Source organism: Marinomonas sargassi (genome assembly GCF_025716875.1).
GTDB lineage: Bacteria > Pseudomonadota > Gammaproteobacteria > Pseudomonadales > Marinomonadaceae > Marinomonas > Marinomonas sargassi.
On sequence record NZ_JAOVZB010000006.1, the window covers coordinates 1 to 115,343 of the forward strand.

General features: G+C 41.8%; 108 protein-coding genes, 6 tRNA genes and 1 pseudogene (1 of these 115 running past the window's edge). 46 read left to right on the plus strand and 69 right to left on the minus strand.

Annotation, left to right across the window (positions count from 1 at the left end; genetic code table 11):
• Positions 1–326: 326 nt before the first annotated feature.
• Complete coding sequence (gene tyrS / locus OFY17_RS12535; protein ID WP_263531324.1) at positions 327–1,631, minus strand: tyrosine--tRNA ligase; 1,305 nt, start codon at positions 1,629–1,631, stop codon at positions 327–329.
• A 105-nt stretch (positions 1,632–1,736) separates the two neighbouring features.
• On the opposite strand from tyrS, the gene OFY17_RS12540 reads away from it, so the two are divergent.
• Positions 1,737–3,170: a peptidoglycan DD-metalloendopeptidase family protein gene (locus OFY17_RS12540; RefSeq protein ID WP_263531082.1), complete on the plus strand. Its 1,434-nt coding sequence runs from the start codon at positions 1,737–1,739 to the stop codon at positions 3,168–3,170.
• A gap of 54 nt (positions 3,171–3,224) precedes the next feature.
• Here the strand turns inward: OFY17_RS12540 and trxA are convergent, their stop codons facing one another.
• The 6 genes from trxA to lptM form a co-directional block, all read right to left on the minus strand.
• A complete protein-coding gene (gene trxA, locus OFY17_RS12545; protein ID WP_263531083.1) occupies positions 3,225–3,551 on the minus strand; it encodes a thioredoxin TrxA in 327 nt (108 codons plus the stop codon).
• Positions 3,552–3,660: 109 nt separating this feature from the next.
• On the minus strand, positions 3,661–4,356 hold the full coding sequence (locus tag OFY17_RS12550) for an HAD family hydrolase (RefSeq protein ID WP_263531084.1): 696 nt from the start codon (positions 4,354–4,356) through the stop codon (positions 3,661–3,663).
• Positions 4,356–5,018, minus strand: a complete 663-nt coding sequence (locus tag OFY17_RS12555; RefSeq protein WP_263531085.1) for a DUF484 family protein — start codon at positions 5,016–5,018, stop codon at positions 4,356–4,358. Before OFY17_RS12555 ends, OFY17_RS12550 begins: the two co-directional genes overlap by 1 nt.
• A 7-nt stretch (positions 5,019–5,025) precedes the next feature.
• Positions 5,026–5,859, minus strand: coding sequence for a diaminopimelate epimerase (gene dapF / locus OFY17_RS12560; protein ID WP_263531086.1), 834 nt, complete (start codon positions 5,857–5,859; stop codon positions 5,026–5,028).
• 10 nt (positions 5,860–5,869) lie between these two features.
• A complete protein-coding gene (lysA, locus tag OFY17_RS12565) occupies positions 5,870–7,123 on the minus strand; it encodes a diaminopimelate decarboxylase (RefSeq protein ID WP_263531087.1) in 1,254 nt (417 codons plus the stop codon).
• 14 nt (positions 7,124–7,137) lie between these two features.
• Positions 7,138–7,254, minus strand: coding sequence for an LPS translocon maturation chaperone LptM (lptM, locus tag OFY17_RS12570; protein WP_263531088.1), 117 nt, complete (start codon positions 7,252–7,254; stop codon positions 7,138–7,140).
• 211 nt (positions 7,255–7,465) lie between these two features.
• Between lptM and OFY17_RS12575 the strand changes: the two genes are divergently transcribed.
• On the plus strand, positions 7,466–8,305 hold the full coding sequence (locus OFY17_RS12575) for a hypothetical protein (protein WP_263531089.1): 840 nt from the start codon (positions 7,466–7,468) through the stop codon (positions 8,303–8,305).
• A 96-nt stretch (positions 8,306–8,401) separates the two neighbouring features.
• On the opposite strand, the gene argH is transcribed toward OFY17_RS12575, so the two are convergent.
• Positions 8,402–9,808: an argininosuccinate lyase gene (gene argH / locus OFY17_RS12580; protein ID WP_263531090.1), complete on the minus strand. Its 1,407-nt coding sequence runs from the start codon at positions 9,806–9,808 to the stop codon at positions 8,402–8,404.
• A gap of 141 nt (positions 9,809–9,949) precedes the next feature.
• On the opposite strand from argH, the gene hemC reads away from it, so the two are divergent.
• Genes hemC through OFY17_RS12600 form a run of 4 tightly spaced genes read left to right on the plus strand, consistent with a single transcriptional unit; the run spans position 9,950 to position 14,341 of the window.
• Positions 9,950–10,873 carry a hydroxymethylbilane synthase gene (hemC, locus tag OFY17_RS12585; RefSeq protein WP_263531091.1) on the plus strand — a complete coding sequence of 308 codons (924 nt, stop codon included), beginning with the start codon at positions 9,950–9,952 and terminating at the stop codon, positions 10,871–10,873.
• 12 nt (positions 10,874–10,885) lie between these two features.
• A complete protein-coding gene (locus OFY17_RS12590; RefSeq protein WP_263531092.1) occupies positions 10,886–11,635 on the plus strand; it encodes a uroporphyrinogen-III synthase in 750 nt (249 codons plus the stop codon).
• A gap of 4 nt (positions 11,636–11,639) precedes the next feature.
• A complete protein-coding gene (locus OFY17_RS12595) occupies positions 11,640–13,115 on the plus strand; it encodes a uroporphyrinogen-III C-methyltransferase (RefSeq protein WP_263531093.1) in 1,476 nt (491 codons plus the stop codon).
• Entirely contained in the window at positions 13,112–14,341 is a 1,230-nt protein-coding gene (locus OFY17_RS12600) for a heme biosynthesis HemY N-terminal domain-containing protein (protein WP_263531094.1), read from the plus strand. The genes OFY17_RS12595 and OFY17_RS12600 overlap by 4 nt, the downstream gene beginning before the upstream one ends.
• A 67-nt stretch (positions 14,342–14,408) precedes the next feature.
• Here the strand turns inward: OFY17_RS12600 and OFY17_RS12605 are convergent, their stop codons facing one another.
• Both OFY17_RS12605 and OFY17_RS12610 read right to left on the minus strand, forming a co-directional pair.
• Complete coding sequence (locus OFY17_RS12605; protein WP_263531095.1) at positions 14,409–15,326, minus strand: hypothetical protein; 918 nt, start codon at positions 15,324–15,326, stop codon at positions 14,409–14,411.
• A 50-nt stretch (positions 15,327–15,376) separates the two neighbouring features.
• Complete coding sequence (locus tag OFY17_RS12610; RefSeq protein ID WP_263531096.1) at positions 15,377–15,559, minus strand: RING finger protein; 183 nt, start codon at positions 15,557–15,559, stop codon at positions 15,377–15,379.
• A 90-nt stretch (positions 15,560–15,649) separates the two neighbouring features.
• Between OFY17_RS12610 and yaaA the strand changes: the two genes are divergently transcribed.
• Positions 15,650–16,432 (plus strand): peroxide stress protein YaaA, encoded by a 783-nt coding sequence (yaaA, locus tag OFY17_RS12615; RefSeq protein WP_263531097.1) that lies wholly within the window; start codon positions 15,650–15,652, stop codon positions 16,430–16,432.
• Between the two features lie 43 nt (positions 16,433–16,475).
• Here yaaA and prmC read toward each other — a convergent pair whose 3' ends face one another.
• From prmC to hemA, 3 genes are read right to left on the minus strand one after another with little or no spacing between them, the layout of a single operon-like run.
• On the minus strand, positions 16,476–17,318 hold the full coding sequence (prmC, locus tag OFY17_RS12620; RefSeq protein WP_263531098.1) for a peptide chain release factor N(5)-glutamine methyltransferase: 843 nt from the start codon (positions 17,316–17,318) through the stop codon (positions 16,476–16,478).
• Positions 17,319–17,360: 42 nt separating this feature from the next.
• Positions 17,361–18,452 carry a peptide chain release factor 1 gene (gene prfA / locus OFY17_RS12625; RefSeq protein ID WP_263531100.1) on the minus strand — a complete coding sequence of 364 codons (1,092 nt, stop codon included), beginning with the start codon at positions 18,450–18,452 and terminating at the stop codon, positions 17,361–17,363.
• A 2-nt stretch (positions 18,453–18,454) separates the two neighbouring features.
• Positions 18,455–19,723 (minus strand): glutamyl-tRNA reductase, encoded by a 1,269-nt coding sequence (hemA, locus tag OFY17_RS12630; protein ID WP_263531101.1) that lies wholly within the window; start codon positions 19,721–19,723, stop codon positions 18,455–18,457.
• 197 nt (positions 19,724–19,920) lie between these two features.
• Between hemA and OFY17_RS12635 the strand changes: the two genes are divergently transcribed.
• The 14 genes from OFY17_RS12635 (at position 19,921) to OFY17_RS12700 (ending at position 28,648) form a co-directional block, all read left to right on the plus strand.
• Positions 19,921–21,747 (plus strand): tetratricopeptide repeat protein, encoded by a 1,827-nt coding sequence (locus tag OFY17_RS12635; RefSeq protein WP_263531102.1) that lies wholly within the window; start codon positions 19,921–19,923, stop codon positions 21,745–21,747.
• Between the two features lie 14 nt (positions 21,748–21,761).
• A complete protein-coding gene (gene lolB / locus OFY17_RS12640; protein WP_263531103.1) occupies positions 21,762–22,337 on the plus strand; it encodes a lipoprotein insertase outer membrane protein LolB in 576 nt (191 codons plus the stop codon).
• 2 nt (positions 22,338–22,339) lie between these two features.
• Positions 22,340–23,194: a 4-(cytidine 5'-diphospho)-2-C-methyl-D-erythritol kinase gene (gene ispE / locus OFY17_RS12645; protein WP_263531104.1), complete on the plus strand. Its 855-nt coding sequence runs from the start codon at positions 22,340–22,342 to the stop codon at positions 23,192–23,194.
• A gap of 36 nt (positions 23,195–23,230) precedes the next feature.
• Complete coding sequence (locus OFY17_RS12650; RefSeq protein ID WP_263531105.1) at positions 23,231–24,178, plus strand: ribose-phosphate diphosphokinase; 948 nt, start codon at positions 23,231–23,233, stop codon at positions 24,176–24,178.
• 72 nt (positions 24,179–24,250) lie between these two features.
• Entirely contained in the window at positions 24,251–24,829 is a 579-nt protein-coding gene (locus OFY17_RS12655; protein ID WP_263531106.1) for a 50S ribosomal protein L25/general stress protein Ctc, read from the plus strand.
• A 22-nt stretch (positions 24,830–24,851) separates the two neighbouring features.
• A complete protein-coding gene (gene pth / locus OFY17_RS12660) occupies positions 24,852–25,436 on the plus strand; it encodes an aminoacyl-tRNA hydrolase (protein WP_263531107.1) in 585 nt (194 codons plus the stop codon).
• Between the two features lie 22 nt (positions 25,437–25,458).
• A complete protein-coding gene (gene ychF, locus OFY17_RS12665; RefSeq protein WP_263531108.1) occupies positions 25,459–26,550 on the plus strand; it encodes a redox-regulated ATPase YchF in 1,092 nt (363 codons plus the stop codon).
• Positions 26,551–26,661: 111 nt separating this feature from the next.
• Positions 26,662–26,736: transfer RNA gene (locus OFY17_RS12670), tRNA-Gln, on the plus strand.
• An 11-nt stretch (positions 26,737–26,747) separates the two neighbouring features.
• Positions 26,748–26,824: transfer RNA gene (locus tag OFY17_RS12675), tRNA-Met, on the plus strand.
• A gap of 11 nt (positions 26,825–26,835) precedes the next feature.
• Positions 26,836–26,910 (plus strand) — tRNA-Gln (locus tag OFY17_RS12680).
• A gap of 30 nt (positions 26,911–26,940) precedes the next feature.
• A tRNA-Met gene (locus tag OFY17_RS12685) sits at positions 26,941–27,017 on the plus strand.
• Between the two features lie 27 nt (positions 27,018–27,044).
• Positions 27,045–27,119: transfer RNA gene (locus tag OFY17_RS12690), tRNA-Gln, on the plus strand.
• 115 nt (positions 27,120–27,234) lie between these two features.
• Complete coding sequence (locus OFY17_RS12695; RefSeq protein ID WP_263531109.1) at positions 27,235–27,810, plus strand: porin family protein; 576 nt, start codon at positions 27,235–27,237, stop codon at positions 27,808–27,810.
• A gap of 151 nt (positions 27,811–27,961) precedes the next feature.
• Positions 27,962–28,648 (plus strand): TIGR04219 family outer membrane beta-barrel protein, encoded by a 687-nt coding sequence (locus OFY17_RS12700; protein ID WP_263531110.1) that lies wholly within the window; start codon positions 27,962–27,964, stop codon positions 28,646–28,648.
• A 56-nt stretch (positions 28,649–28,704) separates the two neighbouring features.
• Here the strand turns inward: OFY17_RS12700 and clpB are convergent, their stop codons facing one another.
• From clpB to rluD, 3 genes are all read right to left on the minus strand, one after another.
• Entirely contained in the window at positions 28,705–31,311 is a 2,607-nt protein-coding gene (gene clpB / locus OFY17_RS12705; RefSeq protein WP_263531111.1) for an ATP-dependent chaperone ClpB, read from the minus strand.
• Positions 31,312–31,421: 110 nt separating this feature from the next.
• Positions 31,422–32,168, minus strand: coding sequence for a peptidoglycan editing factor PgeF (gene pgeF, locus OFY17_RS12710; RefSeq protein ID WP_263531112.1), 747 nt, complete (start codon positions 32,166–32,168; stop codon positions 31,422–31,424).
• 68 nt (positions 32,169–32,236) lie between these two features.
• Positions 32,237–33,220, minus strand: coding sequence for a 23S rRNA pseudouridine(1911/1915/1917) synthase RluD (gene rluD / locus OFY17_RS12715; protein WP_263531113.1), 984 nt, complete (start codon positions 33,218–33,220; stop codon positions 32,237–32,239).
• A 164-nt stretch (positions 33,221–33,384) separates the two neighbouring features.
• Between rluD and OFY17_RS12720 the strand changes: the two genes are divergently transcribed.
• Both OFY17_RS12720 and OFY17_RS14875 read left to right on the plus strand, forming a co-directional pair.
• Complete coding sequence (locus tag OFY17_RS12720; protein WP_263531114.1) at positions 33,385–34,230, plus strand: outer membrane protein assembly factor BamD; 846 nt, start codon at positions 33,385–33,387, stop codon at positions 34,228–34,230.
• A gap of 442 nt (positions 34,231–34,672) precedes the next feature.
• Positions 34,673–35,809 (plus strand): annotated as a pseudogene (locus tag OFY17_RS14875) (methyl-accepting chemotaxis protein); the annotation flags it as partial.
• Positions 35,810–35,967: 158 nt separating this feature from the next.
• Here the strand turns inward: OFY17_RS14875 and OFY17_RS12735 are convergent.
• Positions 35,968–36,684 carry a glutathione S-transferase gene (locus OFY17_RS12735; RefSeq protein WP_318013685.1) on the minus strand — a complete coding sequence of 239 codons (717 nt, stop codon included), beginning with the start codon at positions 36,682–36,684 and terminating at the stop codon, positions 35,968–35,970.
• Positions 36,685–36,728: 44 nt separating this feature from the next.
• Here OFY17_RS12735 and OFY17_RS12740 point away from each other — a divergent pair, with 44 nt between their 5' ends.
• Positions 36,729–37,184, plus strand: a complete 456-nt coding sequence (locus OFY17_RS12740; RefSeq protein WP_263531116.1) for a tRNA-uridine aminocarboxypropyltransferase — start codon at positions 36,729–36,731, stop codon at positions 37,182–37,184.
• Here the strand turns inward: OFY17_RS12740 and OFY17_RS12745 are convergent.
• The 4 genes from OFY17_RS12745 to OFY17_RS12760 form a co-directional block, all read right to left on the minus strand.
• Positions 37,174–37,881, minus strand: a complete 708-nt coding sequence (locus OFY17_RS12745) for a fumarylacetoacetate hydrolase family protein (protein WP_263531117.1) — start codon at positions 37,879–37,881, stop codon at positions 37,174–37,176. The two genes, OFY17_RS12740 and OFY17_RS12745, sit on opposite strands and share 11 nt — an antisense overlap.
• 239 nt (positions 37,882–38,120) lie before the next feature.
• Complete coding sequence (locus OFY17_RS12750; protein ID WP_263531118.1) at positions 38,121–38,987, minus strand: porin; 867 nt, start codon at positions 38,985–38,987, stop codon at positions 38,121–38,123.
• Positions 38,988–39,405: 418 nt separating this feature from the next.
• Positions 39,406–39,954: a DUF2058 domain-containing protein gene (locus tag OFY17_RS12755; protein ID WP_263531119.1), complete on the minus strand. Its 549-nt coding sequence runs from the start codon at positions 39,952–39,954 to the stop codon at positions 39,406–39,408.
• A gap of 104 nt (positions 39,955–40,058) precedes the next feature.
• On the minus strand, positions 40,059–41,462 hold the full coding sequence (locus OFY17_RS12760; protein WP_263531120.1) for an 8-oxoguanine deaminase: 1,404 nt from the start codon (positions 41,460–41,462) through the stop codon (positions 40,059–40,061).
• Positions 41,463–41,744: 282 nt separating this feature from the next.
• Between OFY17_RS12760 and OFY17_RS12765 the strand changes: the two genes are divergently transcribed.
• Positions 41,745–41,948 carry a hypothetical protein gene (locus OFY17_RS12765; protein ID WP_263531121.1) on the plus strand — a complete coding sequence of 68 codons (204 nt, stop codon included), beginning with the start codon at positions 41,745–41,747 and terminating at the stop codon, positions 41,946–41,948.
• Positions 41,949–42,077: 129 nt separating this feature from the next.
• On the opposite strand, the gene OFY17_RS12770 is transcribed toward OFY17_RS12765, so the two are convergent.
• The 4 genes from OFY17_RS12770 to OFY17_RS12785 form a co-directional block, all read right to left on the minus strand.
• The gene (locus OFY17_RS12770; RefSeq protein WP_263531122.1) at positions 42,078–43,142 is read right to left on the minus strand and encodes a TRAP transporter substrate-binding protein; all 1,065 of its coding nucleotides are present in this window, start codon (positions 43,140–43,142) and stop codon (positions 42,078–42,080) included.
• A 45-nt stretch (positions 43,143–43,187) separates the two neighbouring features.
• Entirely contained in the window at positions 43,188–44,480 is a 1,293-nt protein-coding gene (locus tag OFY17_RS12775) for a TRAP transporter large permease (RefSeq protein ID WP_263531123.1), read from the minus strand.
• Positions 44,481–44,545: 65 nt separating this feature from the next.
• Positions 44,546–45,100 (minus strand): TRAP transporter small permease, encoded by a 555-nt coding sequence (locus tag OFY17_RS12780; protein ID WP_263531124.1) that lies wholly within the window; start codon positions 45,098–45,100, stop codon positions 44,546–44,548.
• A gap of 59 nt (positions 45,101–45,159) precedes the next feature.
• Positions 45,160–46,062, minus strand: a complete 903-nt coding sequence (locus OFY17_RS12785; RefSeq protein WP_263531125.1) for an aldo/keto reductase — start codon at positions 46,060–46,062, stop codon at positions 45,160–45,162.
• Between the two features lie 268 nt (positions 46,063–46,330).
• Here OFY17_RS12785 and OFY17_RS12790 point away from each other — a divergent pair, with 268 nt between their 5' ends.
• From OFY17_RS12790 to OFY17_RS12800, 3 genes are all read left to right on the plus strand, one after another.
• Positions 46,331–47,047 (plus strand): GntR family transcriptional regulator, encoded by a 717-nt coding sequence (locus tag OFY17_RS12790; protein ID WP_263531126.1) that lies wholly within the window; start codon positions 46,331–46,333, stop codon positions 47,045–47,047.
• Positions 47,048–47,142: 95 nt separating this feature from the next.
• The gene (locus OFY17_RS12795) at positions 47,143–48,273 is read left to right on the plus strand and encodes a Gfo/Idh/MocA family protein (protein ID WP_263531127.1); all 1,131 of its coding nucleotides are present in this window, start codon (positions 47,143–47,145) and stop codon (positions 48,271–48,273) included.
• Positions 48,274–48,484: 211 nt separating this feature from the next.
• Entirely contained in the window at positions 48,485–49,465 is a 981-nt protein-coding gene (locus tag OFY17_RS12800; RefSeq protein ID WP_263531128.1) for a TauD/TfdA family dioxygenase, read from the plus strand.
• A 143-nt stretch (positions 49,466–49,608) separates the two neighbouring features.
• Here the strand turns inward: OFY17_RS12800 and OFY17_RS12805 are convergent, their stop codons facing one another.
• Positions 49,609–49,983, minus strand: coding sequence for a hypothetical protein (locus OFY17_RS12805; protein ID WP_263531129.1), 375 nt, complete (start codon positions 49,981–49,983; stop codon positions 49,609–49,611).
• Positions 49,984–50,198: 215 nt separating this feature from the next.
• Entirely contained in the window at positions 50,199–51,530 is a 1,332-nt protein-coding gene (locus OFY17_RS12810; RefSeq protein WP_263531130.1) for a sulfatase-like hydrolase/transferase, read from the minus strand.
• 198 nt (positions 51,531–51,728) lie between these two features.
• Between OFY17_RS12810 and OFY17_RS12815 the strand changes: the two genes are divergently transcribed.
• The 6 genes from OFY17_RS12815 to OFY17_RS12840 all read left to right on the plus strand — a co-directional run bounded on the left by OFY17_RS12815 (position 51,729) and on the right by OFY17_RS12840 (position 59,052).
• The gene (locus OFY17_RS12815) at positions 51,729–52,415 is read left to right on the plus strand and encodes a response regulator transcription factor (RefSeq protein WP_263531131.1); all 687 of its coding nucleotides are present in this window, start codon (positions 51,729–51,731) and stop codon (positions 52,413–52,415) included.
• Entirely contained in the window at positions 52,412–53,800 is a 1,389-nt protein-coding gene (locus OFY17_RS12820) for a HAMP domain-containing sensor histidine kinase (protein ID WP_263531132.1), read from the plus strand. The genes OFY17_RS12815 and OFY17_RS12820 overlap by 4 nt, the downstream gene beginning before the upstream one ends.
• Before the next feature lie 185 nt (positions 53,801–53,985).
• Positions 53,986–55,965: a TonB-dependent receptor domain-containing protein gene (locus OFY17_RS12825; protein WP_263531133.1), complete on the plus strand. Its 1,980-nt coding sequence runs from the start codon at positions 53,986–53,988 to the stop codon at positions 55,963–55,965.
• A 69-nt stretch (positions 55,966–56,034) separates the two neighbouring features.
• Complete coding sequence (locus OFY17_RS12830) at positions 56,035–57,201, plus strand: ABC transporter substrate-binding protein (protein WP_263531134.1); 1,167 nt, start codon at positions 56,035–56,037, stop codon at positions 57,199–57,201.
• 7 nt (positions 57,202–57,208) lie between these two features.
• Positions 57,209–58,285, plus strand: coding sequence for a FecCD family ABC transporter permease (locus OFY17_RS12835; RefSeq protein WP_263531135.1), 1,077 nt, complete (start codon positions 57,209–57,211; stop codon positions 58,283–58,285).
• A complete protein-coding gene (locus OFY17_RS12840; RefSeq protein WP_263531136.1) occupies positions 58,282–59,052 on the plus strand; it encodes an ABC transporter ATP-binding protein in 771 nt (256 codons plus the stop codon). The genes OFY17_RS12835 and OFY17_RS12840 overlap by 4 nt, the downstream gene beginning before the upstream one ends.
• Positions 59,053–59,062: 10 nt before the next feature.
• On the opposite strand, the gene OFY17_RS12845 is transcribed toward OFY17_RS12840, so the two are convergent.
• A complete protein-coding gene (locus OFY17_RS12845; protein ID WP_263531137.1) occupies positions 59,063–59,959 on the minus strand; it encodes a GntR family transcriptional regulator in 897 nt (298 codons plus the stop codon).
• Between the two features lie 498 nt (positions 59,960–60,457).
• On the opposite strand from OFY17_RS12845, the gene OFY17_RS12850 reads away from it, so the two are divergent.
• The 5 genes from OFY17_RS12850 to OFY17_RS12870 all read left to right on the plus strand — a co-directional run bounded on the left by OFY17_RS12850 (position 60,458) and on the right by OFY17_RS12870 (position 65,980).
• The gene (locus OFY17_RS12850) at positions 60,458–61,483 is read left to right on the plus strand and encodes a sialic acid TRAP transporter substrate-binding protein SiaP (RefSeq protein WP_263531138.1); all 1,026 of its coding nucleotides are present in this window, start codon (positions 60,458–60,460) and stop codon (positions 61,481–61,483) included.
• Positions 61,484–61,508: 25 nt separating this feature from the next.
• Positions 61,509–62,084 carry a TRAP transporter small permease gene (locus OFY17_RS12855; RefSeq protein WP_263531139.1) on the plus strand — a complete coding sequence of 192 codons (576 nt, stop codon included), beginning with the start codon at positions 61,509–61,511 and terminating at the stop codon, positions 62,082–62,084.
• Positions 62,085–62,098: 14 nt separating this feature from the next.
• Positions 62,099–63,376, plus strand: a complete 1,278-nt coding sequence (locus OFY17_RS12860) for a TRAP transporter large permease (RefSeq protein ID WP_263531140.1) — start codon at positions 62,099–62,101, stop codon at positions 63,374–63,376.
• A gap of 110 nt (positions 63,377–63,486) precedes the next feature.
• Entirely contained in the window at positions 63,487–64,368 is an 882-nt protein-coding gene (locus OFY17_RS12865) for an AEC family transporter (RefSeq protein WP_263531141.1), read from the plus strand.
• A gap of 148 nt (positions 64,369–64,516) precedes the next feature.
• Complete coding sequence (locus tag OFY17_RS12870; protein WP_263531142.1) at positions 64,517–65,980, plus strand: NAD-dependent succinate-semialdehyde dehydrogenase; 1,464 nt, start codon at positions 64,517–64,519, stop codon at positions 65,978–65,980.
• A 79-nt stretch (positions 65,981–66,059) separates the two neighbouring features.
• Here OFY17_RS12870 and OFY17_RS12875 read toward each other — a convergent pair.
• The 6 genes from OFY17_RS12875 to uvrB all read right to left on the minus strand — a co-directional run bounded on the left by OFY17_RS12875 (position 66,060) and on the right by uvrB (position 74,492).
• Positions 66,060–66,136, minus strand: a tRNA-Val gene (locus tag OFY17_RS12875).
• 201 nt (positions 66,137–66,337) lie between these two features.
• The gene (locus OFY17_RS12880; RefSeq protein WP_263531143.1) at positions 66,338–68,176 is read right to left on the minus strand and encodes an ABC transporter ATP-binding protein; all 1,839 of its coding nucleotides are present in this window, start codon (positions 68,174–68,176) and stop codon (positions 66,338–66,340) included.
• 9 nt (positions 68,177–68,185) lie between these two features.
• Positions 68,186–69,115, minus strand: coding sequence for an ABC transporter permease subunit (locus OFY17_RS12885; protein WP_263531144.1), 930 nt, complete (start codon positions 69,113–69,115; stop codon positions 68,186–68,188).
• Between the two features lie 11 nt (positions 69,116–69,126).
• The gene (gene oppB / locus OFY17_RS12890; protein WP_263531145.1) at positions 69,127–70,050 is read right to left on the minus strand and encodes an oligopeptide ABC transporter permease OppB; all 924 of its coding nucleotides are present in this window, start codon (positions 70,048–70,050) and stop codon (positions 69,127–69,129) included.
• A gap of 220 nt (positions 70,051–70,270) precedes the next feature.
• Complete coding sequence (locus tag OFY17_RS12895) at positions 70,271–71,908, minus strand: peptide ABC transporter substrate-binding protein (RefSeq protein WP_263531146.1); 1,638 nt, start codon at positions 71,906–71,908, stop codon at positions 70,271–70,273.
• Between the two features lie 556 nt (positions 71,909–72,464).
• Positions 72,465–74,492, minus strand: a complete 2,028-nt coding sequence (gene uvrB / locus OFY17_RS12900) for an excinuclease ABC subunit UvrB (RefSeq protein WP_263531147.1) — start codon at positions 74,490–74,492, stop codon at positions 72,465–72,467.
• A gap of 229 nt (positions 74,493–74,721) precedes the next feature.
• On the opposite strand from uvrB, the gene OFY17_RS12905 reads away from it, so the two are divergent.
• On the plus strand, positions 74,722–75,612 hold the full coding sequence (locus tag OFY17_RS12905; RefSeq protein WP_263531148.1) for an MBL fold metallo-hydrolase: 891 nt from the start codon (positions 74,722–74,724) through the stop codon (positions 75,610–75,612).
• Between the two features lie 48 nt (positions 75,613–75,660).
• On the plus strand, positions 75,661–77,385 hold the full coding sequence (locus OFY17_RS12910; protein ID WP_263531149.1) for a SulP family inorganic anion transporter: 1,725 nt from the start codon (positions 75,661–75,663) through the stop codon (positions 77,383–77,385).
• Between the two features lie 42 nt (positions 77,386–77,427).
• Here OFY17_RS12910 and OFY17_RS12915 read toward each other — a convergent pair whose 3' ends face one another.
• The 5 genes from OFY17_RS12915 to ihfB form a co-directional block, all read right to left on the minus strand.
• Positions 77,428–77,727 carry a ComEA family DNA-binding protein gene (locus OFY17_RS12915; protein WP_263531150.1) on the minus strand — a complete coding sequence of 100 codons (300 nt, stop codon included), beginning with the start codon at positions 77,725–77,727 and terminating at the stop codon, positions 77,428–77,430.
• 140 nt (positions 77,728–77,867) lie between these two features.
• Entirely contained in the window at positions 77,868–78,575 is a 708-nt protein-coding gene (gene pyrF, locus OFY17_RS12920) for an orotidine-5'-phosphate decarboxylase (protein ID WP_263531151.1), read from the minus strand.
• Positions 78,576–78,621: 46 nt separating this feature from the next.
• A complete protein-coding gene (lapB, locus tag OFY17_RS12925; protein ID WP_263531152.1) occupies positions 78,622–79,809 on the minus strand; it encodes a lipopolysaccharide assembly protein LapB in 1,188 nt (395 codons plus the stop codon).
• Complete coding sequence (locus tag OFY17_RS12930) at positions 79,806–80,129, minus strand: LapA family protein (protein WP_263531153.1); 324 nt, start codon at positions 80,127–80,129, stop codon at positions 79,806–79,808. The genes lapB and OFY17_RS12930 overlap by 4 nt, the downstream gene beginning before the upstream one ends.
• A 75-nt stretch (positions 80,130–80,204) precedes the next feature.
• A complete protein-coding gene (gene ihfB / locus OFY17_RS12935) occupies positions 80,205–80,531 on the minus strand; it encodes an integration host factor subunit beta (protein WP_263531325.1) in 327 nt (108 codons plus the stop codon).
• A 191-nt stretch (positions 80,532–80,722) separates the two neighbouring features.
• Here ihfB and ppa point away from each other — a divergent pair, with 191 nt between their 5' ends.
• Positions 80,723–81,253 carry an inorganic diphosphatase gene (ppa, locus tag OFY17_RS12940; protein ID WP_263531154.1) on the plus strand — a complete coding sequence of 177 codons (531 nt, stop codon included), beginning with the start codon at positions 80,723–80,725 and terminating at the stop codon, positions 81,251–81,253.
• A gap of 90 nt (positions 81,254–81,343) precedes the next feature.
• On the opposite strand, the gene trxB is transcribed toward ppa, so the two are convergent.
• Both trxB and OFY17_RS12950 read right to left on the minus strand, forming a co-directional pair.
• Positions 81,344–82,297 (minus strand): thioredoxin-disulfide reductase, encoded by a 954-nt coding sequence (gene trxB, locus OFY17_RS12945; RefSeq protein WP_263531155.1) that lies wholly within the window; start codon positions 82,295–82,297, stop codon positions 81,344–81,346.
• A 133-nt stretch (positions 82,298–82,430) separates the two neighbouring features.
• Positions 82,431–83,183: a HesA/MoeB/ThiF family protein gene (locus tag OFY17_RS12950; RefSeq protein ID WP_263531156.1), complete on the minus strand. Its 753-nt coding sequence runs from the start codon at positions 83,181–83,183 to the stop codon at positions 82,431–82,433.
• 101 nt (positions 83,184–83,284) lie between these two features.
• Between OFY17_RS12950 and OFY17_RS12955 the strand changes: the two genes are divergently transcribed.
• A complete protein-coding gene (locus OFY17_RS12955; protein ID WP_263531157.1) occupies positions 83,285–84,583 on the plus strand; it encodes an inosine/guanosine kinase in 1,299 nt (432 codons plus the stop codon).
• A 684-nt stretch (positions 84,584–85,267) separates the two neighbouring features.
• On the opposite strand, the gene rpoS is transcribed toward OFY17_RS12955, so the two are convergent.
• The 12 genes from rpoS to OFY17_RS13015 all read right to left on the minus strand — a co-directional run bounded on the left by rpoS (position 85,268) and on the right by OFY17_RS13015 (position 95,664).
• Positions 85,268–86,272, minus strand: coding sequence for an RNA polymerase sigma factor RpoS (rpoS, locus tag OFY17_RS12960; RefSeq protein WP_263531158.1), 1,005 nt, complete (start codon positions 86,270–86,272; stop codon positions 85,268–85,270).
• Positions 86,273–86,298: 26 nt separating this feature from the next.
• Positions 86,299–87,078, minus strand: a complete 780-nt coding sequence (locus OFY17_RS12965) for a peptidoglycan DD-metalloendopeptidase family protein (RefSeq protein WP_263531159.1) — start codon at positions 87,076–87,078, stop codon at positions 86,299–86,301.
• A gap of 114 nt (positions 87,079–87,192) precedes the next feature.
• Positions 87,193–88,107, minus strand: coding sequence for a DUF368 domain-containing protein (locus tag OFY17_RS12970; RefSeq protein WP_263531160.1), 915 nt, complete (start codon positions 88,105–88,107; stop codon positions 87,193–87,195).
• A complete protein-coding gene (locus OFY17_RS12975; protein ID WP_263531161.1) occupies positions 88,100–88,765 on the minus strand; it encodes a protein-L-isoaspartate(D-aspartate) O-methyltransferase in 666 nt (221 codons plus the stop codon). The genes OFY17_RS12970 and OFY17_RS12975 overlap by 8 nt, the downstream gene beginning before the upstream one ends.
• Positions 88,762–89,508, minus strand: coding sequence for a 5'/3'-nucleotidase SurE (gene surE / locus OFY17_RS12980; RefSeq protein ID WP_263531162.1), 747 nt, complete (start codon positions 89,506–89,508; stop codon positions 88,762–88,764). Before surE ends, OFY17_RS12975 begins: the two co-directional genes overlap by 4 nt.
• Entirely contained in the window at positions 89,486–90,580 is a 1,095-nt protein-coding gene (truD, locus tag OFY17_RS12985) for a tRNA pseudouridine(13) synthase TruD (RefSeq protein WP_263531163.1), read from the minus strand. Before truD ends, surE begins: the two co-directional genes overlap by 23 nt.
• Positions 90,577–91,068, minus strand: coding sequence for a 2-C-methyl-D-erythritol 2,4-cyclodiphosphate synthase (ispF, locus tag OFY17_RS12990; protein ID WP_263531164.1), 492 nt, complete (start codon positions 91,066–91,068; stop codon positions 90,577–90,579). Before ispF ends, truD begins: the two co-directional genes overlap by 4 nt.
• On the minus strand, positions 91,065–91,799 hold the full coding sequence (ispD, locus tag OFY17_RS12995; RefSeq protein ID WP_263531165.1) for a 2-C-methyl-D-erythritol 4-phosphate cytidylyltransferase: 735 nt from the start codon (positions 91,797–91,799) through the stop codon (positions 91,065–91,067). The genes ispF and ispD overlap by 4 nt, the downstream gene beginning before the upstream one ends.
• Entirely contained in the window at positions 91,796–92,074 is a 279-nt protein-coding gene (locus OFY17_RS13000; protein WP_263531166.1) for a septum formation initiator family protein, read from the minus strand. The genes ispD and OFY17_RS13000 overlap by 4 nt, the downstream gene beginning before the upstream one ends.
• A 105-nt stretch (positions 92,075–92,179) precedes the next feature.
• Entirely contained in the window at positions 92,180–93,475 is a 1,296-nt protein-coding gene (gene eno / locus OFY17_RS13005; protein ID WP_263531167.1) for a phosphopyruvate hydratase, read from the minus strand.
• Positions 93,476–93,527: 52 nt separating this feature from the next.
• Positions 93,528–95,162: a CTP synthase gene (locus tag OFY17_RS13010; RefSeq protein ID WP_263531168.1), complete on the minus strand. Its 1,635-nt coding sequence runs from the start codon at positions 95,160–95,162 to the stop codon at positions 93,528–93,530.
• Positions 95,163–95,364: 202 nt separating this feature from the next.
• Positions 95,365–95,664: a DUF6482 family protein gene (locus OFY17_RS13015; RefSeq protein WP_263531169.1), complete on the minus strand. Its 300-nt coding sequence runs from the start codon at positions 95,662–95,664 to the stop codon at positions 95,365–95,367.
• A gap of 144 nt (positions 95,665–95,808) precedes the next feature.
• Between OFY17_RS13015 and OFY17_RS13020 the strand changes: the two genes are divergently transcribed.
• From OFY17_RS13020 to OFY17_RS13030, 3 genes are all read left to right on the plus strand, one after another.
• The gene (locus tag OFY17_RS13020; protein ID WP_263531170.1) at positions 95,809–96,486 is read left to right on the plus strand and encodes a P-loop domain-containing protein; all 678 of its coding nucleotides are present in this window, start codon (positions 95,809–95,811) and stop codon (positions 96,484–96,486) included.
• A 99-nt stretch (positions 96,487–96,585) separates the two neighbouring features.
• Positions 96,586–97,629 (plus strand): hypothetical protein, encoded by a 1,044-nt coding sequence (locus tag OFY17_RS13025; protein WP_263531171.1) that lies wholly within the window; start codon positions 96,586–96,588, stop codon positions 97,627–97,629.
• Positions 97,626–99,527: a DUF3857 domain-containing protein gene (locus tag OFY17_RS13030; protein WP_263531172.1), complete on the plus strand. Its 1,902-nt coding sequence runs from the start codon at positions 97,626–97,628 to the stop codon at positions 99,525–99,527. The genes OFY17_RS13025 and OFY17_RS13030 overlap by 4 nt, the downstream gene beginning before the upstream one ends.
• Before the next feature lie 119 nt (positions 99,528–99,646).
• On the opposite strand, the gene OFY17_RS13035 is transcribed toward OFY17_RS13030, so the two are convergent.
• The 16 genes from OFY17_RS13035 to OFY17_RS13110 form a co-directional block, all read right to left on the minus strand.
• Positions 99,647–100,060, minus strand: coding sequence for a hypothetical protein (locus tag OFY17_RS13035; protein ID WP_263531173.1), 414 nt, complete (start codon positions 100,058–100,060; stop codon positions 99,647–99,649).
• A 105-nt stretch (positions 100,061–100,165) separates the two neighbouring features.
• A complete protein-coding gene (hxpB, locus tag OFY17_RS13040; protein WP_263531174.1) occupies positions 100,166–100,825 on the minus strand; it encodes a hexitol phosphatase HxpB in 660 nt (219 codons plus the stop codon).
• A gap of 96 nt (positions 100,826–100,921) precedes the next feature.
• A complete protein-coding gene (locus OFY17_RS13045; protein ID WP_263531175.1) occupies positions 100,922–101,578 on the minus strand; it encodes an HAD family hydrolase in 657 nt (218 codons plus the stop codon).
• A gap of 601 nt (positions 101,579–102,179) precedes the next feature.
• Positions 102,180–102,503 carry a hypothetical protein gene (locus OFY17_RS13050; protein ID WP_263531176.1) on the minus strand — a complete coding sequence of 108 codons (324 nt, stop codon included), beginning with the start codon at positions 102,501–102,503 and terminating at the stop codon, positions 102,180–102,182.
• Between the two features lie 66 nt (positions 102,504–102,569).
• The gene (locus tag OFY17_RS13055) at positions 102,570–102,863 is read right to left on the minus strand and encodes a hypothetical protein (RefSeq protein WP_263531177.1); all 294 of its coding nucleotides are present in this window, start codon (positions 102,861–102,863) and stop codon (positions 102,570–102,572) included.
• Between the two features lie 334 nt (positions 102,864–103,197).
• Positions 103,198–103,815: a hypothetical protein gene (locus OFY17_RS13060; protein ID WP_263531178.1), complete on the minus strand. Its 618-nt coding sequence runs from the start codon at positions 103,813–103,815 to the stop codon at positions 103,198–103,200.
• Positions 103,816–103,921: 106 nt separating this feature from the next.
• Positions 103,922–104,269 (minus strand): hypothetical protein, encoded by a 348-nt coding sequence (locus tag OFY17_RS13065; RefSeq protein WP_263531179.1) that lies wholly within the window; start codon positions 104,267–104,269, stop codon positions 103,922–103,924.
• Between the two features lie 968 nt (positions 104,270–105,237).
• A complete protein-coding gene (gene tilS, locus OFY17_RS13070) occupies positions 105,238–106,545 on the minus strand; it encodes a tRNA lysidine(34) synthetase TilS (protein ID WP_263531180.1) in 1,308 nt (435 codons plus the stop codon).
• A gap of 67 nt (positions 106,546–106,612) precedes the next feature.
• Positions 106,613–107,560, minus strand: coding sequence for an acetyl-CoA carboxylase carboxyl transferase subunit alpha (accA, locus tag OFY17_RS13075; RefSeq protein ID WP_263531181.1), 948 nt, complete (start codon positions 107,558–107,560; stop codon positions 106,613–106,615).
• Between the two features lie 124 nt (positions 107,561–107,684).
• Entirely contained in the window at positions 107,685–111,161 is a 3,477-nt protein-coding gene (gene dnaE, locus OFY17_RS13080; protein ID WP_263531182.1) for a DNA polymerase III subunit alpha, read from the minus strand.
• Between the two features lie 4 nt (positions 111,162–111,165).
• Positions 111,166–111,780 (minus strand): ribonuclease HII, encoded by a 615-nt coding sequence (gene rnhB, locus OFY17_RS13085; protein ID WP_263531183.1) that lies wholly within the window; start codon positions 111,778–111,780, stop codon positions 111,166–111,168.
• Entirely contained in the window at positions 111,777–112,958 is a 1,182-nt protein-coding gene (gene lpxB, locus OFY17_RS13090) for a lipid-A-disaccharide synthase (RefSeq protein WP_263531184.1), read from the minus strand. The genes rnhB and lpxB overlap by 4 nt, the downstream gene beginning before the upstream one ends.
• A gap of 75 nt (positions 112,959–113,033) precedes the next feature.
• On the minus strand, positions 113,034–113,810 hold the full coding sequence (gene lpxA / locus OFY17_RS13095; RefSeq protein ID WP_263531185.1) for an acyl-ACP--UDP-N-acetylglucosamine O-acyltransferase: 777 nt from the start codon (positions 113,808–113,810) through the stop codon (positions 113,034–113,036).
• Positions 113,810–114,247 carry a 3-hydroxyacyl-ACP dehydratase FabZ gene (fabZ, locus tag OFY17_RS13100; RefSeq protein ID WP_263531186.1) on the minus strand — a complete coding sequence of 146 codons (438 nt, stop codon included), beginning with the start codon at positions 114,245–114,247 and terminating at the stop codon, positions 113,810–113,812. Before fabZ ends, lpxA begins: the two co-directional genes overlap by 1 nt.
• Positions 114,244–115,284, minus strand: coding sequence for a UDP-3-O-(3-hydroxymyristoyl)glucosamine N-acyltransferase (lpxD, locus tag OFY17_RS13105; RefSeq protein WP_263531187.1), 1,041 nt, complete (start codon positions 115,282–115,284; stop codon positions 114,244–114,246). The genes fabZ and lpxD overlap by 4 nt, the downstream gene beginning before the upstream one ends.
• Before the next feature lie 3 nt (positions 115,285–115,287).
• Positions 115,288–115,343 carry the end of an OmpH family outer membrane protein gene (locus OFY17_RS13110; RefSeq protein WP_263531188.1) on the minus strand. It continues 439 nt past the right edge of the window, so 56 of the gene's 495 nt are visible here — the last part of the coding sequence; its start codon lies off the right edge, out of view; it ends in the stop codon at positions 115,288–115,290.

Below are 115,343 nucleotides of genomic sequence, written 5' to 3' on the forward strand. Positions count from 1 at the left end.
AAACACCAACTTACTTAATAAAGCGAATTGACGTGTTTGACTCTCGTGTAAGACTTCAATTTTTTTGAAAGTCTCCAGCGAGCGCCCACACAAATTATCTGATTATCTATTTTAAAGAGCGTTGCTATACCACTTGCAGCTACTTGAATCACCTAGTTACTAAATAACTAAGTAGAAGCACTGCCCGTGTCAGCGAGGTGTGTATACTACAGATTATTTTTTAAAGGACAACCCCTTTCTTTGAAAAAACATACCTTTCTTTCAAAAAATAAAGCCGAAATATTAAATATGTCTCGGCTTTATTAATGACATGTGCAAAACCAGTTTTATAAAACGAATAGGTGATGCTTTTTCTTACCTAACTTAACTAGGAAATATTTTCCAAAATAGCCATTTTCTGCGACAAAAACACTCTCAGCAGACATATTATCGTCAAGCCCTTTTGCCACACCATTTATAAAGACAGACTGGCGCTGCAAAGCATCTTTCACTTGCTTACCACTAGCTGCCAAGCCTGCATCTGCAAACAAAGAGGTTAATGGAGTTGATGATAAATCCACATCTTCAAGCGAGCTACTAGGTAAACCATCCAACTGAATCTGCTCCAAATCTTGTTCACTCAATTGCTCTGCCTGCCCACTAAATAAAGCCTGGGTAATTCTCTCCGCTGCTTGAAGCCCACTTTCACCATGAACAAGTTTAGTCGCTTCACGTGCCAGGATTGCTTGCGCCTTAGGCTTACTACCACTTTCACTGTCTTCCTTCTCAATTGCATCGATCTCTTCAATACTTAAGAATGTGAAGAATTTTAGAAACTTATAGACATCTGCGTCAGCAGTATTCATCCAGAATTGATAAAAAGCATATTGTGAAGTTTTCTTAGGGTCTAACCAAACAGCTCCAGACTCCGTTTTACCAAACTTTGTACCATCTGATTTCGTCACCAAAGGTACAGTCATTCCAAACACTTGTGATTTATTCTGGCGTCGAGATAAATCAATGCCACCAACAATATTTCCCCATTGATCACTACCGCCAATTTGAATTGTGCAATCATATTCTTTATTCAGTTCCGAGAAGTCCATACCCTGCAAAAGCGCATAAGAAAACTCAGTGAAGGAGATACCTGCCCCTTCTCTATTAAGACGCTGCTGAACTGATTCTTTATTGATCATGGCATTAACAGAAAAATGTTTACCGATATCCCTTAAAAAGTCGAGCACATTCATCTCACCAGCCCAATCCAAGTTATTAACCACTCGAGCTGAATTGGATACACCATCAAACTTAATAAACTGGCTTACTTGGCCTTTAATTTTCTCAGCCCAGCTAGCCACAATATCAGAAGTATTTAACTGACGTTCCGCAGCTTTGAAACTTGGGTCACCAATTAGACCTGTTGCCCCACCAACTAGAGCGATTGGATTATGCCCCGCATCTTGAAAACGTTTTAATACAAGTAGAGGAACAAGATGACCTAAATGAAGGCTATCGGCGGTTGGATCAAAGCCACAATAAAGCGTACGACTTCCATCCTCGAGATGTTTTCTGAGCTCTTCTTCCGCTGTCATTTGCGCGATAAGTCCACGAGTTTGTAAGTCATTTAACAGGTCTTTACTGCTTAGCGTCATTTTTTGATCCAATTCCCAGTGAGTTAATGTCATTAAAGCATTCAATTATAAAAGTAATATTGATACGATGATAAGGCTTTATTTAAAAATTTTTAGGTACATATTTTGATCAAGTTATTACCCGCAAAGCATTTACTGCTAATTGCAACAACATGCATAGTCTTTTCAATCGTATTAATTGCACTACCAGACGATACAGACACCAATGATCAACCTACTATTTTAGAGGCAAAGTTTCAGGAAGTGAGCGACGCTGACATCTCGTTTAACAACCTCCCTCAGACATTATCAATACAAAAAATCACCCCTCTAAGGCCTTTGGAACCAATAACCCAAGAGCCTTCAAGCCAACTCACAACCAATCAGACATTATATGAAGCCCCAGCCCCAGCAGCATTGGTGCAAAAGAGTGCTCCCCCAACTTTTAGTAGCGGGAGCCTAACAGTCTCCTCCGGTGACTCTTTGTCCAAACTGTTATCCAACAAAGGCATATCCGCCCAAGACATTTACAAGGTTTCCCAAGCGGATAAAGAACAAAAGACATTGCTACAAATGCGACCTGGGCAAACGCTCAACTTCATCAAGAATGACAAAACAAATGAGTTAACAGAAATCACCCTAGTGTTAAATAGACTCGACAGCGTCACTTTCACTCGCGATGGCTCAAAGTTTAACCGTAAAGAAGTTTCCCGCACTCCGGATATCACACAAACCTACAAAGAAGCTGAAATAAACAATTCCTTATTTGTAGACGGCTTAGCCGCGAATATTGAACAACCCCTATTACTCGAGTTGGCCAATATATTTGGCTGGGATATCGACTTCGCTCTCGACATCCGAAAGGGAGATATGCTCAGCGTACTTTATGAAGAGAAGTTTCTTGACGGTGAAAAAATAGGCTATGGCAATATCATTGCCGCCCAATTCATTAATAATGGAAGAGTGTACAAAGCCATTCGATACGAAACAGATAAGAGCACAAGCTATTACACCCCAGACGGACAAGCAATGCGCAAAGCCTTCATCCGAACACCTGTGGACTTCACTCGTATATCTTCAAAATTCAACCCAAATAGAGTACACCCTGTTTTTAAGACCATTCGACCACACCGAGGCGTGGACTATGCAGCACCTAGCGGCACACCAGTCAAAGCAGCTGGCGATGGAAAAGTCTCTTTCGCAGGAAAACAAAATGGTTACGGAAACGTTGTCATCATTGACCACGGCAAAGGCTACACAACCCTTTATGCACATTTAAGAAGCTTCTCTCGAGGAATCAGAAAAGGTGCAAGAGTAAAACAAGGAAAAATCATTGCCTATGTAGGTCAAACAGGCTGGGCAACAGGGCCACACTTACATTATGAATTTAGAATTAACGGCACACACAAGAACCCTGTAACAGTTAGGCTGCCAAATGACGCCCCTATGCCTAAGAATGATTTAAAGAACTTCTTACCATATGCAAAGCAAGTTATTGCCACACTCAACAACTCTCACTCACCTGTATTGAGTCAAAAGCTTGCATCCCTACAAAAATAAGACAAAAAAAAGCAGCCTAAAGGCTGCTTTTTTTCAGCATAAACAATAGAGAAATTATAGAGCACTCTCAATAAAGTCTACTAACTGGGACTTAGAAAGCGCACCTACTTTTGTTCCTACCACTTCACCACCTTTAACAACTAATAAAGTTGGGATGCCACGAACATTGAACTTAGGCGCTGTTTCCGTGTTTTCATCAACATTCAACTTAACTACTTTAACTTTACCTGCAAATTCTTCAGCAATGTCTTCTAAAATAGGCGCGATCATTTTACAAGGCCCACACCAAGGTGCCCAAAAATCAACAACAACAGGCACATCTGAATTCAAGACTTCTTCTGCAAATTGAGCATCTGTAATTTGGATAGTATTTTCACTCATAATATTTTCCTATAAATCTATTTTGTAACTAATGAATACCGCTAAGTGTATCACTAAAACTTAAGGGTAAGAATCCGAATATATAAATTAAGGTAATAGACTTAAGCTATTATAAAATTGATCGAATTGCAGTAGGCAACTCTAGTAACGAATGCACTTCTGCGGTTGGGAAAGCACGCCATTCATCAGCCCAACGCCTTGCACCATGGCGGTTAAACCAAATAGATTTTCCACCAGCGGCCAGCACACCAGATACATCATCTATAGGGTGATCCCCTATATGAATTAGATTAGAGATATCCGCTCCTGCTTTTTGAGCAGCTAGATCAAAAATATCCGTATTTGGCTTGGCAAAACCAACTTGATCGGCTCTAAGTGCAAAATCAAAATATCGACCTAGGCCAACATAAGGATGAAACACATCGGCGTTACCATTTGTTATGACGGCAAGAGAATAATCTTGATTGAGCTCTTCCAAGATTTCTAATGCATGGGGGAATAAATCTACCTTTTGGCGCCACTCTTTAAAATACTCTAACGCAGTACCAGCAACTAAACTTGCCTCCTCTGAGGGAAGACCAAACTGCTTTAGCATTTTAATATATAACTGCAGGCGAGTTTCCGTAAGGTTGGAGGGCTGTAAAACCGTCCCCTTCATTTCCCTCTGCACGGTAAGAGGGAATTGTTGAGAAAAACCAGGAAACCTTTCTTCGAACCAAGCCTCCATCGCATATTCAGCTCGAACCAAAACAGGGTAAGTGTCCCAAAGCGTGTCATCTAAATCAAAAGTAATTAGAACACTCATCAGGCTATCCTTAACAAGGTAGCACTTAACAAATCCGCTAAATATTGAAGGAACAAAGTCCCTTTCTCTTTATCAAATTCGGATGACTTTTCCGCCCCAAGAACAAGTACACCACACTTTTTAATTTCACCGCCAGATCGAGAAAGCAAAGGCAGAACAGCAACAGATTTGATCGCCTCTGCACTCTCCGAAAAAATATAGTCCATTTCATGCTTAGGCAGTTCGCCACAAAAGCACTCTGTGGTATTTGAGGAAAGTGTTAACTGTGGATCATCCTCCGTTAAGCTATGACTTCTTATTGATGAAGTATTTTTTGAATCAAATAAAATTAGGGAATGGTGTGGTATCTGAAAATCATTCCTAACCATATCCCCAACCACCTCAGCGAAGTCATCTAACGATTGACAGCCTAATCCTGCCAACACTAAGCGGCGACTCTTTTGAAGCGTCGATTCGTTTTCACGAGCAACCTCAACCAAACATTCAAATTCTGCCCGATAGCTAGCGTTGGATTTTTTCATCACCTCAACTTGGTATTCAAGCAAAGAGATGACTTTTCCATTAACGGGATGAGGAAGAGTTAGATACTCCAAAACATCGGCATTCTGGATAAAAAAGTCCGGTGTGCTCAATAGGTATTGAATTACTTCCTCTTCTCTCATACTGCCTCTATAGGTAAATTTGACCTTCAAATACTTTGGCGGCTGGACCTGTCATTAGAATCGGAGAGCCTTCGCCCTGCCATTCAATATGCAAGTCCCCACCACGTAGGTGTGCAGTAACTTTTGGAGACAACCAACCCTGTTTGATACCGGCAACAACAGCTGCACAAGCCCCAGTACCACAAGCTTGAGTCTCCCCAACACCACGCTCATAGACACGTAAATTTATTTCAGAAGGCGTCAACACCTTCATAAAGCCCACATTGACATTATTGGGAAATAAATCGTGATTTTCGATCAAAGCCCCAGCAGTAGCGACCTCTTCATCAAACAACTCATCTACCTTGATAACAGCATGAGGATTACCGACTGATACGGGGGTAATCTGATACTCTTTCGATCCAGCTTTCAAAGGATAAAGAGAGTTCGACGAAGGATCAGCAGAGAAAGGCAAATCAGCAGGCATAAAGCTCGGCATTCCCATATCCACAGTCACCAGATCATCTTCAACAACTCTTAGCTGAATTGAGCCGCGTTTCGTTTCTACATTAATAACACGCTTATTCGTTAGCCCACGCTCTAATACAAACTTAGCGAAACAACGAGCACCATTTCCACAGTGCTCTACCTCACTACCGTCTGAATTATAAATGCGATATCTAAAATCCATATCGGGTTGAGTCGGCGGTTCAACCACAAGCAATTGGTCAAAACCAATTCCCCAGTTTCGATCACTTAGACGCTCAATCTGTTGCTTGTTAAAAAACACTTTGCGGGAGACCGCATCGACTACGACGAAGTCATTACCCAACCCATGCATTTTAGTAAATTTCAATAACACAGCGAACCCCTTACTCTGGTAACAATTGCTCACCAACAAGTTGATGTTCAATCGTTTCTCGTGCTCGAATCAGGTGAGATTGATCATCATCTACCATTACTTCTGCAGCACGATTACGGCTGTTGTAATTTGAAGACATAGTAAAGCCATAAGCACCAGCAGAACGAACAGCCAATAAATCACCTGCCTGTATATCTAACTCTCGATCTTTACCTAAAAAGTCACCCGTTTCGCAAACAGGTCCAACCAAATCATAGCTACGTTTACCTTCGGGAGTCGGCAGCAATGAAACAGGCACTATATCCATCCAAGCACTGTATAAAGACGGGCGAATCAGATCATTCATTGCCCCATCAATAATGGCAAAATTCTTATGAGGCATACATTTTAGAAACTCAACTTGAGTCAATAGTACTGCAGCATTAGCCGCAATAGAACGACCTGGTTCAAAAGCTAATGCGATATCTCTATCCGCCATTTTTTCTAGCAATAATTTAGCGTAATCCGCTGGCTTTGGCGGCACTTCATCACGATAACGAACACCTAATCCACCACCTAAATCTAGATGCTTAATTGTAATTCCCTCTTCTGCTAAGAGGTCAACTAAACCAATCAAACGATCAAATGTGTCCAAGAAAGGTTTCAGCTCGGTTAATTGAGAGCCAATATGACAATCCACGCCCATCACGTTCAAGTTAGGTAGCGAATTAGCCACTTTATAAACTCGTACAGCGTCTTTAATATCAATACCGAATTTATTTTCTTTTAGGCCTGTTGATATATAAGGGTGTGTTTTGGCATCTACGTCTGGATTAACCCGCAAAGAAACAGGAGCTTGCTTACCCATCTCTCCAGCTACTTCATTAAGACGATACAATTCAGCTTCTGACTCAACATTAAAACAATGTATACCAACCTCTAATGCACGACGCATTTCATGAGCTTGTTTACCGAGACCCGAGAACATAACTTTACTAGGATCACCGCCAGCGCGTAAAACACGCTCTAACTCGCCAACAGATACGATATCAAAACCAGAACCTAAGCGAGCTAAGACATTTAAGATCGCAATATTAGAAGAGGCTTTAACGGCGTAGCAGATCAAAGTCGGATGGGAAGCAAATGCGTCCGCATACGCATTGTAATGACTCTCAAATGCCGCACGAGAATATACATAGCAAGGCGTGCCATACTGTTGAGCAATATCAGACAAAGCGACATTTTCTGCGTTCAATGTCTGATCAGAATAATTAAAAAAGTCCAAAAGGGGTTCCTCAGTTACAGGGGTGAATGCTGTTGTGGTGCCTTAACATCACTAGGTAGATAAAGAGCACCTTTATTACCACAAGCAACAAGAAGAACAACTACGGCACATATTGAAAACAACTTAAGCATCACCGAATCTCTATATATTTTTGATCACCAGAGTATACCTTGAGCCCTGTTTGTACCCAACCCTAAGTAGTCTATTTCGTTTGATATTCTTTACAAAAATAAAAAATCGCTCGTCTATAAAATCTGTTATCTTATGACGTCGAACAATAAGACGGCACTAAACGCTTCATGAGACACATCATTTGCTTTATTTACCATAGGCAAAACACCTATGAAAAAAACTAAAGTACCTGTCATCGCGGCTATTTGTAGCGCCATACTGATACACCTGTTAATCATTCACACTGCCATTAAACAAGGTTGGTTTATAACCGAAAGTAAACCTGCAACCTTTAAACTAGTACTCTTACCTGAAACCAATATTACAGCTGACGATATCAGTAACAGCGATGATGGTAGTGTCGATACATATAGCCAGAGGGAAGAATCAGCAAGCTCAAGTGATGCACAAGCAGACACTGTACAAACAAATGCCCCATCTATATCTACAGAGCATCAACCTCTAGAGCATCAAGAGAATCCAAATTTTAGTGCTGACATCAATACAAACGCTGAAGAGCTGTCATTAAGCGATACTTTTGATATAGATAATCAAGCTTCAGAAAACCAGACGTTTAATAACGAGCTACCTAGCACCGAACAAAGCGAACCCTTCCTATCTGAAATGCTAAATAACTCTGCAATAACCGATAAGCCAGAACTGCTCGATCTATCCAATATTGAAATACCAATAGATAATAGTGACGCCGCTCTTTCTGGTGTTTTTTCGGAAGAACTGAGAAACAAAATAGAAAAGTCTAAAGCTGCACAGGCAGAGTATTTAAAGGGCCAAGTTGAAATCACTGACTACCCGATTACGGAAGGTGCCGATGGAGTACGTTATGTGAATATTGAAGGGGTATGCTGGAAAATACCTGAACTTGGTTCAGATGAGCCTTGGAGTATCGTCTTGTCTGGTTGCGCTGAGCTTAACAAATCCTTTCATTTTGAGCTGAACATTGCTCCCAATACTTTACTTGGACCCGAGTCTCCATTTTTTATTGGCCAGTAGTTTCTTGAACCATTAGCCAAATTTATAAAACAAAAAAAAGCGGCAATATCATTGCCGCTTTTCAAACATTTAAAACATCTAAAACATGGCGCTCAACTAGGCTAAGCGAGCTTCCAGTTCAGTTTTAGCACGGGCAACTGCAGCCAACACTTGAGCTGGAGCTGTACCACCAATATGGTCACGAGCAGCAACTGAACCTTCTAGAGTTAGAACATCAAAAACATCACTCTTAATCATATCGCCAAACGCTTGCAACTCTTCCAAGGTCATTTCAGATAAGTCTTTACCTTCTTTCACCCCGTAACCTACCGCTTTACCAACCACTTCATGGGCATCACGGAAAGCCACACCCTGACCAACAAGGTAATCTGCAAGGTCTGTTGCAGTCGAGAAGCCACGACGCGCCGCTTCATACATATGCTCTTTACGTGACTCAATGGCAGGAATCATGTCAGCAAAGGCTCTTAAAGACCCTTTCAGCGTATCTACCGTATCAAACAAGGGCTCTTTATCTTCTTGGTTATCTTTGTTGTAAGCCAAACATTGAGACTTCATTAACGTCAACAACCCCATCAAATGACCATATACACGCCCTGTTTTACCGCGAACCAACTCTGGTACGTCAGGGTTTTTCTTCTGTGGCATGATAGAAGAACCCGTACAAAAGCGATCAGGTAAATAGATGAAGTTAAATTGCGCAGATGCCCACATAACCATCTCTTCTGCCCAACGAGACATATGCATCATGATGATGGATGCAGCAGAGGTAAACTCAATGGCAAAATCTCGATCACTTACTGAGTCTAGAGAGTTGTAAGTTGGTCGCTCAAAACCCAATAATTCAGCGGTCATATTACGATCAATAGGATAAGTTGTTCCTGCTAGTGCCGCAGCACCCAGAGGAAGAATATTGATACGCTTACGGCAATCCATTAGACGCTCGTAGTCACGCTGCATCATTTCGTACCATGCCATAAGATGATGACCAAATGTAACAGGCTGAGCTGTTTGCAAATGAGTGAAGCCAGGCATGATGGTATCGGCCTCTTTTTCTGCAAGACTTAATATTCCCTGCTGTAAACGAGTCACTTCATCCAATAAAAAGTCGACTTCATCTCGCATGTAAAGACGGATATCTGTGGCAACTTGGTCATTACGAGAACGGCCTGTATGTAGTTTCTTGCCTGTAATACCAATTTTCTGAGTCAATCGAGCTTCAATGTTCATATGAACGTCTTCTAGTTCAATAGACCACTCAAATTCACCTCTAGCGATTTCTTCTTCTATTTCAGTCAAACCTTGAATTATCTGATCGCACTCTTCTTCCGTTAAGACACCCACACTTGCTAGCATTTTACCGTGTGCAATAGAGCCTTGGATATCTTGCTTCGCCATTCGTTGATCAAACTCAACAGAAGCAGTAAAACGCGCTACAAAAGCATCCACAGGCTCAGAAAAACGACCACCCCATTGCTGGTTTGTGGTTTTATTAACATCAGACATTCAAACGATTCCTAAACTAAATTCAAACAGCTGCCAAGAGTACCTGAAGCAAAGCCACATATAAAGCATGAAGGATGACGGCACAGCCTCGAACAGGTATTATTTAAGAGATTTAGTTGTAGTAATGCATTGGGAGATAATGTGAAAGACAAAATTGTGATCGCCACCCGTGAAAGTCAACTTGCTCTATGGCAAGCCAATACTGTAAAAGCACAATTAGAGTCTTTATATCCAGAGCTAAAAGTTGAGTTACTCGGCATGACTACAAAGGGAGATCAAATACTCGATTCCCCTCTCTCCAAAATAGGTGGTAAAGGGCTATTTGTTAAGGAACTTGAAACTGCATTATTAGATGGCCGTGCCGATATTGCAGTGCATTCAATGAAAGACGTCCCCATGGCTTTCCCAGAAGGTTTAACACTAGCCACTATTTGCGAACGCGAAGACCCTACCGATGCTTTAGTTTCCAATAAATTCACCTCTATCGATGAACTTCCGGCTAACAGCATAGTAGGGACATCTAGCTTAAGGCGCTCATGTCAATTGCGCATGCTCCGTCCCGACTTAGTGGTCAAAGATCTTCGTGGCAATGTGAATACCCGTCTACGTAAATTAGATGAAGGGGAATACGACGCTATTATCCTCGCATCTGCAGGGCTTATTCGCCTAGAAATGCAAGATCGAATTGCGCAATTCATATCAACCGAAACCAGCCTTCCAGCAGGTGGGCAAGGCGCTATGGGGATTGAATGTCGCAGCAATGACAAGGACACACACTCAATACTCGCGCCTCTACAGCATGATGAAACAGCAGTTCGCGTTATCGCCGAAAGAGCGATGAACAAAAGACTCAATGGTGGTTGCCAAGCCCCTATTGCCTGTTTCGCGGAACTTCAAGACAACACTATTTGGCTGAGAGGACTCGTTGGCAGCCCTGATGGAAAGACAATGCTCAGAAGTGAAGCCTACGGCCCTAAAGACAAAGCAGAAGCACTTGGCATAGAATTGGCCGAAGAACTCATCTCTCAAGGCGCTAACAGCATATTAGAAGCTATTTACAAGTAAAGCAGGCAAACATTGAAGAAGATTAATATTCTCATTACTCGCCCCGAACCAGAAAACAGCCTCAGCTGTAAAAAAATTCAGGAACTAGGGGCGACGCCTGTACCTTTGCCTATGCTTGAAATTAGCCCTATCTCGGGAAAACAAGAACAAGCAACTATTCGCTCACAAATTTTCAATATCGATGAGTTCCATTACGTTATTTTCGTGAGTAAAAATGCAGCTCGACTCGCTTGTGAGTGGCTAGATGAATGCTGGCCTATGCTACCAACAGGTGTTCATTGGATTGGTATCGGGCAAGGCACAACAAAAATACTCCTAGAAGAAGGTGTTCCAGCCTTATCCAACCCAGGAAATACTAGCGAAGCCTTGCTTGAGTGGCTTAAACCCGCCAAAATGACAAACCAAAAGGTGCTTATTGTACGGGGTATCGGTGGACGAACTACACTAGGGGATAAACTCCAAGAGAAAGGTGCCAATGTTCAATACCTTGCTCTATACGAAAGAAAAAAACCGGATTATTTAGCTCAAACTTTCTTTATGTTGCCCGATATAGACTTAATATGGGTGACCAGTGGAGAAAGCCTAGAAAACCTTTCAGAATACGTATCGAGATATCAATCTGATTGGAAACACCTCCCCATACTTACCCCCAGCATAAGGGTAAATGAGCAAGCTAAGGAAATGGGGTGGTCTAATTCGCATTGTGCTCATGGCGCGGACGATACTAGCTTACTCGAAGCAACCAAACTTCATACAGGATAGAAGAATGACAGATAATAAAAAGCAAGAATCTGATATAGACAGTACTGTTGACTCAACCCCTGTAACACCAGATCCATCCACAATAGAAAGCAATGAAGCTCTATCTTCAAATTCAGCACACGAACAAGCGAAAGTGAAAAAGCCTTTTAAACCACGCGTAACAAATTCATCGACAGCAACATCCAAATCATTGCTCGCACTGTCTTTTATAATGTCGGCCACAGCTATTTCAGCGAGTATTTGGCTTTATCAACAAACAAGTCAACAGACTTTCCAACAAGATATTTCTCAGATAGCACAACAACAAAACGTTCTAGCCTCAGAATTGAAACGTCAATCTCTGAATCAATCACAGATTTCGTCCATGGGTGAGCAAGTTACTAAACTTGAGCTTGCAGGTCAGTCTCAGCAAGCGGAGTTTTTAAGCACTAAAAAAATACAAGATGAGCAACTACAGTCACTCGACGCTAAGCTCAACCGATTAAGCAAAACCACGAAAGAAGATTGGAAGTTAGCTGAAGCCGATTACTTAATTCGTTTAGCAAACCAGAGACTACTACTAGAATCAGACAACAAAAGTGCAGTCACATTGCTAAGTAATGCCGATACGATTTTAAATGAACTCAAGGACCCTATCGTATTCGATACCAGAAAAGCGCTAGCGAAAGATATTCAAGCATTACAAGCTATTAACGAATTTGATTTGGAAGGCGCCTATTTAAAAATCAGCGCACTTTATGAAAGTGTCGCAAGCCTCCCACAGAGAGAGCCGTCGAAAGAATGGCAATCGTCAGCTAATGCAGGCTCTCAAAGCACAGCTACACAAACGGATACCATAAAATCCACTCTAAGTAGCTTTTGGCAGGCAATACAATCTTTAGTAGTGATCAATTATCACAACAAGCCAATTAAAACCCTGCTTCCTCCCGCTCAATACCAAGAGCTCATTGCAGGTTTACAACTACAGTTAGACGTTGCTCAAGTCGCCCTTATTAAGGGAGAGTCGACCATATACCAAACTGCCTTAGCCCGTATCGCCAACGCGATTACTGAGCATTTCGATACTAATGCAGAGAGTACCGTTTCGTTTTTATCTAGCCTAACGGCAATGCAGCAGATTAACCCTTCCCCTGAACTACCACAACCAAGGGGCTCATTAGTTGCTATGAAGTCCCTTATGGCGGCTTGGATAGAAAGGGACGATTTAGTGATAGAGCCAAGCATAGAGCCCACAGTAGATGCGACATCTACAACCGCAAGCACTTCGTCTGAGCCAAACACTTCAAGCGAATCGACAATAGACAACACTCCTGTAGCAGAAGTCGAGACAACGAATAAAGCAGACTCTTCCAATGAGCCAACCATTGAAGAAGCACTTAAAGAAGCACCAGCTACAGAGGAACAGCTAACAGAATCCCCTGAAAATATAGAAGCTCCTGTAGGCACGACGACAACGGGAAGTACTGGGGGTAATCTATGAGAAAGCTCCTTTTCTTACTAGTTAGCGTTATGGCTGTTGGCGGTGTTTTAGGCCTCCTTATGCGCCAAGATAGTGGCTATGTCCTCATTGCTTATAATGGCATTACCCTCGAAACCAGTGTTTGGGTTTTGGTGGCAGCTATGATTATTGCTTTATTCGCATTAAGTTGGCTGAAGCGCATCCTCTTTATCACCCTAAGACCGAGTAACTCACTGTCAAAAATTACGGGGAACCTTGCTCAAAAACGTGCTTCTAGAAACACCATTCGCGGCATGCTTGAGCTTGTCGGGGGAAACTGGAATAAAGCAGAAAAACTACTTACCAATAGTGCAGAGAAAGTCCCCTACCCTCTGATCAACTATATTAGTGCTGCTTATGCTGCCAGCGAGCAGGACGAAACTGAGCGCTCTAAAGCCTTGTTACGTGCCGCACATAAAGCCACACCTGAAGCGGAATTTGCTATTGGATTTGCACAAAGCCAAATTCAAATGAAACAGCGACACTATGAAAGCGCTCTGGCAACTTTGTTAAGATTGAAAAAGTTAAAGCCTAAGCACAAACAAGTCATAAAAATGCTAGTCACGGCTTATACCAAACTAAAAGACTGGGACGCTCTTCTAGAGCTCACACCTATGCTCAAAAAAGATGGCGTGTTCGATGATGAATATATGCTTGAGCTTGAACGTAATGCCTTTCTTGCCTTATTAGATAAAATCAAATACCGCGCAAAGCTAGGCCAAGAGAATAAAGATCTTATCTCTGAAGTTGAAACACTTTGGAATAAGTTAGATACGCTTCCTCAAGATGAAAAAATGAGTCTTATGTATGCTCAAACTCTCATCACCTTTGGAGACGAAAAGAAAGCCGAACTCTTTATTCGTTCACATTTAAACAAAAAGTGGAACGAAGAGCTTATTTATGAGTATGGAAATATTCGTGACGTATCAGCAAAAAAATTACTTTCCCATTGTGAACAATGGCTAAAATACGACATTGTGAGCTCCAACTTATACCTTGTTTGCGGTCGTTTGAGCCAAGCATTAATGCTATGGGGGAAAGCAAAAGATTATTATGAAAAGTCCTTATCTTTGGATAGCCAAAGCGAAGCCTTAGCTGAGCTAAACAGGTTATTGCAGGCTCTTGGTGATAACAAAGCAAGTCATGATTTGATGGTGATCAACTTAAACCTAGCAAGCACAAAGTTAAAAGAGCTCCCTCTCCCTTAAAGTTCATTTTCCATAAAAAAACAGAGCACTAGTTTGAATTGTATAAAGTTAGTGCTTTGTTCATTTTTTATTCCTCTTGTTTTTTAGCCCTGTTACTCATCCACCGAGAAATGACTGGCAATAGGTATGTGGGCAATTGTATAGCTCCCGCCAATGGCAAAAAAGCAGGGCCTAACAAACTCCCGGCAATAGTGTAGGTAAGAAGTACATTTCTATTCCCTGAAGTAATGGCTGCGGTTATTGCAAAAGCTGCCCCCTTTCTGCGATAAACACAATACGACAAGCCAAAGAACAAAAAGCACAAGCCCGTTGCTATCAAAAAGTAATTGAAGGCGATCCAAGGTGCTTGATCAAATAAGGTACGATAACCACCTATCAAACCAAACGGAAAAGCAAACACTAAAAATATCGTATAAGGCGTTATTTTAGATAAAAAGCGGTTGAGAACAACCTTGGGAACCGCTTTATGGATACAATAAGAAAACAACATAGGACCAAAGATAAAGATCATCAATCTGTAGCAATAACCAACCCAATCGAGCTCTATCGCTTCTGTCTGATATACCAGCAAGGTGAGAACTATCACTATCGGCAAACTCAACGTTGTCGCGATCGTCATGGCCATTGCCTGCATCACATCGAAATCAAGCGCTCGAACAATAGCGGGCGTAGCAAATAAAGAGCCCGTTGCCGCAATAGCAACAGAGGCCAATCCAAGCTCGATACTAAAACCCAACAACCAACCAATAACACCCACCAGCAGCATCAGAACCAATGAGTGAAAAGCGGTGTATAGCCATATATTTAAGCGACTTAAACGCTCCATAAGCTTTACTTGATCTATACCGAGTAGGGTCAAGGTCATAAGTGAGAAAAGCACAAAGGGTAAGAAAGGGAACAACGCCATTGAAGCGCTAGGAAAAAGAAAGCCAAGAATGGCACATAAAAACATTAACAGAAGTGAGTGGCGGATAAGCAACGTCATTTATTGGTAACCCTAGAATAAGATCCCCAATTATACACATAACTATGGCATTACTTTTTCGCTGCGTAATACATTTTATTGTTTTCGGGAAGTTCTGCTATTTCAAGGGGCCAACCTTGACGAGCTTTATCAAACGCCTTGCGCAATGATACCAGCTCGTCTTTAGACACTTTCTGTCCAGTATTGACATTTCGACGATGCGTTTTAGGAAAAGGTATTAAATTATTAGTCATTAATAATCTCTATTGAAGCATTGTGTGGATATCTATCGGCAGTATATGGATAATCTTTAATAAGCACATTATTTAGCAAACGGAATCATTATGAAGTTTTTAATATCTCCAGCAAAAACCTTAGACTTAACTTCAACACCAACAACAACTGAATTCAGTATGCCTGAGTTATTGGAACACTCACAGGCACTAATTGAAACTATTTCAGATTACACGCCGGCGCAAATCTCAAGCTTAATGAAATTGAGTGACAATTTAGCAACACTCAATGTATCGCGCTACCAAGCTTGGAACATAGAACACTCCACCAGTAATAGCCGACCTGCAGCATTTACTTTCATGGGAGATGTTTACACAGGCCTAGACGCCTATTCACTTAGCAAAGAAGATCTTGCCTACGCACAAAACTCGCTATGCATTTTGAGTGGACTATATGGTTTACTGAAGCCTTTAGATTTGATGCAGGCCTACCGCTTAGAAATGGGCACAAAACTTAGTAATCCACGCGGGACTAACCTGTATCAATTCTGGGGGGATATTATTGTCGATAAAATCAACGATGCCATGTCAGAAGATGAATTATTAGTAAACCTTGCATCAAATGAATACTTTAAAGCAGTCAATAAGAAGAAGCTTAATGCCCCTCTTATCACTCCAAATTTCTTGGATGAGAAAAATGGCCAATTTAAAGTCATTAGCTTTTATGCCAAGAAAGCTCGCGGCTTAATGGCAAGATACTTAATACAGAATCGCTGCCAAAGTATTGAAGAGTTGTTAGCGTTTGATTTAGCTGGGTACCAATACGATGCCGAGCGTTCAACAGATACCAGCCCTGTGTTTACAAGACCTGAAAGCGCTCAACCTAAAAAATAGATCGCTTCAATCCATAAATAAAAAAGTGGCATAAGCCACTTTTTTATTGTTTCCAAACTCCTAGTGTCACTCTGTCGTTACCACCAATATCTTGAAAACTTTCTACCTTAACAAAGCCCACTTCTCTAAAACGTTTTTGTACCGCTGCCGCTTGATCGTAGCCATGTTCAAATATCAAATAACCATTTGGCTTCAAATAATCCGGGGCATTAAGAAGAATATGCTCTATATCAGCCAACCCTTTATTATCTGCTATTAACGCCGTTTTAGGCTCAAATCGCACATCACCTTGAGATAAATGCGCATCTTCTGGGTCGATATAAGGTGGATTAGAGACAATGACATCAAATTCCCTGCCGGCTTCTATCGAGTCAAACCAACTACTTTGCATAAATTCCGCATTAGCTATCTGATTTTTGATGGCATTCCTTTTTGCTAAGGCAACGGCATCTTCCATCAAATCTATCCCTAGCACCTGAGAGCGTGGCAACTCCGAGGCTAACGCCAGTGCAATCGCTCCTGTGCCAGTACCTAGGTCAAGTAAACTATATGCCGAACCGCTCTCCAATCGCTCCAGCACAACTTCAACCAATCTTTCCGTGTCTGCTCTGGGAATAAGAGTGCAAGTTGCGACTTCAAGGTCTAGTGTCCAAAACGACTGAGCACCCAATAAGTAAGCAATCGGCTCACCTGACACTCTTCGGGAGAGTAAAGCCTCGAACTTATTAAAAGCTTCTTCCTCAACCTCTTTATCTGGCCAAGTATAAAAATACGAAGTTGGTACAGACAACACATGAGATAACAACAATTGAACATCTAATTGCGTCGTATCCGAGACAAAAGTAAGGCGCTCTGCAGCGCCTTTTAATAATTCATCTATTCGCATTAGTCGTTCAACACCTTTTGCAAAGATGAGGTGAAGGGCAAATTAGTCATTTTCACTGCTTAACGCCGCTAATTGCTCTGCTTGGAACTCGTTCACTAGCGGGCTAATCAATACGTCTAGGTCACCCGTCACAATTTCATCCAGCTTATATAAAGTTAGGTTAATTCGGTGATCTGTTACTCGGCCTTGTGGGTAATTATAAGTACGAATACGCTCAGAACGATCGCCACTACCAACTAAAGATTTACGTGCCTCTGATTGCTCACTTGCTGCCTTCTCTTGCTCTGCTGCCAGCAGTCGAGAAGCAAGTAAAGACATCGCTTTAGCACGGTTCTTATGCTGTGAGCGCTCTTCTTGACACTCTACTACCACACCTGTGGGAATATGTGTCAGACGAATGGCTGAGTCGGTTTTGTTAACGTGCTGACCACCCGCACCAGAGGCTCTAAAAGTATCAATACGCAAATCGGCTTTATTGATAATGACATCATCAACTTCATCCATTTCCGGCATAATAGCCACAGTACAAGCTGAAGTATGAATACGACCTTGGGACTCTGTCGCTGGAACACGTTGAACACGATGAGCACCCGACTCAAACTTCAACTTAGAGTAAGCTCCTTCACCAACAATACGAGCAATGACTTCTTTATAGCCACCATGCTCGCCTTCACTCGCACTGACAATCTCGACTTTCCATTTCTGCCCCTCTGCATATCGAGAGTACATACGGAAAAGGTCGCCAGAGAATATTGAGGCTTCATCACCACCAGTACCTGCACGCACTTCTAAAAATACGTTTTTAGAGTCGTTAGGATCCTTAGGAAGCAATAGTTTTTGTAATACCAGCTGCAGGTCCTCTTTTTGCTGTTGACCCGCTTTATATTCTTCAACACCCATTTCTTTAATATCTGGGTCTTCATCCGACATCATCAATTCAGCTTCAGCGATATTTTCATCAACTTGCTGAAATTCATTGAAACACTTAACGACAGGCTCAAGTTCCGCATATTCTTTCGAGTAAGAACGAAATAAATCTTGATCCATAATGACTTCCGAAACACCCAAAAGAGCGGCAAGTTCATCATAACGATCAGACAAGTTTTCTAACTTTAATTTTATTGATTCTTTCATTTTTATTTGTCTTTTTCTTCTGTAATGCCTAATACATTTGAGGCAATGGTTAATGCAGTTTGATCTGCATCTGCACCTGCTTCACGTAAATAACGTGTGGGTGCATGTATAAGTTTATTCATCAGCCCATTAGCTAATTTATTTATCACCATTTCAGGTGACTGACCCGCTTCAAGGCTTTTAAGTGCTTTTTCTAATTCTGCTGCTTTAAGTTCTTCTGCTGACTGTCTAAAGGACACAATCAGGTTCGAAAATTTTCTGGCTTCGGATATTTTTAGATAATCCGCCACGCCATCTTCAATTAATCGTTCTGCTGCTTCTGCAGCATCTTGTCTAGCCCGAACATTTTCTTCAATAACAGAGTGAAGATCATCAACTGTATAAAGGTAGGCATTTTTAACTTCTTCAACTTCGGGTTCAATATCTCTTGGGACAGCAATATCCACTAACAACATAGGCGAACGACGGCGCTTAGCCGTTGCCCTTTCGATAACACCTTTACCAATAATCGGTAATTGACTGGCCGTGGATGAAATGACAATATCCGCCTGGGAAAGATAGTCACCAATATCCCCAAGCATGATGGCTTCTGCATTAAATTCACTTGCTAACACTTCAGCACGAGCCAATGTCCGATTGGCAACAATAATGCGCTTTACACCATTTTCTTTCAGATGCCTTGCTACCAGTTCAATAGTTTGACCTGCACCAATCAACAAAGCAGTATTTGTTTTGATATCGGCAAAGATGCGTTGCGCCAAACTGACCGCTGCAAATGCAATAGAGACCGGGTTTTCGCCAATGGCTGTGTCTGTGCGTACGCGCTTAGCGACAGAAAAAGTGCGTTGAAATAAAGGCTCGAGTTCAGAACCTATGCACCCTCCTTCCTGTGAAACAGCATAAGCCGATTTCACCTGCCCTAAGATTTGTGGTTCACCAAGAATAAGGGAATCCAAACCCGATGACACACGCATAATATGACGAATGCTGTCATCTTCTTTGTAGCTGTAGCAATACTGTTGAAGGTCCGTTAAGTCGATACTATGGTAATGCCCTAGCCAATTAATAATGCCAGTTTCTTTTTCTATATTATCAACAGAACAATAAAGCTCTGTTCTATTACAAGTAGATACGATAACGGCCTCATTAACTTTATTGTCTGATGTCAAAGATAACAAAGCATCAACCATTTTTTCAGGCGCAAAAGCAACACGCTCTCGTATCGCTACTGGCGCTGTTTTATGATTTACACCTACTGTAATTAGCGGCATTCAGAGCTCTTCTAAAAAAAACGAGACCGGGGAGCATGATAGAAAGAAGTTTAATTTCAACATGACCATTTACATAAAGACGACACATTATACGAGAAATTCACTTTTTTTCGCACCCTCTTTACCCAATAAAAATGATTGATTCATTATAGTTATGACTGACATACTAATGCAGCCGACAATTAGATAGGCGCTATTTGAACTTAGCTTTGAGAAACTCCATGCTGTTTAACGACAATAAAAAACAGAAAACAAAAAAGCAACACTTCCCTCACAAGGGCAAAAGATGGCTTTTTATCGCTTTCTCAAGCTTTGTATTCCTAACTGGTTGTAATCATTTCGATATCAAAGACCAGGAGCAAGCTCCAGCGGAAGAAACACAAGCCATACAAGTTTTATCAACAAGCAATAGTATAGAAACACTAACACCCGCCGACGAAATTGAAGCTTTGCTCAAAGCAGAGTTTACGTTACAGAGAGAAGGGCCTAATAAAGCGTTTGAACAATTTTACGCACTCTCCGACCAGTCATCTGATATTCACTTTATTGAGCGTTTAAACCACATTGCTCTAGCCTCTAACAATGATTCCTACATTGAGAGGAGCACTAACTTATGGCTTGCCGCCAAACCTGATGCCGAGCAAGCTTACTCTTTGCAACTGCAGGTTTTCATCAAGAACAACCGCCCTGAAGACATTACCCGTTTATTGATAAATGCTATTCAGCAAAACGTAAACTTACATTTCCTCCCTCAGCATTTAGAATCAAACTCTCGAGATACAGTCAAAGTAGATACTCTCAATACAGCTATCGCGAATCTACCTACAGACTTCCAAAATAATGAACATGTATTATTGAGCCGCGCTCATATTTTCCTTTTAACGGGAGAATACAGGTTAGCAATCAATTTGATCGAGAAGGACTTTTCTTCACCATCAACCGAAAAAAAAGAGGCCTTATACCTTATTCTGGCATTAAGCCAAAAAAACCTAGGTATGACTAACAAAGCCATTAGCACACTTATTAACGCATCTAAGCGCTTTCCTGAAAGCACGCGAATTCCACCACCTCTGATTGATTTTTACGTAGAACAAAAGCAAATTTCAAAAGCGGTCAAAACCTATCAAGACTGTCTCTTAGAGCATGCTGACAAACTACAAGTGGGCATCAACTTTGTTCGTACCTTGTTGAAGCACAATCAGCCGAGCACAGCCTTAACTATCATTAAAGAGTTACCAGAAGACCAAACAGGTTTTACCGATCAAGTACAGTTTTTGAAGGCGCTAGCTCTTGCTGATACGGAACAAAAAATTGAAGCCATTAAGGTAATGAATGAAGTTGAGGGCAATTTACGTACTAGTGCAACGCAGCAAATCGCTTTCTGGCTTTACGATGAAAACAAAGAAAATCAAATTAACAATATGGTACTGAAGCGAACAAAACGTGAAAACATGCAAGAACAGGTTATGCTGATCAGCAACTTACACGAAGAGAAAGACCGCTTTGGGTTATCTTATGAGTTACTACAAATGGCCAGTAAGGTATATCCTGAGTCAAATGCTTTGCGCTACCGCAAAGCTCTACTTGCAGATGCGCTAGGCCAATGGCAAGTAACCGAATCAGAAATGACCACATTGCTTCAAAAAGACCCTTTAAACCCGCAATATCTCAACGCCCTTGGTTATACCCTTCTCACTCGTACAGATAGAATTGATGAAGCCATGCAATATATCGAATCGGCTTATGAACTTGCGGATGATGACCCTGCTATTATCGACAGCTTAGGTTGGGGACACTTTCTTCGAGGAGAACTAGATCAAGCCTCTTATTTTTTAAATAAGGCATGGGGATTACTGCAAGATGATGAAATTGCAGCACATTATGGTGAATCTTTATGGAGTCAACGACATTACGATAAAGCCATAGAAGTATGGGAAGCAGCGCTTAACAGCTCTCCAAACGCAAAAGTACTCATTGAAACCATTCAGCGACTTTCACCTTCGCTGCTTGAAAGCCTCCAATAGGACACTCATTCATTATGAATCGTATTATTTACGTTATCGCACTTACCATTTTAATAAGCGCATGTTCATCTAAGCCCAAAGGACCAGTGCACACCCCACCATCCAGCGTAGAGGCGATATCAAGCTGGGAAACATCAGGGCGAGTGGGCATACGTACCGCAGACGATGCCGTATCTGGTAATTTTAATTGGCAAAAGACACCAAACACTTTTTCTTTAAAAGTTGTAGGACCATTTGGACAAGGTGCTACCACCTTAACTCAAAATAATAATTCTCTTGTGACTTTATCTTACGATGGCAAACAAGTTACAGGCTCTAGTCCTGCCGAACTATTAGAACAAGAATTAGGCTGGGGCTTCCCTGTGGAAGATGTGGACTATTGGATTAGAGGATTAATTTCACCTCACTCTAACGCCGAGGTAAAAACAGATTCAGCAACACTGCGCCCTCAGCAAATCACCCAAAATGGCTGGTTGATTACTTATACAAATTTTACTGAAGTAGATGGCCTTTATTTGCCCCAAAAGATGCAAGTACAGAACCCACCTTACAGGATAAACCTCATTATTAACCAATGGACTGTTCGATAAAAATGCAACTTCCCTCTCCCGCGAAACTAAATCTGTTTTTACACATCACAGGTAGACGAGAAAACGGTTATCACGATTTACAAACAATTTTTCAATTTATTGATCTATGTGACACGCTTGAGTTCACACTGACAAATGACAACCAAGTAACACTCACTCCAGACATAGAAGGAGTGGCAACAACAGACAATCTCATATATAAGGCAGCTAAATTACTTTTCCCCCATAGAAAAAACAGCACATCAGGCATCCATATATCTCTTACCAAACAACTCCCTATGGGGGGCGGAATCGGTGGGGGGAGCTCTAATGCTGCCACCACATTGCTAGCACTAAACACCTTATGGGAATGCCAATTATCATTACCTGAATTGGCCGACCTAGGAATCACACTAGGGGCAGATATACCTATTTTTGTAATGGGGTTTTCAGCCTTCGCAGAGGGGGTCGGTGAAAAGCTACAGAAAGTCGAACCAAAGACTCCTTATTATTTGCTCCTTAAGCCCGATTGCCATGTATCTACTGGTCAAATTTTTACCGATAAATATTTGACAAGAGACACGCCTCCGATCAAAATGTCGCACGCTTTAGAGCTAGGTGGGCATAACGATTGCTTAGAAATTGTAATCAAACACAACCCTGAAGTAGAAGAAGCCTATTTTTGGCTTAAAAATCATGGAGATGCGAAGTTAACAGGTACAGGTGCCTGTGTTTTCTTAGCTTGTGAGAGTTTTCTCGAGGCTGAAAAAATTCAACAAAACACTCCAAAAAAATGGCAAAGCTGGATTTGTCGTGGCTTTAATACATCTCCTACCCACACTGCATTAAAAGAATGGGTAGAACAGCATCAAAATTAACCAGCAAATTGCAACAAAATACAAAAGGTATACACAGTGTCTAAGTTAATGGTTTTTACCGGTAACGCTAACCCTGAACTTGCCCGTAAAGTGGTTCGTCGTTTAGGGCTTCCTATTGGTAATGCGACTGTTGGTAAGTTCAGTGATGGCGAAATTACCGTTGAAATCAATGAAAATGTTCGAGGGAAAGACGTTTTCATCATTCAATCAACTTGTTCACCCAGTAATGACAACCTGATGGAACTGATTGTCATGGCTGATGCACTGCGTCGTGCTTCAGCATCACGCGTTACCGCAGTAATTCCTTATTTTGGTTACGCTCGTCAAGATCGTCGAGTAAGATCAGCGCGTGTGCCCATTACAGCAAAGGTCATCGCTGATATGATTTCTGCTGTCGGCATCAACCGAGTATTAACGGTTGACCTTCACGCCGACCAAATACAGGGCTTTTTTGATATACCAGTAGATAACGTATACGCAACACCGTTACTGCTTGATGACCTAAAACGCCAAGGTCACGAAAATATTACCGTCGTATCCCCGGATGTCGGCGGTGTTGTTCGCGCTAGAGCATTTGCAAAAATGCTAGATGACGCAGACCTTGCCATTATTGATAAACGCCGTCCACGTGCCAATGAGGCTCAAATCATGCACTTGATTGGTGATGTGGAAGGAAAAACCTGTGTTCTTGTTGATGATATGTGCGATACCGGTGGCACCTTATGTGCTGCAGCAAAAGCACTAAAAGAACACGGTGCCGCCAAGGTATTAGCCTACTGTACTCACCCAGTACTGTCTGGCAAGGCGATGGAAAACATAAAAAATTCTGTGCTTGATGAGTTGGTTGTGACCGACACCATCCCATTAACACAAGAGGGCATTAACTGTCCTCAGATCCGTCAATTGTCGATGTCTGACATTATTGCGGAGGCTGTTCGTCGCGTATGCAATGAAGAGTCAATCAGTGCCATGTTTGGGGCATAATCCAAACAAAATAGGTTCGGAATGGGTCGCAATTCTGGACAAAACTTACATAATTTAATTAGGAAAATAATCATGTCATTATCTATTAATGCCGTATCTCGCTCAGAAGAAGGTAAAGGTGCGAGCCGCCGCCTTCGCCATACAGGCCTAGTACCTGCTGTAATCTACGGTGGCGATACTGCTCCTGTATCAATTGCTTTCAAAGACAACGAACTTGTTAAGGCTGTAGCAACTCCTGGCTTCCTTACTGGTCTTGTTGAAGTATCTGTAGAAGGCAAAGCTGAGAAAGTTCTTGTTAAAGCTCTACAACGTCACCCAGCAACTGACGCTATGATGCACATTGATTTCCAACGCGTTCAAGAAGATAAAGTGATCACTACTCGTGTTCCATTAACTTTTGCAAACGCTGCGAAAAGCCCTGGTGTTAGCAAGCAAGGTGGTCGTCTAACGGTTGAAGCGAAAGTTGCTCAAGTACGTTGCCTTCCAGCAAACCTTCCTGCTGAACTAGTTGTTGACGCTTCTGAATCTCAACTTGGCGATATCTTCCACTTGTCTGATTGCACTCTTCCTGAAGGCGTTGAACTTGTTTCATTGCTTAAAGGCGAAGATCACAACCAGCCAATCGGTCGTATCGGTAAAGCAAAACGTTAAGATAATTCATTAAGGCAGCATTGTGGCAGGTTTTAGATTATTAGTAGGTCTGGGAAATCCCGGAAACGAATATAGCAACACTCGCCACAATGCCGGCGCAGAATGGATTGAGGCATTGGCTCAGCAGAGCCAATGCCTTTTACGTATGGAAAAGAAGTTTTCCGGCCTATTTGGCAAAGTTCATATAGCTGGTGAAGAATGTTATTTACTCATTCCCACAACCTATATGAATTTAAGTGGCACTGCTGTTCAAGCTGTGTGCAAATTTTATAAAATCTCCCCCGAAGAAGTGCTTGTTGTTCATGACGAACTGGATATTCCACCCGGCTCAGCGAAGCTTAAAAAAGGTGGTGGTCATGGCGGACACAATGGTCTCAAAGACATTATTTCAAAGCTTTCAAACAACAGAGAGTTTGCTCGGCTTAGAATAGGCATAGGGCACCCTGGTCATGCTAGTCAAGTTGCTAATTATGTTTTAAAGAAAGCAGCGCCAGATGACTACAGCAAAATTGAACAGACAATCAATGAATCATTACGTTATGTAGAAGACATCGTTGCGGGTAACTTAAACCCTGTAATGAACAAATTACATAGCTTCAAAGCATAAATTTACTACTAGGAATCTCACTATGGGTTTTAATTGCGGCATCGTTGGACTACCAAATGTCGGTAAGTCGACTTTATTCAATGCATTAACGAAAGCGGGAATTGGGGCAGAAAACTTTCCATTTTGTACTATCGAGCCAAATGCTGGTGTCGTCGCTATGCCTGACCCAAGGTTAGATGCCCTAGCCGGCATAGTAAAACCTGAAAAAACCATTGCAACAACAATGGAGTTCGTCGATATCGCCGGCCTAGTAGAAGGTGCTTCTAAAGGGGAAGGTTTAGGCAATAAATTCCTTGCTAACATTCGTGAAACAGATGCAATCGCCCATGTTGTTCGCTGCTTTGAAGACGATAACGTTATCCATGTATCTAACCATGTTAACCCTCAGGCCGACATCGAGGTGATTAACCTAGAGCTTATTTTTGCAGATATAGAATCCATCGATAAACAAATTTTCCGTACAGCGAAAAATGCTAAGAGCGGCAATAAAGAAGCCATCGCACATAAAGCCTTCTTAGAAAGCATAAAACAACACCTAGAAGACGGCTTACCTGTTCGCTCTATGGAATTAACAGACGATCAGAAAAAAGAAGTTCGTTTACTGCATTTATTAACAACAAAACCAACTATGTACATTGCCAATGTTGCAGAAGATGGCTTTGAAAATAATCCTTACTTAGATCAAGTACGTGAAATCGCAGAACAAGAAGGTGCTATGGTGCTACCTATATGCAATCAACTTGAAGCGGAAATATCTGAGCTTGATGCTGATGAAATGAAAGACTTCCTTGATGAAATGGGAATGGAAGAGCCTGGCCTTGATCGTGTTATCCGTGCTGGCTATCAATTACTAGGCCTTCAGACCTACTTTACGGCCGGTGTAAAGGAAGTTAGAGCTTGGACAGTTAAAGAAGGCGCAACAGGTCCTCAAGCTGCTGGTGTGATCCACACGGACTTTGAGAAAGGTTTCATCCGAGCGGAAGTCGTTGCTTATGATGATTTCATTCAATACCAAGGTGAAAATGGCGCCAAAGAAGCTGGGAAATGGCGTCTAGAGGGGAAAGACTACATAGTTGAAGACGGCGATGTCATGCATTTCCGTTTTAATGTGTAATCTTATAAAACATTTTCAGAAAACACTTGACCCGTTAAGAGGTTATATGAATAATATCGCGCCACAGAGACAGCACATCGTTTGATGTAAATTGTTTTTGTGGCAGTCTGTTGGGGTATAGCCAAGCGGTAAGGCAACGGGTTTTGATCCCGTCATGCGTAGGTTCGAATCCTGCTACCCCAGCCATAACAGACAACGGCTATGTAGCTCAGTTGGTTAGAGCACATCACTCATAATGATGGGGTCACTAGTTCGAATCTAGTCATAGCCACCAACTCGATATGTTGGGGTATAGCCAAGCGGTAAGGCAACGGGTTTTGATCCCGTCATGCGTAGGTTCGAATCCTGCTACCCCAGCCATCGATATAATTTAGAACAACACGTAATTTAGGCTATGTAGCTCAGTTGGTTAGAGCACATCACTCATAATGATGGGGTCACTAGTTCGAATCTAGTCATAGCCACCACTTCTAAGTTAAATAATTCCTATCTTTTGGGGTATAGCCAAGCGGTAAGGCAACGGGTTTTGATCCCGTCATGCGTAGGTTCGAATCCTGCTACCCCAGCCATTTAAATAATCATTCAAGCCAGCATTCATAATCCTTGCATAATAGCGCTAGATTTTGTCTTTCAAGTGCCTATAATTAACAAGAAAATTCCCAACCATATTTACGGACAATTATTATGAAATCATTAAAGACAGCTGTTTTACTTTCTACGACTTTATTAGCTAGCGCAGCTCATGCCGATTTCATCGGGGCGAATGCAGAAGCCGGCACATTTGATACTGATAAAGGCAGCGCAACTTACATCAGCGCAGATGTTCAACACCCTATTCCAGTTATCCCTAATATTCGAGTAGATCTATGGGATCTTGAGACAGATGAGAAAGCAGAAATTAGTCATTTTGACATTACAGGGTATTATGGTATTGGCCTATTATGGGCAAGCGTAGAAGCCGGCTTCACTTATCGCCAACTTGATATGACATTAGGTTCTGTATCAGAAAGCGAATCAGCACCTATGCTTTATTTAGGGGTTAACTTAGCCATTCCGGGCACTGGCGCAACAATATCCGCAGAGTCCAAAACTACAGACTTTGATGATGTAGAAATTACAGATCAGTTAATCAAAGTTCAATATCAACCTCTACCAATTGTTGGTATTGAGGTGGGGTTCCGCAGTATTGATCAGACAACCAACGTATTTAAAAACCTTGACTATGATGGTTACTTTATCGGCTTAACAGTCGATATTTAATCATCTAAACTTTGTTTCAAATATGCCCTATACTGCTTCAGTTATAGGGCATTTTTATATCACAGTCCTCCTCAACTCTTCCAAGGCTAGCTTTTGTCTTTCTAGTACCTATAATAGGTCAATATTCCCAGTTAATTTACGAGGCCTATCGATGAAGTTATTTAGTTCAGTTTTTGCTTTTTCAATACTATTACTGACAAGTACTGCACATGCGGATTTTATTGGGGCAAATGTCGAAGTTGGCGGCTTTAAAACTGAGGCAGACTTTAAAACAAACAGTAGTAATGACTTCGTATTTGAAGATAGTACTGGTACCTACTTTAGTATTGATGTCCAGCACCCTATACCATTAATTCCAAATGCACGAGTGGACACTTTTGAATTTGATGTAGATGGCAAATCAGGTACAACCGATTCCACTCTAGATGTTAGTTTAAAGGATGTTACAGGGTATTACGGCATTAGCCTTTTATGGGTCGGTGTTGAGGCTGGTCTGTTAGGTAGGAACATTAGTATAAACTATACTGAAGGTGGTACAGACAAAAATGCTTCTAATGCCTTATTACCTATGTATTACCTTTCTGCAAAATTATCCATCCCTGGCACAAATATACAGATTGCAGCAGAATCAAAGCAAAGCATTGATCTTCAAATACTTGCAGACCTAAACATGGTAGAGGATGCAAATGATTCAGCATCCGATGTTATTTATAAGATCGCCTATCAACCTATTCCAATCTTAGGTCTTGAGGTAGGTTACCGAGAAATGAATCACATAATAGACAGTGTTACGATGGATCATACCGGTTACTTTCTAGGTGTGACGATTGATATCTAACCCATATAAAAGTTAAGTAATACACAATTAAAAAAGCCCTAGGTGAGTAAAATCATCTAGGGCTTTTTATTTAACCTAATTTTATTTGCCTTGGTAAAAGTAAATTTCCCTTCTTTTACCTGAGCCTCTATTTTATCCCCTGTAACAAACTTTCCTGCTAATAAATCATTCGCTAGCGGATTTTCGATCCATTGTTGGATCGCTCGTTTCAGAGGCCGAGCACCGTATACAGGGTCATAACCTAGATCAACCAGTTTGTCTTCTGCTTCATCTGTAAGTTCAAGTGACATACCTAACTCTTCCAATCTGGCGTTTAGATGCTTCAATTGGATGCTGGCGATGCCTTTAATTTGAGACTTCATCAAAGAATGGAATACAACCGTCTCATCAATACGGTTAATGAATTCGGGACGGAAATGCATCCCTACTACGTCCATCACTTTGGACTTTATTTCCTCGTATTGATCGCCTGCCTGATAGTCCTGAATGAGATCCGAACCCAAGTTAGAGGTCATCACGATCACGGTATTCCTAAAATCTACTGTTCGGCCTTGGCCATCCGTTAAACGACCATCATCTAGCACCTGCAATAAAATATTAAACACATCTGGGTGTGCCTTTTCTATTTCGTCTAGCAGCAACACAGAATAAGGTCTGCGTCTAACAGCTTCTGTTAAGTAGCCGCCCTCTTCATAACCTACATAACCTGGAGGAGAGCCGATTAAGCGTGCGACAGAGTGCTTCTCCATAAACTCAGACATATCAACCCTGACCATAGCCTGCTCAGTATCAAATAGGAAACTAGCAAGTGCTTTACAAAGTTCTGTTTTACCCACTCCTGTAGGTCCTAAGAAGAGAAAAGAGCCATTAGGGCGATTGGGATCAGCAAGTCCAGAACGAGATCGTCTTACCGCATTAGAGACAGCCTCAACGGCTTCACTCTGCCCCATGACAGATTGATGTAGCACTTCCTCCATACGTAGCAACTTATCTCTTTCACCTTCTAGCATTCGATCGACAGGGATACCTGTCCAACGAGATACAACTGTCGCAATTTCTTCTTCCGTAACACTGCGCTTCAGGAGTTGCGTTTCCGTGTCTTCTTCTGCTTGATTGGCTTTCTCTATTTCAGCCTCCAGCATAGGAATAACGCCATACTGCAACTCAGACATTTTTGCCAAATTACCATCTCGACGTGCTTCTTCCATTTCATGACGAACAGAGTCTAGCTCTTCTTTAAGCTTTTGTACTCCTTGCACAGCAGCCTTTTCGGCATTCCAGATTTCTTCAAGGTCTGCAAAGTGTTTTTGCAACCCACTGATTTCTTTTTCAAGTTCAGCAAGACGCTTTTTAGAGGCTTTATCTTTCTCTTTTTTGAGTGCTTCTTTCTCTATTTTCAGTTGAATTAAGCGACGCTCTAATCGATCCATTTCTTCTGGCTTAGAGTCCATCTCCATGCGAATACGGCTCGCTGCCTCATCAATTAAGTCAATCGCCTTATCTGGTAGCTGTCGGTCTGTTATATAACGCTGTGATAATTTAGCTGCTGCAATGATAGCGGCATCATTAATGTCCACACCATGATGGATTTCATAGCGTTCTTTGAGGCCACGAAGAATTGCAATGGAGTCCAATAGGCTCGGTTCTTCCACCAATACCTTCTGGAAACGGCGCTCTAGTGCTGCATCCTTTTCTATAAATTGGCGATACTCATCCAAAGTGGTCGCACCAACACAATGCAATTCACCACGGGCTAGAGCTGGTTTCAGCATATTCCCCGCATCCATAGAGCCTTCTGATTTCCCTGCTCCAACCATGGTATGAATCTCATCAATAAATAAGATGATCTGACCTTCTTGCTTAGAAAGCTCGTTTAACAAAGCTTTTAGACGCTCTTCGAACTCGCCTCGAAACTTAGCTCCAGCAATCAAAGCTCCCATATCCAATGAAAGCACTCGCTTATCTTTCAAGCCTTCTGGTACTTCACCATTAATAATTCGTTGGGCTAAGCCTTCAACAATTGCCGTTTTACCCACCCCAGGCTCACCAATTAATACTGGGTTATTTTTGCGGCGGCGCTGTAATACCTGAATAGTACGACGTATTTCATCGTCTCGCCCTATCACAGGATCTAAACGCCCTTCGGCTGCCCTTGCCGTCAAATCTACTGTGTATTTATCTAACGCCTGACGATTCTCTTCTGCATCTGGGTCATTAATCGATTCTCCACCACGAATATTGTCAATCACAGCAACAATATCCGCTTTGGTCACACCTGTCGCCTTCAAGCTTTTCGATACGTCGTCTTTACCATCAAACATCGCCATTAAGACCAACTCAGACGAGATAAACTGATCTTTACGCTTTTGTGCCTCTTTATCAGCAAGGTTTAATAAACGACCCAGCTCTTGTGACATTTGCACATTGCCATCGTGATCTTTCACCTTAGGCTGACGATCCAATAGCTTATTCAACTCTTCTCGAAAGGCTGACACGGAAACTCCGGCTTGCTGAAGAATAGGACGTGTGCTTCCACCTTGCTGATCTAGCAAAGCAATCAATAAATGAACCGACTCGATATAAGAGTTATCTTGCCCTAGCGCCACAGACTGAGCATCGGAAAGCGCCAACTGTAATTTACTTGTAAGTCTATCTATACGCATAACAGACACCTTTAATTAAAATATTACTGAATTAAGAGCTTAATAGTGTCTCTAGAAAAGTTTTCAAGGAGGAGTGTCATTTTTTTGACAGTCTTTTTGAGGAGTGTATTTTAAGGTGATAGCCAAATCACAGAAGCCATTCGCCCAGTTTTACCTTCTCGACGATAAGAAAAGAATTGATGCTTTTCAGTAAAGGTACAGTAATCACCACCGTAGACTTGAGTCACACCCGCAGCAGCAAGCCTTTGTCTTGCCAACAGGTATAAATCACCAAGCCATTTCCCCGACTCATTAGCTGGCTTAAACGCTTTATCTGCCTCAGGAAGCATCTCTATGAATGCCTCCCTAACCTCACCTCCGACTTCAAATGCAGCAGGTCCAATTGCAGGCCCAAGCCACGCCATCACTTGATCCGCTTTTTCAAAGCAAGCAAGGGTAGACTCCAACACGCCAGAGCAAAGTCCTCGCCAACCAGCATGAGCTACAGCAACCTGCCCTCCTGATTCATCGCAAAAGAAAACAGGTAGACAGTCCGCCGTTAATACGGCACATACCTGATCTTTCATAGAAGAGAAAGCAGCATCGGCACTTTCGGGAGTATTATCGCAAGGAAGCTGAACCACATCCGTACCGTGAACCTGATTTAGCCATACTAGAGAGTCCGGCATATCCGTTGCCTCAGAAAATAGTCGCCTATTTTCTCGTACAGACTCAGCATCATCTTGCACATGCATACCTAAATTCAGGCTATCAAAAGGTGAAACACTTACCCCTCCAGCACGATTAGAAACATAGGCTTTAACTGATTCTGGCGCTGGCCAGTTAGGCAAAATATAAAGGTCTTGTTGATCCGTCATAACATCACTCAAACTACTAACAGGGCTACTTTATAAAACAAAAGGCAACCTATTTGGCTGCCTTTATATTAAAAATATTCAGAATCGTTACTACCAGACTCCAGCATATCCGCCTTCAAAGCAGCAAGTAACTTCTTCATGTCCTCGGGCAATTCCACTTCCCAAGACATCCACTCCCCAGATATCGGGTGAGAAAGCTCCAGCTTTTTAGCGTGTAACGCTTGGCGACGGAACATTCTAAGTTCTTCCTGCAACTCAGGAGAACAAGCCTTAGGCATTTTTAAGCGACCGCCATATTGCGGGTCACCCACCAGCGGATATTGTATAAATGCCATGTGCACACGAATTTGATGAGTACGGCCTGTTTCTAGCTTAAGACGAATATGAGTGTGATTTTTATAACGCTCAACCAAACGATAGTGGGTGATAGCCTCTTTGCCATTAACAGGTTCAACCGCCTGTTTCATACGATTATGGGGGTGACGACCTATAGGCTCATCGACCTCACCGCCCCCCGTCATGACACCAATCGCCACCGCTTCGTACTCACGTCCCATACTACGTTCTTGTAACTGGGCAACAAGATCCGTTTGAGCCGCCAAGGTTTTTGCCACTACCATCAATCCAGTCGTTTCTTTATCCAAGCGATGGACAATACCAGCGCGTGGAATATGGGCTGTTTCAGGGGCATGATGTAAGATGGCATTCATTAATGTGCCATCACGGTTACCCACCGCAGGGTGAACAACAAGACCAGCAGGCTTGTTAACGACTAAAATATCTTCATCTTCGTACACTATGTCTAATGACATTTCCTGTGCTTGATGTACTTCTTGGTCTTCTAAAAGAATATCTAAAGCAATCGTCTCGCCACCAAATAGCTTCTCTTTGGCCTTGCCTGCTTTTCCATCTACCGTTAATACGCCTTCTTTTATCCAAGCTTGAATACGCGCTCGGGAATAATCGCTAAACAGCTCTGTTGCAATTTGATCAAATCGACTACCACCCAAATCAAACGGGACTTGGGCTTCTTTTACTATGCGCTCTGCCATACAATGTACTTATGTTTGTTGTTATCGGTGCAATAAGAGTAATTATTGCAGCCGAATGTAAATAAAATGTGTAGCGTCTTGCACTTCATCGTCTTTCGCACTATAAAACACTACAAAATGCCGACTCTGGCTTGTCTACAACCATATCAAGGTTTTGATTATACATGGGATTTCATCACAGGTTGCTCCGAATATCTGGAATAGTTAGTTTTTCTTTACTCATTGCCGCTTGCTCAAGCACACCTGAGCCAAGGGAGCCCGATTTACCAGAACGTACATACTATGAACAAGCTCAAGAAGCGTTAGAAAACGGCCTTCCAAGTACAGCCATTGCACACCTGAAAGATTTGACTGCCCGCTACCCATTTGGCGAATACAGCACTCGTGCTGAGCTAGATTTAATTTATGCTCAAATTGAAGCTAACGAACACATTGCTGCCCACGCCACAGCCGAGCGTTTTATTAAAAATAACCCAGAGCATCACGCTATCGACTACGTCTACTATATGAGGGCATTGTCTACTTATTATGGTTCCGAAGGGTTATTTCAAAGCTTATTTGATTTAGATCCAAGTGAAAGGGACTCTAAAGAGTTAATAAAAGCTTTTAATGAGTTGGCAGACTTAACTGCTCGCTATCCAGAAAGCGAATATGCGCCCGATGCAAAAGTTCGTATGCATTACTTGCGCGAATTAATTGCTCGCCATGAAGTACACGTTGCCCGTTATTACCTAAAACGTAAAGCACCTCTTTCAGCATTACGTCGTAGCCAAGAGGTGATTCAAAATTACCCTAGCAGTCCTTCTATAGAAGAAGCATTGGCAGTTTCAATACAGTCCTATAATGACTTAGAGCAAACTGAGCTGGCACAATCCAACCTAGCGGTTTTAAAGCAAAACTTCCCTCAATCAGAATTTGTAGATGAAAGTGGACATTTTATTGCTTTAGAACTTCCAAGTGACGCAGATCCTGGCTTCCTATATTGGATTAGCTTTGGTCTATTCGACTAGATACAATTATTACTTATTGCCTATTTAATAAATACTAAATTAGGCAATAAGTAATATATTTTTAGTACGTAAATACCCTTCCTTAACTATCCCAAGAAAACCACTAATCTATCAATTTAAAATTCACCTAATTGATTGTATATGAGCCATCTTACAATTAAGCTTTTTTTAAAGCTTCTCACCCACATATATTATGTCGCCAAAAGCTATAGTAAATACGCCAATTTATTATTAGTATTAAGAATTAATGTGGACGGTAAAGTTACTGTCTCCTCTGAAAATAAATCTGTTTGTTTATAGAAGTCAGATATTTAGATACGAACGCAATCCATAAAGGGAAAATAGGATGTTTTTCAGAAAAGAAAACAAAATATCACCACTCTCACCAGAACAAGAGCAGGCTAATAAATCACACCTTATTCTAAGTACTCTAAAAAACTCTTTAGCTTTCATTGAATTCAAAACAGATGGAACAATACTGGATGCAAACGATAATTTTTTAAATACTGTTGGCTACTCTCTTAATGAAATACAGGGTAAGCACCACAGAATATTTTGCGATCATGCGTATAGTCAAACTAAAGAATACTCCCAGTTTTGGCAGCAGCTCGCATTAGGGAACTCTATTAATGATAGATTCCTAAGATACACTAAGGGTGGCAAAGAAATTTGGTTAGAGGCCAGCTACAGCCCTGTAAAAGATCACAGTGGAAACACAATCTGCATCGTAAAAGTAGCCACTGACATAACAAATTCAGTTCAACAAGCAAATATCCAAAATGGTATTTTAAAAGCTCTTGATCGCTCAACGGCGACAATATCTTTTAATGGTGACGGAACCATTATTGAAGCTAATAACAACTTCCTATCTACTGCAGGTTACAAGTTACATGAAGTTCAAGGTCAGCATCACTCTATGTTTTGTGATGACAGCTTGGTTAACAGTAACGAATATAAGCAATTTTGGAACAAGTTAAATTCTGGCGAATTTATACAAGGGCTTTTTCAACGAAAAAACTCGCATGGAGATACTATTTGGCTAGAAGCCAGTTATAACCCTATCATTGATGAAAACGGAAAGTTACTCCGTATTGTTAAATTTGCTTCTGATGTTACAGAGCGCATAACTAATATTAATGACGCAACAGCCACTGTACATTCTACAGTCACAGGTACAGAAAAAGTGTCTGAGGAAGGAAAACAAGTACTAGCCGAAAGCGTCGGTATCATGGACGAAATTGCCGACAATGTTGACACCGTTGTGGAAGACATTACTTCTCTAAATGAACAGTCGAATCAAATCAGTGAAATAGTGAACACCATCTCTTCTATAGCAGATCAAACCAATTTACTTGCGCTAAATGCCGCCATTGAAGCTGCAAGGGCAGGTGAACAAGGTCGAGGGTTTGCTGTTGTGGCAGATGAAGTAAGACAACTAGCAGGCAGAACAAGTTCTTCTACGGCAGAAATCTATGATGTTGTAAAAGCTAATGCCACTTTATCAAGCGTATTATCTGAAAACATATTAAAAACGCAGCAAAAAGCTCAATCTGGAAAAGAACTAGTTAATCAGGTTGAAGGTATTTTCATGGACATCAATCAAGGAATGAAAGATGCAAGTGAGGCAGTAAATAAATTATCTTAAAATCACAGGCGACATGTCACGAGACTCTTACCTTGTGACATGTCGAAGATTGAAAAACGGGGAACAGTCAGATCAAGTCTGAGCTAATGCACTTAAGGAAAAACAATACCCTCACATCCTTCCTCCCATGGTGGAAGTTTAGGCATAACAACTTCTTTAAAAAGAGAAGATTCCGTAAAGCTTTCCAACCATGCTTTTACATTTTCGTAGCTTGATGCATCGAACCAAGCTCGATCCACTCCCGCAAATTGCCTGATAAAGGGGAACAAAGCCATATCAACAAGGCTCATCTCTTCTCCAAATAAATACCTCCGCTGGCTTAATCGTTTATTAAGCCTTTGCAAAAATATACAGCCTTTATCGCGATAATAACTCTCGCTAAATTCTGGGTGTCTATCTGCGTATTTGTATCTATCTAACCAATATTTGAAAACCTGATCGTTGTAGGTAATCCAAACTCTTATCTTATATTGCTGTTGCAATGAAGCAGGCCATATAAACGTCTTCAGGTCGCTTCGTTGTGTTCGCTCCAAAGCCCAATAAATAATGTCCATACTCTCTGGATAACGCTGCCCATCGGTATCTATTAGTTGTGGTACAGTTGAGCGACTGCCCAATGCCAACAAAGCCTCAGGTTTGGACTTCAATACAACTTCTCTTAACGATACTTTTACGTCTAATTGGGCTAAAACATACCTTGCCCTTATGGCATAAGGACACCGACGAAAAGAATATAGTACGGGTAACAGCAAAGGCGTCTCTCCACAGAATATGAAAACGCTGACTCTATGATAGTATGGCGCCGACAATCAAGGCTTATTCACATAAACGCAAAGGCTCATTAATTTTTAAAATGAAAATCTGGCTTCTTACACACAGCGAGGAACTCAAAAAAACAACAGGTACAGGGCCTTTAGTTAAAGAGCTTCTCAAGCATGAGTGTGAAATCATCGAATGGTCTCGTGTTGAACCTAACCAAAAAATTATCGAGCTGTCAGCAGAAGACACAGTACTTATTTACCCAAGTGACTCAATGGAAAACTCGACAGTTCACAGCACCTCAATCGTCAATAACATCATCATTATTGATGGCACATGGCAACAAGCTAGAAAAATATACAACCGATCTCCGTATTTAAAAGCCTTCCCTCATTATGAAATTCAAGGTGAATCATCTATTTATAGCAAAAGGCAAAATCAAAAAAATACGGGATTATGCACAGCCGAAGTCGCTATCTATAGCTTAAAACAACGAGAGCACCCTATGGCGGACGAGCTACTTAATCACTTTCTAGAGTTTAATTCGTAACTCTTACTTGTATAGAACCTAAATGTTCAACCCAAGCATGCATTTCATCACCAGCGACTACCGCTCCAACATTTTCAGGTGTGCCTGTCATAATCAGATCACCGGGGCGTAGCTCATACACCTCTGACAACTTACATATGACCTCTTCGATAGACCAAGTTAGGTTAGCAATCGAGCTAATCTGTTGAGTCGCTCCATTCACCTTCAACCCAATCTCCGACTTTACTAGCGTTTCAGATAGAGCCTGAGTATGCAAAACAATTGGGCTAATGGGGGCTGATTGGTCAAATGATTTACCTACCTCCCATGGACGACCTTTTTTCTTCGCCTGAGCCTGTAGGTCGCGGCGAGTCATATCTAGCCCTACGGCATAACCTAAAATAGCGTTTTTCGCTTCTTCAAGGCTCATATTTTGGCCACCCTTACCTAGAGCAACAACCAATTCAACCTCGTATTCAAATTGCTTGGTTGCCATTGGGTAGGAAATCTCTGCGACTTTTGAGAACTCAGTAGGTACAACACAAGAAGCATCTTTGGCAAAAAAGAAAGGTGGATCTCTATCCGGGTCATCCCCCATTTCCCTAGCGTGTGCCGCGTAGTTACGACCAACACAAAAAACACGCCCTACTGGAAAAACAGCGTCATCATCTAAAACAGGTAAATAAACCCTTTCTTGCTTAGGAACAATACACTTCATACCAACCTCTTAATATAAAAGCTCTCATATACAAGGCTTTATAATATAGGTTTGCACTGATACAAAACATCAAAAAGTTCCCTGCTATTCCTTAAATAAAAAAGGCACCAGATGCAAACACCTGATGCCAAAATGTCCGACCCTAATCAAAAGTAGATAAAGGGGGACCTTTAATGATCTTGCTTAACATAAGGCTCTACACAGAGCCTTAGAGTAAATAAAATCAAATATCGCTGAATTTAAAAGCCGTAATATACGCCGACAGCAGACTGAGTTTCTTCACTAGAACCTACTTGGCCAACTTCACCATACACATACACATTGGATGCTAGGTTATAACTAACGCCTGCCGCGAACTCTTCGTAATCATCACTACCATCAGGAGAGACAATTTGAGCAGATGCATAGACATCGCCAGCACCATAGCCGTAACGAGTCGCTACACCTGTGATATCTGTTGTATCTGGTGTAGTTTCAAATTTCGCTGATAGGGATAAATCAGAAGAGGCTTGGAAATCAACCGCATAACCTACAGTGTCATCACTAGAATCATAACCTGCAGCTAATGTGACCGCACCTGTCGTATATTTCACAACAGCGGCACTTTCGTTACCTTCACCCTCCGCAGTATTTACTTGAGATGCCACCTGAATTTCAACACCACCGAAAGAAGGTGATAGATAAGCAATGGTATCTCCTTCATCTGTTAATGACGCACTTTCTAAACCTAGGTATTCATATTGATCGACAGAATCTTGAATAGCATTGTTGTAAATACTATCAAAGCTACCAATTTGAACCTGACCAAAGCCGCCTTTTAAGCCAACAAAGGCTTGATCAATAGCGACATCCACATCACCCGTTTTTTCATCAGCATCCGCTTCTAGCTCATACTTGAAGAAAGCCGTCGTATCCTGATTGATTTCTGTTTCACCCTTGATACCAAAGGTAGACCCGTTATCTTCAAAGTCACCACCAGCATCAGAGTTACTAAGTGCGTATTGAATATTACCGTATAGATCTACACTTGTTTCTTCCGCTGCAACAGCAGCCACTGAAGCAAGTGCTGAACTAGATACCGCTAGGGCAATAATGGTCTTTTTCATTGTCGTTTCCTTTTATAAAAATACACTTTCATTTTTCCTAATACATGCTCGATGAGCACAAGCAACAGGAGTCAATTTAAAGCGTTGAAGAAAATAGACAATAGGGTGTAGATGGCTTGCTGATTCTTACCTTATTCAGTGCTTTTTTGAGAAAAAAGATGACAAATGCACAAGGCTTATGGATTTACAAAAAAGAGATGTTTTGTATTTTTCCCATATATATCAAAAAGATATAGACCCTCAATTACTAGGTTGCAAGAATTAAGAAAATACAATGTGGGTTAAATACTATAACTAGGAGAAAACACGAAAGCTAACTGTCAAAATAGCTCAAATTAAGAACTCTATGACTTAGAATTTTAAGATTCAAACCAAAAAAAGAGCCTGAAAAGGCTCTTTTTTTTATCAAGAAAGCGATTTACCACATCAAATCATCAGGGATTTTGAAGTCTGCATATGGGTCATCTTCGTCGTCCACTTCTTCGGCTCGGTTATTACACACTAATATATAGCTTTCATCCCGCTCGTTTATTTTCAGAGCGACAGGCTCTGGTACTAGCTCATAAGTGTTGTCTAATTTAGCAATAGCAAGACGACCACGGCTTAAATCATTATGCATTGCTTGGCTAACGTACAACTTCTTCACTAGTTTATTATCCGTGAAGTTATACGCGATATCGCCCTCTTCCTTAACAACTCTGTTTTGCTCAATCATTTGACGAATTTGAGCTTGGACGGCTTTTTTCTCAGCTTCTTTTTGTTTTTCTAAGTTAAGCGCTTTGTCTTTCTCTATTTTCTCTTCTCGTTGTCGCTTTAACTCTTCTAAACGTGCAGAATCATCTTCTGCAACCGCTTTGCCCTTTTTAATTTTTTGCTTCTTTTGTAACTTTTCAGCTTTAATTTTGTTGGCCTTTTTTTTATCAACCAGACCTGCACCTAAAAGCTGTTCTTGTAACGATTTGGCCATTTACCTAATGCTCCTAATTCACACTGCCACTAAATTAACTGAATACTACTAAGTTATGGAAAACCTAACCACCTAAAAGCCAATAAATTAGATGGCATACACACTCATTCTGAAACCAGTTTGCGTGCACTAGCTTTATGTTTTTCAATTAAGCCAGCAATATCCAGCCCCACAATTTGCCCTTCAGTAACTCGCCACTTACCAGCGACCATAACGTGTTCTGCTTTTTCAGCACCACAGAGTAATAAGGCGGAAATAGGGTCATGACTTCCTGAAAAACGTAACTCGTCTAATTTATAGAGAGCAATATCTGCTTGTTTCCCAACAGCTATTTCACCAATATCTTTACGCCCTAAAAGGGCAGCAGAACCCTTTGTTGCCCAACCTAATACCGTTTCTGGGGTAATTCGTTCAGCCCCATATTTTAAACGCTGCAAATATAAAGCTTGGCGCGCCTCATACATCATATTAGAGGCGTCATTAGAAGCAGAACCATCCACTCCAAGACCGATTGGAGACCCTGCTGAAGTTAGCTCCAAAGTGGGACACATACCTGATGCCAAACGCATATTAGATACAGGGCAATGACAGATACCGGTTCCCGCCGCTCCTAAACGTTTTATCTCCTCATCATTAAAGTGAATACCATGGGCCAACCAAGTGCGCGAGCTAAGCCAACCAACGCTTTCTAGATAATCGACAGTACGCATGCCAAACATTTTTAGGCAGAAGGCTTCTTCATCAAGAGTCTCCGCAAGATGTGTATGCAAACGAACATCTTCTTTTTCCGCTAACTTTGCACTATCTTCCATGATTTCTCTGGTAACCGAAAATGGAGAACAAGGGGCTAAGGCAATTTGTATTTGCGCTCCCTCTTCCCTCTGATGATATTGCTGAATAAGTCGTTGGCTGTCCGCCAAAATTGTATCGCCGCTTTGCACCGTATGTTGTGGCGGCAAGCCACCATCTTTTTCACCTAAACTCATCGAACCACGAGTTAGCATGGCTCTCATACCCAGTTCACGTACCACTTCAACTTGGATATCAATCGCATTTTCCATGCCAGTGGGGAATAAGTAATGGTGATCTGCTGCTGTGGTACAACCAGATAATAACAGCTCTGCCATGGCTACTTGAGTCGCTAAAGAAAGTGCCTCTGGAGTTAATTTTGCCCACACAGGATATAAAGTTTGTAACCAAGGAAATAACGGCACGTTAACGACAGGTGCCCATGCTCTCGTTAATGTCTGATAAAAATGATGGTGTGTATTAATTAAACCGGGCAGTAATACCAAGTCTCGGGCATCCATAACCTCATCTATGACTAAACTGGGCTGCTGCCCAACAGGTAAAACCTCAGCTATCTCAGAGCCTTTGATGACAATGCCACCTCTGGCGTCTAAATCATTAGCAGTAAAACAAGCTAACGGCTCTTTAATCCAAATAGTTTTTTGAGAAGGATTCGCGGTATCTTTATCGGTAAACGAGGGAGTTGAATGATGTTTCATAAGCGGCGCCTTGAATGTAAATGATCAAATAGCCAGCTCAGTTATACTCTGTCTGCTGATCCAGAGGATATGAAGAAAGTACTTGCCTTCTTTATATCGATTCATACTTTACACAAAAAACGAGAAAATAACATTCTAAGTCACGGACTAAAACTCGCACCTCAAAAAATAGATTAGTTTTTTTCACCTATCGCTGTATTTTTTATCGTTTGTCCTAAAAGCTCTCTACCCCTACTATTTCATTATCGAAAAGCAACTGACTAAACACATTAGGAGAACATTATGACAAACACTAAAACTATGATTGAATTACTTGGCGCAGTAGATACTTCTCACCTTTCTGAAGAAGACAAATATGCTTTATTTGCTAACGCAACAAGCAGCGAATTCAGCCTATCATTTGCAAGTGATTTTGCTAAATGGGCAAAGAAATCATTTAACGCAATCAAAGAGAACCTAACGCCTTTCACACTAAAACACGCTTAAGATTCCTTTCTAGGATCTAAGCCATTTGAATGACCATATGGTACTCACATTATGACTATCCAAAAAAGTGCGGAAATAAAAAAAGGGGCAAATAATCTGCCCCTTTTTACTTTTTAGATAGCGACTTCTTTAGTTCAAATCAGCTTTATATTCCGCTTCTACTTTTTGTTCTGCTTCCTTCGCAGCATCATTCAATAAGTTAAACCACTTATCACCATCTTTGATACTTTCCTTGAACCAGCTATAAACTGGTGTAGCGGCAGCGGCAAACTCTGCTTTTTGAGCTGGCGTTGGAACATATAAATCACCACCCGCTTCTGAGAAAGCGTCATATGCAGCAATGGATTTACGCTTAGGTGAAGCAAAGGTTGCCTGCTGTAAAGCAGAGAAACCATCCACAACAACACGACGTAAGTCCTCATCCATGTCCATGAAAGTATCATTGTTCATGTACCAGAGTGCGGACATGTAAGCGTGGCCATCTAAGGTCACGTATTTAAGACCGGCATCCGTAAACTTCATACCCATGATATCGGTAATACCGTTTTTAGAACCTTCTACAACCCCAGTTTGGAAAGAGGTAAATAGGTCACCCCATGGGATTGGTGTAGGACTAGCTCCTAAAGAACGAACCAACTCTTGTGGTAAATCAGACACTACGGTACGAATTTTCAAGCCACTTAAGTCGTCTGGTGATTTAACAGTACGCTTTGTGTTTGCAAAATTACGCCAGCCACCTGTATTACCAATTGTCATCAAGCGAACAGTATTGCCAGAGTCCTCAAGAATTTGCTTACGCAACTCACGAGTGAAATCCCCTGTTAATACTTCTTCTGCAATACGATCATCACGTAGTACATAAGGTAGATCTAACACTTGAACATAAGGGTACATGGCAGACGCACCACCAGAGGTGGAGATATAAACATCAATTGAGCCATATTCTAATGCCTCAAGACACTCAACCCCGTTGCCACAAAGCTGTGTTCCCATATAGATATCGACAGCAATTTTGCCATTAGAGCGCGACTCGACAAAGTCTTTAAAGACCACTAAACCATCATAGTCTTCATCGTTTTCATTTGAATTTGCTACGGCACGAATATTAAAGTCAGCCGCTTGTGCGACTCCGCCTAACATCAGTCCGGCACCAATTAACGTCGCTGCAATCACACTATTTATTTTTGTTTTCATGAACATTAAGAAATCCTCTCTTCATGGTTTTGCTTTGCGTATTTACTACCCTGAGACCAGACCAAGTAGCCTTGGTACTGTCATGGATAGAGCTGGGAAAAAGGTCACTAGGAAAATTACGGCGACTTCAACCGCTAGGAAGGGCAGAATCGCTTTTGAAATACTTTCGATACGTTCGCCAGACACACTGGAGGCGACAAACAACACCAGTCCCATGGGCGGGGTTGCTAGGCCAACGGTCAAGTTCACACTCATAATGATGGCGAAATGTACTGGGTCGACACCTATGTTAATAAAGATGGGGCCTAATATTGGACCTAAGATAATGATCGCAGGGCCTGCATCAAGGAACATGCCAACAACGAACAATAAAAGGTTTATCAGGAACAACAGCATTAATGGGTTTTCACTGATGGTCAGTACCCAATTTGCTAGAATTTCTGCACTATGGGACAAGCTAACAACCGTCTTAAAGGCAATTGCTGAACCGACTAGCAGGAGAACCACAGCAGAAGCTTGCGCACCTTTAATAAAGATATTCGGCAAATCTCGTAGCTTCACCGTTTTCATTACCCAAACACTGATAATAAGTGCATAGGCTGTCGCAACAGCAGAAGCTTCTGTCGGTGTAAAAATACCGCCTATAATGCCGCCTAAAATAATCACAGGAGCTAATAAAGGGAAAATGGCATTCTTCGTCGCGGTTCCTCGCTCAGACCAAGTAGACTTTGGCCCTGCTACAGGAAAGTCGTACTTCTTAGCCATTAGGGCAACCATGATCATTAAAGAAGCGCCCACTAAAATTCCCGGAACAATACCAGCCGCAAATAAGGCCGCTACAGATACTTCCATTGTGTAGGCATAAATAATCATGATGCCTGATGGGGGGATAATGGGACCAATAACCGAAGATGCCGCTGTGATAGCTGCTGCAAACTTACGGCTATAGCCATTCTTTTCCATGGCTGGAATCATCATGGAGCCAATTGCTGAGGTATCTGCCACAGCCGAACCAGATAGACCTGCAAACAACATACTCGACATGACATTCACATGGGCTAGACCACCACGAACATGGCCGATAAAAGACTGGGAAAACTGCACAAGATTCATGGTAATACCACCACGGTTCATGATTTCACCAGCCAACATAAAGAAAGGGATAGCCATTAAAGGAAAGGAGTCAATGCCGTTGTAAATATTGCGGAACAACAGGGAAACATCACGTTCCATTCCTGTGGCGTAAAGCATAAAGCCTGGTGCAGTCAACATGGCAAAAAACACTGGCATACCAACCAACAACAAGACTAGAAATAAAGGTAAAAATAGCGCTAGCATAATTATCGTCTCTTTTTATTATTGTTTTACTGCCCTTTGATCAAGGGAACGAATACATAACTGAGTTAGTCTGGATTCGCGTCAGCACGCACTTCCATGGCAATCTGAAACTCTTTTTTATGCCCTAGAAAACAGCCAATTTCTCTTAAACACAGCTCAACGTTTGCTAATAGCATAGTGAAGAAACACACAGGCATAGCGAGATAAATCCACGCACGGGAGATATGAATAGAAGCTGCTCGGGTACGGAAACCGCGCTCAAAGAACTCAATACCTAAGGAGGTAAGTTTTACGAGAACAACGCCGGCGATTAGTAATAGAAAGAGTTTAAATAAGCTAGAGGCTTTATCAGGTAAAGCATGTAAGAACATATCGATAGCGACAAATGAACCACGACGGTAGGCCTCACCTGCCACCATGGCCATCATCCAGATCATTAAGGCGCGAGCGGCCTCTTCTGGCCAAGGTAATGCACTACCCAATACATAGCGACAAAAGACTTGCAGCAAGATAACGCATATCATTGCGGTGACTAGCACCCATGCAATATTACGCCCTATCTTACTCAGAAAAAGATTAATAGCAGAAATGACTGTTACCAGATTTCGTAGAATAATCATTGTTATTCCCTTCTAAACGTTTTTATTTTTATTGTTTATCCGTGTTTAGGGGTAAAGAATTATGGTACTTCTTGCCCTGCTGCTGCAGTCCACAACTCAAACCAAGTTTCTCTATCAATAGAGATATCTAAAACCTTAGACAAGTCTTTCATGCGCTGCACGTTATTTGTTCCAACGACAGGCAAAATGTTTGCTGGATGAGCCAATAACCAAGCTAAAGCAACATGATCTGATGAAGCTCCTTGTTCTTCCGCTAAGCGTTTGAACAATGGCGCTAAGCGGCGAGTTTCAGGAGTATCGGCAAAAAGAGCACCACCAGCTAAAGGAGACCAAGCCATTGGTGTTAAAGAATCTAATTGCATGGCGCTCAAGTTACCATTAGTGAAGGTATCTCGCTGTAATAAGCTCATTTCAACTTGGTTAACCACTAACGGATGACGCATGTTCGCTTGCAGTAGTCGCCAATCCCATACTTCAAAGTTTGACACACCAACAGCACGTACTTTACCGCTGTCAATCAAGGCATCTAGAGCGGCGCCCGTTTCAGCTGCGTCCATAAAAGGATCAGGGCGGTGGATCAACAAAAGATCTAGATAATCTGTAGAAAGGTTTTCAAGGCTTTTCTCAACACTCGCATTCACATAAGCAGCACTGGTGTCGTACAATTTTACTCGGCGAGCTGGGAATTTATCAGAAAGGAGGCCTATATCGCATTTGGAAATAAGCTGCATTTTAGAGCGAAGGCTTGGGTCAACAGCGAGTGCTTGACCAAATAAACGTTCACATTCGTAGTCACCGTAAATATCGGCATGGTCAAATGACGTGATACCCTGTTCAAGGCATAAATCAATCTTTTCGCGCACATGTTTAGTGGATACATCAGCAGCATCAGCAAGACGCCATACACCGTAAACTAATTGGCTTAACTCAATATCAGATTTGCCAAGTCGAATCATTCGCATAACTTTTCATCTCCGAAGCAAGCAGTATGACGTTCTCATTACTGATCGCTTAATTCTTATTTTTATAAATTAATCACTGGCATTAACCGTTAATCCGTTACTAATGCCAGTAGTTGTATATTTACATTAACAGTGTATTCTAATTATGTAAATCAATAGTAAATCAATTTATCTATTTATTAACTTTTTACTTGCAGCGATCTAACTCATCAAAGCAAACTTTGATTTAAAAACCATGTACTCCCCCTTTTAAATATCAGGTGATAGAGTGGAAAAAAAGAACAGAGCTAAGCAGTTACCCCTATTTATTCAGATAAGTGAGTTATTACATCGGGAGATTGCTGCTGGACATTGGCTACCGGGCGATAGATTACCAATAGAAGCGGAACTCGCCACTAAGCTCGGTGTAGCAGTCGGCACATTAAGGAAAGCTCTCAAAAAACTAGAAGAAGATGGTTTGTTAGAGCGCAAGCAAGGCTCGGGGAACTATGTAAAACGGGCACCAGATGGGCGCGCTATTTACCAGTTTTTTCATTTAGAAACGCTAACTGGTGGCGGTATCCCTTCTGCAAATACATTGTCAATTGAAGTGGATAACAATGAATTCGCTAAGCAACAATTAGGCGTTCCAGAAGACCAGCAGCTTTGGTGCATTAAGCGGGCACGTTACTTAAACCGAGAACTGGTAGCCATGGAACAAATTTGGTTTAAACATGCCCATGACCCAAACCTGAAGCCAGAAGATTTACACGAATCCTTATACCTTCATTATCGAGAGCAATTCTCCTTTTGGATTAGTCGCGTCGAAGATGAAATTGACTGTGACTCCGCTCCCACTTGGGTGACTCAACAGCTAGGGCTGACGGAAGGTACCGTTATGCCTCAAGTGCATCGCAGGAGTTGGTCAAATGAAAATACCATAGAAGAGTTTTCTTTCACTTGGTATGACCCTAAACGCTGTCGTTATATCGCTCGCTGGCATTAAATTAAAAGCTATTCAAAACGGCTATTTTGAATCGAGAAACAATTTTCAAAAAACAAAAATATAAAACTAATATTAATAAAAATAAGAGGTTAGTAATGAAAAAGTCTATTCGCTATGGTGTTTTAGGGTGTGGAATGATGGGGCAGGAGCATTTAAAAAACCTTGCACTCATCCATGGCGCAGAAGTGGTTGCTATTGCAGAACCCAATAAAGAAATGCAACAGCGCTGTCTTGAGCTGGCTCCAAATGCTCACATGTTTAATACATTAGAGGAGCTGCTTGCTGCAGACCTAAATCTTGAAGCCTTGGTTATTGCCACACCTAACTACCAGCATGCAGAACAGCTATTAGAACTTTTCGATCGAACAAGTTTGCCTATCTTAATCGAAAAGCCGGTCGTTACCAGCATTGAGCAAGTAGCAAAAATAAGAGCAGCCGCTGAAAAGCACCCAGCACCTATCTGGGTCGCTATGGAGTATCGATACATGCCTCCCGTTGCCCAGTTTCGTAAGCAAATCACACAAGGCGATATTGGTAGCATGAAAATGCTCAATATCCGTGAGCACAGATTTCCCTTCCTAGAAAAAGTGGATGACTGGAATCGCTTTAACCATAAAACAGGTGGCACATTGGTTGAAAAATGCTGTCACTTTTTTGATCTCATGCGCCTGCTAACAGGTAGTGAAGTAACACGTGTTTACTCATCAACAGGGCAAGACTGTAATCACTTAGAAGAAAATTACGATGGTCAAGCACCTGATATCATCGACAATGCCTTCGTAATAGTAGACTTCAAAAGCGGCCAAAGAGCTTGTTTAGACCTAAATATGTTTGCAGAAGGTTCTCGCTACCAAGAAGAAATTTGCGCCATTGGCCCAAAAGCTAAGATTGAATGTTTTGTCCCTGGTCCGGGTAGGTTCTGGCCTGTAGACAGCTTAGGGGCAGCACCAATACCAAAAGTGGTATTAAGCCCACGCTTACCTAAAGGTCCGATTGAAGCCGACATTCCAGTTGATGAAAAACTACTCGATGCTGGTGACCATAACGGCTCAACTTACTACCAGCACTTAGGCTTTTTTAAAGCCATCACAGAAAATGCTGCCGTGGATGTGAGCTTAGAAGATGGTTTAAAAGCGGTTGTTATCGGCTTAGCAGCACAACACTCCTCTGTAACAGGCCAAGCCATTACTATCACTGAAGATGGCTACAGTTTTAGCCAAGTATAATTTTAATTAAAAACTTTAGATCTTATAAATCAATAGTTTATGAAATAAACCTTTCTAGGAAAGAAAAAATTCATTCACTATTGATTTGCTTTATTTTAAATAGAAACTATAGTTGTTTTTAAATTCATTCACTATTGATTCATTTATTGGTTGTGTATGTAATTCAAGATATCAATATACAAGGCACTACTACTTTCAAATAGGAGTAAATATGAGTGTGGTCATTTCCAAACTAGAAGAACAAAAACAAGTAAATGGGTTGGATTTTCCTTTGCTAGTCACACCTCACAATGAAGAAGTTCAAGCGGATACATCGAGCTTTTTCCAGTGGGTCAATAGTAATAAGTCTGAATTACACGACTTACTAATCAAGCACGGTGCCGTATTATTCCGTGGCTTCCCTGTAGACAATTCTGATAAATTTGAGCAAATGCTTAATGAAACAGACTACAAGAATATGCCTTACGTTGGTGGCGCTGCACCTCGCTCACAAGTAACCGAGTCTCGCATTGTTACAGCTAACGAGTCCCCTGCTACAGAAAAAATCCCCTTTCATCATGAAATGGCTCAAGTACCCACACCTCCTGGCTACATTTATTTTTACTGTGATATTGCAGCAGAAAAAGGCGGTGCTACCTCAATATTGCACTCAGGCGAAATATGCAAAACCTTCTTTGACATTGCTCCCGATTTTGCAAAGAAAGTAGAGGAACAAGGCGTACGTTATATTCGAGTCATGCCTGAAGTCACAGACACCACATCCGCTATTGGCCGTTCTTGGAAAGACACCTTTTTGGTTAATACTCGTGAAGAAGCCGAAGCTAAAATGCGTGAAGCGGGCATGTCATGGGAATGGTTAGAAAACGGTAATGTACGTACAGAAACCCGTGTATTGCCTGCTATCCGCTATGATGATGAAACCCAACAGAAAGTCTTCTTCAATTCTATTGTTGCCGTATTCACAGGCTGGAATGACGATAGAAACCAAGGTGAAACCGCTGTATCGACTGCAGACGGTGAGTTCATGGACAAAGAAGCCCTAATGGAATTGGTCTCAGCCATGGATGAAAAATGCGTTAACTTCAAATGGCAAGATGGTGACGTACTGTGGATAAACAACCATACTGTGCTCCATGCTCGCCAACCCTTCGAAGGCGACCGCCGTATTCTGGCATCTATCGCCTTTAAATAAAGATTTAAGAAGATATAAAAAAGACCAGATAGCCTCAACTATCTGGTCTTTTTTATTCGACGTTCCATGCTGGAATAAATACTTAAAGGTTCGAATTTACTGGCTTTGAGAGGTGCATGGCCTAGTTAATTTTGAATTCAGAGTTAATCATTCCAATCCAATTTATTTAAGTAATAGAAAAAAATAAATGTCGTCCAGATAAGAGTCAGAACCCCTGATATTAAAACAAGCTGATAATAATCATAAGTAACCCCCATTCCGATTAAAGTGACACCTAGAATTGTCTGAATTATTAATCCTACTAAAAAAAGCCTATCAAATTTAGCAAAATGAAGAATATCTTTTCTTAGCATCGCAATGGTTGCACATATACCAATTATTATTAATTTAGTATTGAGTAAAAATATTCCAGCTATTAAATGATTCATTCCCAATAAACCTGTACACCACAATGGAGCTGCATAAGCCAGCCCCCATTTATCAGAATATATATTATTCATAAAAACCACTCGCTTCATTCATTAATGCCCCTTGAACTTGGCCGGTTGCATCAATCATAACCCTAAAGGATGTCGAATCATTTCTGGTAATTAACTAGGCATTTACCTCTCAAAGCCTGTTAATATAAGGTGCTCCACGCCCATCTACCCTTCGATAGCGACCGCTATATTCTGGCTTCTATTGCTTTTAAATAAGCCTTTTATTCACATCCCATTCTGAAAAGCACAATATATCAGTAAAACTCACCCGCTCGAATTGCCTCTCCAATTGACAACAAGCTTGCTTCAAGAGATGCATCTTTAAGCGGTGTTATCTCATTAATATCGTTTGACGCAAATAACTCAGTTTTGCCGTCGTGATGTTGTATCACCTTATAATCTGCATTTCTAACCGTCCATGAAATATCGGTTTTTCGAGTTCGCCATTCGCTGTAATTGTATTCACGTGAAGGCTGCGCCTCTGCATTGGTCAAACGCTGAGCAAAACTAATACTGCTGCTTGGCACATTAATTGGCGCTTCATTAGCCAGCGCTAAAGACGTAAAGGTAGCAAACACATCGGTTGCATTGACCAAAGACCCGTCCCGCTCGCCCTGTCGTGTAACACCAGCACCAGACACGATTAGTGGAGTGCGAATTCCCCCTTCATACAGGGTTCCCTTTACATGGTCCTTATCAAATACTTGCTTATCCCGCACTCTTCTCGGTGTACCGTTGTCGCCAATAAACACAATATAAGTATTGTCTTGATCTTCTTTTGGCACTGCATCAATCAAGCGCCCTATTTCAGTATCCATGGCTTCAATCATGGCTTGGTATTTATCTGTGGGGCTTCGTGTGGGCGTACTGCTCGAAATTAAATTAGCTGGCGGCTCATGGAAAGGGCTATGGGGGGCAGAGTACGCCACCCAAGCAAACCAAGGGGACGCTTGATTAGCTTGTATAAAATCTATTGCCAGATCGGTCACTACCGAGGTGTGATAACCCTTTTCATTAGATTGCTGACCATTTTGGGTCAAAGTCCAGTCGTTGTAATCTTCTAAGTTGAATAGGTTTCCGCCGTATGTGTCCACACCAAACTGACTAGGGTGATTAAGGTCAGGACGCCCTCCACCCAAATGCCACTTTCCAAATATGCCTGTGGCGTATTTTTCGGGCAGATCTTCTTGTTTCAATCGCTGCTGCAATGTTTTTGTATTGCTGGGCATCACGGCCGGAACATATTCAACAGTAGAGCTATAGCCATGTTGGCCAGATATCAATGCTGCTCGGGTTGTTGTACAGGCAGGCGTTACCCAAAAGTTTTCAAAAGACAAACCACTCTTGGCCAGTTTATCCAAGTTTGGTGTATTGGCTGTGTTGTTACTCACATTGTAGGAACCTAATGCATCAACACCAAGATCATCCGCAATAATCAGTAAAAAATTAGGCGAGTTTGCATGCGCTATATTTGCATGCACTACAGAAGCAGAGAATAAGAGGGAAGCAGCAAGAAAAAATTTTGTTTTATTGATTAGAAACTTTGATTCAGCTCTTTTTAATTCAGTTATAGATAGGCATTTCATTTCTTGTCCCAATAATATGATGAAGTCATCCCATACTAGGCGATATACAGACTTAAAATCCAGAATTGGATTCTACCTTTACGCACCTTTACTCAGGCAGCTCACAGTAAACACAATCAATACAAGGTGACTCAAGGTCTAAAAAAACATACAATGAGAACGATTATCAAAAACACCTACATTAAAGGTACGTTACCCATGTTTAATTCTCGGATTTTGATCATTGAAGATGATGCTTTTCTAGGAGAAAAGGTCTCTCAGTTATTAGAGTCTAAGGGCTGTTTCACGGAAGTATATCGAGATGGCGAACAAGGCCTACTCGCAGCACTTAAGTCTTCGTTTGATTTAATACTATTGGACATCATGCTACCCAGCATAAATGGCTTGAAGGTTTTGAGCCTACTAAGAAAAGAGCGTCAAACCCCTGTAATGATGCTAACTGCGTTAGGAGCAGAAGAAGACCGTATTAAAGGCCTTAGTTTTGGCGCAGACGATTACCTGCCCAAACCGTTCAACTTTACCGAGATGTCGTTACGGGTTGATGCACTTTTACGCCGCACATTACAAAATACACCCAGTAAAAATGTTCTCACCTTAGAAGACGATTTCCTTTCGTTAACTCGCATGGATCATCAAGTCACTTATCAATCACATGCTATTGATTTAACGCCAATTCAATTCAAATTGCTGTGGCTACTGGTAGAAAATAAAAGTTCCACATTAAGTAAAGCCTACTTATCCCAATCAGCATTAGGTAAGCCCCATAATCAATATGATAGAAGCCTAGATATGCACATCAGCCGCATTAGGAAAAAATTAGTGTCCGTTGGTATGCCAAGTGAACACATCACTACCGTTCACGGAAAGGGATACTGCTACCGATGAAAAACAGCTTATTATGGAAACTGTTTGCCGTTATTGCGGTGGGCACAGTCGTATTTTTCTGGTTGGTGGATCTTGTCGCCAGTCACACTGAAGACAGCATGAGCTACATAGATCAAGAGTATCGTGCTGAGCTCCGAGCCTACGCCAAAGAAGCGGAAAGATTACTGTATGACGAAGGCGAAGAAATTCTATCTAAATGGGTAAAAGGCATCGAGGAGAAAGAAGATACTTGGATTGCCATCTCTCGCCCTTCCATTGAAAACCTTGCCGATACTCAACTATCAGAACGATATATCAGCACCTTTAGCCTAGGACGCGATTTAGAATGGAAAATCCATTTGTACTTTGCTGGCAACCCTACTATGGACATTCCATTTGAGGATGGCATTACACGTTTCTTAATTCAGCTCCCGCAAAGAATGAGGCCGGGAAAGAACTTATTCATCATAGATTTACTTCTGCAAATTGCCCTGCCTTTTCTCATTTTGTGCCTTCTCACCTATGTCCTGTATCGATACATGATGAAGCCGCTTAAGAAACTTGAAAAAGCCACTCGCCACTTTAGTGAAGGGCACTTTCATGTACGAGCAAGCGAAGGTTTAAGTCATCGACAAGATGAATTAACGGCTCTCGCTAGTACTTTCGACCAAATGGCAACGCGCATCAGTACCTTGATCGTCGACCAAAGACAGCTATTGGCTGATTTGTCTCATGAATTAAGAACCCCACTTACTAGACTTAACATTGCGGTCGATTGCGTTGAGCACAATCAAAACTCAAAAGAGGAGCTAGAAAGACTGAGGTATGAGTCAGCCAACATGCAGGCACTGATTGACGATGCCCTCACCTTGGCATGGTTTAATACAGAATCTCCAAAGTTAGAGCTAGAAAGTGTTGAACTAACCTCCTTATTACAGGTTCTTGTAGAGGATGCTCGATTTGAATTTTCGAACCATAAGGTCACTCTTAATCAACCTGATAAAGATATCTATATTAGCAGTGCCCAACAGGCTTTATCGGCTGCATTAGAGAATATTATTCGCAATGGCCTTTCTCACACGCCGGAAGGGAAAACCGTAAATATACAACTGACCGAAAGAAAGTCCTCTCTGGCTATTTGTGTAGAGGATCAAGGAATAGGAGTGCCTGACGAGTATTTAGAAGACATCTTCAAACCCTTCTTCCGCATCAAAGAAAAAAACTCAGACAATGCTCGCATCGTCAGTTCTAAAAAGAGCGGTTACGGCCTTGGTTTAGCACTGGCTCAACGTCAAATACTGGCACTAGGCGGCTCAATTAAAGCGTCCAATATGCTAGATGATAATGGCGAACGTACCGGTTTAGCTATATGTATACATATTCCTTATGACGGCGAGAGTCTGTAGACTCATAACCTCCAACATGACGCAATTCTATTAAGCCCCTTCCCAGTAAGGGGCTTATTTTTACCCTCTCTAAATATGTAACAAATGCAACAAATGTAACAGTTGTAAAAAACATTCACTTTCTTTACATAAAAAAGATAATAGCCGCTATCAAATGTAAACAATTCTCATTAATAGAGGTATTTATGCGTTCCAACGTCACATTTAAAAAATCTTTACTGGCTCTTGCCATTGTCCAAGCGACAGCAATGAGCAGCATGGCTTTAGCAGAAGACACGGTACTTCTAGACGAACTAAAAGTGGAAGGTCGTGCAATCACTGAGCTTGACCAAGAAATCACAGCCGAAGATATTGAAAAAAGCCAAGCAACTGATCTAAAGGGACTATTCCAGAATAAAAGTGAAGTTACTGCTGGTGGTTCAGTCAACATTGGGCAAAAAATATATGTCCGTAACCTCGGCGAAGATTCTTTAAATATTACCGTAGATGGTGCTGAGCAATCTGGTGGTGTCTTCCACCATGCTGGCCGTATTACTATTGAGCCAGAACTGCTAAAGCGTGTTGAAGTAGAAGCAGGCGCTGCAAACGCGACATCAGGGCCAGGTGCACTTGGTGGATCAATTCGTTTTGTCACCAAAGATGCTAGCGATTTATTAGACGACGATCAAAACGTTGGCGCTCTACTAAAATCCACTTTTAGCAGCAATGGAGAAGGACTAAAAAATAGTGCAACTGTATATGGCCGTACTGAATCAGGTAAAACTGAAGGGATGCTGCACATACTAGACTCTAGTCATGATAACTATGATGACGGTGAGGGCAATGAATTAGAAGGAACAGAATTAGACGAAAGCCTCGGCTTTGTTAAGGTCAAAACTCAATTAACAGAAGAACAAGGCTTATCTGTCAGTTATGAATCATTAAAGAAAGCGGGTGACATGACATATAAGCCAGAATGGGCTTATAACACTACATTAACTAATAAAAACCCTCTTAGCGATTCTGAAAGCACTCGTAAAACAACGACAGTAAATTATAACTTTACGGATTCCGAAAGCGACTTAATAGATACACAAGTAACGCTATATAAAACCAGAAATGACTTAGACTCTGTTGATGGTAGTGACAACATAACAGGCTTCGTAGAAACAGTAGGAGTAACACTTCAAAATACAAGTATTTTAGATCAGCACGAACTAACTTATGGTTTGAATCACCGAGAAGACGAGAGTAACTATAACAATAGTTCAAATACAGAGACTGGAACTGTAACAGGGCTATACCTTCAAGATAGCATTGATGTTAACAAAAAGTTAACCATTTCTACTGGTGTACGATATGACCAATACGATCTTGATGACGTTAACAACCAGCAGCTAAAAGACAGTGACGTATCACCTAATATTGGAGCTGTAATCTATCTTACAGATCAGCTAAATCTAACCGCAAACTATTCCAAAGCTATACGTGGTCCTGAGATTAAAGATGCTTATAAAATCTCTGCTGGAGTAAGTAACTCTGATGATCTAACAGCTGAAACTGCTACTAACACTGAAATTGGTATCAATTATAAGAAAGGTTCTTTTTCTGTAAGTGGTGGGGTTTATGAGTCTGTTATCGAAGATGCCATTGGTACCGAGACTCCATGGGGTAAAGCCTACACCAACCTAGAAGAAGATATTGAAACAACTGGTTTCTATATAGATATTTCGTACCAACTAGAAAGATTAGCAGCTGGATTACATTTCCATAGTGCTGATACGATGCAAGGTGACCAAATAGTTACCCGTTATACCCACAGTTCAACGGCTACATCTATCGGTGACACTTTAGTTTTAAGCCTTGATTATCAAATGAGCCAAACATTTGAAGCTGGATGGTCTGCTGAATTTGTTAAAGGAATTCATGATATTGAACAATCTGTCAGCACTTACACCTTAACACTCGATAAACCTGGCTATGCTACCCACAATATCTATGCTAAGTGGCTACCTTTAGGAGATGACCAACTTACAGTTGCCCTGACTATTAACAATCTCTTTGATAAACAATATCTAAGCCATGCGTCTATGGAAGACTATAATGGCAATTCAGGATGGGAAGGCATTGTAGGGACTGCAGCTACAGGCCGTGACATCCGTCTAAGCGCTGCGTTGAAGTTCTAAGAAAATCCCCTTTACCGCCCAATTCATTAACCTGAGTTGGGCGTTTTTTCGTATCTGGAGGATGCCATTATGCCTTATTTACATTCTGTTAAAACCTTTATCAAAGCACTGCTTCTCTTGGTTATTTGTAGTGTTAGTTATGCCAATCAAACTTTTACAGTAACTGACCTTGCGGGTCGAGATGTGACATTTTCTTCTCAGCCTGAGCGTATTATCTTGGGTGACAGTCGTTACCTGCATGCACTATCTATCTTAGATCAAGAAGACCCAACCAAAAACGTCGCTGCTATGTTGTCCCGATTAGACTGGGTCGATTACGGTAGCTATGTGGAATATCTAAAGCGTTTCCCAAACCTTAAAGATATTCCCATTATTGGCCGCTCTTCTGCGGACAGTTTCAGTATCGAAAGTGCCATTGATTTACGTGCTGATCTAGCCATCTTTAGTTTGGATGGCCACGGTCCTAATGCCCGCCATGCAAACACCATCAAGATTCTTGAAAAAGCTGGCATTAAAGTCATCTTTGTCGACTTCCGTAAGTCTCCTTTAGAAAACACACCTAAAAGCATTGCCCTATTGGGTAAAGTTTTGGGTAAAGAGGCAAAGGCACAAACTTTTCTTAACTTTTATGAAGCCCAGCTAAGCAAGGTTACCGACAAAATAAAGAGTCTGGATGCTAACGCCCCTGCTAAAGTTTTCATTCATAGTCGTGTTGGCGTGAAAAGTGGCTGCTGTGAGACTATGGCTCGCGGCATGATGGCCTCATTCTTTGATGCGGCAGGTGCACATAACATTTCTAAAGCCGTTGTTCCGGGTATTGCTGGTTTTATGGATTTAGAATACTTATTAACCAACCAGCCAGACCTCTATGTCGCCACTGCGGTAGGCTCGAAAGGTATGCCAAAAGAAAGTAAGGATGACGAACTTCCTTATGTCATGCTAGGTGCTGGCACTCCCAATGATTTTGCAGAAAAGTCTCTATACGACTCTATTAAGCGCTATAAGCTGAATCACTTAGAAGCGGTTAAATCAGGCCGCGCACATGCCCTTTGGCACGGTTTCTATAACTCCCCTCTCAATGTGGTTGCCGTACAAGTGGCAGCTAAATGGCTTTATCCAAAACACTTTAGTGACTTAGACCCAGAAGCAACGTTAGAGCATTTTTTCAATGAGTTCCAAGCCATTCCATTAACGGGTGTGTATTGGACAACTCTATCGTCAGATGAATATAAGTAACGACTAGATGCCATTTATACAAAGGGCTAAGCCCCAAGAAGGACAAACACTCGCTAGCCAGTATCGACAATATATGAGTTTACGGCTCATTATATTGTTGGCACTGGCTGTCGGAACCCTACTCACCCTCGTCTATGATCTATCTGAAGGTCCATCTTCCCTCAGTTTCTTAGGCTTACTGCAAGGCTTGTGGTCTCCCGATTCACTGCCGATTACACAGCAAGTGATTATCTGGGATATTCGACTCCCCTATGCTCTTATGGCGATTTTAGTGGGTGCCGCGCTGGGATTAGCAGGTGCCGAAATGCAAACTGCATTGAATAATCCACTCGCTAGCCCATTCACCTTGGGTGTAGGTTCAGCTGCGACCTTCGGTGCTTCCCTTGCGATCGTGTTTGATTTATCCCACCTTGGCATTAGTCAGAATTTTCTACTTCCCGTTTGTGCCTTTGCCTTCGCAGGTGCAACCTCTTTGATCATTCTGGGTATCGCGAATAATCTGGGTGGCAGCATACACAGCGTTTTATTGTTCGGCATTGCCTTAATGTTTGGCTTAAATGCCATGGTTGGTGTTCTTCAATTTGTCGCGGATGAAGGTCAATTACAGCAAATTGTCTTTTGGACAATGGGGAGCCTTGCCCGTGCTGACATAGAAAAGGCCTCAATTGTCGCCATAGTACTGCTTGTTTGTTTGGTGTTTAGCTTACGCAATGCTTGGGCAATGACCCTACTAAGAAGCGGTGAAGAACAGGCCAAAAGTATGGGCATAAACGTCAAACGTTTAAGGGTAATCACCCTATTACGAGTCAGTCTCTTGACCGCTGTGGCGTTAGCGTTTGTCGGGGAAATTGGCTTTATCGGCTTAGTTGCCCCACATATAGCACGAATGATAATTGGGGAAAGCCATAGGTTATTTCTGATTGGCAGTGCATTGTGTGGTGCATTACTGCTTTCTCTAGCATCAATTGCCAGTAAGAGCGTGATCTCAGGACTGGTGTTGCCAATTGGCATGGTAACCGCATTGGTCGGTATTCCTTTCTTCATCACGCTTATCTATCAGCATCAAAAACGTAATACATTATGAATCTAAACCTCGACCAAATTAGCATCTCCTACGGTAAAACGAAGATTCTATCGGACATCACGACTGGCTCTCTTCAAAAGGGGAATGTGATTGCCCTACTTGGCTCGAACGGCGCTGGGAAATCCACCTTAGTCAAAGCCCTTGCAGGTCTTGTCCCTTATCAAGGAAAAGCAAGCTTAGGTGATTTAGAGTTTGCACAGATGACCCAAGAGCAAAGGCTGGCATTGATTGGCTATGTACCGCAAACCTTACCTCAAGCCAGTAGTTTACTGGCTTATGAAGTGGTGAAAAGCGCCGCTAATAGCTTGTTAAAAAGTCAGTCAGTCAGTGCTATGGAAGAGGCGATCGAAGAGGTATTCCAAAAGCTGAAGATTAGTCATCTCGCCCTTTTACCTATGCACAAGTTATCAGGTGGACAAAAACAAATGGTGAGTTTAGCTCAGGCTATTGTACGCCAGCCAGAGCTGTATTTACTTGATGAACCCACTAGTGCATTGGATTTAAATTGGCAAATTCAGGTATTAGAAACCGTTAGAAATGAAGTAAAGAAGAACCAAAGCACAGCGGTTTTAGTCTGCCATGATATCAACTTAGCATTGCGCTATTGTGACCATATTCTTCTTCTAAACCAAGGGCAGCTTTTAAGCTCCGGTTTACCTAAAGAATGCCTTACCCCAGACACTTTGGCTAAGGCTTATCAAGTCAGTGCTAGGGTCGAAACCTGCTCCCTAGGCCGACCAATGATCTTGGTCGATCATGCCTTATAAAAACGCCCCTTTATAAAAGAGCCGTATTTTTGAGCATGTTCTTAGCTGTATCAAGGTGTTTTGCTAAGGCGATTGTTGCACCTTGATAATCCTTCATTAACATACAAGCCATGATATCGATGTGCTCTTTTACCGCCACGGTATTTCGCTCTCTTTCTTTATTTCTCTCCCATTGATAATGGTAGTGATATATAAAGCTGATCACCGTATAGAACTCACTGATAAATGGATTAGGACGAGCTTCTTGAAGTAAGAAATGGAAGCGCTCATCTAACTTAGGAAAGGATTCATAGTCATCATGCATTCTTGGCATAAGATTCTTATGATCAATAAAAAGCTCATTTAATTGTCCCCAATAATCACTCGAATCAGGCAGGCTCATAAAGTGTGACAGGGAGTTCATTTCAAAAAGATATCTAAGTTCATGCAATTGGTCGATAAAATTTTCATCGAACTTCTTCATTTGCCACTGGGATCTGGGGTTCTTTTCGATTAAGCCAAAACGTGAGAAACGAATCAAAAATTCCCTTACGACAACCGTACTACTTTCCGATTGACGCGCTAATTCAAGCTCCGAGAACTTATCTCCTGATTTAAGTGCGCCACTCTGAATCAAGCCAAGAAAGTATTCTTCCACTATTTTTTCTTTGGGCTTACTTAGCTTGCTAACATCAAAAAAGTGTTCCTTTTTAGGCATAGAAAGCAGCACTTTTCCGGAGTCAGATTTAAGTACAACCTCCTGTTCTTCAAGGTATTCAATGGCCTTTCTCACCGTAGTTCGACTGACACCGAATAACTCAGCTAGAGCAACATCGGAAGGCAAAATATCGCCAACTTGATACTTTTTATCAATGTCCTCAAGCAGCTGATTTACAAGCTTTTGGAATAACGAATTTTTACGACTCACTTAAGATAAAACCTCAGAACCTTCTTATTTTAGCCCTCCTTTATAACACATGATAAACATGGATGAAATCATACTAAAGTAGGGTTTTTAATATATAAAAAACAACATTTTTCAGAATTTATGGGTTATATGTTTTTATTATGTGGATTTTATAATTAAAAAACAGTTGATCTTTGGTTTTTTCATTTCTATTCTTTGCACAAATAAATATAAAAACACATTAGGTATTACTCATTATGACTTCATCCGCTCCTATACCTCTGCCACAACTCACCCTAGTTAATCTAGCTAACAAACTTTTAGCATCAGAATTAAATAGTGGATAAACCTATTTGAAACATAGTTAGCTATGTTTCATTGGTCTTATGCCGTGGAGTACCTAGTCTCCCAAGCATCTGACAAGCATGGCTCCTTTTTGTTAAAGGAACCTCAGTGTCACTTCAGGAAAATGCCTTGTTTAGTGACTCAACCTCAAATAACAATAAAACAGGTAATTGTATGACTAAGATCTCTCACCCAGCATCTAAGAAAGCAACGCTATTAAGCAAAATTTCACGACGCTCACTCTTGGTTGCCGCTTCTGTGGCAGCGGTAAGTTTCGGTTTACCCACTATGGCAAATGCCGCAACCACATTAAAATGGGCTCACGTTTATGAGTCTGGTTCTTCTTACCATCAAGCCATTCTTTGGGCGGCGGATGAAGTAGCTAAAAAAACCGACGGTCGAGTTCAAATTAAAGCCTTCCCAGCGTCTTCCCTTGGTAAAGAAGTTGAGTTGAATGAGGCGCTTGATTTTGGTTCTGTCGATATTATCTATACGGGTGATATTTTTGCTGCTCAAACCTACCCAGCAATGAAAATCTCTTCTTTCCCATTTGCTATTCGAGATTTCAATCATTGGAAAAGCTTCCGTGATAGCAGCTTGTACAAGACTCTTGAAGCAGGTTATGAAAAGAAATCTGGTCACGATGTCGCAGGATTCACTTATTACGGTGCTCGTCACGTTACGTCAAACTTCCCAATTAAATCGCCTAAAGATATGGAAGGCATGAAAATTCGTGTACCAAACGCACCTTTGTTTTTAATGTTTCCAAGAGCGGTAAAAGCAAACCCTAGCCCTATGGCCTTCTCTGAGGTTTACCTAGCGTTGCAACAAGGCGTGGTTGATGGTCAGGAAAACCCACTGCCAACGATTCAATTCAAAAAGTTCTATGAAGTACAAAAGTACATCAACCTAACGGGACACATGACCAACTCGCTGTTAACGATTTTGTCGACTTATACGAAAAACAAAATCAGCAGCGAAGACTATAAAGTTCTGACGGATATCACAGTCCAAGCCGCTCAAAAAGCTTCGAATGAAATTAATGACGCTGAGCAGAACCTAGTAAGCTGGTTTAAGGATCAAGGCACTATGGTGCAAGAAGTTGATACCAAACCTTTCATGGATGCTCTTAAGCCTTACTTAACCTCTCAGGATAATGGTTTCACCCCGGCTCAGTTTGCTGAGTTAGAAGCACTTTAATTTTTTGTATCAAGAGGGGAACCTGATGATTACTCAACAGGAAACACAGCAAGCTGATCCAAATGGCTTGCCTCCCCTCGATTTGATTGATGAGAATCAGGTCGAGGAAAAGTTTAAGTTTAATTTCTATGATTTACCCGCCATGCTGTTTTTTTGGGTCTTGGTTATCATCGTCTTTCTACAGTTTTTTACTCGCTATGTGTTAAATGACTCACTTGGCTGGACAGAAGAAATTGCGCGCTTCCTATTGGTGCTGGTTGGTTTTATTGGCTCAGTAACCGCAGTAAGAAAAGGTAGCCATATTTTTTTAGAGTTTCTATACCGTTATACGACTGCGTCTGTAACCAAACTCTTAGTTTTATTCTCAGATTTAGCTAGCGCCAGTTTTTACGGTTTTTGTGCCTATCTTTCGTTTCAAGTCGCCCAGCGTATGGGGCAATCACTGGTTTCGATTCCTATGCCGAAGTCCTATCTATACTGGACGATTGGCATCTGCTTTGTGCTTATGGCTTGCCACTCAGCTCTATGGCTTTTTAGACACCTACAACTCAAAAATGATGAGTTAGTAAATCAAGTTAATAGCCAAGTATTACCCGATTAGGTTTAAGGATTTTTATGTCAATTCTTTTCATGTTTCTCGTTTTATTTGTACTCCTTATTATCGGTGTACCCGTCGCAGTGTCTTTAGGCATCGCTTCTATCTTATTTATTTTGTTTGAAGGCATGCCCAGCATTGTGGTTTTACACACCATGGTGAATGGCGTAAATAGCTTCACCCTAATCGCTATCCCCTTCTTTATTTTGGCTGGCCATTTAATGAATACGGGGGGCATTACCAACCGTATTTTCGCATTTGCAAGATCTCTAGTGGGTTGGCTTCCGGGTGGACTAGGCCATGTAAATGTTGGTGCTAGTGTTATTTTTGCAGGCATGTCTGGGGCAGCGGTTGCCGATGCAGGCGGATTAGGGAATGTTGAAATCAAAGCGATGAAAGATGCAGGCTACGATACTGATTTCTCTGTTGGTATTACTGCGGCATCATCAACAATCGGGCCTATTATCCCACCCTCTTTACCACTCGTTATATATGGCGTAATCGCCGATACCTCCATTGGTCAGCTGTTCGCCGCTGGACTAATACCCGGGTTATTAATGGCCTTTTCTTTAATGGTAATGGTGTCTTGGTTTGCTAAAATCCGTAACTATCCAAAAGACGATAAGTTCCGACTTAGTGTTTTATGGATTAGCTTCAAAAGAGCCGTTTTACCTCTCATGACGCCAGTTATCATTGTTGGTGGTATTTCAACAGGGATATTTACTCCGACAGAAGCCGCCGTTGCCGCTGTGGCCTACTCAATCTTTCTAGGGTTGTGTGTGTATAAAACTCTGTCTTTTAATAATATTTTAAGAGTTTCCCAAGAGACGATTGAAACAACCGCGTCCATATTAATGATAGTTGCGACTTCCACTATTTTTGCTTGGATTCTAACCGCTAATCAATTCGCAACCTTCTTCGCTGAGCACCTATTATCTTTTACTGATAATAAAGTTTTGATCCTACTTATCATCACCTTATTGGTACTCATCATTGGTTGTTTTATGGAAACCATTGCCGCTATTACCATCTTGGTACCTGTGCTGCTTCCAGTAGCCATCGAAATTGGTATCGATCCTGTACATTTTGGCATCATTTTAATTTTGAATTTGATGCTGGGACTTCTCACACCACCTGTTGGCATGGTGCTGTATGTTCTCGCGAAAGTATCTGATACACCGTTTGAGCGTTGCGTTATTGCAACCGCTCCGTTCCTCGTGCCCTTGGTCACTGTATTGTTATTGCTGACTTTTATCCCAGCATTTTCAATGTGGCTTCCTACTCTTATTTATCGTTGAGAGTTGCACCTTTGGGAAGGCCCACTGAATAAGTGGGTTCTTCTCTTTTTTTATTTACGTATAGTATCCCTAAGCTGAAACACCATAATTTAAACGGAATTTAATCTACTATGTTTACCATTGTTGCTGGAATACTGTTTCCTGTCTTTGCCATTACTCTTGTTGGCTTTGCCATTGGCCGCTGGATTAAAATCGACTTTCAACCAATAAACCGCATCAACATGGACTTCTTTGTGCCAGCGCTAGTGTTTTCTTCTATCGGAACCATGTCCCTTGATATCACAAAAATCCCACTATTAGGCGCTTCTATCCTGACCACCTTAATTCCCTTCTTATTGATGTTTCCTATATGCAAACTCTTCAAGATAAATTTTAAGGTCTGGGCGCTGCCCAATATTTTTCGCAATACAGGTAACCTTGCTATCCCTCTTTTCACCTATGCATTTGGTCCACAAGCCCTAGCACCGGCCGTACTATTATTTGTGGTATCTGCTTGCGCTCATTTCAGCCTTGGATTCGCGATCGTCAGTAAAGGCAACCAGCTAAAGAAGATTATTAAAATACCCACCTTTATTGCCGCTTTTCTAGCACTGAGTTTAAATCTATCAGGAATCACAGTTTGGCCACCTATTTATGAAGCCGCCGCATTATTGGGGCAAACTGCCGTGCCCATCATGCTATTGTCGTTGGGGGCGCAAATGTGCAACATGAAATTAGCTGGTTTAAAAGTCGGTATTGCTTGTACTCTGCTTTCCTTAGCGACAGGGGCAATCACCTTCCTTACCATCTATTTATTCGTTCCTTTATCAACCCTGCATTTACAAATGATGTTGTTATTTACCATGCTGCCACCAGCGGCAATGAATTACATGATTGCTGAGCGCTTCAACATGGAACCCACCAAGGTCGCCTCCATGGTGTTATATGGGAATTTTTTCAGCGTCATCACACTACCTATATTGCTCACCATCACCTTTTCATTAGCCCAATAAGTCAGTAGTGATAAAAAGCCGGCTTAAACTCTGGGTATTAAATTATTTCGTAACCATGTTTAAACATTCTTATATCCTCTATGATCATTCACTAATACACGTTTCGTTCCATTTAAATTGATATTTAAGGTTCTCTTTGGAGTGTTTTATGCCTATTAGCCTGTCTCAACCATCCTTACTAAAAAGCCAATCTTACATAAATGGCCTATGGGTATCTGCCAGTGACAAACAAACCTTCCCAGTCAACAACCCTTCCACAGGGGAGCACATTATTGATGTTGATGACCTAGGTGAGATAGAGACCATTCAGGCAGTTGAAGCAGCTGAAAAAGCTCAAAAACTGTGGCAAAAACGTTTGCCTAAAGAACGTGCTTTATTACTACGCCGTTGGAATCAATTGATTCTTGAGAATCAAGATGACCTTGCTCGTATTATGACGCTAGAACAAGGTAAGCCTTTGGCTGAAGCAAAAGGCGAAGTGGCCTATGGCGCTTCTTTTATCGACTGGTTTGCAGATGAAGCACGACGCCTAAATGGTGATGTTATTCCGACCTTTGCCAATGACAAACGGGTTCTTACCATTAAACAAGCTATTGGTGTTGTGGCGGCTATTACCCCTTGGAACTTCCCTATTGCCATGATTACCCGTAAGGCAGGCCCAGCACTGGCAGCGGGCTGCTCTATCGTTATTAAACCTTCTGATGAGACACCGTTAAGCGCCTTAGCTTTGGCTGAGCTTGCCCATCAAGCAGGTATTCCTGCAGGTGTTTTAAATGTGGTAGTCGGTAGAAATGCAAAAGCCATTGGTGGTGTTTTAACAAGCCACCCTACTGTGCGAAAACTGTCTTTCACAGGCTCCACTCCTGTGGGTAAATTACTGCTTTCTCAATGTGCTAATACCGTAAAACGTACCTCTATGGAGTTAGGTGGAAACGCGCCTTTTATCGTTTTTGATGATGCTGATCTAGATGCTGCAATAGAAGGAGCCATCGCGTCTAAATACCGTAACGCAGGGCAAACCTGTGTCTGTGCAAACCGCCTATTAATTCAAGAAGAAATATATGACGAGTTTGCCGAAAAGCTTGTGAAACGTGTATCTGAATTAAAAGTAGGAGACGGTTTAACAGATGGCGTGAACATAGGGCCACTGATTAACTCAGCGGCAATAAACAAGGTCAATGAGCTTGTTAAAGATGCTTTAGAAAAAGGTGCAAAAGCCCTAATTGGTGGTAAAGGCAACGACTCAGGTAAACAATTCTACGAGCCAACCGTATTAACAAACGTCACTGCCGATATGGACATTTTCTCAAATGAGATATTTGGCCCTGTTGCCCCCCTCTTCAAGTTCTCAACCGAAGAAGAAGCCATCGCCATGGCGAACGATACGCCCTTCGGCCTAGCCTCTTACTTTTATTCCAAGGACATGAGCCGTATTTGGCGAGTATCCGAAGCATTGGAATACGGCATGGTGGGTATGAACGAAGGAATTATTTCCACTGAAGTCGCCCCATTTGGCGGTATTAAAGAATCTGGCAGCGGCCGCGAAGGCTCTTCCTACGGAATAGATGAATACACCGAAATTAAGTACATCTGCATGGGTGGGTTGAGTTGATTCGCAAATTAAAAGAGTTAACTTAAACCAAAATTCAGGCACAAAAAAGCCGAACACTGGGTTCGGCTTTTTTAAATTTTGGTGGGCGTAGACAGATTCGAACTGTCGACCTCTACCATGTCAAGGTAGCGCTCTAACCAACTGAGCTATACTCCCAAAAAGTGTTGGCTATTATACGCAGCCATTCGTCATTGACAAGGCTTTGCTACGCATTTTTGCTTTAAGATTCGCTAACATCATAGATGTCTTATATCTCTGGTTGCTTTTTACTCAACTGCCTTATTTCGCCTCCTGTCCCTTCTGATGACAAGAGCTGAGTGAGGTCAAAAGGCTCACCCAGTCTAGTCATAGTAAAAGTTAGTCCTGCGCTAATAATTGGTCCAAAGCGTCGTGCTCCGCCACAAAATGCCCCGGGCTATGCTCAAGCAGTTTGGGTAAATAACCTTTTTTCTCAGTCTTGAGTTTGGAAGGTAAAAACTTCAGCTGTGCATCTGGGTTCATTGGCGATGGCAGTTCTCCTGGGATTTTGATCGCTTTGCGTTCACGCTCTATCTTAGGGTCAGGAACCGGCACAGCTGAAATCAATTGCTGCGTATAGGGATGAACAGGATTGGCATAAAGGTCTTCACTTTTTGCCAACTCTATTACCCTACCTAAATAGAGCACCATAATACGATGTGACACCTCTCGCACAACCGCTAGATCGTGAGAGATAAAGAGAATGGACAGTTGAAACTCTTGCTGTAGATCCATAAGCAGCTGGATAATCTGCGCTTGTACAGAGACATCCAAAGCAGATACAGCCTCGTCACAAATCACGAGTTTAGGCTTCACTATCATGGCACGGGCAATGCCCACACGCTGATTTTGCCCACCTGACAATTCATGGGGGTAGCGGTTCTGCATATTGCGGTCTAAACCCACTCTATCCATCATTTTTAGCACTTCTTCTTTCATTTCACTGCGGCTAAGCGAAGAAAAAGTCTGCAAGGGTTCCATGATGGAATCCGCAATCGTCATCCGAGGATCTAGACTCGCCAGAGGATCTTGGAAAACGATCTGTAGGTCTTTGCGCTTATCTTTAAGCTCTTCTTTCTTTAAACCATTTAATGGTTTACCTAACCAACAAACAGAGCCCGCGCTAGGTGGAATAAGCTGTAAAACGGAACGTGCTAGGGTGGATTTACCACAGCCACTTTCCCCAACAATGCCGAGAGTCTCCCCTTTTCGTAATTCAAAGCTCACACCATCTACGGCTTTTAGTGGCAATTTTTTAGGCCAAAGCCCGCCACCCACAGTCACATCAAAATGCACTTTTACGTCGTCAACCTTTAAGAAGTCAGCGCCACTAACAGATTCATCAATCGGCATTTGGTTTTTATTATGCTGACGATCTGGGCTATCGATACGCGGCATGGAGTCGATGAGCATTTTTGTGTAATCGTGTTGAGGGTTATAAAAGATGTCTTCTGTGAGCCCTTCTTCCACGTATTCTCCACGGCGCATCACGTGAAGACGATCACACATACGCGCCATGACGCCCATATCATGGGTAATTAACGCGATTGCTGTACCGCTTTCGCGCTTAAGCTCATCCATTAAGTCAAGAATCTCGGCCTGTACAGTCACATCCAATGCGGTAGTTGGCTCATCAGCAATTAACAAGGATGGCTGACACAACATGGACATGGCGATCATGACACGTTGGCGCATGCCTCCTGACAACTCATGTGGATACTGATTCAAACGACGCTTAGACTCGGCAATGCGTACTCTGTCTAACCACTGAGCACAAAGGCGATCCGTCTCTTCACGGCTTAGGTCCATATGAAGAGATGACACCTCACGCATTTGCTCTAAAATCGTCAAATGTGGGGTCAGGGACGTCAATGGGTCTTGGAAGATCATCGACATGTTTTTACCACGTACGCGGTTTAATTCGGCTGTCGACAGCGACAACAAGTGGTGACCTTGGAAAATAATATCGCCTTTCGCACGACCATTTTTCGCCAATAGTCCCATTGCCGCCATAAAAGTCTGGCTTTTACCCGAGCCACTCTCACCAACAATACCGACACATTCGCCCGGGTTAATGGAAAAACTCACCCCTTTTACTGCCTCCACTTCACCGTCATGTGTTGCAAAGGATATTCTTAAATCATCTACGCTAAAAATAGGTTTAATAATCTCTGTCATGATATAGCCCTAACGATCTTTAGGATCGAATGCATCACGCAAACCATCACCAATGAAGAAAAAACAAAATAGGCCAGTAACAAAGAAGCCTAACGGAAATGCTAATTGCCAAAGGGTGCCGTACTGGATGGTAGAAGCGCCATCACTTATCAATGCGCCCCATGAAGTGAGCGGTTCTTGAATACCTAGACCCAAGAAAGAAATAAAGCTTTCCAATAAGATCAAACTAGGGATCATCAGTGACATATACACCACCACTATGCCAAGTAAATTTGGCACGATATGACGAACAATAATCTTGAAGTCGCTAACACCTGCCATGACAGCCGCTTCGATGAACTCTTTATGCTTTAAGGTAAGGGTTTGACCGCGCACAATACGCGCCATATCCATCCAAGAAAACAGCCCCAAACCAATAAAGAGAATGTAGACGGAGCGCCCAAACATCACGAATAAAATAATCAGAATGAACATGTAAGGAATCGACATTAAGATATCGACAAAGCGCATCATGACGTTGTCGACAGCCCCACCAAAGTAACCAGCGATCGCCCCATAAAGCACCCCAACGGTGACAGCAACAAGCGTACCTACAAACCCCACCATGAGTGATATTTGCGTGCCTTGTAACACCCGTGAGTACATATCTCGTCCCAAATCATCGGTACCGAAAAAATGCCCATTAGCGAATTGAGGAGCGCCCATTTCAGCGGCATTACCTATTAACTCCCAATCAATAGTTTCATGATCCCAAGGGCTTAACAGTGGGCCTAAAAACGCGAAGAGCGTCATAGCAGCCAAAACAAATACACTGATTAACGAGGCTTTATTACCTTTAAAGCGGCGCATAGCGTCTTGCCATTGGGAGCGCCCTTTAACCTGCCCTTGCTCGGCGTTACTGTCAATCAGCGCCGCCATTTTCTTTTTATTTACTAACATTTTAGTCCCTCTTAAAGTCGTATTTTGGGATCTAACCAAGCGTAGGTGATATCAACCAAGGTATTAAAAACAATCGTCATCACGCCAAACACAATCGTCACACCCATTAGCAAGGAGTAATCACGGTTTAGTGCTGCATCGACAAAAAACTGCCCCATGCCACCAGTGCTGAAATAAATATCAATAATGACTGACCCAGTAATCATGTAGACAAATGCAGGCCCAAGATAAGAAATGACAGGTAATAGCGCAGGCTTTAAGGCGTGGCGTAAGATGATGTTACGCATCGGAACGCCCTTCGCTTTTGCCGTACGAATAAAGTTCGCATGCAATACTTCTAGCATGGACGAACGTGTAATACGGGCAATGCTGGCCATATAACTGGTAGAGAGAGCAAGAATAGGCATCACGACATATTGCCACTGTCCACCATTCCAACCTCCTCCCGGCAACCAATTCAGCCACAGAGTAAAGATGATGACTAAGATAGGCGCCATAACAAAGTTGGGTAATACCTGCGCACCAATCGAAAAACCCACTGCCGCATAATCCAGTTTGGTGTTGTGCCTAACCGCAGCAACGATTCCCAAAGGAAGCCCCACAGCCACAGCAGCCACAAACGACCAAATACCATAGGTTAAAGTAACGGGGAAACCTTGCGCTAAAATGTCGTTAACCGATTTATCCGTGTACTTAAAGGACGGACCAAAATCAAAGTCGAAAATAATACCTTTTAGGTAAACAAACAGTTGCTCAAACCAAGGTAAGTTTAATCCGTACTTCAACTCTAAATTTGCCAGTACCTCTGGCGGCAGGCCTCGATCTGACGAAAAGGGGCTTCCCGGTGCCAGTCGCATCAGAGCAAATGAGATAAGAATTAAGATCAACATCGTGGGTATCGACGAACCTATTCGCCGAACAATAAAACTAAACATAGGCAAGGACCTTGAGAAGGTACGAACAAGTCCACTGGCTTCAGCCTGTGGGAAAACCTTTCTTATTCGCACCTTCCCTTAATTAAGTTCAAACTAAAAACCATCCCTTGAAAAGGGGTACCATTAACAGGGGGCGATTACTTTTGCATCTGTAAAACGAAGGGACTCTTTTACAGAGAACAAACGCTTCGCCACATTATGGCGAAGCGCTTAAAGCAACTTATTCGGCCGTTTTATAAAAATCGCGGCTGTAAGTGATCTGTTGAATATTCTCTGTCGGCCAGCCTTTTAGAGAGTCTTGAATCATGTACGTACCCGCATAGAAATACACAGGAATGACAGGCATTTCTTCTCTCATCAAGGTTTCAACTCGAGTGTAATTAGCGTTAGGATCTGCGCTCGTTTTAGCATCTTCCATCAAGCGATCTACTTCTTCATTGGACCACTTACCATAGTTGTAATTGGCTTTCGAAGTCGCTAAATCTAAGAAAGCAGAAGCTTCGTTATATGCACCACAAAAAGCGCCACGTGTTAACTCAAAAGCTTGTTTAGTACGACTGTCTAAGAAGGTCTTCCACTCTTGGTTAACGAGAACAGCTTGAACGCCCAGTTTCTGCTTCCACATCTGCGATATGACTGTCGCCACTTTTTTATGGGACTCACTGGTGTTGTAGAGCATTTCGAACTTTAGCGGATTACTTTTGCTATAACCCGCTTCAGATAGCAACTTTATCGCCTCTGCATCACGCTGCTTTTGAGGCCATTTAGCGTAGTCAATATACGGCGCTTTAAAGCCTAATGTGGCTGTTGGCGTGAAGGTATAGGCTGGAAGTTCACCACCCTTGAGAACATTTTTTACGATAACGTTTCTGTCTAACGCGTAAGCAAGGGCCTTTCTCACTCGAACGTCTTTAAAGGCTTCTGGACCATTATCGGATAGGTTAAAACCATAATAGTAGTTACACAAACGTGGGAAAGAATAGGCTTCAGTTGGATTGGATTTTTTTAACGACCCATACTGACCCGCAGGAATTTCGGTCTTATCAAGGTCACCCGCTTTATAACGCAGCAAAGCTTGGTTTTCGTCATCAATAACAAGGGCTGTTACCTTGTCTAAAATGGTTTCTCTATTATTCCAATATTCTGTATTACGTTCGCGGACATTTTTTTCTTTCAAAGTCCAATCGGTTAATTTGAACGCACCGTTGGAAACAATATTTTCAGGTCGTGTCCACTCATCACCGAATTTCTCTACTGTTGCACGATGAGTCGGAAAGGTTGTTGCTCTAGTCACCATGGATGGGAAGTAAGGAATAGGTGCGTCTAAAGTTACCTTAAAGGTATAGTCATCTACGGCTTCTACACCTAACTCTTTCGGGTCCATACCTTCGTTTAAAATCGCCTTGCCATTTTTGATCCCCATCATCTCCATATACCAAACATAAGGAGACGCTGTAGCAGGATCAACAGCACGCTGCCAAGCATAAACAAAATCATGTGCTGTTACTGGGTCGCCGTTGGACCAGTTAGATTTACGTAGATGAAAAGTATAGGTTTTCTTATCTTCAGAAAAGTCAAAACGCTGCGCAACACCCGGTACAATTTTACCAAGCTCATCTTGATTAAGCAGACCTTCAAAAAGGTCCCTAACAATTGCAGACCCTTCAACCGTTGCCACTAGCTGCGGGTCAAGAGTTGCAATGCCATCAGGTAGGCGATAAGTAAAAGTTTGGTCACTTGCCAGCTTTTCACCTGTCACTGGGTGATTGGCTGCAATGGTCGCGCCAGACATAACAGCACCTGCTGTAACCATAGCTAGAGTGAAAGCAGATATATTCATATTAGATGTTTTATTCATTGCAATAGCGTCCTTCTTATCTATCGAATACTGGATTGAAAGAGTTTAGATCTGGGTAAGCACTTCACCTTTTAATAGCGTTATACCCTTACAAAAATTCAAGCAAAATAAGATCTACACTGACTTTACTGACTCCAACCATGACAAGTATTCAAAGCGATATCCAATCGCAAAACAGCATTAGGCATACATAAATGTTATGTATGTTTTTTAGCCAGAAATTTGCAGATAAATTCAGAAAATCGATAAAGCAGCCATTATAAAAGTTTAAGAAAAATAGAAAAAAGCCTTTGAGATATGTGTATAGAATTTTAAAAAATTACTATGGAACATAACCTTATCGGGATTTTATGTTCATTTTATAGATAAAGAAATTGCGTTTAGAAATATTAAAAAATAAGTTTAGGGGATTTTAAGATACGAGATAATTAATATTAATTATAAAAAATCACATCGAAAAATGCATAAATAAGAATAGAGTATAAGTATTTGTACTACTTATACTCAAAGGCATTTACATTAAAAAATAGGGGGACGTTTTCTATTTTAATCTCAACTAAGACTCACCAACATCCTTCAATTTCTTTTGTAGCTGGCGAATTTGGTCTCGATAGCCTGCAGCTAATTCAAATTTCAGCTCTTCGGAAGCTTGCATCATGTCTTTTTGCAGCTGAATCATGGCTTTACGCACTTGTGCCACGTCATCCATGGTTTCAACTTGGTAATCTTTAGCGGTTTCAGCCACCTTCTTAGTTTGACTACCACGTTTACCTGCCCCCGGGTTATAAGCCCCTTCCATGATGTCTTCAACGGATTTCGAGATACCTGTTGGAGTAATGCCATGGGCTTCGTTATGGGCTTGCTGTTTCTCTCGGCGTCGCTCTGTTTCACTAATAGCCCGCTCCATAGAGCCAGTAATGCGATCTGCGTATAAAATGGCTTTACCATTCACGTTTCGAGCGGCACGACCTATGGTCTGAATTAGAGATTTTTCAGAGCGTAAGAAGCCTTCTTTATCGGCATCTAAAATGGCCACTAGACTGACTTCCGGAATGTCCAAACCTTCTCTTAATAGGTTAATCCCCACAAGAACATCGAACTCCCCAAGTCGTAAGTCGCGGATAATTTCTACCCGCTCCACAGTATCTATATCTGAGTGCAGGTAGCGAACTCGAACATCATGCTCATTCAGGTAGCTGGTTAAATCTTCGGCCATACGCTTGGTTAATGTGGTCACCAATACCCGCTCACCAATCGGTGCTCTAAGGTTAATTTCAGACAAAAGATCATCTACCTGCGTTGCTACTGGACGCACTTCTAGCGTTGGATCAATCAGGCCTGTTGGGCGGACAATTTGCTCAACTACCCAGTCCTGATGCTCTTCTTCATATTTACCCGGCGTTGCGGAAACAAAAATCGTCTGTGGTTTGATTTGCTCCCACTCTTCAAAGCGCATAGGTCGATTATCCAGTGCAGAAGGCAAGCGAAAGCCGTACTCCACAAGGTTCTCTTTACGGGAGCGGTCACCTTTGTACATGGCGCCAATCTGCGACACAGTAACGTGGGATTCGTCGATCACTAACAGAGCATTATCTGGTAAATAATCAAATAAAGTCGGCGGTGGCGAACCTTCTGGACGGCCTGACAAATAACGGGAGTAGTTTTCAATGCCTGAGCAGTAGCCTAGCTCTTGCATCATTTCCAAATCGTAACGGGTACGTTGTTCTAGACGCTGTAATTCCACCAGCTTGTTTAACGATTTAAGCTGTTCAAGACGCTGGTCCAGTTCCACTTTAATGCGTTCAATCGCGGCCTCGACAGTTTCCCTTGGTGTTACATAATGGGTTTTTGGATAGATGGTGATTCGAGGTACTTTGCGCAGTACTTTATTGGTCAAAGGATCGATAAAGGAAAGGTTTTCCACCTCATCATCAAACAACTCTATACGTACTGCAATTTCTTCAGAGTCGGCTGGGAAGACTTCAATCACATCTCCTCGCACGCGGAAGTTACCACGTTCTAGTACAAGGTCATTTCGGCTGTATTGAAGCTCAGCTAAGCGGCGCAAGATATCACGCTGATCGATTCGGTCACCCCGATCAAGGTGCAGCATCATTTTTAAGTAGGACTGGGGGTCACCCAAGCCATATATAGCAGAGACCGTTGCGACAATAATAACGTCTTCTCGCTCCAATAATGCCTTAGTCGCAGACAAACGCATTTGCTCTATGTGCTCATTCACAGAGGCGTCTTTTTCAATGAAGGTATCTGATGCAGCTACGTAGGCTTCTGGCTGGTAGTAGTCATAGTAGGAAACAAAATATTCGACCGCATTATTAGGAAAGAACTCTTTGAATTCCCCATACAGCTGGGCAGCTAGGGTTTTGTTGTGCGCCATAATAATGGTCGGGCGCTTCACCTTGGAAATGACATTGGCGACGGTATAGGTTTTCCCTGAGCCAGTTACACCTAATAGGGTTTGATGAGCTAAACCCGACTCAACACCACTTACCAACTTTTCAATGGCTTGCGGCTGATCGCCGGCAGGAGAATAAGATGAGACAACTTCAAACTCTTGTGACACGGGCTCTTTCCTAGGCTTCTTAATCGACATATTAGGTTATCAAATTTTACCGTCTGAGTCTGGCCTTTCTCTGCCTTTCTTATAAACGCACTCGTTATCTGACACCGGCAGAATTACATTTACAACAATATTAGACTTTACTTATATATAAAATATAAATAACATAAAGGAATATACTTATAACCAAAAACACATTAATATGCATTTGATGATGAAAGGACGTAGCAAGATGAAATCCGTTAACCCCGAATCTATTAAACCTATAGCCGTTCATGCTTTTTTTGATGAGGCAACTTTTACCGTGTCCTATGTGGTGGAAGATTTGCCAACCCAACAATGCGCCATTATTGATTCTGTACTGGATTACGATCACTCATCAGGAAAAACGGCAACTAGCTCAGCAGATAAAATCATCACTTTTATTCAGGAAAAGGGCTTAAGCCTGACTTGGATTTTAGAAACGCATTTACATGCAGATCACGTCTCAGCAGCCCCTTATTTAAAGCAAGAACTAGGCGGCAAGATTGTGATTGGTAAGCAAATCACACAAGTTCAGACAACCTTTTCAGCACTATTTAATGCCGAGCCTGCCTTTGCACGAGACGGCTCCCAGTTTGACACCTTGGTAGACGAAGGCGATTCTTTGGCGCTTGGTCATAGTAACATTCAAGTTCTCCATACTCCTGGGCATACTCCTGCCTGTATCACTTATGTTATTGGCGATGCCGCATTTATTGGCGACACTCTATTCATGCCGGATTACGGCACCGCACGCTGTGATTTCCCCGGTGGTGATGCCCGTTCCCTTTATAAATCGATTCAGAAAATTTTTGCCCTGCCCAATGAAACTCGACTCTTTATGTGCCACGACTATAAAGCACCAAACCGAGATCAGTTTGCATGGGAAACCACGGTAGCTGAACAGAAAGCCAATAATCTTCACATTCACAAAGGTGTTTCAGAAGAGGCTTTTTGCAAGATGAGAACTCAAAAAGATGCCACGCTAAATATGCCGAAATTAATTTGGCCAAGCGTGCAAATCAATATGCGTGGTGGCAACTTACCACCAGCCGAATCCAACGGTACTCGTTACTTAAAAATCCCGATAAACATCGTTTAAAGGCACAGAGTAAGTGTCAAAACCAGTAGAAGAATAGGTATGAAAGAGATGTCTACAATTGAACGTTTTTTACCCGCCATTAGCTGGTTAAAAAGCTACACCAGAGCAAACCTAAAAGAAGACACTATAGTGAGTGTTGTCTTCACTATTATGGTGATTCCCCAAAGCTTGGCCTACGCCATGCTCGCAGGACTGCCAGCCATAACAGGTTTATATGCCAGCATTTTACCTTCTATCTTGTATTCATTATTTGGCACAAGTCGTACCTTAGCGGTGGGGCCTGTGGCATTAACCTCTGTCATGACAGCTTCCATCATTGCGCCTTTTGCCGTGTCAGGCAGTGAGCAATATGCCACTATCGCTATTTTGCTAGCCCTTATGTCTGGAGCCTTTTTGCTTGTGTTAAGCCTATTAAAGCTTGGCTTCCTAAGTAACCTATTAAGTCACCCTGTTATTTCTGGTTTTATTAGTGCGACGGCTCTTATTATCGTCATAGGGCAATTGAAATACTTACTAGGCATTGAGTCCCAAGGCGATACTCTGATCCCCCTGATCCGTAGTTTATATGCAGACCTACACAACATTAATACCCCCACTGTGATACTCAGCATCGCCTCTATCGGCTCACTTTTATTAGCGCGCCGCTACTTTGGTCGCTTGTTACTCTTCATCGGATTATCACAAGCGAACGCCAAATTATTCAGTAAGGCAGGGCCAGTTGTCATACTGGTATTAGCCACAGTTGCCGTAGCCACTTTATCGTTAGATCAAGCAGGGATTAGAGTTATTGGCACCATCCCAGATGAAATTCCAAGTATTCAGTTGGACTTGGTTCACATGGATATGATCAAAGATTTATTGCCGGGGACGTTTCTCATTACTATTGTTGGCTTTATTGGTTCGGTATCGGTTGCCCAATCTTTTGCCGCGAAACGTCGTCAGGATATTAACCCCAACCAAGAGCTGGTGGGTCTTGGTTTAGCCAATATTGGTTCTGCTTTATCTGGTGCTTTCCCTGTCACTGGTGGTTTTTCTCGCACTGTACTTAATGTCGATTGCGGTGCCAAAAACCCCATGACAGGGATACTAACAGCGGTATTTATTTTGCTCATTTTGTTGTTTTTAACACCGCTATTTTTCTATCTGCCAATCGCTATTTTAGCGGCCATTATTTCCATTTCTATGATGCAATTGATCAATACTGAAGACTTACGTCTTCTCTGGCGCTTTTCTAAAAAAGAAGCCGTACTTTTAATCGTCACTTTTCTCGTGGTGCTATTTGAAGGGATGCAGGCTGGGCTGATTGTTGGAGTAATACTGTCCTTACTCTTCTTCTTATGGCACACCAGTCACCCACATATTGCGGTGGTTGGTCGCATACCGGGAACCGAGCATTTCCGTAATGTACAACGCTTTGATGTAGAAACTAACCCTAGCATTCTAACAGTACGTATTGATGAAAACTTATTCTTTGCCAATGCTCGTTCTCTGGAAGAAAGCCTGCAAAGCTTGGTCTCAAAAAATACGAAAATAAAGCACCTTATTCTCATGTGTACCGCGGTAAATATGGTGGACGCCAGCGCATTGCAGAGCTTGGAAAAAATAGACAGTCGTTTAAAAGATTCTGGGGTTAAGCTTCATTTAACTGAGGTGAAAGGGCCAGTGATTGATAAACTGGCTGACTCAGACTTAATAAAAAACCTAAGTGGTAAAGTCTTTATTACCCAACATCAAGCCATTACAGAGTTAGAGGGAGAACAGGCTAATAGTTAAATTAGCCTGTTCTATGAATGGCTCACCAAGCAATTAGGCGCTTCACTCTGTCTCTTTTACCACTTGAATGACTGACTTATTCTTCTCCAATAGTCCAGGTCCAATACCTTTCACTTTAGATAAGTCTTCAATGGAAGTGAAATCACCATGCAGTTCTCGGTAAGCAACTATGGCTTGCGCTTTTTTCATACCAACACCAGACAACACAGCAGAAAGTTGAGATGCAGTAGCGTTATTGATATCTAGAGGGGTTGCTGAGAAAAGAGAAATTGGCACAACAGCCAAAGTAATGAGGGACAAACGAGCCAGTTTAGCGGATAAAACTTTATATAGTTTTGTCATAGGGAAAGTCCTTTTAAAAGAGTAGACGTCAGCATCTTGCCAACAAAAAAATCACCTAGTCTTCCCAACAACTCCTTTTAGAGCAAGAAGAAAAACTAGATGATTTTAGACTAGAAGTCTTTTAAAAAAACTTCAAATAATTAAGCTAAAGAGGCTATATCTGCATTCGCTTTAGTTAGCACTGCAATAGGATCGGCCGCTTGAGTAATTGGACGTCCCATAACAAGGTAATGACTGCCTGCTGCCATCGCTTCTGCGGGCGTCATAATACGTTTTTGATCACCCTGATCTGCACCTGCTGGACGGATGCCCGGCGTGACTAAGACAAAATCTTTACCAAGCTCATTCGATAACATGCTCGACTCTTGAGCCGAGCACACAACACCATCCATACCTGAAGATTTCGCCAAGGACGCTAAGCGCTTAACATGTTCTTCCGGTGTCACATTGATACCTACTTCAGATAGGTCAGATTGATCCATACTGGTTAGCACTGTCACGGCAATCAATAAAGTATTTTGGTCAGTAATCTGCTGCAACGCATTCGCTGAGGTTTCCATCATACGACGACCACCCGACGCATGAACATTCACCATCCAAACCCCCGCTTTCGCGGCAGCAGTGACGGCTTTAGCAACCGTATTAGGAATATCATGGAATTTCAAATCTAAAAAGATCTCAAAACCGAGTCCGTGGAGTTCATCTAAAATCGCTGGACCTGCTGTTGTGAAAAGCTCTTTTCCTACTTTCACTCGACACTGACTAGGGTCTAGTCGTTTCGCCATCTCAATAGATTGCGCCATGGTAGGAAAGTCTAAAGCCACCACGATTGGGGATTGACAGGTCATTAAGGTTCCTCTTTTTTCTTGATTAATCTTTAACACAAATTCGAATCTATTCGCCTTCCAAGCCATGTATTGGCTTCACGGTTCCCCAGTTTTTACAACTTGGACATTGCCAGTGTAATTGATGGCCTGCGAAGCCACATTGACGACATTGGTATTTATGTTTGGCTTGCACAAGCTGATCTATCAGCTCATAAAGCACTTCTAAATGCTGCTGACTGTAACCTTCTTCATTATCTAGTTGCAGGTTAATCAGTTCTTTAAAGCCTTTCAGGGTTGGGTGCTTACGCAACTGCTCAACCAAGAACATTTCGGCGTATTCTTTGTCTGTTTCCATGTAGTGCTGGGCTAAGGCCATAATCAGAGAAGTAGCTGGTTTCTTCTCATTTTGCTCCTGCAAAAACTTAATATAGCCACTGCTTCCCCATACATTTTGATAACAGTCTTTTAGTTTCGGGACGATAAGGGAAATGAAGTCTGGGTCTTGCTCTACGGCATGCTTCAATTCTTTGATAGCATCTCTATAGCGGTTCTGGCCGTCCAAAACATCAGCAATACCAATGCTGGCACGAACACAGCTGGAATCCACCTCTAAAGCGGCTTTATAGGATTGTAGAGCAAACTTCCATTGCTCTTTTTTATGGAAGTCTTGCGCTAATTCACAATGAAAGTGAGCTAAACGTTTGATCTCTTTTTTGGAGGGCTTGTCTTTTATTAACTCTCCACCTATTTGAACCGCTTTGTCCCAGCTTTGTTCAAACTCATATAGATCAACCAATAGACTTAGTATCTTGGGATGAAATTCACTCTTTCGAGATGTGGAGGCCATGTTAAGCAATAGACGCCCGGCCCTATCCAATAAACCCGCAGACATAAAATCACTGGCCAGTTCAAGTTGCACCATGCGCATTTCACGAGCAGAAATTTCAGGTCGAGCCAGAAGACTTTGATGAATGTGGATAGCTTTTTGAATTTCCCCTTTCTTGCGGAATAGGTTTCCTAAAGTAAGGTGAATATCGAATGTATCTGAATTGACTTCTAGGGAATCAACGAAGGCATCAATCGCCTCGGAGTGCTGATCGTTCAATAAATGATTAAGGCCGCGAAAATAATCGGAAGGAATACTTTTCTTTTCTGCTGCTGGCTTCTTTTTAGACTTACTGCGCCCCATTACCCAACCGACAAATAGGGCGGCAAAAAGAACAACAAATAAGCCTACTTCAGCCAACTCAATCACTCCTTCCCAACAGTAAGCTCTTGCGTAATAGAGGCTTTACGTAGGGAATCCGCTTCGCTACGAGCTTTTTCGTAACGGCGAGTTAGAACTTTAATTTGACGATCCGTGCGAAAGTAATTAACGGAGCCCATTATCAGAGCCACACAAACACCCACCGCGAAGGACAAAAGAATATAAAGCGCAACACTTAACTCTGGACCTTTCCAAAAGACAAGATCAAGCGCCGTAAGCTGCGGATTACGGATGGCAAAAAATACACCCACTGTAAGGAAGAAAACAAAAAGAATGGTGTAGATAACTCTTTTCAGCCACTTTAGCATACAACCACCTACCCAAAAATCTAATGGCTATATTATGCCCTGATAGCTCAAAAATTTCGAGTTATTAGACGTTAATTAATTAAGTTCGTTAATCTCTTCATTTGCAGGCAGATTGATTAACTCTCTTAACTCCTTGCCAGGCTTGAAATGCGGTACGTACTTAGCACCGAGTTCTACAGACTCGCCTGTCTTAGGGTTTCTACCGATTCTTGGAGCACGGTAATGAAGGGAAAAACTACCAAACCCTCGGATCTCAATGCGCTCACCGTTTGCCAGAGAAGCAGACATATGCTCAAGCATTGCCTTGATAGATTGCTCTACATCTTTAACTGGTAAGTGAGATTGCTGATCTATTAGCAGCTCTATCAGCTCAGATTTCGTCATTACTGTCCTCGCAACTATATTTGGATCACAATATAAGACTAACTAAATTTAGAAAGAAAGCAATAAGTTAAGACACATTTGGTTTAATTTTAATCAATTAATTCAACTAGTAGAATGAAAATTGACAATGATCGAACGACAAAACTAGCATCAAAGTACCCTATGCTTTTATAATATCGGCCATATTTATCACCTTGGAAGAAATAACAATGAGTTTTAGCAAAATTCCAGCGGGCAAAAATGCTCCAGAAGACATTAACGTTATCATCGAAATCCCAGCAGAAGCGAACCCAGTTAAATACGAAATCGATAAAGACATGGACGCATTAATTGTTGACCGTTTCATGACAGCGCCAATGTTTTACCCAGCAAACTACGGCTACATCAACAACACTTTAGCGGATGACGGTGACCCAGTTGATGTATTGGTTATCACACCATACCCAGTAGTTGCAGGCTCTGTTATTCGTTGCCGCCCTGTTGGTGTTTTGAACATGTCTGATGAAGCAGGCATGGATGCAAAATTGGTTGCAGTTCCTCACGAGAAACTAAGTAAAGAATACGGTCATATTCAAGATGTGAACGATATTCCACAATTACTAAGAGACCAAATCGAGCACTTCTTCGAAAACTACAAGACTCTTGAAAAAGGTAAGTGGGTGAAAGTTGACGGTTGGGCAAACGCTGAAGAAGCGAAGAAAGCCATCGTTGAAGGTGTTGCAGCTTACGAGGCGCAATAAGCACCAAACTGCTTTCTCTTTATAGAAAGTCTGTTTCTCAACTCATAAAAAAACCGATCATAGGATCGGTTTTTTTATATCAACTCAAAATCACTCTTGAGAATCTAGGTAACGCTCAGCGTCTAATGCTGCCATACAACCTGTACCCGCAGAAGTAATAGCCTGACGGTAAATATGATCACTCACATCACCTGCAGCAAATACCCCTTTCACACTGGTTTGAGTTGCGTTGCCTTCCGAGCCAGTTTGAACTTTTAGGTAGCCATCTTTCATATCCAGTTGGCCTTGGAAGATATCCGTATTCGGCTTATGGCCGATAGCAACGAACACACCAGCAACCGCAATATCTTTTGTTTCACCTGTCTGGTTGTTTTTAATGCGCATACCGTTTACGCCAGAATCATCACCTAAGACTTCTTCTAGCTCGGAGTACCATTCAATTTTTACATTACCATTTTTGGCTTTTTCTAATAATTTATCAGAAAGGATTTTCTCAGAACGGAACTTATCACGACGGTGAATAACAGTAACCGACTTGGCAATGTTAGACAGGTATAAAGCTTCTTCAACAGCCGTATTACCACCACCAATTACCGCTACATCTTGGTTACGGTAGAAAAAACCATCGCACGTAGCACAAGCCGATACGCCTTGCCCCATGAATTTAGTTTCACTTTCTAAGCCAAGGTACTGAGCACTCGCACCAGTTGAAATAATCAAAGCATCACAAGTGTATACACCCATATCCCCTTCTAAGCGGAATGGACGATTTTCTAGGTCTACTTTGTTTACATGATCGAAAATGATTTCTGTCTCAAAACGTTCAGCGTGCTTACGCATACGATCCATTAACTCTGGACCCTGAACACCTTGATCATCACCAGGCCAGTTATCTACTTCCGTTGTCGTTGTTAGCTGACCACCTTGCTGCATTCCTGTAATCATTACAGGATTGAGGTTAGCGCGAGCCGCATAAACCGCTGCTGTATAACCCGCAGGACCTGAACCTAAAATCAATAATTTAGCGTGTTTAACATCGCTCATGTTTGTGCTCCTGTAAAAAAATAGCGGCTTATCTATTATTTAATCAGTCTAAGCCTTAAATACTCTGGTGTATTGTAGCTAATATTGAATAACACCCTTAGCCAAAAATCTTCATTAATTAGATAGGGGCGTTCTATTGGTTTTCAACCGAGCAAGCCAAGCATTGTGGATCTTTTGTTAGTTGCATGGTTCGCCATTGACCGCTAAAGCCATCAAATAACCTTAAAGCCCCATGCTTAACTTCACCACAACCACTCGCTAACTTTATTGCTTCTAGTGCTTGATACACTCCGAGCAAGCCCACGACGGGTGACAAAATGCCACTTTCATTGCAACTTAGCTGTTGATCTGACAAGGATGGATATAAACATTCATAACAAAGAGAAGTTTGCTGGTGATATAAGAAACTTACCAATTGCCCTTCCCAACGAATAGCTGCGGCACTCACCAAGGGCTTTTTATACTTCAAACAAGCGCGATTAATCGACTTTCTCGCAGTAAAGTTATCTGTGCAATCTAATATCACACCCACTTTTTTTACCGCTTTCTCTAATTGCTCTCCAGACAGCGCTTCAGTAATAGTTTCTACTTTCACTGTCGGATTTTTTTGCAAAATCTGCTCGGCTGCGGCAATCACTTTATGCGTACCTACTTGGCTTTCATCATAAAGCACCTGACGAGGCAAATTGCTGACTTCCAACAAGTCACCATCGGCTAACAGTAAACGGCCAAATCCAGAGGTGGCTAAATAGGTAGCCGCAATATTACCCAGCCCACCTAGACCAATAACCAAAACACTGGCCTCTGCGAGCTTCATCTGCCCTGCAACATCAAAATTGGCTAACAGTAATTGCCGACTATAGCGTTCTAACTCATATTCGTTCATTGCTACCTAACTATAATTAAAGAGATAAGGGACTAATCCTGCCCGGTTGTTCAATTTTTTGATAAACTGCACTGATCACTATTTAATTTATGAGACCCTAAATGAAGTTTCCTGGCAGACGCAAACTTAAACATTATTTCCCAGTATCTCAACCTAAACCAGCTCTTCCAAGCTTTGAAGTTCAGCCAGAAAAAGATACCTATATTGTGGGGCTCGATGAAACTATCGTTGATGTTGTTGCTAATATCTCAGATCAGTTTCTCGAAAAATTCAAGATTCAAAAAGGTTTATCTAACCTTGTTGATGCAGCAACCGCTTCCGCAATTTATGATGAGCTAACCGCGCAAGAATGTATTTCCGATCACTTTGCCGGCGGCACAATAGGCAACACCATACACAATTATTCAGTACTTGCAGATGACAAATCAGTACTACTCGGTGTTATGTCTTCCAACATCAAACTAGGTTCACCAGCTTACCACTATATCTGCCATACCAGCAGCAAAGTTGATATGAACCATTTGCAAGCAGTAGAAGGTGATATTGGCCGTGGTATTACCCTAATTACACCGGATGGTGAGCGAACCTTTGCTATCGCCCCAGGCGACATGGATGATTTAGACACTCATCATATTCCAGAAAATATTATTGCCGGTGCTGCAGCATTGGTCACTTGTGCTTACCCACTCAGGCACCAAACTAAGCCCATTAAAGAGGCCATGGTCAAAGCGCTGGAATATGCCCATAACCACCATGTTCCAGCCGTATTAACATTGGGAACCAAACACCTTGTCGAAGAACACAAAGAAGAGCTTCTTGAACTCATCAAAAATTATGTCAATGTACTAGCAATGAATGAGCTTGAAGCAGAAGCACTCACCGGCATCAAAGACCCATTAGAAGCCGCCAGCGCTATGTTAGATCATGTGGATTTAATTCTGCTGACCGCAGGTGCTGATGGCATGTATTTATGTGGCCATACCGATGACAGTGTCAAAAGAGAAACGACTAACCCAATAAAATCAGCAAGCTTGGCCGACTTTAACCGCTGGGAATTCAGCCGCCCTATGCTTCAAGCTAACTGTAAAAACAGCATAAAAGTCTTTTCACACATTGACCCTTACTTGGGTGGCCCAGAAAAAATCAAAAATACCAATGGTGCAGGAGACGGTGCTTTATCCGCCTTGTTACATGATATTTCTGCTAACCACTTCCACAAAGAAAGTGTGCCAAACTCCAGTAAACACGCAGCACCTTATTTAGCCTACTCATCTTTTGCGCAGATTTGTAAATACTCAAACCGCGTCAGCTATGAAATTTTGGCACAGAATGCTTCTCGCCTATCAAAAGGTTTACCAGAGCAAGAAGACAGCTTAGAAGAGGCCTATTGGGAAAGGTAGAGAATATTGGAAGGAATAAGCAGTAACCCGTTTGCTGCTTATTTTGAATTAATATGCTCTTTATAATACACCTCGTCCCAATATTCTTGCCACACTAAGCAAGTTATCACCCGAAAAACGTTTCGCTCACCTTTTTTAAATAAACTAATAAACAAGGGTTCGTGCCTGAACATGGAGTGAAAGCTTAAACTAATAAAAGTCGAAATGGCTCCACCATATAATAGCGGTAATATTATTATCAGGTAGAGCATGGGGTAATCGACCAAGAATATAGATAGAATGCCAAAAAATATATCTGGGTTATCGATATGTAATATGGGTAAGGCAAAGAGAAAAATAAATAATAAAACTAATAACGCGAGGCTGATATTACGCCTAATATGATATTTTTTAGGCAAGACAGTCATTGTGTAATCCTTTTTAAATGACTCATCAAAAATCCCTGAACTGTGCAAAACGCCACATAGTTATGTGAGCTATGATAAGCGGTATTATCCAACTTCCCTTTTTCTGCTATACCCCCCTTTCTAACCTAAAGTACATAAACCAGAAAGCTTCTATGGGTAAGGGAAAAATGAATTCTCTCATAGATAATCACTAATATAGGCACATTAATTTTATGACTTACATAAAAAAACCGCCCCTTACAAAAGGTGCGGTTTTCGTTTCATTAAATACAATTTCTTAGTTATCTAGGCTAATCACGTCATCAAGAGACAAACCTTGTTGATCTAGGATCAAGCGTAGCTTTTTCAGCCCCTCTACTTGAATCTGTCGCACCCTTTCTCTTGTGAGTCCAATTTCTGAACCAACATGCTCTAGGGTATTAGCTTCATGTCCACGAAGGCCGAAGCGACGAACGATGACATCCCTTTGTTTTTCCGTTAGCTCATCTAACCAATGCTCAATATTGTTTAATACATCGCCATCTTGCCTATCGGCTTCAGGCCCTTGATGTATTTCATCAGCAAGTACTTCAGATAAGCTTTTATCGTTATTCTCGCCACCGTAGGAAGCATCAATTGAGCTGACTCTTTCATTGAGTCGAAGCATCTTTTGCACATCTTCAACAGGGCAATCTAACATATCAGCAATTTCTTCAGCGCTTGGCTCATGGTCAAGCTTTTGAGCGAGCTCTCTTGCTGCTCGAAGGTAAACATTCAGTTCCTTAACCACATGAATTGGCAAACGAATAGTACGAGTTTGGTTCATGATGGCGCGTTCTATGGTTTGACGTATCCACCAAGTAGCATAAGTGGAAAAACGGAAACCGCGCTCGGGATCGAACTTCTCAACCCCTCGGATAAGGCCAAGATTACCTTCTTCAATTAAGTCTAAGAGGGAAAGTCCCCTGTTCAAATAACGACGTGAGATCTTTACAACAAGACGAAGATTACTTTCAATCATTCGCTTGCGTGCTTTTTCATCTCCCTTAAGGGCAAGGCGAGCAAAGTAAACTTCTTCTTCTGCGGTTAATAAGGGAGAGAAGCCTATTTCACTCAAATAGAGTTGTGTAACATCTAGATTTTTAGCAGTATCTTCTTCTGCATATCGGGCACTAACTGCGGATTCAAATTCTGCATTTTCAGCCACTTCATCTTCATTATCCACTGCAAGATCTAAATCAGCTTCAAATTCAACAACGCCAAGTGGTTTATTTTTTTCCTTGTCTGTATTCGCTAGTTTCATGTCCCCTCCTTAATAATACTTTGTTATTAATTTATTTTGGGTAAAACACCTAACGGATTTATTGGTTGTCCATCTTTCCGAATTTCAAAATGTAATAATGGTTTTTCTTCTCCCTTGCCACCGATAATAGCAATGGAGTCACCCGCTTTAACATTTTGCTTTTCTTTAACTAAAATACTTTCGTTGTACGCATAAGCACTAAGATAAATATCATTGTGCTTCAATATAACTAAATTACCGTAACCAATTAAACCATTACCTGCATATACAACCGTTCCATCCGCTGCGGCTTTAATCAAGTCGCCTTGATTTGCTTTCACATCTATACCTTTACTACTAACGCCAACGTTTGAAAACCCCCTAATGACTTCACCATTTACTGGCCACTGCCATTTTTCTACTGCTTTGTTATTTTTTGCATCTGGAATTACTGGTGTCTTTAACTTAGTTGGAGCGCTAGAAGTGGTATTTTTAGCGACTACTTTTTTGCTACTAGAAGAGCTTATTTCAGCTTTTTTGGGAGCACTACTGGATGTATTTACAACGACCCTATTTGCCTCAATAAGACGTATTTTCTGTTGTGGATAAATGACATATGGTGAAGGAATTCTATTCGCTGCAGCTACTTTTTTATAATCTAATCCATAGCGAAAAGCGATAGAAAACAAAGTCTCCCCGCTTTCTACGCGGTGAATTCCAGAGGAAGGAACGGAAGCCAGCTGAGCTTTATTAGATTGCTTCCATGAATTCTCTTTGTCTGCAAAATGAATGACTTCATAAGCACAACCTGTCAACAAAATGCACACACAAAACAACCTACTTAATAACAAAGCAAAAAGTTTCGAACTGTGACATTTAAAGTGACAAAAAAATATAATACTTAGCTCCAAAGAGGCGTTTTATTTAAATAGATTAGATAATTATTTTTTTTGTAAAAAAGTGTTACAACTGAGAAAGATAATCAAGAATCCCAGTAAAAAAAATATTATTGGAATAATTAAATCAGCGGTCAAAATAAAGCCATTTTGATTCCAAGGTAATATTAGAGTTTCCTCTAAAGGCACTTTTTTTTCACCAAAATAGCGCCAAGAAACAACCTCCTTCCAAGGCCAGACTTTAATTAAGGCACCTAACATCACCCCTGTTAATAAAGACAACGTCATTGAGCGAAAGTTTTTTAATAAATAATGAAGCACTTTAGAAAAAGTTAATAAACCAAGTAAGGCACCGGCAGCAAATATAGCAATGACGAGAATATCAACACTCTTGATAGCTGAAAGAATAAAGCCATACATACCCAATACGAGCAGCAAAAAGCTACCAGATACACCGGGAAGTATCATGGCGCAAATGGCAATCATGCCAGATACGAATACCATAAAAAGGGAGGTATTCACTTGTACTGGCACCAAGAGCGATAATGCCGCCCCGATTAAAATACCAAAACTTAATAACAAAAAGTGTTTCGTCGAAAAAGCATGAACTTGTTGAATTAAGTAATAGGCTGACGCCAAAATAAGGCCAAAGAAAAAGCTCCACAAATAGACAGGATAAACAGCTAATAAATGAGTTACTAGGTTAGCCATTAACACAATACTGGTTAACACACCTGCACCTAGAGTCAGTAGAAAAGTCCCGTCAAAATGCGCCCACAAACCTTTGAAATCTCTTTTCAATAACAGGCTTAAGCTTTGTTGATTAACACCGCTCAAAGCCGCAATTAATCGATCATAGATACCAAGAACAAAGGCTATGGTTCCCCCTGAGACACCGGGCACTACGTCAGCTGCTCCCATAAAGACACCGCTAACATAGACCTTTAACCATTTACTCATCAGCTATTCCATCTAATAAAGGCACAAAGTTCGCAGACTCTGTGGCTAATAACTTCCATTGATCGCCCTCTTTTCTCCAACAACCTATTTGTGGTGTTGGCTGATTGATTGGCATAATCAAAATCCCCTGAGGCTTTAAACACTCAGTTAACGCCAAGGGTATTTTACTCGCCATGGCGGTAATAATAACGGCATCCATTTCCACTTTTATAGGCCAACCAGCCTGACCATCAGCAAATAAATATTCTACGTTGTTCACACCCATGTTCGTTAAACGCTGTTTTGCCTGTTGATGCAACAATTGCTGTCGCTCTATGGTGTGAACCTTATTAAAAAAGTGCGCCAGTATTCTGGTTTGATAGCCTGACCCTGTGCCCACTTCTAGTACTCTTCCTAACCTTGCATAAGTCAGTAGCCATTCAGTCATTCTTGCGACGGTAAGAGGCTGACTAATAGTTTGGCTACGACCTATGGGTAAAGGCGTCGCTGAATAAGCCAGATGAGAAAAAGCAGGTTCTACAAACTCATGACGGGGGATATTTTCCATTAAAGACAGCAGTTCATCATGTGATACACCATGCTGTTTAAGCTGAGCTATCATGGTCGATGCTCTTGGTACCGTGTGTGAAACTAATCCGCTGAGTTTGTTTGGGCTCATAATGTAACTGTGTCAGTCCAACGTTGAAGAGACGATTGAGCGCTATAGCAGGTCATATCCGTATGCAACGGCGTTATTGAAACGAAACCTTCTTCAATCGCATTAAAATCAGTTCCTTCTGACATATCATGGGGCTCTGAGAGCGCCCCTATCCAAAAACTCGGTATACCCCTTGGGTGCTGAGCAGAAATCGGTGGCTGTGCCTTATGACGATAACCCAAACGAGTCACTCGAATACCTTTCAGCGCCTCATAGGGCACATCGGGAACATTAATGTTTAATAGAACACCTGTAGGCAAAGACAAAGTATGGCTGTCTTCCAATAGGCTTGTAATAACCAAAGCTGCTGTATCGAAATGCTGATTACCAACCAATGACACAGCCAATGCAGGTCGGCCTAAATGACGCGCTTCCATGGCTGCTGCCACAGTACCAGAGTAAATGACATCATCCCCTAGGTTTGGACCATGATTAATCCCCGACACCACTAAGTCCACTTCGCCATCGATTTGACCTGATAGAGCTAAATTCACGCAATCCGTTGGCGTTCCATCCACACGGTAGCTATGTTTTGCCACTTCAACTGGCTGCAATGGTCGAGTTAATGTCAGAGAGTTACTGGCCCCGCTGCGGTTACGGTCAGGGGCAACAACTAAGGTGGAGTATTTTTTCGCTAAGTGCTTTGCCAAAGTTTGTATGCCAAGTGCATCTATTCCATCATCATTGGCTATCAATATTCTCATGGTGTTTTTCTACCGACTTGTCCTTATAATCTATCATCTCGCGTAATACGCTTGTCGCAAAACACCCTTTAGGTAACGAGAACTCAACGATTAATTGTTTATGATCTTCCATTTCACCTAGCAATTCCCAGGCCATCTTGATCGGTACAAGGCGTGCTAAGCGGCTGTCTCTAGAAAGATCAAAAGACAATAAGCCAGCGATCAAATCTTGCTCTTCAGCTAGGGTACTTTCAATGGACTCTTTTCGCTGCGGCCCAGTGCCATTTTCCCAACCAGCGCTAATTAAAGGTAAAACTGGACTGATTTTGCCTTCCATCACCTTGTTATGTAGCAAAGCACTCATATCATTGACACGAAATTGCTCATCCGTGGTTTGAAATTGGGCTATGTCTTGATCGCATAGTCGAGCCCACATGCCATTTTCAATTTGAGCATCCAAGGCTTGGTTAAAACACCATGAACGAATAGCCGATAGCCAGAAGGATTGGTTCTTCGAAAGCTTGCGCTGACTTTTCCGACCTTGCAACACAAAGTCTCTGCCATTGTGCAAATTATTGCCGTTTATACCAAAGCGCTGAGGACCATAGTAATTTGGTACACCACCCTTTTGAATAAGGTTTAGGCGGCTTCTCAAGTCTTCTAAATCACCCTGAAGATTGCGTAAACGAATCACAAAACGATTGGCAAAGTGCGTACCGGTTCTTAGCTTTTTAGAATGTTTTAGCTGCGCAATAACACGGACACTTTCTGGCTCTCTAAAAGCTTCTTGAATAGTCGATAAATCAGGTTCTTGATTTAACACATGCAAACAAAACCATTGTCGAGTACAGGCATGTCGATCCTTTACCCCACTGTAAGTAACCTTATTCGCAGATATGCCAGCCACTTGAGCAAGGCGCTTTGCTAAGAAGTCGGTATTAACCCCTTGCTTCTCAATGAAGACATAACAAAACTCGCCTTTACCATCTGGCTCAAAGCCCAGCTGTTCTTCCACATAGAAGTCTTGTACCTGAGTTTTTAAATCACCAGTTACCTGAGGTTTGGACCATGCATAGCGCCATTCGGTGTTCATACTTCACCTTGTCGATAAATTAATGCCACAGCTTCTACGGCTATGCCTTCTTTTCGGCCTGTAAAACCGAGCTTTTCAGTGGTAGTCGCTTTTACGTTGACTGCCCCGACATCCAAACCTAAATCTTCAGCTATCTTCGCTCTCATGGCATCAATATGCGGGCGCATTTTAGGTGCTTGAGCCAGAATAGTGACATCAACATTACCTGCTACAAAACCTAAAGCTTTAATTTCTTGATAGGCTTTTCTTAACAATACTCGACTATCCGCGCCTGCAAAGGCTTCATCCGTATCAGGAAAATGTTTTCCTATATCACCTAGAGCGGCCGCGCCCAAAAGCGCATCGGTTAGAGCATGTAATACAACATCGCCATCCGAATGAGCGATCAAGCCCTGAATATAAGGGATAGTCACCCCACCTAAGACAATGTGGTCACCTTCACCAAATTTATGAACATCAAAACCGTGACCGATTCGAAATGGCATCATTGTTGAACTCCAAATTCATTTTGTGTCGTCGCTTGGCTAGATAAAAAAGACAATAGCGCCTCAGCGATAAGTAGGTCCTCAGGCAAAGTCAGCTTTAAGTTACTGCTTTCCCCCACTATAAGGTCAGGCTGGTAACCCGCTGCTTCCATGGCTGAGCACTCGTCTGTGATGTCTATGCCTAACTCATTGGCTTGTTGTAGTGCACACGATAGAGTCTCTAATGGAAATTTTTGGGGGGTTTGCGCTAACCAAATGTTATTTCTGTCTAAGGTTTTTTCTGCCTGTTGAGTATCAGACATTTTCCACTTTACCGTGTCTCTCGACGGCATAGCGAGAATCGCCCCCTGATCACCTTGATGCTGAATAATACGATTGAGGGCTTGTTGTGTTAGCAAAGGCCGAGCGGCATCGTGTACCAAGACATTTTGTTGTCTATCGTCGAGTTTACTTTGTAGGTATTTGAGACCATTTAAAACCGTGTCGCTGCGCTCTTTTCCGCCTTCTACAACGTGGACTTTGTCATGGGAAAAGTAGTTTGATTCTGGCCAGTAGGCATCTCCTTGACTGATACCAACTACCACACCAGCGATCTGCGGATTCTCAAGGAAAATGGCAATACTTCTATCTAGTATGCTTTGACCAGCAAGTGTCAGATACTGTTTTGGGCAATCCGCTAACATACGTTTGCCTACACCCGCTGCTGGAATAACCGCCCACATAAGGCGACTCATTTCTTATTCACCATACGATAGAATACTTCGCCTTCTTTGATGTATTGAAGCTCGGTACGAACATATTCTTCTACCGCATCTTCACCACCACGTAGGTCTTCAACCTGTGCTCTTAATGCCTCGTTGCGATGTTTTAAACGTAGGTTGATACGCTCTTGATAAGCAATCTGTTTATCCAATTCTTCTTGTCGTTTAATACCTTGCTCACCAAAATACAGGTGATAGGCCTGATAACCCACAGCAGAGACAAAAAAGACCAGTAACAAACGCGTCATAGTATCCTCAATGACTAAAAATTTATCCTTATTATTAAAGGAATTGAACCTAAAGAAAACAAAAAAGGGAGAACAAAGTTCTCCCTTTTTTAAGTCCAAGCTAAATTACGCTTGGCCTTTGATCTCTGAAAGACCGTTGTAAGGTGCTTTCCCACCCAATTGCTCTTCGATACGTAGCAATTGGTTGTATTTAGAAACACGGTCAGAACGACATAGAGAACCCGTTTTGATTTGACCTGCTGCAGTACCAACAGCCAAGTCAGCAATCGTAGCATCTTCTGTTTCACCAGAACGGTGAGAGATAACCGCTGTGTAACCAGCTGCTTTCGCCATTTTGATTGCTTCTAGTGTTTCAGTCAAAGAACCGATTTGGTTGAATTTGATCAAGATAGAGTTAGCAATACCCTCATCAATACCACGCTTCAGGATCTTAGTGTTGGTTACGAAAAGATCGTCACCTACTAATTGGATCTTGTCACCAAGGATCTTAGTTTGGTAAGCAAAACCTTCCCAGTCAGACTCGTTCAAGCCGTCTTCGATAGAAACGATTGGGTAAGATTCGCAAAGCTCAGCTAGGTAATCAGAGAAACCTTCTGAAGTGAATACTTTGCCTTCACCTTTCAGGTTGTAGTTACCATCTTCGTAGAATTCAGAGGCCGCACAGTCCATTGCTAGAGTGATGTCTTTACCTAGCTCGTAACCTGCCGCTGCAACCGCTTCTTTGATAACAGCCAATGCTTCAGCGTTAGAAGCAAGGTTAGGAGCGAAACCACCTTCGTCACCAACTGCTGTGTTCAAACCACGAGCGCTTAGTACTTTTTTCAATGCGTGGAAGATTTCTGCACCGTAACGTAACGCTTCACGGAAGTTTGGCGCGCCAACTGGCTGAACCATAAATTCTTGAATATCAACGTTGTTATCAGCGTGCTCACCACCGTTGATGATGTTCATCATAGGTACAGGCATAGAGTAAACGCCTGGTGTACCGTTGATGTCTGCAATGTGTACGTATAGAGGCACTTTCTTAGAAGTAGCGGCTGCTTTAGCGGCTGCTAGAGAAACGGCCAAGATAGCATTCGCACCGAATGTAGACTTGTTTTCTGTTCCGTCTAGGTCAATCATCACCTTATCAAGCTCAGCCTGAGCAAGCGCGTCTTTACCGATCAAAGCGTCACGAATTGGACCATTTACAGCAGCAACTGCTTTCAATACACCTTTACCTAGGTAACGGCTTTTGTCTCCATCACGTAGTTCTAATGCTTCTCGAGAACCAGTAGAGGCACCAGATGGTGCACATGCAGAACCTACAGAACCGTCCGCTAGGATCACGTCTGCTTCTACAGTTGGATTACCACGAGAATCTAAAACTTCTCTGCCTTTAATATCAACGATCTGACTCATAACAAACCTCTTTAAAAAATATGAAAAACCATAAACTGCTTAATCGAGTGACTTACTTCTCTTTACCAGCATGCTTCAATGCAGCATGAACAAAAGCACTAAATAGACCATGTCCATATCTTGGTGTTGATGTAAATTCTGGATGGAATTGACAAGCAACAAACCAAGGGTGATCAGCAATTTCTATCATCTCAACTAATGAGTTATCTTCTGAACGACCAGAAATCGTTAAGCCTGCTTCTTGCAAAGCAGAAACATAGAAGTTATTTACTTCATAACGATGACGATGACGCTCTGTAATCACGGCTGAGCCATAAGCTTCAAAGGCTTTTGTGCCTTCAGTAAGGTTACAGTTCTGCGCGCCGAGACGCATCGTGCCACCCAAATCAGATTGCTCTGATCGGATCTCTTTGGAACCCTCTGCGTTAGTCCATTCTGTGATTAGACCAACGACTGGATTCTCTGCTTTTAAATTGAACTCGGTACTGTGAGCACCTTCTAGATTCGCCACATTACGGGCAAATTCGATAACCGCTACCTGCATACCTAAACAAATACCTAAATAAGGCACCTTGTTTTCTCGTGCGTAGGAAGCCGTCAAAATCTTACCTTCAACGCCACGTTCACCAAAACCACCTGGAACCAAAATAGCGTCCATGTTTTTCAGGCATTCTGTGCCGTTCTCTTCAATGCTTTCAGAGTCAATGTAATGAAGCTTCACTTTCGTGCGGGCATGAATACCAGCGTGATCCATGGCTTCAATCAAAGATTTATAAGCGTCCAACAACTCCATGTATTTACCAACCATGGCGATATTGATTTGCTTCTCTGGGTTTAACTTAGCTTGTGTCACCTTATTCCAGATATCAAGATCAGGCATATCACAATCAAGGTTGAAGTAATCTACGATAAGATTATCCAAGCCTTGGTCGTTCAACATTTGTGGAATACGGTAAATCGTATCGGCATCCGGTAAAGAAATAACCGCACGCTCTTCCACGTTGGTGAACAAAGCAATCTTCTTACGCTCTGGTGCTTCAATAGACACTTCAGAACGACAAATAAGAATATCAGGTTGAATACCGATAGAACGAAGCTCTTTTACAGAGTGTTGCGTCGGCTTAGTTTTTGTCTCGCCCGCGGTACGAATGTAAGGCACCAACGTCAAATGCATGAACAAGGCTCTACGGCTACCTAGCTCAACTTTCAACTGACGAACCGCTTCCAAGAAAGGTTGTGATTCGATATCACCTACCGTACCACCGATTTCAACCAAAGCCACATCTGCGCCTTCAGCACCCTTGATAACACGGCGTTTAATTTCGTCTGTAATATGAGGAATAACTTGAACTGTACCACCTAGGTACTCACCACGACGCTCTTTTTTCAGAACATCTTGGTAAACTCGACCACTTGTGAAGTTGTTACGTTTGCCCATTTTCGTAGAAATGAAACGCTCGTAGTGACCAAGGTCTAGATCGGTTTCTGCGCCGTCTTCTGTGACATACACTTCACCGTGCTGGAAAGGACTCATGGTACCTGGATCGACGTTAATGTAAGGATCCAGTTTTAGCATGGTAACTTTTAGCCCACGAGATTCAAGAATGGCCGCCAAAGATGCTGAAGCCAAACCTTTACCAAGAGATGAAACTACACCGCCTGTAACGAAAATATACCGTGTTGCCATGAGTGGTTAACCCGCCTTAAGATAGAAAAAATAAAATATGAAGGTAGCAAATAATATACCTTCAGGACGGGAGGGAATGGTAACACCACAAGCCTTTTCGCTCAATGTAAAAGACAGCAGATTTAAGCATAGAAACATGCTCTTCAAGAAATATTGAAAATATAGATTTTCTTATGGGGAAGTGATGACAAACTCAGAAGGATTAGAATAAATCCGTATTACCAATGGGCACTTCTAAACGATTAGCAGACTCCCTTGTAGGCTGCCCAACCATTTCGTCATAAGCACTTTGTTGATGCAACACCATAGATGCCACTTCTTTGTCTTTAAACAAAGTCTGCAAGTCTTGCTTGTTATGGCTCGACAGAAGCGCCCCTTTGTCGTTTTCAACAAACAACTCTTCACCATCCACCACCACAGACAACTGATACAAGTTAGGCGCTAAGGAATGAATAATGACCTTTTCAAAAGAGGTAACCTTACCAAGATCTTTTAATCGCATGCTGAACACTCTTCCTTTATTAAGACCTAACCAATACGAAACAAGAACACTTTTGGTTCAATATCGCCCAATAAAAAGCTCATAATAAAAGCCGTACAAAAGCTTCTATACTTAGTTTCCCAACAATAACAAACAGAACCCAACATGTCAGAACGTATTGATTTAAACGGCGCACTAGAACAACTAAGAACCGCCCTAAAAGCTCCAGAAAGTGGCCAACAAAACAACCCACAGCGCATACTCTTTGCCTTAACAGGTGTACCGGGCTCAGGAAAAAGCACCCTAGCAGCAGCGCTAATCAATCACTTAACAGAGCAAGAAAGGCAGCAAATAATTTGCCTACCTATGGACGGTTTTCACCTATCCAAACAGCAATTACAACTATTGTCTAACCCAGAAGAAGCCATGCAAAGACGCGGCGCCCCATGGACATTTGATAGCCAAAGTTTTATCCGACGCACCAAACAACTAAAGCAAAGCTACCAGAAAAATACCGTACACTGGCCAAGCTTCGAGCACACCGTCGGTGACCCAATAGAAAACGACATTCACATCGACAAAGAAATAAAAGTGATATTAATTGAAGGACTATACTTACTGCACACAGCAGACGGCTGGCAGGAAAGCAAAGACCTATTCGACTGCCACTGGTTCCTCGACATTCCCCTAGAAATCGCCAACCAAAGACTGACCCAACGCCACATAACAGCATGGGAAATGACACAACAAGAAGCTCAAGAAAGAATAAACAAAAGCGACGGACTCAACGCCAAACTAGTACACAGCTACAGACATCAAGCGGATTATTTACTGAAAGTTTAAATAATAAAGTCTGAATGCTTTTATTAGTTTAATTTTGCTCTACTCCAAAATATTATTGTAAGATGAGTTTCTAATTCATTTTATAAAAGCAATTAAAGCATGGACGATCAAGCATCATTATCGATAAATAAAGAGTCGGAATTACCTTTATTATCGACACCTGTTCTCCCTCCACGAGCCTATATTTTCGAATTGATTATAATGTTAGGGACTTTTGGGCTTTATATTCCGATTTGGTTGGTGCTGCAAGTGAGAGACATCAAAAAACTCACTAGTGCCGTTGTTACACCTTTAGCTTGGTTTTTCGTACCACTAATTTTTATAACTCAACTTTTTGCTTTACCCCGACTAGGCCGCCATTTATCGAACTATGAAGAAAAGTTAGGGCTAAAACCTCCCAAATTTTTATACCTGCTATGGGCTGTGATTGTTACTACCATTAGCTTCTTACTTGTTTTAGCCGAAAAAATTGATGATACCCTTTTATGGCAATTGGGCATTATTCAATTGGTTTACACCTTTCTATTCTCATTACTTGTACTTCGAATTAATCGAGTAAAACGTGCTGATTCTCGTATTAAAGCGAGAACACGCCGTAATCCATACTCTTGGTGGGAGTGGTTGTTATTACTATCTGGTGTGTTATTGATTTCTCTCAGCATTTCTGGGAGTGTCATCTCTGACGTTATTGCTAAACATGATAAAAACTCAGTCTATGTATCGTCAGAAGATCAATTTAATTTTCCAGTTCGTCTTATTACTTGGTATGAGGTTGAAACAAACGCTGAAGCCATTAAGAGCTTTGTGGGAGAAGAATCTTTTTTGACTGCAAATATATATAAATATGATAAAGGCACGACAATAAATGAAGTTGCGACATTTCGTTATTCACAACTAATGGATGTAAATAAAGACTACCAATGTGTAGAAGAACAGTTTTTTTTACCTAACTCTTCAAGTGTAAAAATGATTCAAATATGTGAAGTAGCAAATATATTTGGAATAAATACCACGCTAAGCAGTGTGATTAAGAACGATAAAGAAATGCTAGAGATGGCAATAGAAGTAGTGGCGAGTGAGGATTCTTGGAGTATCCATTTACGCAGTGCCAAAGAAGCAATCAAGGGGTTTAACATTCAATGAAGCAGCTGATCAATCACCTTTTTCTTTTCATCACTTTTTTCATTTCCGCAACACAGGTATTTGCTAACAACATTCAATTTGCTTTACATGAAAGCCCACTTATTAAAATGGCTAAACAAGATCAAATCAACAATCCCCAAGGCTATGACAGCACGACTAATATTTTACGATCTATTGACGTTAAAATTGACGGAGATTTAGTAACTACCCACATTCAACAGATTTGGTATTACCCAGACAGTAAATCGGCCGATACATATGGTACCGAGCGTATTTACTTTAACGAGATAAACGACCAAATAACTGTTTATTCAGCAGCCAGCATTAACTCCAACCACGCTGTAAACCAACTCAATATAGAGACGGTACAGTACGGGGAAGACAATAACTACAATACATTTGACGATCAAAAAGTTGCCTACCTACCCATTCCCGGTATCGTAGAAAGAAGCTATATGGTCATTGATTACCGTGTAACGACAGATTATTCAAAAATGGAAATGCCTTTTTACGACTCATTTTCAGTAGAGGGTAATTTTTTAGTTAAATCCTTTAAAGCTAATATTCAATGGAATAAACAAGACATCCAATGGCACAACACCCATACAGGCCTAACGTGCCAATCCGCAGAAAAGTCGCTGAAGTGTACAGGGAACAACATAGCTCCGCTCGATATTGACAGCTCAACATACTGGAGGGATAAAATTCGTGGGCTAAGAGTTGCGGCACATCAAGATTGGCCAGATGTTATCGATCGTATGGCAAACGCTTACCAGCAAGCTTTTACCGAACAAACATTAATTGATGATTTATATAATGAACTCACGAAAGACTTGACCACTAAAACAGAAATCATTGATGCCTTGTTCCGATATGTGTCAGAACAAATCAGATATGTCTCATTATCCACAGAGGGGCACGCATACACACCTCACTCAAATGACTCCGTTATTAGCAACCTATTTGGTGACTGCAAAGATAAAACAGCACTACTCCAAGCATTACTAAAAAAAGCAGGTATTGAATCTACTCCTCACCTTGTTGCAACAAACAGAACTAATACGCAACAACTAACAGTTCCTTCTGCGGCGTACTTTAATCACATTGTCTTATGTCTGAACTACATTGGAAAAGAGTATTGCTTAGACCCAACAGACATGAATACCCATTGGCAAACCACCTCAGATTGGATACAAAACAAAGTGGCATTGGCATTACGAGCTGATGAACGCCCTAAGCAAATTGCGCCTTCTGAATACCTCTGGCAAATGGAAGTAAATACCGACCTTACTTTCACAACAGAGGGCGGGGTGTTAGAAAAGCAAAAACGTACTTACATAGGTGAATTTGCCTCATATATGCGTAATGAGTTAAGAGGCCAAACTAAAGAAGAGCAGCACGAATGGCTAAAAGAGCAATATCAGCAAAACATAGCTGATATCGAAACGGTTAAAACAGGCATAATTTCAGGTTTTGAAGGCGACTATTCTACCTTTATGGTTGGGTCATCTTTATCGTTTGAACCCTTTTTATCAACAGACACACACCTTGTTTACACAGAACCAGATAATTGGTTAGCCAGTGAATTGAGGATGAATAAATTAGAAAATGAATTTGACGCTTATACATTCAACGGCGTGAAATACACCAGCCACTACACCATAGATATATCCTCTCACTGGACTCCAATAAAACCCTCACCAAGGCTGAGCTTGAGTTCCAAATTCGGCGAGCTAAAGCGAGACAGCTATATCAAAAACAATACACTCTATATTGAAACCACTCTGACAATACCATGGCAACGTATCGAGTTATCAGATCAAGTTGATTTTAATAAATTCATAGAAGTGTTGAGAGAACTTCAGGCTATCAGGGTAGAAGCACCTTTACATACCTAATAGCCCTAATTGCTCTTGCTGTTTTTGAGAGATACATGGGCTAATAAGCTTTTTAAAAAGTGAATAATGTCTAAAGGTTAATTTTACTCTGACCCGTTTTATTATTATGACCCGTTTTATTAGCCGTTGTAATAATTAGCGTTTACCAATTTAAAAGTATACCGAGCTATAAGGCCATATAACCCCAATGTCGCTAGAATTATTATTGAAGTACTCAAAAGATAACCATCAGGTATAGCACCTGATAAAACAGAATAAAAAGTACTTAGGGTACTTATTATTAGTATCGCCAAAAAGAGCCAACGGTTAGCTGCTATACGGAAAAATAACATTGCTGCTGCAATCATAGCTAAGAAGCTCACCCCAAACGCCTGAAAGAAGTAAAAAGCTCCAAAAGGCTGCTCTACACCTGCCGGTAACGCCATCATGTCAGACAAAAGCATATAAAAATTATAAATTGAAGTTAAACCACCAAACATAAACCAGATGAAAATCGCCCATACCCATTTTGGTCTTCTCTTATCCGATGTCATCGCACTCCCCTTTATAATTACCAGTAAGCAAGGATAATTTGCACTATTTTCACTCTAACCAAAACCATCTTTAAAAGTAGAGCCCTTTCTGAAAACCAACTTACATTAGCTCTTCGACAACTCAGCCAAATGCAACGAATTAAAGTCAGAAAGGGATTGGAGCTTTAAGTCAGACAAGTCAAATTTCTCACCTGAAAACTCAACATTCGACGGAACGATCACCGATTTCATACCAGCTCTTTGTGCAGCAATAACGCCTGATAAAGAATCTTCAAATGCAATACAACGGGATGGAGGGACTTTTAACTTTTCCGCAGTAGATAAATACACTGCAGGGTGGGGTTTACCTTCTGCCTCATGTTCTGAGGAAGAAACAGCATGGAAGTAATGGGAAATGCCAAGCTTATCTAATACAACACCAATAAGCCGCTCAGGAGCATTGGTTGATAAACCTATTTTGAAATCCTTTTTTTGAAAAAAGTCTAATACTTCTTTAACGCCTTCCATTGGTACCCCCTTCTCATAAATAAGGGCTTCTACTCGATCAACCACCTCATTCTCGACTTCATCAGGACTCTTCCCTGACCACGGTGATTGGTCATACCAAAACTGAGTAACCTCTCTCGTTGTCATAGCCGCTGTTTTAGCAGACAAACCATCACAAACATCCACACCAACTAAAGAAAAAACATGCTTCTCAGCTTCCTTCCAGAACGGCTCCGAATCGATCAGAGTTCCATCCATATCAAAAATAACAGCCTGCATATTTATTCCATTTGAAAATTAGGTTTCTGTCGATACTCAGCTTAAGTAAGAAGAGATAATTTTACCCTGACCCATTTATGTTTGTTAGCACACTTATTAGATACTAATTAACGACAATATATGGCTGGTATTTTTTAAATTATTAACAGATGACTTATGCTGCATTCGATTTCCAACCAGCACAAAATTATAGCCAAGATCATTACATGCGTTTTTATCCCACTCAGCATCACCAAAGTATGTGACAGGAGCCTTTTCACTGACTCTTGCCTTTTTCTTTGCCATTTTCATTATTTCTATCCTTGAGTAATGATCACTAGATGAAGCAATAGTAACTCCTGAAAAATCAATCCCAGCTGATTGTAATTTTAAGAGAGCCGCTTCTCGCCAACCACCCGTAGCAATAGAAAGACTCACAGAGTCATGTTGTTTGAGTGTTTCAATTAGATCTGATGCACCTGCAACTTCTGCTGCTGGATTTTTCGCTAAATACTTTTTAGTTTTTAAAACAAAAGCTTGTTTTACTAAGTGGTGAATCTCCTCTAAACCAGAGGTTATTCCGCGTCTTTCAAGATGTTCATTAAGAATACCCGTATCTGAAACATGCTTATAACTGCTCCAATCAGAGTCAACTTCATGGCCAAGCACTTCTGATATGGCAGAAATGAAACACTCCTCATCAAAATCGTAAGATTTAACTAGTGTTCTATCTATATCAAACATTACGTGATGCAAAACTTCCCCTTTAGGCATGTAAAACCTTTTTTTATGACGAGTAAACGAGCCTAACAAGGCATACTATAAAACCTTAGAAACGTTGAATTAGCTAGGTTCTTAAAGTGTATGTCCTAATTATCATCGCTTACAGCACCTGTCCAGTTAAGTAAGTGTCTGTTAAGCGTTGCTATATATATTATTCATACGGACATAATTACTCCGCGAATGTACATAGGCAACATAAAAAGAAACACGCTAATTACGCCCATTAAGGATAGATAAACTTTTTCTGATAAACCTAATTCGTGACTTTCCGAAAATATCTTAATTTGCCTACAGACCCAAAAGAGCCAAATAAACATAAAGAGGTAGATCACGACCACAACATTATTGATATGTTGCAATAGCATGATCAAAGGTATAAAAGAAAAGATAGATGCAGTAATAAGCACAAAAGCAGGCGCGATGAAATACAACCAAAATATTCTCTCAACGGATAAATTAAGTGGAGCTCAATCCAGATTCCCTCAGTGTATATAACGCCGCTGTCGTCGTAATTGGCGGCTTTGTTATTGGTTATTTTTTTCTATTCAGCACAAAAACGAGCAACGGAAAAGCTGTTCAATTGACAGCTTTTTTAGTTGTAATGACTACTTATAGCTACAATCATTAATCCCCCTATTAACACATAAAAAATAGCGGCTATTTTTGATTGCTTATACTTTGACACTACTTTTTCTAGAACATCATCATTTAGCTTTTTATACGAATTAGAGGAAACCCAAATAGCAAGCTTATTAGAATAGCCAGACACTTCTGTGCTAACCATAAGGTCCAGCTCGGACAATAATAAAGGATAGTTCTTGCCTATATAGCTTTTTAATTTGGCGACACTAAAAAAATAACGCATTAAGCCATAAAGAATCATTACAATTGATAAAAATATTAATAATGTTTCCATTTTATTTTTTACAACTAGCACCCAGAGAAGAGGCGCGCCTCAGAGCCCCCTTCTTGCCTTTGCTCGTTATATGATTTCATTTGCTTCATCACAAAAGTACTCCGCATAAGACTCGCCAAAACATTCAACCTTAATAGACCCAAACTCTGCTTGAGTTCCTTGTAATTTTTTTACAACTATACGCTCAGCATCAAGAAGACTCTCTAAGATTCCATAATCTCTGCATTCTAACAGTTCTAAACACTTTACCTCATTGGAAGACTTGCTGAAGCTTAGCTGAATAGATATTGGCATACCTAACACTTGTCGTGAGGCCTGTACTTGAATTAAATCCCAACTATCACCGAAGTCATATTCCATAAGACTATTTTCCATTTAGAGTACATAACGTGCCGCTCTGCCGGTGACAAAGCGGAGTTTTTTTTGTGCTAATTTGGCACCCGGGCAACAGAGTTTTTTAAGCCTGTAAAGAGTGGTAACTTTGCGCACGGCTTACTCAAGGTCTTTTTTACGCAAAAGTAAGAATATTTGAATTAGAATAGGTGTAGATAAAAAAGATAACAGAAATGCAAATATTGTACTTCGAGTCACATGATCAACCTTACGCCGAGCAATAATATTCACAATTATAGGCCCAAGGACTAAACCTAGCCCCCAGAGAAACCACCCCAAATAACCAAAGAGCTCCGTCAAATTAATATTCATCGATATCCTTAATTAGCTTACCTATAATGCGCCTGAGAGGAGCGTATTGAGGTCGATTAATTGGTTTATTAGTGTTTTTTACTAATTTTTCGACTATATCATACCCCCATAAACCAGATCTCAACTGAACTATTAGTTGATCTCCAACTTTATAAGAATTACTGGTATCAGTATCTAAAATATAACTTGTTTCTGATACTCCATCTGATATACGAACATATTCAAAGAAATCATAATGGATTCTCTTTTGCCCTACTCCCATCACTTCAAACACTTTAGTATTCACTTTATCTGAGGCAAACTTATGATTCGTAATAGCGATAAATCCTATAAGCCCAATAGTTGCAAATACAATAATCATAGGAAAATTCAGCAGTTTATAATGAAATGGCGTGGAACCAGATTCGTACTCGACGATTATACTTGCCGACCTATCATGTTTCCATTTTTGATAAAACCTTAGCGTCGGAGCCATCAACAAGCCTAAACCTACAGCAATATAAGTTAATACTCCATCATCAAGCACGTCACTGAACACCAAGAAACTGAACTGGATAATAGCCGCAACATAAACTCCGATTAAAGTTAACGATAACAGTTGTTTCATCGTACCTCTTGAGCACTTACGCCTCACAAAGAGGCAAAAAATTGTTGTCTAAAATTAGCGAGATATGAACATGATCAACTGTTTTAAGTCCTGCTTAATTGGCTTGCTAGAAGGCATTACTACTGTCCTCTATTGCCAGAAATACAAAACGTGACACAGCAAGAGCTCCCGACACAAATGCTAAAAAATAGAATTCTTTTGAGTGGAAGTTATCTGCTCTTGAAGGAGCAATTAATACCTCCTGAACTGACTTGGACGCAGCAACGGATATACTAAAAAAACAAGCAGCAAGACAAACAAAGCCTGTAATTTTCATACCGATAGGGGATAGTCCGCCTTTTAATCCGCCACCACCTAGGTGCATAGCAAATAAAAATCCCGTATTCCACATTAAAACGAAAGCTACAATTACTGGTGTCTTCAAACTAACCAATGATCTCCATTCAAGCTTCATATATTTCCTTTGACTTTCCCCCCCAGTAAAGGGTTGATAATGCTTGGCTAAACTTATGTAGCAGAGAAGAACCGAGCCAAGCTTTAGCAGTCCCGCGCTTAATTGGTTGATTAAAGGCTTGTTACCACCCAAGCTAAGCCTAAAATGATTACTAGCCCAACTATAAAAATATTGCCGCTCTTTTTAGCAACAGCGGCATTCTCCTCAGTAATTGAACGCATGGGTAATGAAGATAACTCCCAAAACGAACAAGCTAACCAAATAACTGGAAATAGAAATAAACTGAAAATACTATTTGTTTGATATAGCAAAAATATACTTAAAGCTGTACCCAATATTTTACCTAATGTTGGCCAGCCAGATTGAAAGCCAAAACGGTATTTCGAATGAACAAAACTTAGTTCACCGCATAGTTTGCATTTAGATGGAGAATCAGAACCAGACCAAAGCTTTGACCAAAAACCAATTCCTTTTTTATTGCAGCTTGGGCAGATAAACAAGTGAAACCTCTAACCTTTTAATAGTATTCATACGCGTAATTTATTTTGTCCACCGCACATTATTCATCCCGTGAACTTCCTTTTTCATTGATACTAAAGCACTTTCAAAAGCACCACCAGTACAAAATACAATCAAAAAAACAGAAACCAATATCTACAAAGCTATTTATTCGATGCAATCCCGATTGCACGACAGCTCGATAGTCGGGTTACCGTGTTTAGAAAACAAGAAATACATATGGCTCTACTAAACACCTTACGTAAAAGACCGCGTAGGAGATAAATATCTATAAAAGAGAGAGAGGCGCTAAGATTCTGACCCAGCGAATTTTTGGTTACTTTTTGGGCGCCAGCAAAAAGTAACCCGCCCAGCAGGGCGGAAAAATACTTATTAACACAAAGGCCTTGAATGAAAAAGCGCCCCTTCACCCCTTCTAAAGAACAAAAACAAGAAGCTTATCTAAAAAACTACCGTTTCTTCCTAGGCAAAGGAAGAAGACCCGAGACTTCCCACTCAACCTCCCCTTCCCACTCAGGATGCACCCACAAATCTCCAATCGCCACCAGCTCCCCTTGCTGATAAACATAAGGCAAATGCTCCCGCCACCAGCTTGGTATTTGCAAATCATTCAGCCACTTTTTCAATCTACGACTGTGGCCTGAAGGCATAGCAAGGTCGACACCTAGGGGGCGTGTTTTCAGCTCACAAGCGGAGCTAGATACAACTCTTACCTTATCAAAGGAACGGTTTAACCATTCGCCATTAGGCAAAGAACCAAGTACCACAGGAAGCTCTTGAGGAAGAAGGTACAAAGTACCTTGATGACGCAATAAACGCTTATTTTGAAGAACTTGTTCTGGCTGGCGATCATTCTCACCAAAGAACATATTTGTAACGCTGATTAGCTGAGCATGGGGTAAAGAAATATCAAATTTGGCAAGAAACTGTCTAACCCAGAAGGCTTTATCATCCAAAGGCAATTCAGCTAAATGGGATAAAACCAATCCACCGAATTCGTCACTCCAGCTTGCTAATTGTTGGTGAGAGAGTTTCGCTAGCATGCTGTAGTCGGTTTCTATACGTTGCGCTGTAGAAACGATATTAGATTCCAAACTAGGAAAACGCTGCTGCAAACTTGGGACAACACTGTGCCTTAGGTAGTTACGAGAAAACTGCTCGTCCGTGTTTGACTCATCTTCAACCCATTGCAGCTTATGTATCTCGGCATACGCTTCTATATCCGCTTTGGAAGCGTCTAAAAAAGGCCGAACTAAATAAGCCCCCTGCTCACCGATATCGCGCTGGTAGGGCATGCCCGACAAGCCTTTACCACCTGTTCCCCGTAGTAAACGAAACAAGACAGTTTCCACTTGGTCACCAGCGTGATGGGCCAAGAATAAGACATCATGTGCACCGAGTGTTTGCTCAAACACCTGATAACGAGCATTTCTTGCCGCTTCTTCAATAGAGCCCTGTTCAGCCAAAGCAACTCGTTCTGCAACGAAACTCACATTCAGGCTTTGGCAGAAGTCTTCACAAAATTTTAGCCATTCGTCAGCATTGTCACTTAGCCCATGGTGAACATGGATGGCGGACACCTGTTGCTTTTGCTCATTAGAAAGCTGGCTCACAAGAGCATGCAATAAAACACAGGAATCGACTCCACCACTCAAACCAACCCTCACCCTATTCCCAGTGGAAAAGAGGTTATCAATCCACTCCTTAGAGAAGGTTAATGTGGCTAAATTCGCCATTGAGTTATTGAGTCGTGTCATCCTAATAATCACCTGCTTGAGAAACAAAAAAGCCCCCATAAAGGAGGCCTTTTATTAGGTAGAACGATTACAAGCCGTAAGACATAAGACGCTTGTAACGACGCTCTAGCAATTCTTCTGTGCTTAGTGCTTCCATACGATCCAAAGCGGCTAAGACATTTTCTTTTAGGCTTTGTGCAATTTGCTCGTGAGCAATGTGAGCACCGCCTTGTGGTTCAGGGATAATGGTATCCACTAAGCCAAGCTCTTTAAGGCGTGGCGCTGTAATACCCATCGCTTTTGCTGCGTCAGAAGCTTTTTCAGCACTCTTCCATAGGATAGAAGCACAACCTTCTGGTGAGATTACAGAGTAAGTACCGTATTGCAGCATCATTAGCTCATCGCATACGCCAATTGCCAAAGCACCACCAGAACCACCTTCACCGATAACAGTGGAGATTATAGGTGTTTTTAGGCGAGACATAACAGCCAAGTTATAAGCGATCGCTTCACTTTGACCACGTTCTTCTGCACCGATACCAGGGTAGGCTCCAGGTGTGTCGATTAGAGTAACGATTGGCATATTGAAACGTTCAGCCGTTTCCATCAAACGCAAGGCTTTACGGTAACCTTCTGGACGAGGCATACCAAAGTTACGCAATACTTTTTCTTTTACTTCACGGCCTTTTTGGTGACCAATAACCATAACGGCACGGCCATCTAAACGAGCAATACCACCAACAATCGCGCTGTCGTCTGCATAGTGACGATCACCGTGCATTTCTTCGAAGTCAGTAAAAGCGTGCTGGATGTAATCAAGCGTATAAGGACGTTTAGGGTGACGAGCTAATTGAGAAACTTCCCATGCGCCTAAGTTACTGAATAGGCTTTTAGTTAGGGCTTCTTTTTTCTCTTCTAAGCGACTGATCTCGTCACCAATGTTTAGATCGTTGTCATTGCCAACTAGGCGTAATTCTTCAATTTTTTGTTCAAGCTCTGCAATCGGCTGCTCGAAAGGGAGATAATTTAAATTCATGTTTAATCACACTACTTTTTAGTTGTCATAAAATTCAAAACAAAACACTTTAATGCTTGTTCCATAATTCTGTAAAAGTATGGTTACAACGCTACCATTCCATTGCGCAAACTGTTTATGGTGGCTAAGTATACACCAACTGGACGTTTTGTTTACCGTATTGTTTCTGAAGTTGATGAATTAATTCATCATCTGGGCGCACTTTCCACTCTTGTCCTAAGCGAATATCGCCAGATGCTTCTGGTATATCGAAACTGATCACCACATCACAGCCTTCACCACGATAAGGCGACATATAAACCGCTAATGTTTGTATATCGGTTTGAGTGACGGTTTCAGCCGTCCAAGCAATGCGCAGTGCTTCCACATAACGTATTCTCGCTTGGGCGATATCAAGAATATTACGGGCAATAACCTTTTGGCCACCTCGGAATTCATCGACCGATATCTCCCCTTCTACCACTACCACTTCATCTTTCACGATAGCGTCTTTGAAGGTTTCAAAATTATCAGGAAACACGGTTACTTCAATACGAGCTGAGCGGTCATCCAAGGTCACAAAGGCAATATTGCCGCCTTTCTTACTCTTGGTTATGCGCAGGTCAACGATCAAGCCAGCCATAATTTGGGTATCGCCACGCTTAGGCTGCAGGTCAACAATTTTTGAACGAACAAAGCGACGTAGCTCTTTCTCGTATTCGTCAATTGGGTGGCCTGTTACATACAAACCTAAGGTGTCTTTTTCCCCATCCAATCGCTGACGAGGTGGCCATTCGTGTTGAATACCAATCTCTTTGTAGGCGTCTTCTGTGCTTTCTTCGACAGCCACACCGAACAAGTCCATCATGCCTGCATCTTGGTTTTTCGCATCTTGTACGGCACGCTTCAAAGCTTCATCAATGCTTTCAAACAATGTCGCGCGATTTGGCCCTATAGTATCAAAGGCACCTGAGCGAACGAGAGCTTCCATGACACGCTTATTGACCTTGCGCCCTACTCGTTGACAGAAGTCGAATATGTGTTCAAAAGGCCCATCTTTACGTGCTTCAACAATGGCTTCTATTGGGCCTTCACCCACGCCTTTTATAGCGCCTAAGCCATAAACAATGGCACCCGCTGTATTAACGGTAAACTTGTACACAGATTCGTTCACATTAGGCAGCTCTAGCTTGAGCTTCATGGAGCGACATTCTTCAATAAAGATAACGATCTTATCCGTGTTTTGCATATCCGCAGATAAAACCGCCGCCATAAATGGTGCTGGGTAGTGGTTCTTCAGCCATGCCGTTTGATAAGACACTAGAGCATAAGCGGCCGAGTGGGATTTGTTAAAACCGTAACCTGCAAATTTCTCCATCAGGTCGAAGATGTTACCTGATAAATCTTTATCTACGTTGTTCTTAAGAGCACCTTCCATGAAAATTTGGCGCTGTTCCGCCATTACTTCCGCTTTCTTCTTACCCATAGCACGACGTAGTAAATCGGCGCCACCAAGAGAGAATTTCGCCAATACCTGAGCGATCTGCATTACCTGCTCTTGGTAAAGGATAATGCCGTAAGTCGGTTCCAGTACAGGAATCAAATCATCATGTTGATAGTCTGGATGAGGGAAAGCCAACTCAGCTCGACCGTGCTTACGGTTGATAAAGTCATCTACCATGCCTGAGCCCAACGGCCCCGGACGATACAAGGCCACCAAGGCGATAATATCTTCAAAACGCGAAGGCAAAAGCTTCTTAATCAGCTCTTTCATACCACGGGATTCCAGCTGGAATACCGCCGTTGTTTCAGCTCGTTTTAATAGGTCGTAAGTTGATTTATCTTCAAGATCGATTAAGGCAATATCTAGGGGCGGTTTACCTTCTAGTGCATTAATGGCATCGATGTTTTTAACAGCCCAGTCCACCACTGTGAGGGTCTTCAGACCTAGAAAGTCAAATTTGACCAGTCCTGCTTCTTCTACATCGTTTTTATCGTATTGGGTAACCAGACCTGAGCCATCTTCTTCACAGTAAAGCGGTGCAAAGTCGACCAGTTTGGTTGGGGCGATAACCACACCACCGGCGTGTTTACCAAAGTTACGCACGACACCTTCCAGTGATCGTGCCATTTCCATGACTTCTGCCGCGTCTTCATCGCCCGCTAAAAACTCAGGTAAAGCTGGCTCTTCTTCTAATGCCTTGCTAAGCGTCATACCAATTTCAAAAGGTATCAGCTTAGAGAGCTTATCCCCTAGGCTATAAGGTTTACCTTGTACCCTAGCCACATCTCGCACTACCGCTTTCGCCGCCATGGCACCAAAGGTGATGATCTGTGATACCGCATCTCGACCATAGGTGCGAGATACATAGTCGATCACTCGATCTCGGTTATCCATACAGAAATCGATATCAAAGTCAGGCATAGAGACACGTTCTGGGTTTAGGAATCGCTCGAATAGCAAGTCGTATTCAAGTGGATCAAGATCGGTAATTTTCAGCGCATAGGCCACAAGAGAACCTGCACCCGAGCCTCGACCCGGACCAACTGGGATGTCGTTGTCTTTAGCCCACTGGATGAAGTCCATTACGATTAAGAAGTAACCGGGGAACCCCATTTGATTAATGATATTGAGCTCGAAGTCCAAGCGATCCCAATATTCTTGGCGGCGTTTTTCTATTCGCTCACCATATTTTTTAACCAGAAAATCAAATCGCTCCTGTAAACCATCAAATGACAATTTACTGAAGAACTGCTCCATGGTCATACCCTCTGGAACAGGGTAATCCGGTAGGAAGTACTCCCCTAATAATACATCAACGCTACAGCGTTTGGCTATTTCAACGGTATTCTCAATGGCCTCTGGAATATCGCTAAACAGCTCCGCCATTTCTTCGGCGCTTTTAAAGTACTGCTCTTCCGAATAGCGGCGTTTACGCCTTGGGTCATCTAGGGTGACACCATCATGAATACACACCCTAGCTTCATGGGCTTCAAAGTTTTCACGGGCTAAAAAACGTACGTCATTGGTCGCTACAACAGGGCAACCAAGCTCAGCGGCCAAAGGTACTACAGCATGTATATAATCTTCTTCACCTGGGCGGCTAGTACGTTGTAGCTCAATATAAAATCGATCTGGGAAAGCACCCATCCATTCGCTTAAGCGTTGCTTAGCTTCGGCCGTTTTGCCTTTTTGTAGCAAAAGCGCCACATCGCCATAACCCGCTCCAGAAAGAGCGATCACATCTTCACTGCATTCTTGAATCCATTCTCGTTTAACAATCGGTCGACCTTCGGACTGACCCAATTGGTAACCACGAGAAATTACTTCGATGATATTCTTGTAGCCTTGATTCGACGTGGCTAATAAGGTGAAACGGTAACGTGCTTCGACCTCGCCGTCTTGCTCGACAACCACATCCGCACCACAAATAGGCTTAATACCCTTATCCATAGCGCCTTTATAAAAACGCACAAAACCGCAGAGATTGTTTTCATCTGTAATGGCTACGGCAGGCATGCCTAAGGACTCAGTTTTCCCTAGCAAGCCTTTGATTTTTACCAAACCATCTACCAAAGAGAATTCAGTATGTACGCGTAGATGTATAAACGGTGTGGACAAGGTGTTATCCCTCTATAATTTTCTTAACTGGCCCAAAACTGCGACGATGTAATGGTGTAATACCATATTGGCGAATGGCTTCTAAATGCACCGCAGTTGGGTAACCTTTATGCTTTTCAAAACCATATTCCGGGTATTGTTCGGCGAGTGCAACTATCTCATTGTCTCGTGTGACTTTCGCCAAAATAGAAGCCGCTGAAATGGCTTCTTGTCGCGCATCCCCTTTTACCACAGCTTCCGCTGAGCAGGCTAGGTTAGTAGGGATACGGTTGCCATCCACTAACACATGTTCAGGCTGGATATCTAAAGCCGCTACCGCACGAGACATGGCCAACATACTGGCATGGAGAATATTAATCTCATCTATTTCTTCTACACTGGCACTGGCAATCGCGTATGACAAGGCTTTTTCTTTGATTTCCACAAAGAGAGCCTCGCGTTTTTTCTCACTCAACTTCTTGGAATCAGCAAGGCCCGCTATGGGTTTGTTTGGGTCTAAAATAACCGCAGCAGCCACCACATCACCAGCAAGGGGACCTCTACCAGCCTCGTCGGTTCCTGCTAACAAGCCATCAAAATACACATCACTAACAAAGGGTTTTAACGGCTGATTTTTCACTGCTTTTCTTCCAGCCCTGCTTTTTCTAACCTAGAACTTTCTAACATAGAAATAATGGCTTTAGCGCCTTGTTCACCCGCATTTTTGCGCAACATATTATGCAAGTCTAAATACTTATCTTGAATTGACTGGTCTGCATAAAACGAGCGTCTGACATCCAATAAGTTGGATGCTAAATTCTCAGGAATCGCTTCGTCCTGCAATAACTCAGGTACCAGTGGTTCATTGGCGAGTAAATTTGGCAAAGAAACATAAGGTACCTTAATCATTCTCGACATAATGGCGTAAGTTAACTTGTTAACCTTATAGGAAACCACCATTGGGCGCTTCACTAACATAGCTTCTAGCGCAGCAGTACCTGAGGCTAGCAATATAGCGTCTGAGGCGGCCATCACAGTACGAGACTGTCCATCTATGATATTGGCCTCGACACCCGCTTCAAGCAAAACAGCTTGTATTTGTCCTCGCCTTTTCTCATTAGCCGCTGGCATTAAGAATATTGCTTTTGGCTCTTGCTGTTTAATTATCTTCATCGTTTCAGCAAACAAGGGAGCAAGCTTAGCAACCTCTCCTTCCCTAGAACCCGGTAAGATAGCAAAAACTGGCGAGCTTTCCGGTATATCTAATCCTAATGTCTGTCTGGCTTCTTGAGCATCACTCTCTAGAGGGATTTCATCTGCTAAGGTATGACCAACGCACTCCACTGGGATATTGTGCTCATGGTAAATAGGCAGTTCAAAAGGGAATAGTGCCAGCATGAGATCAACAGATTTTTTGATGTTGAAAATGCGCTTTTGTCGCCAAGCCCACACTGACGGACTGACATAATGAACCGTTGGAATACCAGCTAACTTAAGCTTCTTAGCTAATGGCATATTAAAATCAGGGGAGTCGATTCCGATAAAAGCCGTGGGTGGATTATCAAGGCAAGACAAATAAAGTCGCTTGCGGATGCCCAGTAGTTCTCTCAACCTTCCTAGCACTTCAACTAAGCCCATTACCGATAGTCGGTCCATAGGCACCATACTAGTAAGACCTTGGGCTTCCATCAATGGACCACCAATGCCCTCAAAGACGGCATCTGGCTGTAGTTTTTTAAGGTGAGCAATCAAGTTGGCACCCAAAATATCACCGGATGCTTCACCAGCTACTAATACATAACGTTTTGTAGACGTCACTATTCTCTCCCTTATAAACCTAAACCATAAAAAAACCCCGAAGCAATCCGGGGTTTTTCTTTAAAAACAGAGTGATTATCTTATGATGCCACGTTTAGACTGTCGGATAGACACAATAAAATCGGCCACTTCAGAAACACTAGAGACATCTGACTTTTCAAGTTCTTTTAATGCTTCTTCCAGCGTTAAACCTTTTAGATAAATCATTTTATAAGCAGTTCGTAAGGCTCTAATCACATCGGATGGCACACCTCGGCGACGCATGCCTTCAAAGTTCATCCCATGGGCTTTCGCAGGACTACCAGACACCATAATGTAACGAGGTACATCTTTGGCGACCATGGACCCCATGCCACACATACTGTATGAATTCACTTGGCAAAATTGATGGACACCAGTGTAACCACCAAGAATGACATTATCGCCAACGCGAACATGACCTGCTAGAGCGGCAAAGTTAGCCATGATGTTATTATCACCTACGATACAGTCATGACCCACATGGGTACTTGCCATAAACAAGTTATGACTACCTATCTTGGTGATACTGTTATCTTGAATGGTGCCGCGATGAATAGTGGCATTTTCACGGATAACATTATGATCACCTATCACTAATTCGGTAGGTTCGCCTTTGTATTTTTTATCTTGGTTTGCTTCACCAACGGAAGCAAACTGATAAATTTCATTATTACACCCAATTGTCGTATGACCATTAATTACGACATGAGACTTAATAACACTACCAGCACCAATTTTTACATTAGGGCCAATGGTACAAAAAGGACCGATCTCTACGCTGGAGTCAATCTCTGCTTTTGAATCTATTAAGCTGGTTGGATGTATCACCACTATACTTTCCTATCTGCACACAAAATAGTTGCTGAGCATACTAGCTCACCTTCTACTGTTGCTTTACATTCAAATTTCCAAATGCCACGTTTTTCAGTCAAGATTTTAGCTTCTAATTGAACCTGATCACCTGGCACAACAGGCCTTTTAAAACGACATTTCTCAGAACCAACGAAGTAATATATAGAACCGTCCTGAGGTTTCTTATCCATGGTTTTAAAGCCCAAGATACCCGCAGCTTGCGCCATAGCCTCGATAATCAAAACGCCCGGCATTACTGGATGATCTGGGAAATGACCATTAAAAAACGGTTCATTAATGGTAACATTTTTGTACGCAACAATGGACTCACCTAAGTTTAGTTCAACTACACGATCCACCAACAAAAAAGGGTATCTGTGTGGTAAGTATTGGCGGATTTCATTTACGTCCATCATTTATTATCAACCTTATCTAATAACTTATTTATCTGTTGTTTCATTTGTGAAAACTGTTTTGCCATGTCATCTATCCGTCTGACTCTGGCAACGGTCCTACGCCATTTGGACGTAGGTTCCATACCCATTCCTGAAGAGTAAGACCCTGCTTCTGGAATGGAGTTACTGATCATACTCATACCGGTAATGTGTACATGATCCACTATTGTTAAATGACCTGCGATACAAACGCCGCCAGAAATAGTACAAGAAGAACCGATTTTTGTACTACCTGCAATCGCCGTACTCGCGGCAATCGCTGTATTATCGCCAATTATGACGTTATGAGCAATTTGAACTTGGTTATCAACTTTTACACCGTTACCAATGAGTGTATTTTCAATGGCGCCACGGTCAATGGTGGTACTGGCTCCGACTTCTACAGAGTTACCAATCACCACAGAACCAAGCTGATTTATCTTTTCCCAAGCACCATTTTTAGGTGCAAAACCAAAACCATCTGCACCGATAATCGAACCACTGTGGAATATACAGGATTCGCCAATAATTACATCATGGTAAATCGTAACATTTGGGTACAATTGTGTACCTTTGCCAATGGTAACTCCTCGACCAATAGCACAACCAGCACCTATGATGCAGCCATCTTCAATGACAGCACCAGCATCAATAGTGACATTTGGGGAGATTACGGCTGAAGAGGAAACCTTAGCCGTATCTGCTATAACGGCACTAGCATGATGGCCAGACCAAGATTGTGTCTCAGGGATAAATAAGTGCGATAGTTCTGCAAAGGCTAGGTAAGGATTAGCAACGACAATGGCATTTTCAACCAAGGCAGCAAGTTCTTGGTTTTTCACTATCACAGCCCCTGCCGAGGTAGAAGACAAATGACTTTGGTACTTAGGGTTCGCTAAAAAGCTCAACTCGGATTTCGTCGCACCCTCTAACGTACCTAGCTTTTCAATAACGAGTTGATCATCTCCAACCACTTCGCCTTGTACTTTCTGAGCTAATTCCCCTAAGGTATATGACATAAATTAATTGTCCTTATTAATGCGTTTTACCAACTCACCTGTAATATCCACACCTTGAT

What these genes read in the sequence shown, in the direction of transcription:
- OFY17_RS12775 (WP_263531123.1), bottom strand. Translation starts at nt 44,480, where the DNA reads ATGCTAGCGCTATTTTTACCTTTATTTCTAGTCTTGTTGTTGGTTGGT.
- OFY17_RS12810 (WP_263531130.1), bottom strand. Translation starts at nt 51,530, where the DNA reads ATGAAATGCCTATCTATAACTGAATTAAAAAGAGCTGAATCAAAGTTT.
- OFY17_RS12950 (WP_263531156.1), bottom strand. Translation starts at nt 83,183, where the DNA reads ATGAACGAATATGAGTTAGAACGCTATAGTCGGCAATTACTGTTAGCC.
- rpoS (WP_263531158.1), bottom strand. Translation starts at nt 86,272, where the DNA reads ATGAAACTAGCGAATACAGACAAGGAAAAAAATAAACCACTTGGCGTT.
- OFY17_RS12575 (WP_263531089.1), top strand. Translation starts at nt 7,466, where the DNA reads ATGAAAAAAACTAAAGTACCTGTCATCGCGGCTATTTGTAGCGCCATA.
- OFY17_RS12655 (WP_263531106.1), top strand. Translation starts at nt 24,251, where the DNA reads ATGTCATTATCTATTAATGCCGTATCTCGCTCAGAAGAAGGTAAAGGT.
- ispE (WP_263531104.1), top strand. Translation starts at nt 22,340, where the DNA reads ATGCAACTTCCCTCTCCCGCGAAACTAAATCTGTTTTTACACATCACA.
- OFY17_RS13030 (WP_263531172.1), top strand. Translation starts at nt 97,626, where the DNA reads ATGAAGCAGCTGATCAATCACCTTTTTCTTTTCATCACTTTTTTCATT.
- OFY17_RS12910 (WP_263531149.1), top strand. Translation starts at nt 75,661, where the DNA reads ATGTCTACAATTGAACGTTTTTTACCCGCCATTAGCTGGTTAAAAAGC.
- OFY17_RS12825 (WP_263531133.1), top strand. Translation starts at nt 53,986, where the DNA reads ATGCGTTCCAACGTCACATTTAAAAAATCTTTACTGGCTCTTGCCATT.
- OFY17_RS13020 (WP_263531170.1), top strand. Translation starts at nt 95,809, where the DNA reads ATGTCAGAACGTATTGATTTAAACGGCGCACTAGAACAACTAAGAACC.
- OFY17_RS12605 (WP_263531095.1), bottom strand. Translation starts at nt 15,326, where the DNA reads ATGACGTTGCTTATCCGCCACTCACTTCTGTTAATGTTTTTATGTGCC.
- OFY17_RS12865 (WP_263531141.1), top strand. Translation starts at nt 63,487, where the DNA reads ATGTTTACCATTGTTGCTGGAATACTGTTTCCTGTCTTTGCCATTACT.
- OFY17_RS12830 (WP_263531134.1), top strand. Translation starts at nt 56,035, where the DNA reads ATGCCTTATTTACATTCTGTTAAAACCTTTATCAAAGCACTGCTTCTC.
- ispD (WP_263531165.1), bottom strand. Translation starts at nt 91,799, where the DNA reads ATGAGTCGCCTTATGTGGGCGGTTATTCCAGCAGCGGGTGTAGGCAAA.
- prfA (WP_263531100.1), bottom strand. Translation starts at nt 18,452, where the DNA reads ATGAAAGAATCAATAAAATTAAAGTTAGAAAACTTGTCTGATCGTTAT.
- OFY17_RS12765 (WP_263531121.1), top strand. Translation starts at nt 41,745, where the DNA reads ATGACAAACACTAAAACTATGATTGAATTACTTGGCGCAGTAGATACT.
- OFY17_RS12880 (WP_263531143.1), bottom strand. Translation starts at nt 68,176, where the DNA reads ATGACAGAGATTATTAAACCTATTTTTAGCGTAGATGATTTAAGAATA.
- OFY17_RS12820 (WP_263531132.1), top strand. Translation starts at nt 52,412, where the DNA reads ATGAAAAACAGCTTATTATGGAAACTGTTTGCCGTTATTGCGGTGGGC.
- argH (WP_263531090.1), bottom strand. Translation starts at nt 9,808, where the DNA reads ATGTCTGATGTTAATAAAACCACAAACCAGCAATGGGGTGGTCGTTTT.
- OFY17_RS12780 (WP_263531124.1), bottom strand. Translation starts at nt 45,100, where the DNA reads ATGATTATTCTACGAAATCTGGTAACAGTCATTTCTGCTATTAATCTT.
- lpxD (WP_263531187.1), bottom strand. Translation starts at nt 115,284, where the DNA reads ATGTCATATACCTTAGGGGAATTAGCTCAGAAAGTACAAGGCGAAGTG.
- OFY17_RS12870 (WP_263531142.1), top strand. Translation starts at nt 64,517, where the DNA reads ATGCCTATTAGCCTGTCTCAACCATCCTTACTAAAAAGCCAATCTTAC.
- OFY17_RS12860 (WP_263531140.1), top strand. Translation starts at nt 62,099, where the DNA reads ATGTCAATTCTTTTCATGTTTCTCGTTTTATTTGTACTCCTTATTATC.
- OFY17_RS12550 (WP_263531084.1), bottom strand. Translation starts at nt 4,356, where the DNA reads ATGAGTGTTCTAATTACTTTTGATTTAGATGACACGCTTTGGGACACT.
- OFY17_RS12760 (WP_263531120.1), bottom strand. Translation starts at nt 41,462, where the DNA reads ATGAAACATCATTCAACTCCCTCGTTTACCGATAAAGATACCGCGAAT.
- fabZ (WP_263531186.1), bottom strand. Translation starts at nt 114,247, where the DNA reads ATGATGGACGTAAATGAAATCCGCCAATACTTACCACACAGATACCCT.
- OFY17_RS12915 (WP_263531150.1), bottom strand. Translation starts at nt 77,727, where the DNA reads ATGACAAAACTATATAAAGTTTTATCCGCTAAACTGGCTCGTTTGTCC.
- accA (WP_263531181.1), bottom strand. Translation starts at nt 107,560, where the DNA reads ATGAATTTAAATTATCTCCCTTTCGAGCAGCCGATTGCAGAGCTTGAA.
- OFY17_RS13065 (WP_263531179.1), bottom strand. Translation starts at nt 104,269, where the DNA reads ATGAAGCTTGAATGGAGATCATTGGTTAGTTTGAAGACACCAGTAATT.
- ychF (WP_263531108.1), top strand. Translation starts at nt 25,459, where the DNA reads ATGGGTTTTAATTGCGGCATCGTTGGACTACCAAATGTCGGTAAGTCG.
- ispF (WP_263531164.1), bottom strand. Translation starts at nt 91,068, where the DNA reads ATGATGCCATTTCGAATCGGTCACGGTTTTGATGTTCATAAATTTGGT.
- prmC (WP_263531098.1), bottom strand. Translation starts at nt 17,318, where the DNA reads ATGCGAATAGATGAATTATTAAAAGGCGCTGCAGAGCGCCTTACTTTT.
- lptM (WP_263531088.1), bottom strand. Translation starts at nt 7,254, where the DNA reads ATGCTTAAGTTGTTTTCAATATGTGCCGTAGTTGTTCTTCTTGTTGCT.
- truD (WP_263531163.1), bottom strand. Translation starts at nt 90,580, where the DNA reads ATGAACACCGAATGGCGCTATGCATGGTCCAAACCTCAGGTAACTGGT.
- OFY17_RS12740 (WP_263531116.1), top strand. Translation starts at nt 36,729, where the DNA reads ATGAAAATCTGGCTTCTTACACACAGCGAGGAACTCAAAAAAACAACA.
- yaaA (WP_263531097.1), top strand. Translation starts at nt 15,650, where the DNA reads ATGAAGTTTTTAATATCTCCAGCAAAAACCTTAGACTTAACTTCAACA.
- OFY17_RS13055 (WP_263531177.1), bottom strand. Translation starts at nt 102,863, where the DNA reads ATGGAATATGACTTCGGTGATAGTTGGGATTTAATTCAAGTACAGGCC.
- OFY17_RS12895 (WP_263531146.1), bottom strand. Translation starts at nt 71,908, where the DNA reads ATGAATAAAACATCTAATATGAATATATCTGCTTTCACTCTAGCTATG.
- tilS (WP_263531180.1), bottom strand. Translation starts at nt 106,545, where the DNA reads ATGACACGACTCAATAACTCAATGGCGAATTTAGCCACATTAACCTTC.
- OFY17_RS12850 (WP_263531138.1), top strand. Translation starts at nt 60,458, where the DNA reads ATGACTAAGATCTCTCACCCAGCATCTAAGAAAGCAACGCTATTAAGC.
- OFY17_RS12815 (WP_263531131.1), top strand. Translation starts at nt 51,729, where the DNA reads ATGTTTAATTCTCGGATTTTGATCATTGAAGATGATGCTTTTCTAGGA.
- OFY17_RS12885 (WP_263531144.1), bottom strand. Translation starts at nt 69,115, where the DNA reads ATGTTAGTAAATAAAAAGAAAATGGCGGCGCTGATTGACAGTAACGCC.
- OFY17_RS12610 (WP_263531096.1), bottom strand. Translation starts at nt 15,559, where the DNA reads ATGACTAATAATTTAATACCTTTTCCTAAAACGCATCGTCGAAATGTC.
- OFY17_RS12750 (WP_263531118.1), bottom strand. Translation starts at nt 38,987, where the DNA reads ATGAAAAAGACCATTATTGCCCTAGCGGTATCTAGTTCAGCACTTGCT.
- surE (WP_263531162.1), bottom strand. Translation starts at nt 89,508, where the DNA reads ATGAGAATATTGATAGCCAATGATGATGGAATAGATGCACTTGGCATA.
- trxB (WP_263531155.1), bottom strand. Translation starts at nt 82,297, where the DNA reads ATGAGCGATGTTAAACACGCTAAATTATTGATTTTAGGTTCAGGTCCT.
- OFY17_RS12840 (WP_263531136.1), top strand. Translation starts at nt 58,282, where the DNA reads ATGAATCTAAACCTCGACCAAATTAGCATCTCCTACGGTAAAACGAAG.
- OFY17_RS13050 (WP_263531176.1), bottom strand. Translation starts at nt 102,503, where the DNA reads ATGGAAACATTATTAATATTTTTATCAATTGTAATGATTCTTTATGGC.
- OFY17_RS12555 (WP_263531085.1), bottom strand. Translation starts at nt 5,018, where the DNA reads ATGAGAGAAGAGGAAGTAATTCAATACCTATTGAGCACACCGGACTTT.
- OFY17_RS12905 (WP_263531148.1), top strand. Translation starts at nt 74,722, where the DNA reads ATGAAATCCGTTAACCCCGAATCTATTAAACCTATAGCCGTTCATGCT.
- OFY17_RS12600 (WP_263531094.1), top strand. Translation starts at nt 13,112, where the DNA reads ATGAGAAAGCTCCTTTTCTTACTAGTTAGCGTTATGGCTGTTGGCGGT.
- OFY17_RS12955 (WP_263531157.1), top strand. Translation starts at nt 83,285, where the DNA reads ATGAAGTTTCCTGGCAGACGCAAACTTAAACATTATTTCCCAGTATCT.
- OFY17_RS12805 (WP_263531129.1), bottom strand. Translation starts at nt 49,983, where the DNA reads ATGAAGCGAGTGGTTTTTATGAATAATATATATTCTGATAAATGGGGG.
- OFY17_RS13060 (WP_263531178.1), bottom strand. Translation starts at nt 103,815, where the DNA reads ATGAAACAACTGTTATCGTTAACTTTAATCGGAGTTTATGTTGCGGCT.
- oppB (WP_263531145.1), bottom strand. Translation starts at nt 70,050, where the DNA reads ATGTTTAGTTTTATTGTTCGGCGAATAGGTTCGTCGATACCCACGATG.
- ppa (WP_263531154.1), top strand. Translation starts at nt 80,723, where the DNA reads ATGAGTTTTAGCAAAATTCCAGCGGGCAAAAATGCTCCAGAAGACATT.
- OFY17_RS12770 (WP_263531122.1), bottom strand. Translation starts at nt 43,142, where the DNA reads ATGAAAACAAAAATAAATAGTGTGATTGCAGCGACGTTAATTGGTGCC.
- clpB (WP_263531111.1), bottom strand. Translation starts at nt 31,311, where the DNA reads ATGCGTATAGATAGACTTACAAGTAAATTACAGTTGGCGCTTTCCGAT.
- OFY17_RS12975 (WP_263531161.1), bottom strand. Translation starts at nt 88,765, where the DNA reads ATGAGCCCAAACAAACTCAGCGGATTAGTTTCACACACGGTACCAAGA.
- OFY17_RS12800 (WP_263531128.1), top strand. Translation starts at nt 48,485, where the DNA reads ATGAGTGTGGTCATTTCCAAACTAGAAGAACAAAAACAAGTAAATGGG.
- OFY17_RS13045 (WP_263531175.1), bottom strand. Translation starts at nt 101,578, where the DNA reads ATGCCTAAAGGGGAAGTTTTGCATCACGTAATGTTTGATATAGATAGA.
- hxpB (WP_263531174.1), bottom strand. Translation starts at nt 100,825, where the DNA reads ATGCAGGCTGTTATTTTTGATATGGATGGAACTCTGATCGATTCGGAG.
- OFY17_RS12700 (WP_263531110.1), top strand. Translation starts at nt 27,962, where the DNA reads ATGAAGTTATTTAGTTCAGTTTTTGCTTTTTCAATACTATTACTGACA.
- trxA (WP_263531083.1), bottom strand. Translation starts at nt 3,551, where the DNA reads ATGAGTGAAAATACTATCCAAATTACAGATGCTCAATTTGCAGAAGAA.
- tyrS (WP_263531324.1), bottom strand. Translation starts at nt 1,631, where the DNA reads ATGACGCTAAGCAGTAAAGACCTGTTAAATGACTTACAAACTCGTGGA.
- OFY17_RS12695 (WP_263531109.1), top strand. Translation starts at nt 27,235, where the DNA reads ATGAAATCATTAAAGACAGCTGTTTTACTTTCTACGACTTTATTAGCT.
- OFY17_RS12720 (WP_263531114.1), top strand. Translation starts at nt 33,385, where the DNA reads ATGGGATTTCATCACAGGTTGCTCCGAATATCTGGAATAGTTAGTTTT.
- OFY17_RS12785 (WP_263531125.1), bottom strand. Translation starts at nt 46,062, where the DNA reads ATGCGAATGATTCGACTTGGCAAATCTGATATTGAGTTAAGCCAATTA.
- pgeF (WP_263531112.1), bottom strand. Translation starts at nt 32,168, where the DNA reads ATGACGGATCAACAAGACCTTTATATTTTGCCTAACTGGCCAGCGCCA.
- OFY17_RS13025 (WP_263531171.1), top strand. Translation starts at nt 96,586, where the DNA reads ATGGACGATCAAGCATCATTATCGATAAATAAAGAGTCGGAATTACCT.
- OFY17_RS12970 (WP_263531160.1), bottom strand. Translation starts at nt 88,107, where the DNA reads ATGAGTAAATGGTTAAAGGTCTATGTTAGCGGTGTCTTTATGGGAGCA.
- lolB (WP_263531103.1), top strand. Translation starts at nt 21,762, where the DNA reads ATGAATCGTATTATTTACGTTATCGCACTTACCATTTTAATAAGCGCA.
- OFY17_RS12855 (WP_263531139.1), top strand. Translation starts at nt 61,509, where the DNA reads ATGATTACTCAACAGGAAACACAGCAAGCTGATCCAAATGGCTTGCCT.
- OFY17_RS12795 (WP_263531127.1), top strand. Translation starts at nt 47,143, where the DNA reads ATGAAAAAGTCTATTCGCTATGGTGTTTTAGGGTGTGGAATGATGGGG.
- OFY17_RS12755 (WP_263531119.1), bottom strand. Translation starts at nt 39,954, where the DNA reads ATGGCCAAATCGTTACAAGAACAGCTTTTAGGTGCAGGTCTGGTTGAT.
- hemA (WP_263531101.1), bottom strand. Translation starts at nt 19,723, where the DNA reads ATGCCGCTAATTACAGTAGGTGTAAATCATAAAACAGCGCCAGTAGCG.
- eno (WP_263531167.1), bottom strand. Translation starts at nt 93,475, where the DNA reads ATGAGTCAGATCGTTGATATTAAAGGCAGAGAAGTTTTAGATTCTCGT.
- rluD (WP_263531113.1), bottom strand. Translation starts at nt 33,220, where the DNA reads ATGGCAGAGCGCATAGTAAAAGAAGCCCAAGTCCCGTTTGATTTGGGT.
- OFY17_RS13015 (WP_263531169.1), bottom strand. Translation starts at nt 95,664, where the DNA reads ATGCGATTAAAAGATCTTGGTAAGGTTACCTCTTTTGAAAAGGTCATT.
- OFY17_RS12745 (WP_263531117.1), bottom strand. Translation starts at nt 37,881, where the DNA reads ATGAAGTGTATTGTTCCTAAGCAAGAAAGGGTTTATTTACCTGTTTTA.
- pyrF (WP_263531151.1), bottom strand. Translation starts at nt 78,575, where the DNA reads ATGACCTGTCAATCCCCAATCGTGGTGGCTTTAGACTTTCCTACCATG.
- OFY17_RS13010 (WP_263531168.1), bottom strand. Translation starts at nt 95,162, where the DNA reads ATGGCAACACGGTATATTTTCGTTACAGGCGGTGTAGTTTCATCTCTT.
- OFY17_RS13000 (WP_263531166.1), bottom strand. Translation starts at nt 92,074, where the DNA reads ATGACGCGTTTGTTACTGGTCTTTTTTGTCTCTGCTGTGGGTTATCAG.
- OFY17_RS12930 (WP_263531153.1), bottom strand. Translation starts at nt 80,129, where the DNA reads ATGCTAAAGTGGCTGAAAAGAGTTATCTACACCATTCTTTTTGTTTTC.
- OFY17_RS12835 (WP_263531135.1), top strand. Translation starts at nt 57,209, where the DNA reads ATGCCATTTATACAAAGGGCTAAGCCCCAAGAAGGACAAACACTCGCT.
- OFY17_RS12595 (WP_263531093.1), top strand. Translation starts at nt 11,640, where the DNA reads ATGACAGATAATAAAAAGCAAGAATCTGATATAGACAGTACTGTTGAC.
- OFY17_RS13035 (WP_263531173.1), bottom strand. Translation starts at nt 100,060, where the DNA reads ATGACATCGGATAAGAGAAGACCAAAATGGGTATGGGCGATTTTCATC.